At 63.2% G+C, this 111,408-nt stretch carries 117 protein-coding genes and 3 pseudogenes (1 of these 120 only partly in view); 58 read left to right on the top strand and 62 right to left on the bottom strand.

Translation table 11 applies throughout. The features are described from left to right. The 3 genes from X771_RS140895 to X771_RS1000000169430 form a co-directional block, all read right to left on the bottom strand. Positions 1-18 carry the 5' portion of a YcgN family cysteine cluster protein gene (locus X771_RS140895; protein WP_023689764.1) on the bottom strand. The gene continues 432 nt to the left of window position 1, outside the view, so only the first 18 of its 450 coding nucleotides appear in the window; it begins with the start codon at positions 16-18; its stop codon lies beyond the left edge, outside the window. A 106-nt stretch (positions 19-124) separates the two neighbouring features. Then, positions 125-742: a hypothetical protein gene (locus X771_RS1000000169435; protein WP_245262754.1), complete on the bottom strand. Its 618-nt coding sequence runs from the start codon at positions 740-742 to the stop codon at positions 125-127. Positions 743-781: 39 nt separating this feature from the next. Continuing rightward, positions 782-1,408, bottom strand: coding sequence for a hypothetical protein (locus X771_RS1000000169430; protein WP_245262753.1), 627 nt, complete (start codon positions 1,406-1,408; stop codon positions 782-784). 90 nt (positions 1,409-1,498) lie between these two features. On the opposite strand from X771_RS1000000169430, the gene X771_RS1000000169425 reads away from it, so the two are divergent. Together X771_RS1000000169425 and X771_RS140905 are read left to right on the top strand one after the other, a co-directional pair. After that, positions 1,499-2,431: an OmpA family protein gene (locus X771_RS1000000169425; RefSeq protein ID WP_245259835.1), complete on the top strand. Its 933-nt coding sequence runs from the start codon at positions 1,499-1,501 to the stop codon at positions 2,429-2,431. 326 nt (positions 2,432-2,757) lie between these two features. Then, complete coding sequence (locus X771_RS140905; RefSeq protein WP_023672463.1) at positions 2,758-3,273, top strand: TIGR00645 family protein; 516 nt, start codon at positions 2,758-2,760, stop codon at positions 3,271-3,273. Positions 3,274-3,402: 129 nt separating this feature from the next. Here X771_RS140905 and X771_RS140910 read toward each other — a convergent pair whose 3' ends face one another. The 3 genes from X771_RS140910 to X771_RS140915 form a co-directional block, all read right to left on the bottom strand. Beyond that, a complete protein-coding gene (locus tag X771_RS140910) occupies positions 3,403-4,269 on the bottom strand; it encodes an NAD(P)-dependent oxidoreductase (protein WP_023689762.1) in 867 nt (288 codons plus the stop codon). A 119-nt stretch (positions 4,270-4,388) separates the two neighbouring features. Continuing rightward, complete coding sequence (locus tag X771_RS1000000168900) at positions 4,389-5,015, bottom strand: helix-turn-helix transcriptional regulator (protein WP_245260959.1); 627 nt, start codon at positions 5,013-5,015, stop codon at positions 4,389-4,391. A 92-nt stretch (positions 5,016-5,107) separates the two neighbouring features. Further along, positions 5,108-5,980 (bottom strand): S1C family serine protease, encoded by an 873-nt coding sequence (locus X771_RS140915; RefSeq protein WP_023689760.1) that lies wholly within the window; start codon positions 5,978-5,980, stop codon positions 5,108-5,110. Positions 5,981-6,149: 169 nt separating this feature from the next. Between X771_RS140915 and X771_RS140920 the strand changes: the two genes are divergently transcribed. Then, positions 6,150-7,100: a trypsin-like peptidase domain-containing protein gene (locus tag X771_RS140920; protein WP_023689759.1), complete on the top strand. Its 951-nt coding sequence runs from the start codon at positions 6,150-6,152 to the stop codon at positions 7,098-7,100. 4 nt (positions 7,101-7,104) lie between these two features. On the opposite strand, the gene X771_RS140925 is transcribed toward X771_RS140920, so the two are convergent. Together X771_RS140925 and X771_RS140930 are read right to left on the bottom strand one after the other, a co-directional pair. Continuing rightward, positions 7,105-8,016 carry an arginase family protein gene (locus tag X771_RS140925; protein WP_023689758.1) on the bottom strand — a complete coding sequence of 304 codons (912 nt, stop codon included), beginning with the start codon at positions 8,014-8,016 and terminating at the stop codon, positions 7,105-7,107. A gap of 94 nt (positions 8,017-8,110) precedes the next feature. Beyond that, positions 8,111-8,536, bottom strand: a complete 426-nt coding sequence (locus tag X771_RS140930; RefSeq protein ID WP_023689757.1) for a VOC family protein — start codon at positions 8,534-8,536, stop codon at positions 8,111-8,113. Positions 8,537-8,602: 66 nt separating this feature from the next. Here X771_RS140930 and X771_RS140935 point away from each other — a divergent pair, with 66 nt between their 5' ends. After that, positions 8,603-9,229: a TetR/AcrR family transcriptional regulator gene (locus X771_RS140935; protein ID WP_023672456.1), complete on the top strand. Its 627-nt coding sequence runs from the start codon at positions 8,603-8,605 to the stop codon at positions 9,227-9,229. On the opposite strand, the gene X771_RS140940 is transcribed toward X771_RS140935, so the two are convergent. Beyond that, the gene (locus X771_RS140940; RefSeq protein WP_023683802.1) at positions 9,162-10,118 is read right to left on the bottom strand and encodes a LysR family transcriptional regulator; all 957 of its coding nucleotides are present in this window, start codon (positions 10,116-10,118) and stop codon (positions 9,162-9,164) included. The genes X771_RS140935 and X771_RS140940 overlap by 68 nt on opposite strands. A gap of 109 nt (positions 10,119-10,227) precedes the next feature. Between X771_RS140940 and X771_RS140945 the strand changes: the two genes are divergently transcribed. Continuing rightward, entirely contained in the window at positions 10,228-10,863 is a 636-nt protein-coding gene (locus X771_RS140945; protein ID WP_023689756.1) for an FMN-dependent NADH-azoreductase, read from the top strand. A gap of 217 nt (positions 10,864-11,080) precedes the next feature. Next, on the top strand, positions 11,081-11,659 hold the full coding sequence (locus tag X771_RS140950; RefSeq protein ID WP_245260622.1) for a hypothetical protein: 579 nt from the start codon (positions 11,081-11,083) through the stop codon (positions 11,657-11,659). Positions 11,660-11,706: 47 nt separating this feature from the next. On the opposite strand, the gene greA (X771_RS140955) is transcribed toward X771_RS140950, so the two are convergent. The 3 genes from greA (X771_RS140955) to X771_RS140965 form a co-directional block, all read right to left on the bottom strand. Next, complete coding sequence (gene greA / locus X771_RS140955; RefSeq protein ID WP_023683799.1) at positions 11,707-12,189, bottom strand: transcription elongation factor GreA; 483 nt, start codon at positions 12,187-12,189, stop codon at positions 11,707-11,709. 101 nt (positions 12,190-12,290) lie between these two features. Continuing rightward, the gene (locus X771_RS140960; RefSeq protein WP_023672451.1) at positions 12,291-12,584 is read right to left on the bottom strand and encodes an HlyU family transcriptional regulator; all 294 of its coding nucleotides are present in this window, start codon (positions 12,582-12,584) and stop codon (positions 12,291-12,293) included. A gap of 101 nt (positions 12,585-12,685) precedes the next feature. Continuing rightward, positions 12,686-13,363, bottom strand: a complete 678-nt coding sequence (locus X771_RS140965; protein WP_023689755.1) for a PadR family transcriptional regulator — start codon at positions 13,361-13,363, stop codon at positions 12,686-12,688. A 272-nt stretch (positions 13,364-13,635) separates the two neighbouring features. Between X771_RS140965 and X771_RS140970 the strand changes: the two genes are divergently transcribed. Beyond that, complete coding sequence (locus X771_RS140970) at positions 13,636-13,893, top strand: DUF2798 domain-containing protein (RefSeq protein WP_023683797.1); 258 nt, start codon at positions 13,636-13,638, stop codon at positions 13,891-13,893. 45 nt (positions 13,894-13,938) lie between these two features. Here the strand turns inward: X771_RS140970 and X771_RS140975 are convergent, their stop codons facing one another. The 5 genes from X771_RS140975 to X771_RS140995 form a co-directional block, all read right to left on the bottom strand. Then, entirely contained in the window at positions 13,939-14,319 is a 381-nt protein-coding gene (locus X771_RS140975) for a DCC1-like thiol-disulfide oxidoreductase family protein (RefSeq protein ID WP_023683796.1), read from the bottom strand. A gap of 69 nt (positions 14,320-14,388) precedes the next feature. After that, positions 14,389-14,682 (bottom strand): GYD domain-containing protein, encoded by a 294-nt coding sequence (locus X771_RS140980; RefSeq protein WP_023672447.1) that lies wholly within the window; start codon positions 14,680-14,682, stop codon positions 14,389-14,391. 190 nt (positions 14,683-14,872) lie between these two features. Continuing rightward, positions 14,873-16,897, bottom strand: a complete 2,025-nt coding sequence (rpoD, locus tag X771_RS140985; RefSeq protein ID WP_023672446.1) for an RNA polymerase sigma factor RpoD — start codon at positions 16,895-16,897, stop codon at positions 14,873-14,875. 412 nt (positions 16,898-17,309) lie between these two features. Next, on the bottom strand, positions 17,310-19,250 hold the full coding sequence (gene dnaG / locus X771_RS140990; RefSeq protein ID WP_023683795.1) for a DNA primase: 1,941 nt from the start codon (positions 19,248-19,250) through the stop codon (positions 17,310-17,312). A 171-nt stretch (positions 19,251-19,421) separates the two neighbouring features. Beyond that, positions 19,422-19,790: an RcnB family protein gene (locus X771_RS140995; RefSeq protein WP_023689754.1), complete on the bottom strand. Its 369-nt coding sequence runs from the start codon at positions 19,788-19,790 to the stop codon at positions 19,422-19,424. 401 nt (positions 19,791-20,191) lie between these two features. Here X771_RS140995 and X771_RS141000 point away from each other — a divergent pair, with 401 nt between their 5' ends. Together X771_RS141000 and X771_RS141005 are read left to right on the top strand one after the other, a co-directional pair. Then, entirely contained in the window at positions 20,192-21,856 is a 1,665-nt protein-coding gene (locus X771_RS141000; RefSeq protein WP_023689753.1) for a Na/Pi cotransporter family protein, read from the top strand. Positions 21,857-21,951: 95 nt separating this feature from the next. Continuing rightward, complete coding sequence (locus tag X771_RS141005; protein WP_023689752.1) at positions 21,952-23,133, top strand: MFS transporter; 1,182 nt, start codon at positions 21,952-21,954, stop codon at positions 23,131-23,133. 7 nt (positions 23,134-23,140) lie between these two features. Here X771_RS141005 and X771_RS141010 read toward each other — a convergent pair whose 3' ends face one another. Both X771_RS141010 and X771_RS141015 read right to left on the bottom strand, forming a co-directional pair. Further along, entirely contained in the window at positions 23,141-23,698 is a 558-nt protein-coding gene (locus X771_RS141010) for a GNAT family N-acetyltransferase (protein WP_023672441.1), read from the bottom strand. A 116-nt stretch (positions 23,699-23,814) separates the two neighbouring features. Further along, positions 23,815-24,264, bottom strand: a complete 450-nt coding sequence (locus X771_RS141015; RefSeq protein ID WP_031203078.1) for a GatB/YqeY domain-containing protein — start codon at positions 24,262-24,264, stop codon at positions 23,815-23,817. Positions 24,265-24,524: 260 nt separating this feature from the next. Here X771_RS141015 and carA point away from each other — a divergent pair, with 260 nt between their 5' ends. Further along, the gene (gene carA / locus X771_RS141020; RefSeq protein WP_081730888.1) at positions 24,525-25,742 is read left to right on the top strand and encodes a glutamine-hydrolyzing carbamoyl-phosphate synthase small subunit; all 1,218 of its coding nucleotides are present in this window, start codon (positions 24,525-24,527) and stop codon (positions 25,740-25,742) included. Positions 25,743-26,005: 263 nt separating this feature from the next. Here carA and X771_RS1000000169815 read toward each other — a convergent pair whose 3' ends face one another. From X771_RS1000000169815 to X771_RS141030, 5 genes and pseudogenes are all read right to left on the bottom strand, one after another. Beyond that, entirely contained in the window at positions 26,006-26,383 is a 378-nt protein-coding gene (locus tag X771_RS1000000169815) for an aldo/keto reductase (RefSeq protein WP_280942194.1), read from the bottom strand. A gap of 187 nt (positions 26,384-26,570) precedes the next feature. Then, positions 26,571-26,855: pseudogene (locus tag X771_RS1000000169810) on the bottom strand (aldo/keto reductase); the annotation flags it as partial. Between the two features lie 23 nt (positions 26,856-26,878). Next, positions 26,879-27,001 (bottom strand): hypothetical protein, encoded by a 123-nt coding sequence (locus X771_RS1000000169805; protein WP_023689749.1) that lies wholly within the window; start codon positions 26,999-27,001, stop codon positions 26,879-26,881. Beyond that, complete coding sequence (locus X771_RS141025) at positions 26,998-28,263, bottom strand: tetracycline resistance MFS efflux pump (RefSeq protein ID WP_023689748.1); 1,266 nt, start codon at positions 28,261-28,263, stop codon at positions 26,998-27,000. The genes X771_RS1000000169805 and X771_RS141025 overlap by 4 nt, the downstream gene beginning before the upstream one ends. 176 nt (positions 28,264-28,439) lie before the next feature. Next, on the bottom strand, positions 28,440-29,375 hold the full coding sequence (locus tag X771_RS141030; protein WP_023672436.1) for a neutral zinc metallopeptidase: 936 nt from the start codon (positions 29,373-29,375) through the stop codon (positions 28,440-28,442). Positions 29,376-29,561: 186 nt separating this feature from the next. Between X771_RS141030 and X771_RS141035 the strand changes: the two genes are divergently transcribed. Continuing rightward, a complete protein-coding gene (locus X771_RS141035) occupies positions 29,562-31,628 on the top strand; it encodes a hypothetical protein (RefSeq protein WP_031203076.1) in 2,067 nt (688 codons plus the stop codon). A 28-nt stretch (positions 31,629-31,656) separates the two neighbouring features. On the opposite strand, the gene X771_RS141040 is transcribed toward X771_RS141035, so the two are convergent. Together X771_RS141040 and mntR are read right to left on the bottom strand one after the other, a co-directional pair. Further along, complete coding sequence (locus X771_RS141040; protein WP_023672434.1) at positions 31,657-31,845, bottom strand: hypothetical protein; 189 nt, start codon at positions 31,843-31,845, stop codon at positions 31,657-31,659. Positions 31,846-31,936: 91 nt separating this feature from the next. Further along, positions 31,937-32,392, bottom strand: coding sequence for a manganese-binding transcriptional regulator MntR (mntR, locus tag X771_RS141045; RefSeq protein WP_023672433.1), 456 nt, complete (start codon positions 32,390-32,392; stop codon positions 31,937-31,939). A gap of 257 nt (positions 32,393-32,649) precedes the next feature. Here mntR and X771_RS141050 point away from each other — a divergent pair, with 257 nt between their 5' ends. From X771_RS141050 to X771_RS1000000169415, 5 genes are all read left to right on the top strand, one after another. Then, positions 32,650-34,008 (top strand): Nramp family divalent metal transporter, encoded by a 1,359-nt coding sequence (locus X771_RS141050; protein WP_023672432.1) that lies wholly within the window; start codon positions 32,650-32,652, stop codon positions 34,006-34,008. A gap of 53 nt (positions 34,009-34,061) precedes the next feature. Beyond that, positions 34,062-34,919: a protein-L-isoaspartate O-methyltransferase gene (locus X771_RS141055; protein WP_023689747.1), complete on the top strand. Its 858-nt coding sequence runs from the start codon at positions 34,062-34,064 to the stop codon at positions 34,917-34,919. 117 nt (positions 34,920-35,036) lie between these two features. Further along, on the top strand, positions 35,037-35,687 hold the full coding sequence (locus X771_RS141060) for a dihydrofolate reductase family protein (protein ID WP_023689746.1): 651 nt from the start codon (positions 35,037-35,039) through the stop codon (positions 35,685-35,687). A gap of 209 nt (positions 35,688-35,896) precedes the next feature. Next, positions 35,897-36,589, top strand: a complete 693-nt coding sequence (locus X771_RS1000000169420; protein ID WP_245262752.1) for a helix-turn-helix domain-containing protein — start codon at positions 35,897-35,899, stop codon at positions 36,587-36,589. 11 nt (positions 36,590-36,600) lie between these two features. Next, positions 36,601-37,011, top strand: a complete 411-nt coding sequence (locus tag X771_RS1000000169415) for an integrase core domain-containing protein (RefSeq protein WP_245260183.1) — start codon at positions 36,601-36,603, stop codon at positions 37,009-37,011. A 72-nt stretch (positions 37,012-37,083) separates the two neighbouring features. Here X771_RS1000000169415 and X771_RS141065 read toward each other — a convergent pair whose 3' ends face one another. Continuing rightward, positions 37,084-37,953, bottom strand: a complete 870-nt coding sequence (locus tag X771_RS141065; RefSeq protein ID WP_023689745.1) for a LysR family transcriptional regulator — start codon at positions 37,951-37,953, stop codon at positions 37,084-37,086. A 96-nt stretch (positions 37,954-38,049) separates the two neighbouring features. Here X771_RS141065 and X771_RS141070 point away from each other — a divergent pair, with 96 nt between their 5' ends. Beyond that, positions 38,050-38,649, top strand: a complete 600-nt coding sequence (locus tag X771_RS141070) for a LysE family translocator (protein ID WP_023689744.1) — start codon at positions 38,050-38,052, stop codon at positions 38,647-38,649. A 162-nt stretch (positions 38,650-38,811) separates the two neighbouring features. Here the strand turns inward: X771_RS141070 and X771_RS141075 are convergent, their stop codons facing one another. Then, entirely contained in the window at positions 38,812-39,606 is a 795-nt protein-coding gene (locus X771_RS141075) for an SDR family oxidoreductase (protein ID WP_023689743.1), read from the bottom strand. 181 nt (positions 39,607-39,787) lie between these two features. Between X771_RS141075 and X771_RS141080 the strand changes: the two genes are divergently transcribed. Continuing rightward, on the top strand, positions 39,788-40,252 hold the full coding sequence (locus X771_RS141080; RefSeq protein ID WP_023689742.1) for a MarR family winged helix-turn-helix transcriptional regulator: 465 nt from the start codon (positions 39,788-39,790) through the stop codon (positions 40,250-40,252). 29 nt (positions 40,253-40,281) lie between these two features. Here the strand turns inward: X771_RS141080 and X771_RS141085 are convergent, their stop codons facing one another. Next, positions 40,282-41,460 (bottom strand): MFS transporter, encoded by a 1,179-nt coding sequence (locus tag X771_RS141085; protein ID WP_023689741.1) that lies wholly within the window; start codon positions 41,458-41,460, stop codon positions 40,282-40,284. A 199-nt stretch (positions 41,461-41,659) separates the two neighbouring features. Here X771_RS141085 and X771_RS141090 point away from each other — a divergent pair, with 199 nt between their 5' ends. Next, positions 41,660-42,016, top strand: a complete 357-nt coding sequence (locus tag X771_RS141090; RefSeq protein WP_023689740.1) for a helix-turn-helix transcriptional regulator — start codon at positions 41,660-41,662, stop codon at positions 42,014-42,016. 20 nt (positions 42,017-42,036) lie between these two features. On the opposite strand, the gene X771_RS141095 is transcribed toward X771_RS141090, so the two are convergent. Then, positions 42,037-42,507 (bottom strand): nucleoside deaminase, encoded by a 471-nt coding sequence (locus X771_RS141095; RefSeq protein WP_023672423.1) that lies wholly within the window; start codon positions 42,505-42,507, stop codon positions 42,037-42,039. A gap of 177 nt (positions 42,508-42,684) precedes the next feature. On the opposite strand from X771_RS141095, the gene X771_RS141100 reads away from it, so the two are divergent. The 3 genes from X771_RS141100 to carB all read left to right on the top strand — a co-directional run bounded on the left by X771_RS141100 (position 42,685) and on the right by carB (position 48,492). After that, the gene (locus X771_RS141100) at positions 42,685-43,461 is read left to right on the top strand and encodes a metallophosphoesterase family protein (RefSeq protein ID WP_023689739.1); all 777 of its coding nucleotides are present in this window, start codon (positions 42,685-42,687) and stop codon (positions 43,459-43,461) included. Positions 43,462-43,709: 248 nt separating this feature from the next. After that, positions 43,710-44,753 (top strand): SH3 domain-containing protein, encoded by a 1,044-nt coding sequence (locus X771_RS141105; protein WP_348625477.1) that lies wholly within the window; start codon positions 43,710-43,712, stop codon positions 44,751-44,753. A gap of 235 nt (positions 44,754-44,988) precedes the next feature. Then, a complete protein-coding gene (carB, locus tag X771_RS141110; RefSeq protein ID WP_023689737.1) occupies positions 44,989-48,492 on the top strand; it encodes a carbamoyl-phosphate synthase large subunit in 3,504 nt (1,167 codons plus the stop codon). 79 nt (positions 48,493-48,571) lie between these two features. Here carB and X771_RS0134870 read toward each other — a convergent pair whose 3' ends face one another. The 5 genes from X771_RS0134870 to X771_RS141130 form a co-directional block, all read right to left on the bottom strand. Beyond that, positions 48,572-49,507, bottom strand: a complete 936-nt coding sequence (locus tag X771_RS0134870; protein WP_198025857.1) for a hypothetical protein — start codon at positions 49,505-49,507, stop codon at positions 48,572-48,574. A gap of 35 nt (positions 49,508-49,542) precedes the next feature. Then, complete coding sequence (locus X771_RS141115; protein WP_050587481.1) at positions 49,543-50,547, bottom strand: DGQHR domain-containing protein; 1,005 nt, start codon at positions 50,545-50,547, stop codon at positions 49,543-49,545. Positions 50,548-50,715: 168 nt separating this feature from the next. Continuing rightward, the gene (locus X771_RS141120) at positions 50,716-51,108 is read right to left on the bottom strand and encodes a RidA family protein (protein ID WP_023689735.1); all 393 of its coding nucleotides are present in this window, start codon (positions 51,106-51,108) and stop codon (positions 50,716-50,718) included. A 274-nt stretch (positions 51,109-51,382) separates the two neighbouring features. Beyond that, entirely contained in the window at positions 51,383-51,847 is a 465-nt protein-coding gene (locus X771_RS141125) for a cupin domain-containing protein (protein WP_023689734.1), read from the bottom strand. A gap of 298 nt (positions 51,848-52,145) precedes the next feature. After that, a complete protein-coding gene (locus X771_RS141130) occupies positions 52,146-52,697 on the bottom strand; it encodes a DUF4142 domain-containing protein (protein ID WP_023689733.1) in 552 nt (183 codons plus the stop codon). Positions 52,698-53,012: 315 nt separating this feature from the next. Between X771_RS141130 and X771_RS141135 the strand changes: the two genes are divergently transcribed. Continuing rightward, positions 53,013-53,351 carry a hypothetical protein gene (locus X771_RS141135; RefSeq protein WP_023689732.1) on the top strand — a complete coding sequence of 113 codons (339 nt, stop codon included), beginning with the start codon at positions 53,013-53,015 and terminating at the stop codon, positions 53,349-53,351. A 287-nt stretch (positions 53,352-53,638) separates the two neighbouring features. On the opposite strand, the gene X771_RS141140 is transcribed toward X771_RS141135, so the two are convergent. Then, a complete protein-coding gene (locus tag X771_RS141140) occupies positions 53,639-54,127 on the bottom strand; it encodes a GNAT family N-acetyltransferase (RefSeq protein WP_023689731.1) in 489 nt (162 codons plus the stop codon). A 5-nt stretch (positions 54,128-54,132) separates the two neighbouring features. After that, complete coding sequence (locus X771_RS141145; protein WP_023689730.1) at positions 54,133-55,062, bottom strand: lytic transglycosylase domain-containing protein; 930 nt, start codon at positions 55,060-55,062, stop codon at positions 54,133-54,135. Positions 55,063-55,239: 177 nt separating this feature from the next. Between X771_RS141145 and X771_RS141150 the strand changes: the two genes are divergently transcribed. Next, positions 55,240-55,821, top strand: coding sequence for a methylated-DNA--[protein]-cysteine S-methyltransferase (locus tag X771_RS141150; RefSeq protein ID WP_023689729.1), 582 nt, complete (start codon positions 55,240-55,242; stop codon positions 55,819-55,821). 164 nt (positions 55,822-55,985) lie between these two features. Here the strand turns inward: X771_RS141150 and X771_RS141155 are convergent, their stop codons facing one another. Next, on the bottom strand, positions 55,986-56,312 hold the full coding sequence (locus X771_RS141155; RefSeq protein WP_023689728.1) for a hypothetical protein: 327 nt from the start codon (positions 56,310-56,312) through the stop codon (positions 55,986-55,988). A 298-nt stretch (positions 56,313-56,610) separates the two neighbouring features. On the opposite strand from X771_RS141155, the gene X771_RS141160 reads away from it, so the two are divergent. Together X771_RS141160 and X771_RS141165 are read left to right on the top strand one after the other, a co-directional pair. After that, positions 56,611-56,823: a cold-shock protein gene (locus X771_RS141160; protein ID WP_015316174.1), complete on the top strand. Its 213-nt coding sequence runs from the start codon at positions 56,611-56,613 to the stop codon at positions 56,821-56,823. A gap of 230 nt (positions 56,824-57,053) precedes the next feature. Then, positions 57,054-57,254 (top strand): hypothetical protein, encoded by a 201-nt coding sequence (locus X771_RS141165; protein ID WP_023689727.1) that lies wholly within the window; start codon positions 57,054-57,056, stop codon positions 57,252-57,254. A gap of 100 nt (positions 57,255-57,354) precedes the next feature. On the opposite strand, the gene X771_RS141170 is transcribed toward X771_RS141165, so the two are convergent. Together X771_RS141170 and X771_RS141175 are read right to left on the bottom strand one after the other, a co-directional pair. Then, the gene (locus tag X771_RS141170; RefSeq protein WP_023689726.1) at positions 57,355-58,215 is read right to left on the bottom strand and encodes an EAL domain-containing protein; all 861 of its coding nucleotides are present in this window, start codon (positions 58,213-58,215) and stop codon (positions 57,355-57,357) included. Next, on the bottom strand, positions 58,212-59,111 hold the full coding sequence (locus X771_RS141175) for an EAL domain-containing protein (RefSeq protein WP_023689725.1): 900 nt from the start codon (positions 59,109-59,111) through the stop codon (positions 58,212-58,214). The genes X771_RS141170 and X771_RS141175 overlap by 4 nt, the downstream gene beginning before the upstream one ends. Positions 59,112-59,385: 274 nt before the next feature. On the opposite strand from X771_RS141175, the gene X771_RS141180 reads away from it, so the two are divergent. Beyond that, positions 59,386-60,588 (top strand): pyridoxal phosphate-dependent aminotransferase, encoded by a 1,203-nt coding sequence (locus X771_RS141180; RefSeq protein ID WP_023689724.1) that lies wholly within the window; start codon positions 59,386-59,388, stop codon positions 60,586-60,588. Positions 60,589-60,647: 59 nt separating this feature from the next. On the opposite strand, the gene X771_RS141185 is transcribed toward X771_RS141180, so the two are convergent. Together X771_RS141185 and X771_RS141190 are read right to left on the bottom strand one after the other, a co-directional pair. After that, positions 60,648-61,043: a cupin domain-containing protein gene (locus X771_RS141185; RefSeq protein WP_023683764.1), complete on the bottom strand. Its 396-nt coding sequence runs from the start codon at positions 61,041-61,043 to the stop codon at positions 60,648-60,650. Between the two features lie 48 nt (positions 61,044-61,091). After that, positions 61,092-61,643 (bottom strand): isoprenylcysteine carboxylmethyltransferase family protein, encoded by a 552-nt coding sequence (locus X771_RS141190; protein ID WP_023689723.1) that lies wholly within the window; start codon positions 61,641-61,643, stop codon positions 61,092-61,094. Between the two features lie 148 nt (positions 61,644-61,791). Between X771_RS141190 and X771_RS141195 the strand changes: the two genes are divergently transcribed. From X771_RS141195 to X771_RS141205, 3 genes are all read left to right on the top strand, one after another. Next, on the top strand, positions 61,792-62,652 hold the full coding sequence (locus X771_RS141195) for an alpha/beta hydrolase (protein ID WP_023689722.1): 861 nt from the start codon (positions 61,792-61,794) through the stop codon (positions 62,650-62,652). A 247-nt stretch (positions 62,653-62,899) separates the two neighbouring features. Then, entirely contained in the window at positions 62,900-64,951 is a 2,052-nt protein-coding gene (locus X771_RS141200) for an elongation factor G (RefSeq protein WP_023683761.1), read from the top strand. Positions 64,952-65,676: 725 nt separating this feature from the next. Next, positions 65,677-66,174 carry an isoprenylcysteine carboxylmethyltransferase family protein gene (locus tag X771_RS141205; protein WP_023689721.1) on the top strand — a complete coding sequence of 166 codons (498 nt, stop codon included), beginning with the start codon at positions 65,677-65,679 and terminating at the stop codon, positions 66,172-66,174. Positions 66,175-66,195: 21 nt separating this feature from the next. On the opposite strand, the gene X771_RS141210 is transcribed toward X771_RS141205, so the two are convergent. Both X771_RS141210 and trxB read right to left on the bottom strand, forming a co-directional pair. After that, positions 66,196-67,092, bottom strand: coding sequence for a LysR family transcriptional regulator (locus X771_RS141210; protein ID WP_023671970.1), 897 nt, complete (start codon positions 67,090-67,092; stop codon positions 66,196-66,198). A gap of 80 nt (positions 67,093-67,172) precedes the next feature. Then, complete coding sequence (gene trxB, locus X771_RS141215) at positions 67,173-68,147, bottom strand: thioredoxin-disulfide reductase (protein ID WP_023689720.1); 975 nt, start codon at positions 68,145-68,147, stop codon at positions 67,173-67,175. Between the two features lie 256 nt (positions 68,148-68,403). Between trxB and X771_RS141220 the strand changes: the two genes are divergently transcribed. Then, positions 68,404-68,880, top strand: coding sequence for an Lrp/AsnC family transcriptional regulator (locus tag X771_RS141220; RefSeq protein WP_023689719.1), 477 nt, complete (start codon positions 68,404-68,406; stop codon positions 68,878-68,880). 422 nt (positions 68,881-69,302) lie between these two features. On the opposite strand, the gene X771_RS141225 is transcribed toward X771_RS141220, so the two are convergent. The 5 genes from X771_RS141225 to X771_RS141245 form a co-directional block, all read right to left on the bottom strand. Beyond that, positions 69,303-70,283 carry a phosphodiester glycosidase family protein gene (locus tag X771_RS141225; RefSeq protein ID WP_245260033.1) on the bottom strand — a complete coding sequence of 327 codons (981 nt, stop codon included), beginning with the start codon at positions 70,281-70,283 and terminating at the stop codon, positions 69,303-69,305. A gap of 206 nt (positions 70,284-70,489) precedes the next feature. Continuing rightward, positions 70,490-71,143, bottom strand: coding sequence for an HAD family hydrolase (locus X771_RS141230; RefSeq protein ID WP_023689718.1), 654 nt, complete (start codon positions 71,141-71,143; stop codon positions 70,490-70,492). Further along, positions 71,136-71,708 (bottom strand): SIS domain-containing protein, encoded by a 573-nt coding sequence (locus X771_RS141235; protein ID WP_023689717.1) that lies wholly within the window; start codon positions 71,706-71,708, stop codon positions 71,136-71,138. The genes X771_RS141230 and X771_RS141235 overlap by 8 nt, the downstream gene beginning before the upstream one ends. Positions 71,709-71,715: 7 nt before the next feature. Next, on the bottom strand, positions 71,716-73,209 hold the full coding sequence (gene rfaE1, locus X771_RS141240) for a D-glycero-beta-D-manno-heptose-7-phosphate kinase (RefSeq protein WP_023671976.1): 1,494 nt from the start codon (positions 73,207-73,209) through the stop codon (positions 71,716-71,718). 124 nt (positions 73,210-73,333) lie between these two features. Next, a complete protein-coding gene (locus X771_RS141245) occupies positions 73,334-73,966 on the bottom strand; it encodes a LysE family translocator (RefSeq protein ID WP_023689716.1) in 633 nt (210 codons plus the stop codon). Positions 73,967-74,099: 133 nt separating this feature from the next. Between X771_RS141245 and rfaD the strand changes: the two genes are divergently transcribed. The 3 genes from rfaD to waaC are packed head-to-tail and all read left to right on the top strand — an operon-like array spanning position 74,100 to position 77,001. After that, complete coding sequence (gene rfaD / locus X771_RS141250) at positions 74,100-75,050, top strand: ADP-glyceromanno-heptose 6-epimerase (protein WP_023689715.1); 951 nt, start codon at positions 74,100-74,102, stop codon at positions 75,048-75,050. Further along, the gene (waaF, locus tag X771_RS141255; protein WP_023689714.1) at positions 75,023-76,030 is read left to right on the top strand and encodes a lipopolysaccharide heptosyltransferase II; all 1,008 of its coding nucleotides are present in this window, start codon (positions 75,023-75,025) and stop codon (positions 76,028-76,030) included. Before rfaD ends, waaF begins: the two co-directional genes overlap by 28 nt. After that, positions 76,027-77,001: a lipopolysaccharide heptosyltransferase I gene (waaC, locus tag X771_RS141260; RefSeq protein WP_023689713.1), complete on the top strand. Its 975-nt coding sequence runs from the start codon at positions 76,027-76,029 to the stop codon at positions 76,999-77,001. The genes waaF and waaC overlap by 4 nt, the downstream gene beginning before the upstream one ends. Positions 77,002-77,025: 24 nt before the next feature. Here waaC and greA (X771_RS141265) read toward each other — a convergent pair whose 3' ends face one another. Together greA (X771_RS141265) and X771_RS141270 are read right to left on the bottom strand one after the other, a co-directional pair. Next, entirely contained in the window at positions 77,026-77,499 is a 474-nt protein-coding gene (gene greA / locus X771_RS141265) for a transcription elongation factor GreA (protein WP_023671981.1), read from the bottom strand. A gap of 288 nt (positions 77,500-77,787) precedes the next feature. After that, complete coding sequence (locus X771_RS141270; protein ID WP_023689712.1) at positions 77,788-78,324, bottom strand: tetratricopeptide repeat protein; 537 nt, start codon at positions 78,322-78,324, stop codon at positions 77,788-77,790. Between the two features lie 226 nt (positions 78,325-78,550). On the opposite strand from X771_RS141270, the gene X771_RS141275 reads away from it, so the two are divergent. The 3 genes from X771_RS141275 (at position 78,551) to X771_RS141285 (ending at position 81,175) form a co-directional block, all read left to right on the top strand. After that, entirely contained in the window at positions 78,551-78,976 is a 426-nt protein-coding gene (locus X771_RS141275; protein WP_023683751.1) for a DUF3775 domain-containing protein, read from the top strand. Positions 78,977-79,174: 198 nt separating this feature from the next. Further along, positions 79,175-80,251: an extensin family protein gene (locus tag X771_RS141280; RefSeq protein WP_023689711.1), complete on the top strand. Its 1,077-nt coding sequence runs from the start codon at positions 79,175-79,177 to the stop codon at positions 80,249-80,251. A 132-nt stretch (positions 80,252-80,383) separates the two neighbouring features. Then, on the top strand, positions 80,384-81,175 hold the full coding sequence (locus tag X771_RS141285; protein ID WP_023689710.1) for an extensin family protein: 792 nt from the start codon (positions 80,384-80,386) through the stop codon (positions 81,173-81,175). Here X771_RS141285 and X771_RS141290 read toward each other — a convergent pair. Continuing rightward, positions 81,172-81,885 carry a gamma-glutamylcyclotransferase gene (locus tag X771_RS141290; RefSeq protein WP_245262751.1) on the bottom strand — a complete coding sequence of 238 codons (714 nt, stop codon included), beginning with the start codon at positions 81,883-81,885 and terminating at the stop codon, positions 81,172-81,174. The two genes, X771_RS141285 and X771_RS141290, sit on opposite strands and share 4 nt — an antisense overlap. A 142-nt stretch (positions 81,886-82,027) precedes the next feature. Here X771_RS141290 and X771_RS01000000165385 point away from each other — a divergent pair. Continuing rightward, positions 82,028-82,625, top strand: a pseudogene (locus X771_RS01000000165385) (LssY C-terminal domain-containing protein); the annotation flags it as partial. A gap of 129 nt (positions 82,626-82,754) precedes the next feature. Further along, the gene (locus X771_RS141295) at positions 82,755-84,065 is read left to right on the top strand and encodes a hemolysin family protein (RefSeq protein WP_023689708.1); all 1,311 of its coding nucleotides are present in this window, start codon (positions 82,755-82,757) and stop codon (positions 84,063-84,065) included. Between the two features lie 28 nt (positions 84,066-84,093). On the opposite strand, the gene X771_RS141300 is transcribed toward X771_RS141295, so the two are convergent. Beyond that, a complete protein-coding gene (locus X771_RS141300) occupies positions 84,094-84,972 on the bottom strand; it encodes a DMT family transporter (protein ID WP_023701605.1) in 879 nt (292 codons plus the stop codon). Positions 84,973-85,230: 258 nt separating this feature from the next. Between X771_RS141300 and X771_RS141305 the strand changes: the two genes are divergently transcribed. Continuing rightward, positions 85,231-86,526, top strand: coding sequence for a glucoamylase family protein (locus X771_RS141305; RefSeq protein WP_023689706.1), 1,296 nt, complete (start codon positions 85,231-85,233; stop codon positions 86,524-86,526). Positions 86,527-86,691: 165 nt separating this feature from the next. Here X771_RS141305 and X771_RS141310 read toward each other — a convergent pair whose 3' ends face one another. Beyond that, positions 86,692-87,297 carry an NADPH-dependent FMN reductase gene (locus tag X771_RS141310; RefSeq protein WP_023671992.1) on the bottom strand — a complete coding sequence of 202 codons (606 nt, stop codon included), beginning with the start codon at positions 87,295-87,297 and terminating at the stop codon, positions 86,692-86,694. 89 nt (positions 87,298-87,386) lie between these two features. On the opposite strand from X771_RS141310, the gene X771_RS141315 reads away from it, so the two are divergent. After that, positions 87,387-87,755: a helix-turn-helix domain-containing protein gene (locus X771_RS141315; protein ID WP_023689705.1), complete on the top strand. Its 369-nt coding sequence runs from the start codon at positions 87,387-87,389 to the stop codon at positions 87,753-87,755. A 498-nt stretch (positions 87,756-88,253) separates the two neighbouring features. On the opposite strand, the gene X771_RS141325 is transcribed toward X771_RS141315, so the two are convergent. Continuing rightward, entirely contained in the window at positions 88,254-88,649 is a 396-nt protein-coding gene (locus X771_RS141325; protein ID WP_023671995.1) for an acyl-CoA thioesterase, read from the bottom strand. A 224-nt stretch (positions 88,650-88,873) separates the two neighbouring features. Between X771_RS141325 and X771_RS141330 the strand changes: the two genes are divergently transcribed. Genes X771_RS141330 through X771_RS141340 form a run of 3 tightly spaced genes read left to right on the top strand, consistent with a single transcriptional unit; the run spans position 88,874 to position 92,615 of the window. Continuing rightward, positions 88,874-90,490: a GMC family oxidoreductase N-terminal domain-containing protein gene (locus tag X771_RS141330; RefSeq protein WP_023689703.1), complete on the top strand. Its 1,617-nt coding sequence runs from the start codon at positions 88,874-88,876 to the stop codon at positions 90,488-90,490. After that, positions 90,487-91,701, top strand: coding sequence for a mandelate racemase/muconate lactonizing enzyme family protein (locus X771_RS141335; protein WP_023671997.1), 1,215 nt, complete (start codon positions 90,487-90,489; stop codon positions 91,699-91,701). Before X771_RS141330 ends, X771_RS141335 begins: the two co-directional genes overlap by 4 nt. Next, on the top strand, positions 91,698-92,615 hold the full coding sequence (locus X771_RS141340) for an NAD(P)-dependent oxidoreductase (RefSeq protein WP_023683741.1): 918 nt from the start codon (positions 91,698-91,700) through the stop codon (positions 92,613-92,615). The genes X771_RS141335 and X771_RS141340 overlap by 4 nt, the downstream gene beginning before the upstream one ends. Positions 92,616-92,707: 92 nt before the next feature. Here X771_RS141340 and X771_RS141345 read toward each other — a convergent pair whose 3' ends face one another. Next, positions 92,708-93,646, bottom strand: a complete 939-nt coding sequence (locus X771_RS141345; RefSeq protein WP_023689702.1) for a diacylglycerol kinase family protein — start codon at positions 93,644-93,646, stop codon at positions 92,708-92,710. Between the two features lie 774 nt (positions 93,647-94,420). Here X771_RS141345 and X771_RS1000000169410 point away from each other — a divergent pair. Then, entirely contained in the window at positions 94,421-94,621 is a 201-nt protein-coding gene (locus tag X771_RS1000000169410) for a hypothetical protein (RefSeq protein ID WP_023689701.1), read from the top strand. Between the two features lie 37 nt (positions 94,622-94,658). Here X771_RS1000000169410 and X771_RS141355 read toward each other — a convergent pair whose 3' ends face one another. Then, positions 94,659-95,291 (bottom strand): hypothetical protein, encoded by a 633-nt coding sequence (locus X771_RS141355; RefSeq protein ID WP_156936031.1) that lies wholly within the window; start codon positions 95,289-95,291, stop codon positions 94,659-94,661. Between the two features lie 285 nt (positions 95,292-95,576). Between X771_RS141355 and X771_RS141360 the strand changes: the two genes are divergently transcribed. Together X771_RS141360 and X771_RS01000000165380 are read left to right on the top strand one after the other, a co-directional pair. Next, the gene (locus X771_RS141360) at positions 95,577-96,092 is read left to right on the top strand and encodes a hypothetical protein (RefSeq protein WP_023689699.1); all 516 of its coding nucleotides are present in this window, start codon (positions 95,577-95,579) and stop codon (positions 96,090-96,092) included. 223 nt (positions 96,093-96,315) lie between these two features. Further along, entirely contained in the window at positions 96,316-96,687 is a 372-nt protein-coding gene (locus tag X771_RS01000000165380) for a DUF2314 domain-containing protein (protein WP_245262750.1), read from the top strand. A gap of 116 nt (positions 96,688-96,803) precedes the next feature. Here X771_RS01000000165380 and X771_RS141365 read toward each other — a convergent pair whose 3' ends face one another. Together X771_RS141365 and X771_RS141370 are read right to left on the bottom strand one after the other, a co-directional pair. Next, the gene (locus X771_RS141365; protein WP_023689698.1) at positions 96,804-97,772 is read right to left on the bottom strand and encodes a DUF3137 domain-containing protein; all 969 of its coding nucleotides are present in this window, start codon (positions 97,770-97,772) and stop codon (positions 96,804-96,806) included. Positions 97,773-97,818: 46 nt separating this feature from the next. Beyond that, positions 97,819-98,865, bottom strand: coding sequence for a CapA family protein (locus X771_RS141370; protein ID WP_031203066.1), 1,047 nt, complete (start codon positions 98,863-98,865; stop codon positions 97,819-97,821). Positions 98,866-99,012: 147 nt separating this feature from the next. On the opposite strand from X771_RS141370, the gene X771_RS141375 reads away from it, so the two are divergent. The 4 genes from X771_RS141375 (at position 99,013) to X771_RS1000000168895 (ending at position 105,752) form a co-directional block, all read left to right on the top strand. Next, on the top strand, positions 99,013-100,278 hold the full coding sequence (locus tag X771_RS141375) for a hypothetical protein (protein ID WP_023689696.1): 1,266 nt from the start codon (positions 99,013-99,015) through the stop codon (positions 100,276-100,278). 122 nt (positions 100,279-100,400) lie between these two features. After that, complete coding sequence (gene uvrB, locus X771_RS141380; RefSeq protein WP_023689695.1) at positions 100,401-103,565, top strand: excinuclease ABC subunit UvrB; 3,165 nt, start codon at positions 100,401-100,403, stop codon at positions 103,563-103,565. Positions 103,566-103,904: 339 nt separating this feature from the next. Continuing rightward, entirely contained in the window at positions 103,905-105,431 is a 1,527-nt protein-coding gene (locus tag X771_RS141385; protein ID WP_023689694.1) for an ABC-F family ATP-binding cassette domain-containing protein, read from the top strand. 147 nt (positions 105,432-105,578) lie between these two features. After that, on the top strand, positions 105,579-105,752 hold the full coding sequence (locus X771_RS1000000168895; RefSeq protein ID WP_023672009.1) for a hypothetical protein: 174 nt from the start codon (positions 105,579-105,581) through the stop codon (positions 105,750-105,752). A gap of 48 nt (positions 105,753-105,800) precedes the next feature. Here the strand turns inward: X771_RS1000000168895 and X771_RS141390 are convergent, their stop codons facing one another. Then, positions 105,801-106,415 (bottom strand): glutathione S-transferase, encoded by a 615-nt coding sequence (locus X771_RS141390; protein WP_023672010.1) that lies wholly within the window; start codon positions 106,413-106,415, stop codon positions 105,801-105,803. Positions 106,416-106,615: 200 nt separating this feature from the next. Here X771_RS141390 and X771_RS141395 point away from each other — a divergent pair, with 200 nt between their 5' ends. Then, positions 106,616-107,044: a glyoxalase/bleomycin resistance/extradiol dioxygenase family protein gene (locus X771_RS141395; protein WP_023689693.1), complete on the top strand. Its 429-nt coding sequence runs from the start codon at positions 106,616-106,618 to the stop codon at positions 107,042-107,044. A gap of 71 nt (positions 107,045-107,115) precedes the next feature. Next, on the top strand, positions 107,116-107,469 hold the full coding sequence (locus X771_RS141400) for a DUF1428 domain-containing protein (protein ID WP_023683729.1): 354 nt from the start codon (positions 107,116-107,118) through the stop codon (positions 107,467-107,469). A 7-nt stretch (positions 107,470-107,476) separates the two neighbouring features. On the opposite strand, the gene X771_RS141405 is transcribed toward X771_RS141400, so the two are convergent. Both X771_RS141405 and X771_RS141410 read right to left on the bottom strand, forming a co-directional pair. After that, on the bottom strand, positions 107,477-109,111 hold the full coding sequence (locus X771_RS141405; RefSeq protein WP_023689692.1) for a sulfotransferase: 1,635 nt from the start codon (positions 109,109-109,111) through the stop codon (positions 107,477-107,479). Between the two features lie 203 nt (positions 109,112-109,314). Next, entirely contained in the window at positions 109,315-109,497 is a 183-nt protein-coding gene (locus X771_RS141410; protein ID WP_023689691.1) for a hypothetical protein, read from the bottom strand. A 323-nt stretch (positions 109,498-109,820) separates the two neighbouring features. Here X771_RS141410 and X771_RS141415 point away from each other — a divergent pair, with 323 nt between their 5' ends. The 5 genes and pseudogenes from X771_RS141415 to X771_RS0134855 form a co-directional block, all read left to right on the top strand. Then, positions 109,821-110,090, top strand: a complete 270-nt coding sequence (locus X771_RS141415; RefSeq protein ID WP_023672014.1) for a hypothetical protein — start codon at positions 109,821-109,823, stop codon at positions 110,088-110,090. Then, complete coding sequence (locus tag X771_RS141420; protein ID WP_023689690.1) at positions 110,087-110,353, top strand: hypothetical protein; 267 nt, start codon at positions 110,087-110,089, stop codon at positions 110,351-110,353. The genes X771_RS141415 and X771_RS141420 overlap by 4 nt, the downstream gene beginning before the upstream one ends. Before the next feature lie 37 nt (positions 110,354-110,390). Beyond that, positions 110,391-110,528, top strand: coding sequence for a hypothetical protein (locus tag X771_RS1000000168890; protein ID WP_023689689.1), 138 nt, complete (start codon positions 110,391-110,393; stop codon positions 110,526-110,528). Positions 110,529-110,934: 406 nt separating this feature from the next. Next, positions 110,935-111,153 (top strand): annotated as a pseudogene (locus tag X771_RS1000000167300) (transposase); the annotation flags it as partial. Between the two features lie 19 nt (positions 111,154-111,172). After that, positions 111,173-111,408: transposase (locus tag X771_RS0134855; protein ID WP_198025858.1), on the top strand; the 236-nt coding region annotated here is incomplete at its 3' end.

Genomic DNA, 111,408 nt, shown 5'->3' with positions numbered 1-111,408 from the left:
CCAGAACGGCGTTTCCATTATGGGTCGAGATGTGGCCTCCGCATGCGGCAAGGTCAAGCTGTTGTGTGACTTCAAGTTCCGGCCGCACCATAGGAAAAACATGAAGTTGCCTTCAAAACGCCGGTCAATCGTCCTTGGGTGCGGGTAATGCCTGCAAACCGGAACCAATCCGGTCAAGGACAGTTTGGGCAGGGATGGGACCCCACAAGGAGAATTTAAGATGAAACGCCAACCACGGGTACTGGCAGGTACGGCACTTGGCCTGCTTATGGCATCCGCGCCGTTGGGCGCATCCCCGTTGCAGGGCAACGCCGTTTTCGGCCCCTTGCAGCACACGGCCGCGCCACTGATCCTGGTCCAGGACGACCCTGCTGCAGATGGTCAGCAGACCGACCAGGAACTGCCGCGCAAAAAGAAACGCCAGCAGGCCGAACAGGCAGCGCCGGCCGCCGAGCAGCCTGCACCGGCTGCAGAGCAACCCGCCCCTGCCGCCGAGGAACAACAGCCGCGCAGGAAGAAGCGGGATCAGCAGCAGACCGAGCAGGCCCCGGCCGAACAGGCCGCACCTGCCGCCGAGGAACAGCAGCCGCGCAAAAAGAAGCGCAATCAACAGCAGCAGATCGAGGCGGCGCCTGCGGATGAGGGCGGCGCCCAGGCAGCGCCGGCGACCGATGAGCAGCCGCTCAAGCCACGCAAGAAGAAGCGTGACCAGCAGCAGATCGAGGCAGCACCGGCTGAACAACCGGCCGAACAGGTAGCTCCGGCAAATGAAGAACAGCCGCTAAAGCCACGCAAGAAGAAGCGCGACCAACAGCAGATCGAAGCGGCGCCCGCTGAACAGCCGGCCCAGCAGCCTGCCGAGCAGGCAGCGCCCACCGAACAGGTGGCGCCGGCAAACGACAACAAGTCGGGCAAGAAAAAGCGCAAGCAGGATCAGCAGATTGAGGCCGCGCCTGCCGACAAAGCGCCAGACGTCAAAGTTGCGCCTGCCGGAGAGCCCGCGCCGCAGGCCGAGCCGATTCAGCCCCCGGCCGATCAGCAAGCGGCTCCCGCCGAAGGTGAACAGCCGAAGGATCAGGCGAAAAAGCACGGCAAAAAAACTGTCGGCGAACAGCCGGTGACGGGCGAACAGCAGCCTGCGACCGGTGAACCACAGCCTGCGGAGCAACCGGCCAATGCCGAGCAGCCCGCGCAACGTGAGACGCCGGCGCAAGGCGAAGCCACGGCCAACCCCGACGAAGCACCCATCCTGGACAGCCAGAAGGATGCCAGGCGCAAGCACCGCAAGGACCAGGGCGGCAACAGCCAGAATGGCGACGGCCAAAATGGGAACGGCCAAAATGGGAACGGCCAGAATGCTGGCGGCCAGACGGGCGAGCAGCCCGCGCAGGGCGGCACCGAGGCGCAAGCCCCGAAGCCGGCTCCGGTCGACCAGGGACCGCCGCCCACCGACGACAAGTCAGCTCAGCAGGCAATTCAGCCAGAAAAGATCGCCCCGGTGACGGAGGAAAAAGGCAAACGCGTCGAGCGTGCACCCGATGAGAACGTCCGCGACCGCCGGCGTCCGAAAGGCGTCGACGTCGTCAAGGAACTCGGCGACCGCGTCATCCTGCAGTTCAACAACCAGACGATCGTGGAAAGCAATGACGCTCCGCGCATGCACCGCGGCGCCAGGAATGTTTACTATGAGGAACTGTCGGGCGATCGCTCTCGGGAAATCGTCGAGCGCGACAATGGCATCCAGATCGTCACCATCCGCAACCGCAATGGCGACGTCATCAGGCGATCGCGCATCACGCCGGATGGGCACGAATATGTGCTGAGCTATGTCGACGAGCGCAGCTATGACGACGACAATGACTGGCGCGATCCCGGTGACGACCTGCCGCCGATGCGGCTCACCATCCCGCGCCGCGAGTACATCCTCGATTCGGAAGATGTCGAAAGCCCGGACGATTATTACGAGTTCCTCGAACAACCGCCGGTGGAGAAGGTCCAGCGCCTCTATTCCATCGACGAAGTGAAGCGTTCGGCGCGCGTGCGCGACATTGCCCGTCGCGTCGACCTCGATACATTGAACTTCGAGTTCGGCTCGGCCTCGATATCCGACACCGAAGTGCAGAAACTGGAAGGCGTCGCCACGGCCATGGAGAAACTGTTGAAGAAGAACCCGGCCGAAACCTTCCTGATCGAAGGCCACACCGATGCGGTTGGCACGCCGGAAGCAAACCTTGCTCTGTCCGACCGGCGCGCTGAGTCTGTCGCCGAAGCGCTGACCAATGCCTTCGGGATCCCGCCGGAAAACCTGACCACTCAGGGTTATGGCGAGGAATACCTGAAGGTCAACACCACGGCGCCCAACCGCGAGAACCGCCGTGTCGGCATCCGTCGCATCACCTCGCTGGTGGCACCGGTGGCGAGTAACAATTGATCTGCTTTCCAATGGCTTGAGCAGCTTTCTGGAATCAGATCGACAACAAGGACCCATCCCGGCAGACCGGGATGGGTCGAGCTGCGGACAGCAATCCCGGTCAGCAAGAATTGTACTGGTATTAGAACCGGCTCATTGAATAGAGCGGCCGCCCTCCCCAGATTCAAGGCTGGGCGTTCCCTGCCCCGTCCCGACTCCAGCGGGATGCATTGAACCCCCGCCGGCCCTCCCGGCGGGGTTTTTTTGCGCCGCAATTTGCCTTGCAAACCGCGGCAAGCTGACCGAAATACCCCAGTCGACCTCAGAAAGCTCACCGGAACCGCTGCATGAAACGTCTCGAACTCGCCATCGAATCGATCATCCTCGCCTCACGCTGGCTGCTGGTGGTTTTCTACATCGGGCTGGCCCTGGCGCTCGCCGTCTATGCGCTGTCCTTCGGCAAGAAACTCTACGAGTTCGTCATGGTCGCCTTCACACTCGACGACACCGACACCATCCTGAAGATGCTCGGCCTTATCGACGCCGCACTTGTCGCCTCGCTGGTGGTGATGGTGATCATCTCCGGCTACGAGAATTTCGTCAGCCGTTTCGACGACCAGGATGGCGGTGTGCACTGGCTGGGTACCATCGATGTCGGCTCGCTGAAGGTCAAGGTCGCCTCGACCATCGTCGCCATTTCCTCGATCCACCTGCTGCAGGTGTTCCTGAATTCGTCTTCCTATACGATCGACCAGCTGATGTGGCTGACCATCATCCATCTCGCCTTCGTCGTCTCGGCGCTGATGCTGGCCTATATCGACCGGCTGATGGGACTGAGCAAAGGCAAGAAGGGCGAGGAGTGATGAGCCCCTTTCTCCCCGTTCATGGGGAGGTGAGGCTGGTCCGCACAGCGGTCGAAAAGCCAATTGCTTGGTTTTTCGAAAAACGCCGGCAGGCGGATGGGGGGCAGCGCCGGCGGCCCGTGATTTCCGTCAGTAGATGCTTTTGACGTTCGTCGGCGAATTGGCAAATACCGCGTCCGGCACGAAAAAGTCGCCGGCCAGCGGCCCGGTCGCGCCCGGCGCATAGACCGCGAAATCGGTCACGCCCTCGGCCCGCAGCACCTCTTCATCAATGTAGAAATTGCCTGATGTCTCGCGCGATGGCCGCAGGAAGATGGCGTGTGCGGCATCGGCCATGATGTCGGGCAAGCGGCTCATCGCCGCGACCGTCGCGCCGCCGAGCAGATTGCGCACCGCCGCCGTGTCGATGGTCGAGATCGGCCACAGCGAATTGACCGCGATGCCGTCCTTGGCAAACTCGGCGCTCATCCCCAGCGTGCACATCGACATGCCGAACTTGGCCATGGTGTAGGCGACGTGGTTCTTGAACCATTTGGCCTTCATATCGAGCGGCGGTGCCAGATTCAGAATGTGAGGATTCTCAGCCAACTTCAGGTGCGGAATGCACATTTTCGACACCAGGAAAGTGCCGCGCGTGTTGATCTGGTGCATCAGATCGTAGCGCTTCATGTCGGTCTCCAGCGTGCTGGCGAGCTGGATGGCGCTGGCATTGTTGACGCAAATATCGATGCCGCCGAACTTTTCGACGGTCTTGGCAACCGCCTCGGCCACCTGCGCCTCCTCGCGGATGTCGCACAAAACAGGCAGCGCCTTGCCGCCGGCCTGCTCGATCTCCTCAGCTGCCGAGTAGATCGTGCCCGGCAGCTTCGGGTGCGGCTCGGCGGTCTTGGCCGCGATCGTCACATTGGCGCCGTCGCGCGCAGCGCGCAGCGCGATCGAAAGACCGATGCCGCGCGACCCGCCGGAGATGAACAGCGTCTTTCCCTTGAGCGACATGTCTTGGCACCTCCCTTGCTACATCACTGACGCGAACCATTGCGCGGCGGCAATGCACTGCGCAAGGCCTCGGCAGCCTGCAACGGGTTACGCAACGTAGGCTCAAACGGAAAAGGGGGTTAGACCAGCACCAGGCCCTGCCGCATCGCGATCGCGATGGCATCCGTGCGGTTCGCAGCACCCAGCTTGATCAGGATCGCGGCGACGTGGAACTTTGCCGTATGCACGGAGATGTTCAGCCGCCGCGCGATCACCTTGTTGGGCGCGCCTTCGGCGAGCAGCGCCAGCACTTCCGTCTCGCGCGGTGACAGCGCTGGTCGGAGGGCGGCGCCGTCGTCAAAAGATTCCTCGCCAAACAGCCCGCTATCGGTTTCAGTTCCGCTCGCTATGTGATCGAAACCGCCATGACGATCCGGCGTCGAACGCCCATCCCTTGACACCCGGTAGCCGGCCGCCGCCAGTCTGACGGCAGCCGCGATCAGATTCGCATCCGACGCCAAAGGCAGCACGGCAAGCACCCGGTTTTCCGGCCGGCCAGCGCTCGCGGATAGCAGCACCCGTGGGATTGCGCTGTTGCCACCATCGGCCCGATCGAGCCAGGCCGCACTGTTCGCAACAGCGTCATCGACGACAGCGACGTCGACAATCCCGCTGCCGGCCACGACCGGAAGCAGATCGTCCGCCATCGCAAGCGAAGCCGACAGGCGCTCGGCACGCGCGGCATCGTGCAGCGCGATCAGCACCACGAGCTGGCGTCCGCCGCCCGCCACCTCCGGCCCACCCGCCTCCGATCCACTCGCCTCCGGCCTTGTCAGCGTCTCGCTTTCCATCGGCCCTCTCAGCTCAGCGGCTTTTCACCGACGGTCAGCGCGACATCGCGCTGCTCGCCGCCGCGCACCACGCCGAGCGTCACCGCGGCACCCGCGCTATCCGGCCCGAGCTTTCGGATCAGTTCGCGCGGGCCGTGCACGGCCTCGCCATTCCACGCCACGATGATGTCGCCCAGCGCAAGGCCGGCGGCCTTGGCCGGACCATTGTCGTCGAGGCTCATGACGATGGCGCCGCGCGCCGCGCCGTCACGGATCGGGTGCAGGCCGGCGCCGAGATAGCCGCGCGCGACATGGCCCTTTTCACGCAGCGTCGCCACGGCCCGCTCGATCGTCTCATAAGGCATGACCAGCGCACGACCACGTGGCCCAAACAGCAGCATGCCGATCAGCGCGCCCTTGGCGTCAAGCACCGGCCCGCCCTCGAAACGGCCGCCGGCATTGACGGCGAGATTGATGCGCCGATCGATGCTGCCGCCGCGCATCGAGCGCCAGGCGGGGCCGACCTCGCCGACCGAACCCGATACGGCCAGCGCCGAACCCTGACTACTGCCGATGGCGATGGCAAGATTGCCGGGCCGTACCGCGTCAGCCTTGGCCAGCGCAGGCGCTGCGGCAGCGCCGGCCGGCTTCAGAAGCGCTACGCCGGTCGACGGATCGCGACCGACCAGTTCGGCCTTCACCGCTTCGCCCGAAGCCAATGTCAATTCGATCTCCTCACCGGCCTCGACAGCTTCCTCGGCGGTGACGAAATAGCCGTCACGCCAGTGGAAGGCGCTGGCGGTGCGATGGTGATGGGTGGTGAAACTTGCCGTTGCCGGCGCAGCCTTGGCGGCGAGATCGGCGATGGCGTCGGAAAATGCATTAAGGTTGAAGTCACTCATGATGATCTCCTGGGTTTTCTCATGCCCCAGATATCGCTCGGCAGTGCGCCCGGAGGTACTCGTCTGACGGCTAGTTACTGGTGTGACTGGCCATCTGGTCAGGTCGCGGCAGTTCGAGCCGCTCCGCACATATAGTCATCATCGCGCCTGAAAACACGGAGCCCCGCCAATGGCCCTCGCCGCCCACAAATTCGAAACCGACGACACACTGCTCGACGCCTATTCGACGACAGTCGCCGACGCCGTCGACCGCATCGGCCCAGCCGTCTGCCGCATCGAGCGCGTCGGTGGCCAAGGTGGCCATGGCTCCGGCTTCGTCATCGCGCCGGACGGGCTGGTCGTTACCAATTTCCATGTCGTTGGCGATGCCAAAACGGTGCGCGTCTCTATGCCCGACGGCGCCTCCAGCGAAGGCCGCGTGCTAGGCCGCGACCCTGACACCGACATCGCGCTGGTGCGCGCCGATGGCAGCTTCACCGAAGTCGCGCCGCTCGGCGATTCCAAGCGGCTGCGGCGCGGCCAGATCGCCATTGCCATCGGCAATCCGCTCGGCTTCGAATGGACCGTAACGTCAGGCGTGGTCTCCGCACTTGGCCGTTCGATGCGCGCCTCGACCGGGCGGCTGATCGACGATGTCGTCCAGACCGATGCCGCGCTCAATCCCGGCAATTCCGGCGGACCGCTGGTGTCGTCGGCAGGCGAAGTCATCGGCGTCAACACCGCCATGATCCACGGCGCGCAAGGCATCGCCTTCGCGGTCGCTTCCAACACCGCCAACTTCGTCATTTCGGAGATCATCCGCTTCGGCCGCGTGCGGCGCGCCTTCATCGGCATCTCGGCCGACACCACCAGTTTGCCGCGCCGCGCAGCGCTCCTGTCGCAGGTGACCACCAGTACTGCGGTGCGGCTGCGCAGCGTCGAGAAAGACGGACCCGCGGCGAAGGCCGGCCTCAGGGAAGGCGACATCATCGCGGCGATAGACGGTCGCCCGGTCACCGGCGTCGACGACCTCGTGCGCATGCTCGACGCCGAACGCATCGGCCGCGAGACGCTATGCACAGTGGTGCGCCGCACCGGCGTCAGCCAGGTGACGGTGACGCCGGTAGCAAGGGCGAGCTGAGCCTTTATCGAGGCTTGAGCACCCGCCCGAGCAGCGACACCAGCAGTCGCGCAAGGTCACCGGTCGGGTCGAGGTCGGGATCGTAGATCGTCATGTCCAAGCCGGTGCAGCGCTGGTCCGCTGCCAGCGCCGACAGAATGGCAACGAGTTCATCGGGGTCGATGCCGGGGCTGCCGGGCGAATCCACCGCCGGCATCACCGTCTGGTCGAGCACATCGACATCGAGATGCAGCCAGTAGGGACAGCCGGCGCGCGCCAGCGTCGCTCTTGTCTTTTGCAACACTCCAGCCGCGCCGAGTTCCTGCGCGGCAAAGACGTCGATGCGCGTCACGGCGGTCGCATTGATGTCGGGCCAGGCAAAATCGGCATCGCGGCTCTCGCGTTCGCCGATCTGAACCACCGCCTCGTCGGCGACGAGCGGACCGACAACACCTGGCCATTGCGCCAGCAAAGCCTCGCCGCGTCCGGTGGCAAGTGCCAGATCCATGCCGGCAACCGAGCCGAGTGAGGCATTGACATCGTAGTTGCCGGGATGGCGGAAATCGCTGTGGCCATCGAAATGGATCAGGGCGACTGCGCCCGAGCGCCGCGCGGCGACCAGTGCGCCAAGCAGGATCGAGCAGTCGCCGCCGATGATCAGCGGGAACTCGCCTTGCCCAAGCGCACCGGTGACGATCTCGGCAAGATCGAGGTTGAAGCGGCGGATCGCCGGACCATTACGCAGCCTAGTGCCCGGTTGCGGTTCGGTACTGTAGGCGGGTCTGTCGAGATCGACCACCCGCCCCGGCGCCAGCGACTCGATCAAACCAGCTTCGCTCAGCGCCTGCGGCGCACGCCAGGTGCCGGGCACATGGCCCGGCTCCAAGGGCCGAAGGCCGAGATTGGATGGCGCACGAACAAGGCAGATGTCACGCATGCGGCAGGCCCAGCTTCAACATCACCAACATAGACCGCATGGTGCGGGTCCGGCCACAGCGGCCGGAGCCGCTGCCGACATTTGCTGCCATTGTTCAGGCGCCCGCCGCGCCCGCCGCGAATTGCGCCTGAAATTCCGGGCTGAGCGGGATCGGCTTGATGACGTCGATCAGCACGCCATTGGGATCCCTGGTGATGAAATGGCGCTGGCCGAAGGGTTCGTCGCGCAGCGGGCACAGGATCGGCAGGCCGGCCGCAACGATCCGTTCATAGACAGCATCAGGATCCCTCACCTCGAAATTGAGCAGCAGCCCCGATGTGCGGCCGCGCCCCCCCTCGGGGATCGTCTCGTGCTCGCCCTGGACGATACCGAGATTGACCCGGCGATCCTCGGCAGACTGCAGATGCACATACCAGTTGCTCGCAAACAGCGGCTTGAAGCGGAAGTGATTGATATAGAAGGCTTTTGTGCCGGCTACGTCGCCCGTCATCAGCACCGGATAATAGCTCGTCGTCTTCATCTTTCTTTCTCCCGTTAGCCAACATACAGTTTGCATGTAATTCGAAATAACATACAGGCTGCATGTATGCAACGAGAAACCCCGCGCCGCTCCAACCGCGACCGCACCGAAGCGACGCGGGCCGACCTGATCGCTGCGGCGCGCAAACTGTTCATCGAAAAGTCCTATGCCGAGACCGGCACGCCGGAGATCGTTGCGGCCGCCGGCGTCACCCGCGGCGCGCTCTATCACCACTTTGCCGACAAGCAGGCGCTGTTTGCCGCCGTGGTCGAGCAGGAGGCGGCGGCGGTGGCGCAAGAGATCGAGCGCGCCTCGCCGCCTTCTTTGTTTGCCCGCAATGCGCTGATTGCCGGCTCGGACGCCTATCTCGCCGCCATGCGCGCGCCCGGCCGCACGCGGCTTTTGCTGCTCGACGGGCCGGCCGTGCTTGGCCGCGCCGCCATGGATGCGATCGACAATCGCCACGGCAACCGGTCGCTGCGCGAAGGCCTGGTTGCGGCAATGCGCGAACAGTCGATGACCAGACTGCCGGCCGATGCGCTGACCGCTTTGCTCGCCGCTGCCTTCGACCGCGCAGCACTTGCCGTCGAGGCCGGCGCCTCGGCCGAAGACTATCGCGCCGTGCTCATGGCTCTGATCGATGGGCTGTCTCCGGCTCATCCTCAGGCAGGTCGTCCGGGTCGAACTCGTTGAAGCAGCCGAGCTGGCGTTTGAACTGGTCGATCAGCCAGGCCGCCGCCGGTTTCGGGCTGCGGTCGGCGCGGTGCATGGCATAGAGCGATGAGCGCACCTCGCTAAAGGGTTCAAGGTCGAGTTCGACCAGCCTGCCGCTGGCCAAATCGTCCGCGATCAGCCAGCGCGGCAACCCGCCCCAGCCCAGCCCCTCGCGCATCAACGTATGCTTGATACGCACATCTGTCAGCCGCCATGTACGATAGGCAAAGACGCCGAAGTCGCGTCCCTTGGTGCGTTCCGACTGGTCGCTGACAACCAGCTGGGTGTGCTCTCGCGCATCCTCGAGCGCCACCGGTTTCGGCAGCAGTGCCAGAGGGTGGGTGGGGGCGGCAGCCAGCACGATCGACATGAAGCCGATGCGCACGAGATGCACGTCGACCTCGCCCAGCAAGCCACCGATGCCAAGATCCGACTGTCCGCTGACGACATGGTCGGGGATCAGACCGAGCGTGCCGATATGCAGTCGCATCATCACGGTCGGGAACTGCGCCTCGAACGCCTTCAGCACCCGCACCAGCACCGGCGAGGGCAGCGCCGCGTCAACCGATAGCGCAACTTCAGCCTCCAGCCCCTGATGGTGACCGTCGGCACGCGAACGGATGCGCTGCAGCACGCCGACCATGCGCCGGGCGTCCTCCAGCATCGCCCGGCCGATTTCGGTCAGCTGCGGCTCGCGCGTGCCCTCGCGCTCGAACAGTTTCAGGCCAAGCTGCGCTTCAAGATTGGCGATGCCGTAGCTGATGACGGACTGCGCGCGGTTAAGCTTGCGGCCGGCGGCTGAGAAGCTGCCGGTGTCGGCGACCGCAACCAGGATCTGCAATTGGTCGAGCGTCGGATTGGGTTGCACGGCATACCTACTTTATGGATGGATCGTATAGAAAATATACCAGTTTTTTGAATGGCTCGGTAGGCCCATATCAGGCGGGAGAAATCAATTCCCACTGGAGAGAACCGCTATGTCTATCCTGCTTGTAACCTCGAGCCCGCGCGGCGCTGCCTCGCACTCGACCCGTATCGCTACCGAATTCGCTGAAAAGCTCGTCGCCGCCGACCCGTCGAATACGCTCGTCGTACGCGACCTCGTGGCCAACCCGCTGCCGCACATCGACACCGATTATGCGACCGGCATCTACACCCCCGTTGAAGCCCGCACGCCGCGCCAGGCCGAAGTCGTCGGCGTCTCCGACATCGTGCTTGACGAACTGTTCGCAGCCGACACCGTGATCCTGGCCACCGGCTTCATCAACTTCAACATCTCCTCAACCCTGAAGTCCTGGGTCGATCACATCTCCCGCTCCGGCAAGAGCTTCTCTTATGGCGAGGGTGGTCCCAAGGGCCTCGTCACCGGCAAGAAGGTCTATATCGTACTCGCCTCGGGCGGCATCTATTCCGAAGGTGCGGCCGTGCAGTTCGATCACGCCATCCCCTATCTGCGCGGCGTGCTCGGCTTTCTCGGCATGACCGATGTCGACGTCATCCGCATCGAAGGCGTCGGCATGGGCCCTGATGCCGTCACCGCCGCACTTGCCAAGGCGACCGCCAAGGTCGATGCCGTGGTGGCCAAGACCGCGAGCGCGCAAATCGCCGCGTAAGCACACCCCGTCATTCGCATTGAAAAGGCGGGCGCTTCGGCGCCTGCCTTCTTGCTGTCCGGGGCCGAGAGCAGGGTCCACCGGCAGATGGCGTGGTGTTCGTGCGGGGTTTTCGATGGCTGCCAACTATTCTTGCCCGTTCATCAGCTGGCCCTCATAGGCTTGGAGCCCCCGGCATCGCCATCGGATTTGCCGTTGGTCCACGGCCAATCTGTTTTTGCACCGACGGATCGGGCTAAACTCGTGCAACCCTGTCAAAACAGAGAGGCAACTTATGGCCGAATGTCCGAGTGGAGGAGAGAACAACGGAATTGTCGCAAGCGCTGTTGCCGACGATGATCCGCGTCTCGCGTTCATCTATCAGGAGGCGGTGAGAGGTCTCACTCAACAGCAGACGCTTGTGGAGAACATGAGCACCCGCGCCGGCAGCCTTGTCTTTGCCATCGCATTTGCCAACTCGCTACTCGGCGGTGCGGCGCTTTCCAACGGGCTTGGGCTTTGGGATTGGACCGCAGTGGCCCTGTTGTTCGGCATCGGCGGGCTGATCGTCTTCATGCTTTGGCCCTATCACCAATATACATTCCGCTTCGATCCGGAAGATCTGCTTGATCAATATGTCGACGGCGACAGGCCGACGACAATGTCGGCCATGCGCCGCGCGCTTGCCCTTCGGATCAAGGCGGACATGGCCGGCAACTGGCGAATTATCCAGCGGCTCCGGCTGGCGTTGCAGATTGCGCTGGTTTTTCTGCTGCTCGACATCCTGGCTTGGCTTTTGGCAATTGCGGGCATCTGATCACGTCTCAAGGTGCACCGGCCTCGGTCGCGCATCATACCTGCGTCCTAGGAAATGGACAGGATCTCAAGTTCGCGCGGCCCTAGCTGGACAAAGTCGCCAACGGTTTTTCCGGTCAGCGCGATGGCAACCGGCGAACCATGCGATATGGAAGCTTCAGACGGGTTGGCCTCATCCTCTCCGACGATGCGGAAGGTCTGAGTGCGGCCATCATCACGTTTGAAGGTAACGGTGTGCCCGAAGGCGATCACCTCATTAGAGGTGGGCACCGGCATAAGCTGTGCCGTACGGACGCGCTCGGCATAGTAACGCATATCTCGAACCGGAACCGCTGACTGGCGTCGCCGCTCATTGACATCTTCCAGCACGCTAGCGGCCTCGAGAGCTTGCTGGGCGCGAGTCAATTCAACCTGCAGCGTCTTGAGGCCCGCTTCCGTGACAAGGTTGACCCGATCGGAGACAGGGCGAGCCGGCAGGATGGTTTCCGATGCTGCCTCGGCGCTTTCCTCCTTGGCAAACGCTACGCTCAATTGTCGATACTTTCTGCTTGCCGCCCACTGCCGTTATTCGAGATTCTGGCGACGGATGACCGGCGCAAAACCTATGTTCGGCGCCTCGACCAGTTCGGCCCTTACCCGAACATCCTCTCGCCTTGCTCGTCGACCAACTGCATGCCCTTCTTGATCGAGATGTCGACGGCGTCGTCCAGTCCGGCAAAGCGATCGGCGCGGATGAATTTGTGTTCCTTCATCACGCCGTCGACTTCCTTCGAAACCACGCCGCAGGTCTGGTATTGGCCCCCCTCCGCCTTGTAGGGCGTGGCGCTGATCAAAAATCCCTTGTGCTCAACCTGCTTTGCCGGTGCTGCGCTCTTGGGCTCGCCCCCCTCACCGCCACCACCGAAAAGACGCTTCAGAAAAGACATGGGGCTTCCTCCAACGGCAATCATCCTGCACCACGTCTCGCGGTGCAGGATGATTTTCAGTACCGTTCCTCAGTCGAACGGGCAAGCGTTCTCGCCAGGGGTCAACCGCGCGATAGCGCTTCCAGGGCTTCAGCGGCGGCTTCCAGGACTGCAATCGCCTCGGCCTGCTTTTCAGCCGGCGCGTCGACGAGATCGCCGAGCGCGGCACGCAGCCGGTGGCGCACGGCGCGGAACTCCTCGCGGGCATCCGAGCGACCCCGTCCACCACGCCGTCCGCCTTCCTCGCCGTCGTCGTTCCAGCCGAACCAGTCCCGCGCTTTCGCCATCTTGCGGCCGAAGCGCTCGAGATGCTCCAGCACGCCGTCGATCATCTCGCGGTTCTCGGCGAGATGCGCCTGGCCCGCCTCGGTGATCGAAAACACCTTCTTGTTGCCGTCGGCGGCTGAAGCCGCATAGCCGGCCTCTTCCAGGAAGGTCAGCGTCGGATAGACGACGCCCGGGCTCGGGCTGTAGATGCCGCTGGTGCGCTCTTCCAGCGCCTTGATGATGTCGTAGCCGTGGCGAGGCGCCTCGGCCAGCAGCGACAGCGTGATCAGCTTGAGATCGCCGTCGGCCAGCATGCGCCCGGCGCGAAACATGTCGCCCGGGCCGCCGCGTCCACCGCCACGTCCGCCGTGGCCGAACGGACCAAAGCCGCTGCCCCCTCTTCCACCAAATTTGCCTGCCATGTGCAGGAATGCGCGCTCGGCGCGCTCGCCAAAGGGATGATGTCTGTGCATGAATTGCTCCTTGAGTTATATCTTACGATACATCTTAATTAGGCTTGCCCCGCCGACGAGTCAAGATATATCTTACGATGTATCTAAAGGCGGCGCCAGAAGGTTGATTTCGCCGCCGCCGGCAGCTAGAAAGCGCGTGAGGGCCAAAACCTCTCCGTAAGCGTCTGACGTCAAGCAACGCATCCACCCCGGTCTTTCCGGGCAGTTCCGCCGGAAACCCGGCGCAATGGATGCCAAATGCGACGGACCGGATGTTTCAGGAAAATCCAAAAATGACCACGAACCGTAAGCGCGGCAAGCTGCCGGCGCGCTATGCCGCGATCGTCAGCCCGCTGGTGCTGTCGCTGCTGATGACCTTCATCGTCTCGTTCATATCGACGCTGAAAAGCCTTGGACTGCAACCTGATTTGCCGGCTGTCTGGCTCACTGCCTGGGGCCTGTCCTGGCTGGTAGCGTTCCCAACGTTGCTCATGGTGCTGCCGGCGGTGCGCCGCATTGTCGGCTGGCTTTGCGAGCCGGCGTCCCGGTAACGCCCATGACGGTAAGGCCCGCAGATATCTTCGGGCCTTGCCTCGCTACCAGCGGCCCTTGCGCCGGTTCCAGGCATAGAGAAGATCGGCGAAGCGATTGTACGCGAACCGCGTCAGCGGCAGCGCGACCGGATTGCCGAAGAGCGTCGCCAGCCAGCCCTCGCCCGGCGTCGCCCGCCAGACGGCAACCGCGACATCGGCGCCGACCAGCAGCCTGCCTTCGGCATCGGTGGCATGCAGCCGGCGGCGTATGTCCTCCAGCGAGGCGCTGTAGCCAGAGAGCGCCGCCGGTTCGAGGTTGATGTCGCGGAATTCGATCCGCCCGGCCTTGATCGCCTCGATCAGCCGCCGTTTCTGCCGGGTGATGCCGCCATCGCAAACCGGGCAGCGTGTGTTGTACCAGACGGTCAGCGCAGGCTTGGACATGGCGCGACTATCGCCTTGACGGCACGGCCCCGCAATATGACGCCGAGCCGCACGGACCCACGCCCAGCGCTATCCAAGCGAAGTGACGATCTCGCGATAGGCAAATTCCGGGAAAGCCTTGAGCGTTCGCGTCTTGACGCTGCCACCCGTTGCCAGCATCAGGGCGAAACGAGCAAGCACAGCATCGTCGGGCGCCTCGATAATCGCCACCATGTCATATTCGCCCATAGTCAGGTAAAACGCCTTGAACGAGCCGCCCATGTCGGCCAGTTGCTTCTTGGCGGCATCGAGCCGCTTCGGCGACTCTCGGATATTTCTGGCGCCCTGTTCCGTCCAGTTCATCAGCAGGATGTAGGTTGTCATCACACACCTCCCTCCGGCGCCACGGAGCACGGCTGAGGACATCAGCCGGGGCGGACATCCGGTTTTTCGCCCAGAACATGCATCCGACCAGGCAAGTATCCTCCCGACGGAGATGGGCGACAAGAGCCTTCACCCGGCAACAAAAAGGGCGCCATCGGCGCCCTTTTCGAATGCTGGTCTGTTGCCGGTATCAGCTGTCGAGGAAGCTCCTCAGCTTGCGGCTCCGGCTCGGGTGCTTGAGCTTGCGCAGCGCCTTGGCTTCGATCTGGCGGATACGCTCGCGCGTCACCGAGAACTGCTGGCCGACTTCTTCCAGCGTGTGGTCGGTGTTCATGCCGATGCCGAAGCGCATGCGCAGCACCCGCTCCTCGCGCGGCGTCAGCGAGGCGAGCACCCGCGTGGTGGTCTCGCGCAGATTGGCTTGGATCGCCGCATCGATCGGCAGGATCGCCATCTTGTCCTCGATGAAATCGCCCAGATGCGAATCCTCTTCGTCACCCACAGGGGTTTCGAGCGAGATCGGCTCCTTGGCGATCTTCAACACCTTGCGCACTTTTTCGAGCGGCATTGCGAGCTTTTCTGCCAGTTCCTCCGGCGTCGGCTCGCGGCCGATTTCATGCAGCATCTGGCGCGACGTGCGCACGATCTTGTTGATCGTTTCGATCATGTGCACCGGGATGCGGATGGTGCGCGCCTGGTCGGCAATCGAACGCGTGATCGCCTGCCGGATCCACCATGTCGCATAGGTCGAGAACTTGTAGCCGCGGCGGTATTCGAATTTGTCGACCGCCTTCATCAAGCCGATATTGCCTTCCTGGATCAGGTCGAGGAACTGCAGGCCGCGATTGGTATATTTCTTGGCGATGGAGATGACGAGGCGCAGATTGGCCTCGACCATTTCCTTCTTGGCGATAGCGGCTTCGCGCTCGCCCTTCTGCACCTGGTTGACGATCTTGCGGAATTCCAGGATCGAGATCGCCGTCTCGGTGGCGAGGTTCTGGATTTCCGAACGCAGATCCTTGATCGCGTCCTTCTCGTTCTTGGTGAATTCCTTCCAGCCGCGCGAGGTCAGGTTGCCGATCGAGCGCGTCCAGTTCGGGTCGAGCTCGGAACCCTGATATTCCTTGAGGAACTCCTCGCGGCGCACGCCATAGCTTTCGGCCAGGCGCAGCAGCTTGCCTTCGTTCTGCACCAGCCTCTTGTTGATGTCGTAAAGCTGCTCGACCAGCGCCTCGATGCGCGCCGTGTTGAGCGACAGCGACTTCACCGCCTTGATCAGCTGGTCCTTCAGCTCCTTCAGGCGGCGGTCCTGGCTTGGCGACAGCGTGCCGGTCGCGGCCAGACGGTTCTCGACCTGCTGGTCCTGCAGCTTGCGCAGCTTCTTGTAGGTGTCGGCGATGACGTCGAGCGTCTCCATCACCTGCGGGCGCAGTTCCGCTTCCATCGCCGCCAGCGACAGGCTCGCCTCGTCCTCGTCTTCCTCGTCGTCATCGACTAGGCCGCGCGTGTCGGCGCCGACATTGGTGATGTCGTCTTCCTCGTCGCGTCCACGCCTCGGCTTGTCCTCGGCCTTGGGCGCCTCCTCGATGCGCTCGACCACCGGCGCCTGCTTGGCTTCGGGGCCGGCATAGGTGGCTTCGAGGTCGATGATCTCGCGCAGCAGGATCTTGGATTCGTTGAGCTCGTCACGCCAGATGATGATGGCCTGGAAGGTCAGCGGGCTTTCGCAGAGGCCCGCAATCATCGTCTCGCGGCCGGCCTCGATGCGCTTGGCGATCGCGATTTCGCCCTCGCGCGACAGGAGCTCGACCGAGCCCATCTCGCGCAGATACATGCGCACCGGGTCATCGGTGCGGTCGGTCGGCTCTTTCTTGGTGGTCGTGGCGGCGACGGCGGTGCCGGTCTGCTCGGCCAGCTCGTTGGCGTCTTCCTCGGCGTCGGCATTGCTGTCGGCGGCCTCGGGCTCCTCGCTCTGATCGTCGTCCTCGACCACGTTGATGCCCATGTCGGACAGCATCGCATTGATGTCTTCGATGCGATCCGGATCGGTCTCTTCCGACGGCAGCACCGCGTTCAGTTCGTCGAGAGTCACATAGCCGCGCTTCTTGGCGGCCTTGATCATCTTCTTGACAGCATCATCGGAAAGGTCGAGCAGAGGCCCATCGGTGGCGCCTTCACGTTCGGTCTCGACCTCTTCCTTTTCCTTTGTCGCCATAGTCTTTATCTTCTCCTAGCGGCCGAGCATCGAAGCCGCGTAGCTGCCGCACCGGTCAAACTACATGCGCTGGTGGCGCATAACCGGGCCGGTAACCGAATCAACTCTTTTGTTTGTTCATATCGTGCCCCCAAAACCGGTTTTCACTTTTGGGCGATATGCATTAAGTCCAGATTAACCCTGATATCTGTGGCAGGCTGTCAGCCTGTCCAGTGATCAGCACCTCGCGTCAGTGCATTTCCATCGACGCCGGCGCGGGTTAAGGTTTCGAATCGTCCTGATTCCGTCATTCTGCCAGAAGGTCAAGCGCCTCTCGCATGATTCGCATCAAAAAAGCGAATCAATTACCCGACTTAGAGGCGTCGATTCGACGCGCAGCACGTACAACATTCATTCTTGCGCAGGTTTCGACCTAGACGCGCCCACCCCTGCCCGAGGATACACCGAACCCTTCGATCAGCGCTTCCGTTGCTTGTACATCACGGAATTGCGCCTGAATCTCGATGAGGTGCCGGTAGTTTTCGTCAGTGGGATCGCTGGCGAGCGCTGCTTCCGCCTGTTTCAGTTCCTTATGTAAGGTGCGCGCGCTGCGCTGCAAGTGCAGCGCCTGGTTGAAGGCGTCGCGGGCATCGTCAAGCGCTGCGGTTTCCAGCGCGGGCCATTGCCTGGCCCGTTGGATGAGCGCCACGGCGCGCCCCCAGATATCGCTGCAGCCGGCACGTTCGATGGTGGCGATCACCGCGCTACGGTCATTGGCCATGTCGTGCGCCATCGCATCGAGGATGGCGGCGTGCAGCCGCTGCAGATCGGTGTTGGCGAGATCGAGGAACTCGACATGGGCGAAGTTCTCGTCGATCAGCGCCGGATGGTTGACGAGGGCTACGATGATCGTCGCCTCGCGCACCGACATCATCTCGCCACCGCGTTTGACCATGGCGGAGCGGCCGAGGCTTTCGGTGATCGCGGCGCGCGCGCCTGCCCCGCTGCCTTTGGCGAACTGTCCGCCGGGTGCGGGCGTTTTGCCCTGCCCCGGTTTCCAGTCCTGGCGACCTTGCCGCACTTCGCGCTGGGCGCTGAAGAAGGTCAGCTCCCGCTCGCGCATCCACTGCTGGTAGTGGTAGCGCTGGCTCTCATCGCGGATGCGGCTGGTCAGTTCGCGCAGCGTCTTTGTCAGCCCCGCCCGCCGCTCCGGCGTGTCGAAGACGCCACCGGATGTCTCACGCATCCACAACAAATCAGCGAGAGGCCGCGCTTCCGCCAGCACGGCACGAAACGCGTCCGGCCCTTCTGCCTTGACCAGATCGTCGGGATCCTTGCCCTCCGGCAACAGCGCAAAGCGCACCGACCGCCCGGCCTGCACCGACGGCAGCGCGAGATCCGCGGCGCGCCACGCCGCCTTCAGCCCGGCCTGGTCGCCGTCGAAGCACAGCATCGGCTCAGGCGCCATGCGCCACAGAAGTTCGAGCTGGTTTTCGGTGAGCGCGGTGCCGAGCGGCGCCACGGCGTTCTCGAAGCCGGCCTGCGCCAGCGCGATCACGTCCATATAGCCTTCGACGGCAATCACCGTGCCGCCTTTTGCCAGCGCTTTGCGGGCGCGGGCGAAATTGTAGAGCACATTGCCCTTGTGAAAGAGCTCGGTGTCGGGGGAATTCATGTATTTGGCCAGCGCATCGGGCGCCAGTGCCCGGCCGCCGAAGGCGATGATCTTGCCGCGCGAATCCGGGATCGGGAACATGATGCGATCGCGGAACCAGTCATAGGAGACCGGGATGTCGTCGCCATGACGCACCAGCCCGCAGGCCTCGATGTCGGCCTTGGGCACACCCTTGGCGGCAAGATGTTCCTTCAGCGCATTGCGGCTGTCGGGCGCAAAGCCCAGCCGGAACGATTGCTGCGTCGCCGGCGTCAGCCCGCGATCCCTGAGATAGGCGCGGGCTTTTGCACCCTCCGGTCCTTGCAGCCGCTCCTGGAAGAAGGCAGTCGCCATCTCCATGACGTCGGTCAGACTGGCGCGTTCCTTCTCACGCTGTTCTTCCCGCTCGTCGCGCACCGGCATCGGCACGCCGGCCATGTCGGCGATCTTCTCGACCGCTTCGGGAAAGCTTAATCCGTCGAGCTCGGTCAGGAACTTGAAATGATCGCCCGACACCGAACAGCCGAAACAGTGATAGCGGCCCTTCTTGTCCTCGCAGTGGAAGGAGGGGCTCTTTTCGCCATGGAACGGACAACAGGCCCAATAGTCGCCGCGCGAGGCGTTGGTCTTCTTCCTGTCCCATGCGACGCGCTGGCCGATGACCGATGAAATCGGCACACGGTCGCGTATCTCATCGAGAAAGGCGGGCGGAAAGCGCATTGGGGAACTCGTTTGTCCCTCATATAATCATGCGCGCGGAATCCGACGACCCTTATTGCGGACCATACCCGGTTTCCACAGCCAAAAAGCCCGGTTTCTACAGCCAAAAGAAAGGCGGCCGTTTCGGGCCGCCTCCTTTCAAGTCTCTGCATTGCGCCGGCGAGGCCGGGCTTAATGCGCGGCAATGGCGCCGAAGATGATGCCGGACAGGACGCTGACCAGCACATAGTCGTTGCCGACGCGGATCCATTCCTGGCCGCGGCCGGGGCGATGCAGGCCATAGCGGCCATAATCGCGGATCGGCTGGTGCCGCTTCCAGCTGGAATATTTCCGGCCATTGCGCCAATGGCTGCGCTTGACGACCACCGTCTTCTTCACGACGCGCTTCCTGACATCGACATGCTTGCCGGGCCTCTGCCAGTCGACCTGCGTGTAATTCGACTGCGGTGCGACCGGTGCGTTCACCGGTGCGGCCTGGCTGGTAAGCGAAGTGGCGGCCAGCATCGAGAAAGCGAGGGCGGAAAGAACAATACGTTTCATAGCGGGGCTCCTTGGTTGTCGATGCCTAGGGAATAGCCCCCGAAGGATGAACCGAAACTGAACACTAGCATTACATTTACGTAATGAAATCCGGCGCTTATCCTGGATATTTGAACATCATCGCAAAGGCGATTGCCGGGAGTCCGGCAAACCGGGACGATCCGCTGCCATCACCAGGGATCCGCCATGCAACCATTTGCGCATCCGTCCATTTTCCGACACGCCCTGTCGCGCCGCGACGGCTCTTGAAATCGACAAGATTTTATTACCCGGCTAAAATATTCCGGATATTGTTTCCGGATATTGTTCAAGACTGTCATGACCATGATTCGCAGCCCCGTTTTCCTCCCTGCACTGCGCGCCCTCCGCGTCGCGGTAGCTGTCTGCGTGCGGGTTTCGAAATGAGCGGCTCCGTCGTCCTGCTGCATCTGGCGGGCTCGGTGGCGCTGATGCTGTTTGCCACCCGCATGGTCAAGACAGGCGTCGAGCGCGCCTATGGCGACGTGCTGCGTCACCGGCTGCGCTCCACCATGCGCAATCCGATCATGGCGGTGCTGGCTGGCTGCGGCCTGTCGATCGCACTGCAGAGCTCGACCGCCGTCACGCTTCTCGTCGGCTCCTTCGCCGGCGCCGGCATCGTCTCGGGCATGTCGGGCCAATTGGCGGTGCGCGGCGCCGAGATCGGCTCGGCGCTGGTGGTCAAGCTCTTGACCTTCGATCTGACGCTGCTGGTGCCGATCTGCCTCGTCGCCGGCACGGTCATGTTCATGGCCACCGAGCGGCGCGACTGGCGCCAGTTCGGCCGCATCCTGGTCGGCATCGGCCTTCTGGTACTGTCGCTGGAGATGATCGGCCAAGCCTCGGAGCCGCTGCGCCAGAGCACGCTGATGCCGCTCATCATCGAATATTTCTCCAGCGACTACGTCACCGCCTATCTGCTCGCCGCGCTCGTCACCTGGCTGTTCCACTCCTCGATCGCCGCCGTGCTTTTGATGGTCACGCTGGCCGGCCGCGGCTTCATCCCGCCCGAACTCGGCATCGTGCTGGTGCTCGGCGTCAATCTCGGCTCGTCGATCATCGCGCCGCTGCTCACCCGAAGTGCCGAACCTGGCGTGCGCGTCGTGCCGATCGGCAATCTGTTGATGCGCGGCATGGGCTCGCTGGTGATGCTGATCCTGTTCATGACGCTGAAGCCGCCGGTCGCCTTCCTCGGCGCCACCGTGCCCGACCAGATCGTCAACGCCCACATCCTGTTCAATGTGCTGATCCTGCTGGCCGGCCTGCCGCTTGCCAGCTTGATCTATCGTGCCTCTGAGAAGATCGTCGCAATGGGCACCAAGCCAGCGCCGGCTACAGAGCTCGATGTGGTCGAACTCTCCGCCCTCAACGACGGCGCGCTCGACGTTCCGAGCCAGGCGCTGGCCAACGCCACCCGCGAGGTGGTGCGCGTCTGCGAGACGGTCGAGATCATGCTCAAGCGCATCATCGAGCTGTATGAAAGCGCCGACGGCGACAAGATCAAGGCGCTGGCCGCCATTGACGACCGCGTCGACAGGAAGCACGCGGCGATCAAGCTCTATCTGGCCAAATTGACCAGGAACTCGCTCACAGAGGGCGAGGCGCTGCGCTGCCAGGAGCTGATAGGCGCCTGCGTCAAGCTCGAGCAGGTCGGCGACATCATCGTGCGCAACATGCTGGTGCATGTGAAGAAGAAGTTCGAGCGCGGGCTGGAGTTCACGCCCGAGGGCTGGAGCGAGCTGCTCGCCTTTCACATCTCGGTGCTGGCCAATGCCAGGCTTGCCTTCAACGTGCTGGTGTCGCGCGATCCTGAGACCGCCCGCCAGCTGGTGTTGGAAAAGGACCGGCTGCGCGACCGCGAAAAGGAAACCAGCGCCAGCCATTTCGTGCGCCTGCGCGACGGCACCGCCAAGAGCGTCGAGACAAGTTCCATCCACCTCGACACCATCCGCGACCTGAAGCAGATCAACTCGCTGCTGGCGTCAATGGCCTACCCGGTGCTGGAAGAGCGCGGCCTGCTCGGCGGCTCCAGGTTGAAGGCGAGCTGATCAAGAAAACCTAAACCCGCCGCAAAAATTTCTGCATTGCCGGCAAGCGCCATCCATGATTTGAGGCCAACTCATTCAAGGATCGCTCCCGCGCCATGCTTCCGCTCATTGCCCTGTTCATCGCCGCCTTCGCTTTCGGCACCACCGAATTCGTCATTGCCGGCGTGCTGCCGCAAGTGGCCGACGGCCTTGGCGTTTCGATCCCGACCTCCGGCTATCTCGTCTCAGGCTATGCCGGCGGCATCGCGATTGGCGGGCCATTGCTGGCGCTCGCCACCAAGGGCATTTCCCGCAAGACGCTGCTGCTTTGCCTGACCGTCGCCTTCACCATCGGCCAGGCCGCTTGCGCGCTGGCGCCCGATTTTACCTCGATGCTGCTCTTGCGCATTGCGGTCGCCGTCGCACACGGCGCCTATTTCGGCGTCGCCATGGTGGTGGCGGTCGGCCTCGTGCCCGAGGACAAGCGCGGCATGGCCGTGGCTGTGATCCTCTCCGGCCTCACAGTATCCAATGTCATCGGCGTGCCGGCCGGCACCGCAATCGGCAATCTCTGGGGCTGGCGCGCCACCTTCTGGGTGATGTGCGCGCTGGGCGTGGTGGCGTTTGCCGCCATGGCCGCCCTCCTGCCGCGCAAAACGGGCGCATCGAGTCCATCCACCAGCCTTGGCAGCGAGGTTCGCGTGCTGGCGCGCCAGCAAGTCTGGACCTCGCTGATCCTGATGCTGATGTTGATGATCGGCCAGTTCGGCCTGTTCACCTACATCACCCCGACACTGCTTGAGGTGACCCATCTCGACGAGGGCCTGATCCCCTGGGTGCTGCTGCTCAACGGCGTCGGCGCCACCGTCGGCGTCTTTCTCGGCGGCAAGCTTTCCGACTGGAAGCTGATGCCGTCGCTGATCACAATGCTTGCGCTGCAGGCGGTGATGTTGGGCGTGATCTATGCCGTCAGCCCCTACCCCGTGCCGATGGTCATCGCCATCGTTATCTGGGGTGGCCTCAACTTCGCCATAGGCACGCCGATCCAGACCCGCATCCTGGCCTGGACGGCGGACGCCTCCAACCTCGCCTCCTCGCTCATCCCCTCCGGCTTCAATGTCGGCATCGCGCTCGCCGCGTCGCTGGGCGCTGCCATGCTCAATGCCGGCTACGGCTATCGCAGCCTGCCGGTTGTGGGCGCTGCCGCCATGCTGGTGGCGGTGGTGGTGGCACTTGCCTCCTACATGTGGGAGGGGCGCAGCCGGGCAGCGCCGCCGCTGCAGGCAGCGGCCGAATAGCGTCGACCTACAAATCGATCCGGAACAACAAACTCTCGGCGCCGCCATACGCGGCGTCCTTGATGAACGGACCGACCACACGGCCGCCATTGGCCAGCACCACCTTCTGCGAGGCCGGATTGTCGAGGTCGGTGGTGAGCTCGACATATGGCAAACCAACAGCCCTCGCCTCGTCCAGCATCAGCCGCAGCGCCTCGGTCGCATAGCCTCGTCCGCGCTTCCACGGCACCACGGCATAGCCGATATGGCCGAGCACATGCGACGGCAGTGCGGCCGTACCGGGCTGCCAGCGAAAGCCGATCGAGCCGGCGGCCTCGCCGTCCCAGATCCAGCGCCGGAAGCCCGGCAGCCGCGGCACGGTCGTGCCGTCCGGCAAGGTAATCGGGCCTCCTTTGGCCTCGGGATCGTCGAGGCTGGCAAGGAACGCCGCGGGATCCTCGTCGATCGCCGCAAGTTGCTCGCGCGTCGCTTCCATCAGCCGGACATTGTCCGGCGACCAGCCACGCTCGAGCGCCGCCTTGTAGGAGGGCAGATGTTCGAGCGTGGGTTTGACGATTTCGATTATGGTGGGGCTCTCCGGCAGGTCAAGGCTTGGCTCGCTTAAGCCGGTGCGGACCGTTTCTTGCCCAGAGGTGATGTCCCGCCCCCTGCTCTCCTTCGCCATTGAAGTGGTGTCGGCTCCTACTGCAGCAGGCCTTTGACGATGCCGCTGGCCTTGCCGAAATCCATCTGGCCGGCATATTTCTGCTTCAGCACAGCGATCACCTTGCCCATGTCCTTCTGGCTGGTCGCACCGGTAGCAGTGATCGCTTCGCGCGATGCTGCAGTCACCGCCGCCTCGTCCAACTGCGTCGGCAGGAAGCCGCGGATGATCTCCATCTCGCCACGCTCCTGCGCCGCCAGTTCCGGGCGCTTGCCGTCCTCGAACGCCTTGGCCGATTCCTCGCGCTGCTTCACCATTTTGGCCAGGATCTGCAAGATCTCCTCGTCGCTGGCGGGGTCCTTGGCCGAGCCGCGATTGGCGATGTCGCGGTCGTGAATGGCGGCCTGGATGAGCCGCAGCGTCGGCAGCCGGTGCTTGTCCTGCGCCTTCATCGCGCTCTTCAGGGATTCGGCGATTTTTGCGCGCATGATGCTTTCTCCTTCGAACGGCGCGGACAATAACCGCGGCCCATCCGCAAAGCAAACGCGCCAAAGCCCTGATATCGTTCGACGAAACAAATGCTCGCCGTTTTTGGCACGGGCATCATTGACCGCTCTGGCGCCTTCCCCTATGTACTCGGCCTTGCACAAGACAAAGAATTGATGCGCGCAGGCTCGAGAGATCGGCCGCGCCGTTTGCTGCGCAGATGGCCCGCCATCGAAGCGCGCAGCGTGACAGGAGCGTCGCCATGGCCGAGATGACCCCCGAACTGACCCCGCCTTGGGCAACCGAAAAGCCGACCGCCGTCCTGGTGCTGGCCGACGGCACCGTCATCGAGGGTCGCGGCCTCGGCGCCACCGGTTCCGCCGTTGCCGAAGTCTGCTTCAACACCGCGCTCACCGGCTACCAGGAAATTCTCACCGACCCGTCCTATGCCGGCCAGATCGTCACCTTCACTTTCCCGCATATCGGCAACATCGGCACCAATGACGAGGACATCGAGGACCTCAACCCGGTCGCCCGCGCCGGCGCCGTCGGTGCGGTGTTCAAGGCCGATGTCACCAACCCGTCCAACTACCGCGCCGGAGCCGGCCTCGACCAGTGGCTGAAGAAGCGCGGCATCGTCGCGCTGTCGGGCATCGACACCCGCGCGCTCACCGCGCTGATCCGCGAAAAGGGCATGCCCAACGCCGTCATTGCGCACGCGCCCGACGGCATCTTCGACATCGACGATTTGAAGCGGCGCGCCGCCGCCTGGTCGGGCCTGATCGGGCTTGACCTCGCCAAGGAAGTCACCTCGGGCCAGTCCTCGGTCTGGCGTGAAACGCCCTGGGTGTGGAACGAAGGCTTTGGCGAACAGGCCGAGCCGTCGATGCACGTCGTCGCCATCGACTACGGCGTCAAGCGTAACATCCTTCGCCTGCTTTCCGGCCTCGGCGCCAAGGTCACCGTGGTTCCGGCCGGCACCGGCTCGGAAGAGATCCTTGCCATGCAGCCCGACGGCATCTTCCTCTCCAACGGGCCCGGCGACCCGGAAGCCACCGGCGACTACGCCGTGCCGGTCATCCAGGATCTGCTCAAGACCGATATTCCGGTGTTCGGCATCTGCCTCGGCCACCAGATGCTGGCCCTGGCGCTGGGCGGCAAGACCGCCAAGATGCACCAGGGCCATCACGGCGCCAACCACCCGGTCAAGGATCATACCACCGGCAAGGTCGAGATCGTCTCGATGAACCACGGCTTTGCCGTCGATGCCGACTCCTTGCCCGAGGGCGTCGAGGAAACCCATGTCTCGCTGTTCGATGGCTCGAACTGCGGCATCGCGCTGACCGGACGTCCGGTGTTCTCGGTCCAGCACCACCCCGAGGCCTCGCCCGGCCCGCAGGACTCGCACTATCTGTTCCGCCGTTTCGTCAATCTGATCCGCGAAAAGCGCGGCGAGGAACTGCTGGCCGAACGGGTTTGATTTTACAGGTCTTCGCCTAGCCGTTGCCCAGATCGTGATGCTCCGAATAGCCGGAGTTACAAACGCGGCGCGATTGCCCTTGTCTTGGGTCAATGGAATAAACCGGTCAACCGGTCTGTTTGTGACGGCGCGAAGCGACGAAGGCTTCGAGAGCGCCGACGGCATCCCCTGAGCCCAAGCCCCCCTCATCGCTTCGCTTGCGCGCCGCATTAACGGACGAAGCACACACCTATGGCGGGTTCGAAGTTCGCGCCTGGGTGACCTTATGCCACCGGCCGGCCTTCGCTGGCCTCCAGTATGGCGAACCATTGCTGGCGGTCGAGGTCGATCTCCAGCGCCTTGACCATGGCGGCCAGCCGCTCGGGCTTCATCGTGCCGAGCACCGGCGCCAGCCGCGCCGGATGACGCAGCAGCCAGGCGATGGCGACGGCGGCGAGATCGCCGGCGCCGATCTCGGCAGCCACCGCCGCGATTGCCGCCCTGACCCGCGCCTCGCGCCCTTCCTTGCCGGTGAACAGCAAGCCGCCGCCGAGCGGCGACCAGATCATCGGCGCATAGCCGAGGCGTTGCGCGTGATCGAGGCTGCCATCCATCAGCGCATTGGTCTTCAGCACCGACATCTCGATCTGGTTGGTGGCCAAGGCAAACGGCAGCCGCGAGGCCAGAAGGTCGAACTGCGACGGCGTGAAATTNCATCTCGATCTGGTTGGTGGCCAAGGCAAACGGCAGCCGCGAGGCCAGAAGGTCGAACTGCGACGGCGTGAAATTGGAGACCCCGACCGCTCTCACCTTGCCCGACTTGACCAGCCCGGCAAGGGCCGCCGCCGTCTCGTCGGCATCCATCAGCGGATCCGGCCGGTGCAGCAGCAACAGGTCGAGATAGTCGGTGCCGAGATTGGCGAGCGAACGGTCGACCGAGGCGGCAATGTGGGCCGCACTGGTGTCGTAATGCTTCAGCCGGTTCTGAGGCCGGTTGGCCGATGCCAGAATGATGTCGCATTTCGAGATCAGCTCGATGCTGTCGCGCTTGCCCTTCCAGCGCGACAAGCCGGCGCCAAAGGCAGCTTCCACCTGGTAATGCCCGTAAATATCGGCATGGTCGAAGCTGGTCAGGCCGAGATCGACCGCAGTGCCGATCAGCCGCGCGATCTGATCGGCGTCCGGGCGCGCGCGCTGTCGAGCAGGCGCCAGGCGCCGAACACCAGCCGCGACAGCGACACTCCGTCCTTGGTCAGCTCTATGCGGCTGTCATGGCTCATATCTGGGCTCCATCTTCCGCAGCGCCGGTGGCAACGCTTTTCACCGCCGTCGGCCTCGCAACTTTCGTCACAAAGACAATGACCGCAAGCGTCAGGAAGCACGCGCCAACCAGATAGGGGGCGCCGCCGAACACTACGGGCGCATTCGGTCCGGTGAACCAGGAAAAGATCGCGGTGTAGAGCAGCGGCGTGATGATCGAGGTGATCGAGAAGATCGACGTCATCGCACCCTGCAATTCGCCTTGCGCCGATGGCGGCACCTTGGCGGCGGCAAGGCTTCTCAGCGGCGGATCGGCCAGTGCTTCGAGGCAGCCGACGACGATCACCGCATAGATCATCCAGCCTTGCGAGGCGAAGGCGTAGCCGAAGGCGCTGGCCGCAGTAAATGTCAGGCCGATCACCGCCGTCCTCCATTCGCCAAGTTTGGGGATCACGCGCGGCAGCACCGTCGCCATGACGATCGCCCCACACAGGCCGAAGGCGCCGAGCGAGAAGCCGATCTGCTGCTCGCTCCAACCATAACGATAATTGGACACGAACGACCACACCGCAGGATACATCATGTGGCCGAGCGTCATCAGGAAGAAGGCGAGCCCGATCCAGCCGATGCCCTGATATTGGCGCATCTGCAGCAGCGTGCCGACCGGGTTGGCGCGTTTCCACTCGAAGCGGCGGCGGTGCTTTTCATCGAGCGTTTCAGGCAGGAAGAACATGGCGATGAGGAAGTTCACGAAGGCAAGCCCGGCGGCAAAGTAAAACGGCACTCGCGGCCCGAACGTGCCGAGCAGCCCGCCCAGCACCGGCCCAATGACGAAGCCGACGCCGAAGGCGATGCCGAGCAGACCGAAATTCTTCGCCCGGTTGTCGTCGTTCGAGATGTCGGCAATGAAGGCCGACGTCGTCGAATAGCTGGCGCCCGAAACGCCGGCCAGCACGCGGCCGATGAACAGCATCGGATAGGACCAGGCGATGGCGCAGATCAGATTGTCGATCGAGAATGTAAGCACCGAGGCAAGCAGGATCGGCCGCCGCCCGAAGCGGTCGCTCAATCCACCCATGATTGGCGCGAAGAAGAACTGCATCGCCGCATAGACGAAGAACAGCCAGCCGCCTTCGATCGCCGCTTCGCTGATGCCGACGCCGGAAAGCTCCCTGAGAAAGGCCGGCAACACCGGCATGATCATGCCGAAGCCGATAATGTCGAGCAGCAGCGTGGTGAAGACGAGCGCAAGGCCCCGCCTGGCGGTTTTGGGGTCGATCATGATGGCGTCTGCTCCCTGGGACCGCCCTTGGGCGGGCGCCCGTTATAGGCGAGGCGCCACTTTGGAACAATAGGAGAACGCCTCAGGCGTTCTCCTCCTGACATCTGTTGCCGGTGGTGAATCGGCCCGCCGACGGATGCGCTTTGAACCGCGGTCGGCTGGAACTTGCGAGCGCCTCAAACCGGACCGGTCAGCGTGTTGCAATCCGACAGCTTGCCGCTCTTGTAGCCGCGCGCCAGCCAGGTCTGCCTTTGCTGCGACGTCCCGTGGTTGAAGCTTTCCGGAACGACATAGCCCTGCATCTTCTTCTGCAGCGTATCGTCGCCGATCTGCTTGGCGGCGTTGAGCGCCTCTTCGATGTCGCCCTGTTCCAGAATGCCCTTCTGCGCGGTGAAATGCGCCCAAACGCCGGCGAAGCAGTCGGCCTGCAGCTCGATGCGCACCGACATCTGGTTGGCTTCCGCCTCACCCATCGACTGCCGCATCTGGTTGAACTTGGGCAGGATGCCGGTGAGGTTCTGCACATGGTGACCGACTTCATGGGCGATCACATATGCCTGGGCGAAATCCCCCGAGGCGCCGAACTGCTGGTCGAGCTGCTGGAAGAAGGTGGTGTCGAGGTAGACCTTGTGGTCGCCGGGACAATAGAACGGTCCGGCTGCCGTCGAGGCGGAGCCGCAGGCCGAGCGGATCTGGCCGCTGAACAGCACAAGCTTCGGGTCCTCGTATTTCAGGCCCTGCGACTGGAAGATGCCGGTCCAGGTCTCTTCGGTCTCGGCCAGCACGGTCGCCACGAACTGCTTCATCTCGTCGGAAGCAGGCGTGCCGGCGCCGTCGTCCTGGCCGCCGCTGTTGTCGGTAATCTGGCCACCGCCACCCGGCAGCACGCCGCCGCCGTCGCCGCTGCCCAGGATCTGCGACGGGTCGAAGCCGAAATACCATCCGGCCAGCACCACGAGGACGACCAGCAATATGCTGCCGCCGCCGCCGGTGCGGCCGCCGATCGGGATGCGGAACTGGCCAGGGCTGCCGCCGCCGAAACCACCACCGCCGCCGCTGTCGCTGCGCTCGTCCTCGACATTGTCACTCTGACGGCGGCCCTTCCAGAGCATGGCAACTCCCCGTATGCAAATTTCGGCTGGCGTGGCCGATGTCGTGGCCCAGTCCGACCCAACAGACAATTATCGCAATGGTTGCGCCAAGTCACAGTATTTTTCGTGGCAGCGGCATCGTGTTCGCACTCTGGTCGAGGCGGCATGCGCGCTGTAGCATCCGGTTCGAACGGGGGTGTCGGGGACTTGCGGACGATCGGTCGATTTCTGCTGCTGGCGGTGGTGCTATGCCTCGGCCCGTCGCCGGCGCGCGCCGTGACGCTCGATTCCAGCGTCGCCGTAACCGATCCCGAGACATTGCAGGCGCTTGAGCGTGGCGGCCTCTCGATCAGCCGCCTGCTCGGCCCGGCGCTGGGTCTCACGCGCGAGGTCGACAATCGGGGCCTGTTTTCGGTGCGCGCGCTGACCCCTGTGCGCAACGCCGTCAAGCAGGAGATCGCCGACGAGCCTGCCAATAGCCCCGATCCTTACGTCGCGGCCATGGTCAAGTCGAAGGACACCAGCCAGAAATTCAACCCGAAATACATCGACGATGACGGCTCGACGCTCGACCTGACCGGCGTCGTCAACCGCATGGACCGCGGCTATCTCGGCCACACCGAATGCGGCGAGATCAGGCTGATCTACCGCTTCCACTATTCGGTGGCGGAGAAGCCCACGAAGGGAAAGACAGCGCAACGCATCTCGTCGCGGCTGCCGCTGACCATGGGTCTGGTCTTCAACGCCAGGCCCGGCGAGGCTCGCCCCCGCGCTTCGAGAGACCGTCCAAGCGCCACCGCCGTTTCCTGTGCCGAAATCGCCAAGCGCTGGCTCGCCGCCGGCCAGAAGAACCTTGCGCCCGAGCAACTGGCAGCCTGGCTGCGCTCCGACGAAGGGCCGCTCTCCAACGCCATGCTGAATTCGTCGCAGATCATGCGGCTTGAGCTGAACATGCAGGTTCTCCGGCTGTCGGCCTCGAGCCGCCGCGACTTCGGTGGCCACGCCGAATATCTCCTCAAGATTTTCAAATGGGACCCAACGACGTCCACCTTCCAGGAATCGAAGATGGAGAACCAGATCGACCGGAAAGTGGTTCTGGCCGACCGGCCGGCCTTCGCCAAATGGCTGCTCACCGACCGCAACCTCTACGACCTCGATCGCGGCCGGCTGGTCATCGACGACAAGTTCCTGGCGACCAGCGCCGTCTCGGTCGCACCCGGCGGCATGGCCAGGTCGCAAAACAATATCGCCTATGGGCTGCTCGACGATGCCGACATCGACAAGGCACTGCAGGACTATGTCGCCAAGGGCAACGAGCTGCGCAGCGTGAAATCGGTGGCCGGCTTCAATCTGCGTCTCAACGAAATGACCTGCACCGGCTGCCACCAGACGCACGGCATTGCCGGCTTCCATTACACCGGCGCCGATCCGGCCAGCGAGCCGCGCCGCAACGCCGTCTTCGTCCCCGGCTCGGCGGTGTTCTTCGCCGACCTGCCTCGCCGCCGCGCCATCGTCGAGGACTTCGCCGCCGGCGGCCATCCGGATTTCTCACGCGGCTTCGCCGCCCGTCCGGACGCCAAACTCGCCGAAGCGCTGAAAGGCACCGATCTCTACAATGGCTGGGGCTCGATCTGCTACAGCGGCAAGGATGCCAGCTTCAAGGACTGGAGCTGCGGCGAAAGCCTGCGCTGCGCCGGCGTCCATGAAAGCGACATCCATCCGGGCTTCGGCACCTGCGTCAGCGAGGCGGCCACCGCAGTCGGCGACCCCGTCGAGTTCGGCGAGATTAAGATGTCGAGCTGGGGCAGCGACAAATATTGCCGCCTGTCGCCGGCCACCGCAAAAGCCTGCGCCATCGATCCGGCGCGCGACAAGAAACCGGTAATCAAGCTCGCCGGCTATGGCGCGGCGCGCCAACGCTACGACAACCCCGAGCAGAAGACCGGTGGCTTTCCCGGGGGCATGCTGCGCAAGGCAAGCTGCGACAAGCTTCCCGACGAGGCGACTTGCGGCCGCCTCGCCAAGACCGGTTTCAACGACTGCATCGCGTCGGGCAAGGACCACAAATTCTGCACCAAGGAATTCACCAAGACCGCCGGCCTGCGCGCCTGCGACAAGGCGCATCCCTGCCGCGAGGACTATATCTGCACCGCCGGCTACGACGATCTGGCCGCAGCCAAGCCTGGCAAGGGCTCCTGCATTCCGCCCTATTTCATATTCCAGTTCCGCGTCGACGGCCATCCGCGCAGTTGGGTGCAGGACACCGAGGAATGAGCGGCAGGTTGCCGCTTGCGAACAGAACTCAGATCTTCTGCTTGGTGCCGGCGCTTTTGCCGTCCGAGCTTTTGGAGCGTTCCTCGAAACGCGCGGCGCCCTTTTTCAGCGCATGGCCGGTTTCGACCTCGGTCTTGCGTTCGTCCTTTGCCGCTGCCTGCCTCAAACCCTCGGCCGCCTGCTTGCCCTTCGCGGTCGGTGCCTGTTCGACGCCCATGTTTTCCTCCTTGGCGCGCGACAATCACGCGCAACGTCAGGAGCAACGAGCCTGACGTGCGGAGGTTCCAGTGGTGCGGCCCCGGCACCCCTCAGCGCGGCGCGATCATCGCCTTGCGAAAGGCTTCCAGCGTCTCGGCGCTGACATGATGCTCGATGCCCTCGGCATCGATGCGCGCCGTCTCGGCGCTGACACCGAGCGAACGCAAAAACGCTTCTACCGTCTGGTGGCGGATGCGGCTCTCTTCCGCCACCTTGCGCCCGGCGTCGGTCAGGAACACACCGCGATAGGGTTTTCTGGAAACGAGCCCGTCGGCGCACAGCCTGGTCAGCATCTTGGCCACCGTCGGCTGGGCGACACCGAGCCGCGCAGCAATATCGACCTGACGCGCCTCATTGCCGTCCTCGATCAGGTCGGCGATCAGCTCGACATAATCCTCGACCAGCGCGCCGCGGCGCGCTTCGCGCTGCTGCCGGAACCCTTTCGAATGAATCTCGGCGTCAGGCAGCGGCTCCTCGCGTCCAACCGGTCTGTGCTTCAGCGCCAACACGCGCTCCTTCCTATCTTTTGGCAAGAATCGGCTTTGGGCAAAGCAATCGCCCTTTGCCATTCATAGCACGGGCTTAACTGTTCCAGCCGTTTATTTCCATTCCATGGTAGGCGCAACCGGCGTTTGCGATCCCCGGCCGGCCTGCCGGTCGGCGCAACAGGAAGCACATACAATGAAATATAGCCTATTGCATAATGTTGAGCCCTGGCATAGATAGGATGACGTCAACCGATCCACCCAGTGGAAAGCCCTCCATGTCCGAAGCTGACGCTACCTTGGGATCATCCTGGCGATTTGACAGGCCGGAGGACAATCCTCCCAGCCTGCGCGAGGTGAACTCCACGATCGCGGTGCCGCAGTCCGGCGTCTGGTTCCGTCGCCTGTTCGCCTTCATGGGACCGGGCTACATGGTCTCGGTCGGCTATATGGATCCGGGCAACTGGGCCACCGACCTCGCCGGCGGCGCCCAGTTCGGCTACACGCTATTGTTCATCATCATGCTGTCCAACCTGATGGCGATCCTGCTGCAGGCGCTTGCCGCCCGGCTTGGCATCGCCACCGGCCGCGACCTCGCCCAGGCCTGCCGCGCCTATTATCCGCGTCCCGTCAGTTTCGTGCTGTGGATCGCCTGCGAACTCGCCATCATCGCCTGCGACCTCGCCGAGGTGATCGGCACGGCGATCGCGCTGCAGCTTCTGTTCGGCATTCCGCTGATCGGCGGCGCGTTGCTGACGGCGCTCGACGCCTTCATCGTGCTGCTCTTGATGAACAAGGGTTTCCGCTATCTCGAAGCCTTCGTCATCGCGCTTTTGATCATCATCTTCGGCTGTTTCGCCATCCAGATCTTTGCCGCTGCCCCTCCGGTCGGCTCGATCCTGCATTCGATGTTCGTGCCGTCGACGGAGATCGTCACCAATCCGGCGATGCTCTACATCGCCATCGGCATCATCGGCGCCACGGTGATGCCGCACAATCTCTACCTGCACTCCTCGATCGTACAGACACGCGCCTATGAACGGACCGAAAAAGGCAAGCGCGACGCCATTAAATGGGCGACGACGGACTCGACCATCGCGCTCGTCCTGGCGCTGTTCGTCAACGCCTCGATCCTGATCGTCTCGGCGGTGGCCTTCCATGGCACCGGCCATCAGGATGTCGCCGAGATCGGCCAAGCCTTCGAGCTCTTGTCGCCACTGCTCGGCCTCGGCATCGCCTCCATCCTGTTTGCGGTGGCGCTGCTGGCCTCCGGCCTCAACTCGACGGTTACGGCAACGCTTGCCGGCCAGATCGTCATGGAAGGCTTTTTGCGCCTGCGCATTCCGCAATGGGCGCGCCGGCTGCTGACGCGCGGCATCGCCATCGTCCCGGTGGTGGTCGTCACCGCGCTCTATGGCGAAAAGGGCACCGGCCAGTTGCTGGTCTTCAGCCAGGTGGTACTGTCGATGCAGCTGCCCTTCGCAGTCATCCCGCTGGTGCAGTTCGTCTCCGACAAGAAGAAGATGGGCAACCTTGCCATTCCCCGCGGCGTGGCGGTCCTCGCCTGGGTCGTCGCGGCGGTCATCCTGGTGCTCAACTTCAAGCTGCTCTACGACACCGTCTTCGGCGTCGGCTGAGTTTCATTCCCGACCGCGACAAACCGGCCGCTTGCGCTATCTTGATCGCCATCATGACAAGTGTCGAAGACGCCAGGAAATTTTACGCGCAACTGATGGCGGCCAATGCCGGCTCGGCCGACCCGCGCCTCGAAGAGGCGTTTGCCACCGTGCCGCGCGAGGCCTTTCTCGGTCCCGGACCCTGGGCGGTCGTCGCCGGCAGGGCGCTCACCACCGGCAACGGCAAGATCATGACGCCGAGCGCCGATCCTGTTCACATCTATCAGGACGTGCTGGTGGCGCTCGATGCCGACAAGGGCATCAACAATGGCGAACCCTCCCTGCACGCCATGTGGATAGGCAGGATCGCTCCCAGACCGGACGAGGCCGTCACCCATATCGGCGCCGGCACCGGCTACTACACCGCCTTGCTGGCCCGGCTGGTTGCGCCCGGCCCGGTGACCGCCTTCGAAATGGAGGCCGATCTTGCTGCCAGAGCGACAAAGAATCTCGAGACCTACGGCAATGTAGGCGTCGTCCACGGCGATGCCGTCACCGGCGATCTGGCGCCGTCCGACATCATCTATGTCAATGCCGGTGTCGTCGCACCGCCGGCTCCTTGGCTTCGGGCGCTGAAAGCGGGCGGCCGCATGATCTTTCCCTGGCGTCCGTCCCAGGGCGTCGGCCTGGCCGTGATGGTAACCCGCAACGACAAGGGCTTTGCCTGCGACCCCTTCATGCGCTCGTGGTTCATCCCCTGCGTCGGCGCCTCGGCGGCCGGTTCGGCGGCCAAAATCCCCGACCTCCAGAAGGCGGCGCGCAGCCGTTCGATCTGGCTGACGTCAGACAGGGCGCCGGACCGGACCGCCACCGCCATCATCGGCGACGTCTGGTTTTCGTCGCAGGCGCTTGGCGGCGGGCGACGGCGGTAGGTACCCTTGTCGGCCGGCAGCGTTTTTTTGCCAACGCCTGTCGGGCGGCCGCCGGCCTGTCCGTCCTTAGATCGAAATCCGGCCCTGACGGCGCGGATCCTGGAAAAGGAAAATCCAATGCGAAAGATCATCGCTTCCACCTTCGTCAGCCTCGACGGCGTCATGCAGGCGCCAGGCGGCCCGGAAGAAGACCCGGTTGGCGGCTTCGAATTCGGCGGCTGGACGTTCCACTACTTCGACGAGGTGGCGGGGGTGGCCATGGAGGAATTGTTCTCCAAACCCTTCGCCCTGCTGCTCGGCCGCAGAACCTACGACATCTTCGCCGCTTACTGGCCGTATCAGAAAGATGCCATCGGAGATGCCTTCAACCCTGCGACCAAATATGTGGCGACGCATCGGCCGGATTCGCTCACCTGGGAAAATACGCAATGGCTTGGAGAAGATATCGTCGCGGCGTTGCGCCGCCTCAAGAAGGAAGATGGGCCTGACCTGCTCATCCAGGGTTCGAGCGAGCTGATCCAGACTTTGCTGGCCAACGGGCTGATCGACGAGATCCGGTTGATGATCTTCCCGCTGCTGCTGGGCAAGGGCAAGCGGCTGTTCGATGGTGGTGCGATGCCCGCCGCTTTCAAGCTGGTCAAGTCGCAGGCCACTACCACAGGCGTCATCATGGCGACCTACGAACGCGGGGGTGAGGTCAAGGTCGGGTCGTTCGCTACGCAGAAGCCGTCAAAGGCCGAGCTCGAGCGGCGTAAGAACTGGAAGTAACAGGGACAGGCTTGGCACCTTTCCTCTCCCCCGATCGACGGGGGGAGAGGAAATGCTGTCCGAACCGGATAGATAGGTAACAGAATGGACCGATAGCATGGGTGACAGTTTTCTTGTCCGCCGGAGGACCGGCGATGGTTTGGCGAGAGACTGGCATCATGGACGAGCGGCTACGGTTTGTTGTGGAGTGTCTTTCTGGGGATGAGACGATGGTTGCGCTTTGTGCGGCCTACGGGATCTCACGCAAGAACGGCTACAAATGGCTAGGACGCTATCGGACGTTTGGGCCTGAGGGTTTGCACGACCTGCCGCGAGCCCCGCTCAATCATGGCCGGGCGACAGCTCAGGATCTGGTTGAGCGGATTGTGGCGGCCAAGGAGCTGCATCCGCTTTGGGGTCCAAAGAAGATCGTGGCACGGCTCAGGCGCACGGCTCCCGAGTTCATGTGGCCTTCAGCCTCGACGGTCGGCGCGATCCTTGCGCGGCATGGGCTTGTCCGCGCCCGCAAGCGACCCCGCCTGCGGGCCTGCGGCAATGGACCCTGGCCACAGCCGCAAGAACCGAACGCGGTGTGGACTGGCGATCACAAGGGCTGGTTCCGGACCCGCGACGGCTGGCGTTGCGAACCCTTGACGGTGATGGATGCGTCGAGCCGCTATCTTCTGGCGCTCGAAGCGACGGGGTCGACGGCCGATAGCGAAGCCTGGCCGGTGTTTGAGCGGCTGTTTGAAGAGCATGGCCTGCCGGATCGCTTCAGAAGCGACAATGGCCCGCCCTTCGCATCGGCCGGCGTCACCGGGCTGACGCCGCTTGTCGTGCGCTTCATCAAGCTCGGCATCACCTTGGAGCGGATCGCACCCGGCAGGCCACAGCAGAACGGACGTCACGAGCGCTTCACCTGACCATGCTGCCGATGGCCGAGGCACCGGAAGCCGACCGAACGGCACAGGGCCAGGCCTTCGAGACCTTCCGCCACAGCTACAATGAGGAACGTCCCCATGAGGCGCTGGGCATGGATACGCCCGCCCAGCACTACCGGTCCTCACAGCGCGCCATGCCCAGGACACCACCCGAGCCCGTCTATCCGGCCGAGGCCTCGGTCCGCCGCGTGCGCCACAATGGCGAGATCCGATGGAATGGCGGCTTCATATATGTCTCGCAAGCGCTGGCGGGCGAACCGGTCGCTGCGTTGGAGACCGAAGACGGACAATGGACACTCTCATTCCATGCCCACCCGCTCGGCATCATCGACACACGGCACATGAAGCTTGTCCGCCGCAGCGCCGCGCCAACCAATCCGCTTGGCGCTGCGGCGGACGCATAGGGGGAGAGAAGTGTCACCTATGTATCCGGTTCAAAGTGTTACCCATCTATCGGCTGGACAATGCAAGTTCTGTCAAGCCGCCACAGCCCGCCGTGCCAACCCACCCCGGATATACCGCGCGAACTCCTGCGCTGCCGGCGCCGTGCCGTACTTCGGCAAATGCAGATTGATGGAAAAATTCGGCAGCGGCGGCAGCCCGGCATCGAAAGGCAGGATGTCGAGGTCGGCGGGAACGGTGGAGGCCAGCCAGGCGGTGACGGCAAGGTCGGAGCGCACCGTCGCGGTCGTGGCGTCGATGTTGCCGTTCTCGAACACGGTGCGCCATTCCAGCCCGTGCTCGTTCAGCGCCGACAGCACCACCGGGCGGAAGGCGCAGGTGTCGGCGACGATCGACACCGGCAGCGGCCGCTTGGCGCGGGCGACGCCGCCCTTGGCCCCCACCCAGACCAGCCGGTCAATGGCCAGGCACTCACCGGCGGACGGGCCGACCGGTTCCTCGATGACGGCAAGGTCGATGGTGCCGGCCGCAAGAGCCGCGGCAAGGTCCGGCGAAGCCGCACAGAGCAGCGAAATCTCAACCTGCGGATAGGTCTCGGCATAGGCCTTCAGCACCGGCGCCAGCAAGGTGCCGACAAGGTCATAGGGAACACCGAGCCGCACCTGGCCGGCGGCCTCGGTGCCCGCCATCTCGGCCCAGATCTCGTCATTGAGGCCAAGCAACCGTTTGCCCTTGCCGAACAGCCGCTCGCCGGGCCGCGTCAGCCGCAAGCCACGCCGGTCGCGCTCGAACAGGCTGCAGCCGAGCGCTTCTTCCAGCCGCTTGATCTGCTGGCTTACGGCGCCTTGCGTCAGATGCAGCGCGTTCGCCGCCGCCGTCATGCTGGCCTTGTCGGCGACAGTGACGAAGGTGCGGATCAGCGCTGTGTCGAGGTTGCGGATCATGGATGGCATTATATCTGCTAATGCCAACCATCGCAAACATTGCATTTACTGAAGTATGCGGAAGTCTACCATTGGGCTTTTGATGAAGGACGCCTCATGTTGCAGCCCATCTTTCCGCTCATCCTGTTTGCCTTCGTGGCCACCGTCACGCCCGGCATCGCCACCACCCTGTCGACTGCCTCAGGTGCACAGTTCGGTTTTCGCCGTTCCGTTCCCCTATTGGTCGGCAGCGCCGCCGGTCTCGCCACCGTGACCGCTGCTGCCGCCGCCGGGCTCGCCGGTCTGCTGCTGGCCATGCCTTCGCTGCAACTGGCGATGAAAATCATCGGCTCGCTCTATCTCATCTGGCTGGCAATCAAGATCGGCCGCGCCGGGCCGCCCAATCTCGATGTGGCGATGGCAAAACCCAACAGCTTCTTCGGCGGCGCCGGCATTCAATGGATGAACCCGAAGGGCTGGGCGATGGGACTGGGGGCGGCGGCCTCGTTCGCGGCCCTTGCCGACGGGCCGGGACAACTCGCGCTGCTGCTCGGCTCGACCTTCGGCCTCACTGCAGCCGTCTCGCTGTCGATCTGGTGCGTGGCGGGCATGGTGCTGGCACGGCTGCTCGAGACCGAATGGCAATGGCGCGCGCTCAACATCGTGCTGGCGCTGGTGCTGGCTGCATCGATCATACCGATGTGGCGGGGAGCGTAAACGCAGAGGTCGGCGCCAGTACCCCCACCCGGACCTGCGGTCCGACCTCCCCACAAAGGGGAGGTAGGGGAGCGCGCACTTTACCCTCCCCCTTGTGGGGAGGGCCGCGAACGAAGTGAGCGGGGTGGGGGTCCTGGTTCGCGAAGCGAACCAGCTCTCTCCTCAGACCGCGTAGCGGGCAGCAGGCTTGTCGGCGTGCAGGCTGCCGTAGAAGACTTGCCTTGCGCCGAGGAAGGCGTCGAGCTTGGTCGCATCGGCAAGTGCCGGCACGGTGACGGCTTCGCCCCTGGATAGGCCCACAAGCGCGGCATCGACCATATCGTCGGCGGACATGATGATCTCCTTCGGCAGATTGTCGATATCGCCACCGGCGAGCTCCCAGAAATCGGTGCGGGTCGCGCCCGGCAGCACCGCCTGGACCTTCACATTGGTGCCGGCGACTTCGCGGTGCAGGGCCTCGGTGAAGTTGACGACATAGGCCTTGGTGCCGCTGTAGATGCCGCCGAACGAGGTATCATAGGCGAGCACAGAGGCGATGTTGACGATGGCGCCGCGGTTGCGCGCAAGAAGCCCCGGCAGAACGGCGCGGGTCAGGCGGGTCAAGGCGATGACGTTGACCTTGATCATGCGCTCGGCCTCGTCGGCGTCGGCCGTTGCCACCACGGCCTGGCCACCAATGCCGGCATTGTTGACCAGCAGCGTGACGCTGTCGTCGGCTGCGATCGCCTGCTCGACGCGGCGCACATCATTGTCGTCGGCAAGATCGGCTGATATCACGCTGACCTTGCGCTTGTAAGCATATCGCAGCTTTTCAGCCAGTTCCTCCAGCCGGTCGGCGCGCCGCGCTACCAGCACCAGATCGTAGCCTTGCCCGGCCAGCCGGTCGGCATAGACCGCGCCGATGCCGGCCGATGCGCCGGTGACGACTGCGGTACCCTTGTTGTCCTGTCCACTCATTGTCCTGTTCCTTTTTTCTGCCCGGCGAGACAGGTCGATGAACCCTTGTCCCGCCCTGATCTCCAATTAGTGGCATATACCACTTTCCGGGAAGTAGGCATATACCACCATCTTGTCAACGGAGGCGGCAGAAACTATTTCTGCGACAGGCCGGCAGCGGTTTTGCCGGCAAGGAGTCGTGATGAGCAAGACCGCGCTGCCGGGATTCAGCCTTTGCAACAACGCCACGCTGCGGCGCGCCGCGCGCAAGCTCGGCCGCTTTTATGACGATGTAATCTCGCCTTCGGGTCTGAAGGGCACACAGTACGGCCTGCTCTACCAGATCCATGTCAGCAACGAGCCGGCGATGGGCACGATAGCCGAAGCGATGGTCATGGACCTGTCGGCGCTCGGCCATACGCTGAAGCCGCTGATCCGCGACGGCTATGTCGACACCTTCGCCGACAAGGACGACCGCCGCGTCAAGCGGGTGCGGCTGACGCCGCAAGGCCAGGCCAAGCTCGAGGAGACGACGAAATTGTGGACCATTGCCCAGCAGCGCTTCGAGGCGCTGGTCGGCCAGCAGCGAGCGGCAGATCTGCGCGCTATGCTGGATGAAGTCGCGGCGCTGGAGTACGACGTGCCGGCGGCCGCCCCTTCAAGCTGAAAGAGCGGCCGCCGGTCCTTTGCAAAGATCTATTCGGCCGGCATGGCGACCGGCCGGGCCGCCCAGCGGCCGGCCAGCACCACGCCAAGCCCGATCAGCGGGAAGATGGCGGCGACCAGGCCGAGATCGGCCGGCACGCCGTAGCGCAGCACGGCGCCGCCGACCACAGCACCCAGCGCCACGCCGAGATAGAGGGCCGAAGCGTTGAGCGACAGCACGATCGGGGCGGCGTCGGGCGCCAGCTTGATGATGCGGCTGGCCTGCGCCGGCGGAAATGCCCAGCCGACCATGCCCCACGGCACCATCATGGCCATCAATGCCGGCCCGGCGAGATGCTGCGGCAGGAAGGTCGGGATGACCGAGAGCATCACCAGCATGACGGCGCTCAGCGCCAGAGACCAGCCGACGGTGCGCGTCGCACCAAAACGGTCGGCCGCCTGGCCGCCGGCTATGTTGCCGATGACGGCGCCGACACCGAAGGCGAGCAGCATGCCGGGCAGCGCAATCGGGCTGAGGCCGCCGCTCTGGATGGCCAGCGGCGCGATATAGGAAAACACCGAGAAGGCGCCGATCAGGGCAAGAGCGGTGGTCAGCAGGATCGGCATGACGCCGGGGCGCAGCGCCGCAGCCAGCCGCCGCCTGAGCGGCAGCTTGGTACCGACAATGCCGCGCGGCAGCCGGTACCACAGGATGGCGCCGACCAGCGCGCCGAGCCCGGCAATGGCAAAGAAGGTCCCGCGCCAGCCGGCTATCGTGGCAACCAGCGCGCCGAGCGGTGCACCGAGCGCAACCGCCACCGTGGTTCCGCCGACGACGACGGCAATGGCCCGCGCCCGGTGGTGGTCATCGACCAGCGCCACCGCCGTGCCTTGAGCGGTAGCGGCAAACAGGCCTGACGACAGCGCCATGATGATGCGGGCAATGAGCAGCAGCTCGAAGGACGAGCTCAGCGCCGCCACCACATTGCCGATGACGAAGAACGCCAGCGTCCACAAGATGACGCGGCGCCGGTCCCGTTCGCCGGTCAGCGTTGCCAGGATCGGCGTGCCGATGGCGTAAGCCAGCGCGAAGGCGGTGATCAGCGTGCCGGCGAGCGGAATGGAAATGCGGGCGTCGGTGGCGATGTCAGGCAGCAGGCTGGAGATGACGAAGCCTTCGGTCGAGATCGTGAACGATCCGAGCGCAAGCCAAAAGAGGCGCTTGTCCATAGGGCGTGTCCTTAGTTCAAAAGTTATTGAACAATTGGACATAACAGGGCGTGATGTCAATGAAGCCAGACGAAAATAGCTGAAGCCTGCTGACAGCCCTGTGTCAGGACAGCCATTGGGCCAATCGCGAAGCGGACTGTGCATGCCCGCGAAACATGGACGCGTTGAAATCGCCACCGACTGTGCTTAGTTTCGGGCCATGACTTTGCCGCACCCCAATACAGACCAGATCAGCCTGCCGGTTGTGCTCGGCGTGCTTGGCGACCCGACCCGGCTCGCCATCGTGCGCTATCTCGCCAGCAAGGAAGGCGTGCCGCTGAACTGCAGCCGGTTCCTCGACCTCGGCTCCAAGACCAATCTCAGCTATCACCTGGCCAAACTGCGCGAGGCCGGCGTCACCCGCGCCGAAGTGGCCGGCACCAACCGGATGATCACGCTGCGCCGCGCCGACCTCGACGCCCGCTTCCCCGGCCTGCTCGACAGCGTGATTGCGGCGGCCGGAGATGATCCGGCACTGCCCATCGTCGGTGGCCACGACATCGAAATGCCGGGCTAACCGGTTCAGAGGTCAAGGTCCTAGCGCTGCCAAAAACCGATATGCGGGGCGAGGAGCTCCTCGTCCATCTCGGGGAAGGGTCCGTGGACCTCGACCGGCTTCTGCCCGGAGCCGAGGACTGTGCGCGACGAGAGGTTCATCGTCGGATTCTCGGCGTGGTTGCCGGTCAGCGCGAGAAGCTTGGTCTCCTCGAAGCCGTAGACCAGCCGGCCGATATTGGCCCAGTACAGCGTTCCCGTGCACATCGCACAGGGCTCGCCGGTTGTGACCAGCGTGCAGGACCAGAGGAAATCCGGCGGATAGGTGTCGGCGGCACGCCGGGAGAGCTCGGTTTCGGCGTGGCGCACGGTGTTGATGTTGCCTTGCCGCATCAGGATGCGATCGTCGGGGCCGACGAGCACGCAGCCGAAAGGATGGTGCCCGTGCGCGGCAGTCTCGCGCGCGACATCATTGGCGGCGCGGAGGTGGGCAACCATCTGGTCGCGAGTCATCGCCTGTCTTCCCCCGGATGAACTTCGGAACGGCGTGGACGCTAGCAGATGGAGTGCTTCCGCGATAGCCAGCTCCCGGCTGTCTCGAACGATCTCAAAGGCTTGATAATGAAGGCAGCGGCTTGATAGGAAGACGGCCGCAAGCCTCCAACGGGGCTGCACCAAGGGAGCCCTCGCATGCGCATTGCCGTTCTCGCCGACATCCATGGCAATGTGCTGGCGCTGGATGCCGTGCTCGCCGATCTAGCGCGGCGCGGCGGCGCCGATCTCACCGTCAACCTTGGCGACTGTGTCTCCGGCCCGCTCTGGCCGCGCGAGACGTTCGAGCGGCTCGAAGCGCTCGACCTGCCGACGGTGCGCGGCAACCATGACCGCCGGGTCGCGGTCGATCCGGCCGACGATACGATGTGGGCTTCAGACCGCTATGCGCAGGAACGGCTGACATCAGCGCAGCGCGAAGCCCTGCTCGCCCTGCCCTTCACGCTGGAGATTGTTCCCGGCGTGGTCGCTTTCCATGCGCGGCCCGACCATGACGAGAAATACCTGCTCGACGCGATCGTCGATGGCCAACTGGTGCGCGCGCCGCTTGCCGCTATTCAGCGGCGGTTGCAGGCGCTGGACCCGGCCTGCCGCATCGTGCTGTGCGGCCACAGCCACCGCGCGGAACTGGTCCGTATCCCCGGCGGCCCCTTGCTCTTCAATCCCGGCAGCGTCGGCGCCCCCGCCTATGAAGATGACACGCCCCCGGCGCATGTTTCGGAGCAAGGCAGCCCGCATGCGCGCTACGGCATCCTCACCTTGGATGGCGATGGTCCAGACCGTTTCGAGACCATCGCCGTCGACTACGACCACGAAGCGGCGGCGAGACAGGCCGCACAGGCGGGCCGACCGGAATGGGCGCATGCGCTGAGGACCGGCTTCATGCCCAAACCCTCTTGGCAAGGCTCCGCTTGACCGCATGGCTGCGCCCTGCTTCCGCCTCGCGGCACCAAACATCGGACGCATTTTCAGACTTACATGGCCGCGTATCGTCCCTTATAAAACCGCCTTGGCATACGGCAGGACTGCTGCCGCAAGGGTAATCGGCGCACGGCCAAATGATGAGGCGCACAATCCGAACCATTTTGCATCGACTGACTGGCGCTCCGCTCCTGCGGGCAGCCCGGTTGTTGGCGGGTCCGTTGGTGGTGGGCCCGTTGTTGGTGAGCTTGCCGGCCAATGCCGAGGACGCGCCTGCCGACATCGTTTCCATAGTGACCGAGCTCGGCCCAGGCGATCTCCTCAACATCCGCGCCACGCCGTCGCCTGTGGGCAGAACCCAGGCGCGTCTGCCGATCGGCTCGAGCGTCAGGAATTTCGGCTGCAACGAAGTGGACGGCCACCGCTGGTGCAAGGTCGAGGAGATTGACAATCCACTGGTCAAAGGCTGGGCGCCCGCGCGCTATCTTATCCCCGACAATCCGACCGTGGTCGAAGTTGACGCCGTGCCGCCCCAGGTGACCGCCAGCGCTGAAGCCGGCGGCCCGGCGCTCGCGCCCGACATGCCGACGCAGCCGGCCGATGTGGCCGCAGCGCCCCGGACGACTGCACCCGCCGCCTCTGCCGCTCCGGCTGCACCCACTCAGGCTCCACCCACCCCGGCTGCACCCGCGCCGGCTCCACTCGACCTGACGGAGCGCCTTGGCGGTACGGATCCAGGCGCGCCGAAGTCCGCCGCCGAGATCGGCAGGACCGCCATGCAGGATGCTTACGGCCTTGCCTTCGCAGCGAATGAAAGTCCGCCGACGGACGAAATCCCAGCCACAGAGGCTCCGGCAACGGAGGCCACAGGGACGCCGGAACTCGCCGCCGCCGCGTCTGCGGGAGCAGCGCCGGATACAGCGTCCGCGCCGGGGGTACTATCCCCGACGCCACGGCCAGACCAGGCCAAAGCTGCGACCGCTACGCAAACCGTTGCACGGCTGGAACCCCCGCCCGCCACCGCCGACATCCCCTGCGCGCGCTATGTCGGCCAGCCGATGACCCGCTGCGCCGTCAACATCGTCCACAAGGGCACTGACAAGGCAGACATCACCGTGACCTGGCCCGACGGCGGCACCCGCGTCATCTCCTTCTCTGCCGGGATGCCGGCCAACTCGGATTCGCCCAGCGAGTTCCGCTTCACAAGGGAAGGCGCCCTCAACATGATCCGCGTCGGGGTATCAGAGCGGTTTGAGATTACGGATCAGCTCGCGCTGGGGGATTAGGTGTCAGGCAGTAGGGAATGGGCAATAGGCGCCTTAACCTCGCTCCTGCCTAATCCCCACTGCCTGATCCCTACTGCCTGATCCCTACTGCCTAGCCTCATTTTCGGGGTTACATCTCCCAAAACTCTTCCCTATAAGGCCCTCCTAGCCTGATACCAGAATCGCAAGCACAACCGGCCGGGTCTTCCCGTCCCGGTTTTTCGTGCAAGCCGCTCGCCGAACGGAACTCACAACGATGCCAAGACGCACCGACATCAAGTCGATCCTGATCATCGGGGCCGGCCCCATCGTCATCGGCCAGGCCTGCGAGTTCGATTATTCCGGCACACAGGCCTGCAAGGCGCTGAAGGAGGAGGGCTTTCGCGTCATCCTGGTCAATTCCAACCCGGCCACCATCATGACCGACCCGGAACTGGCCGACGCCACCTATATCGAGCCGATCACGCCTGAAGTCGTCGCCAAGATCATCGCCAAGGAGCGGCCCGACGCGCTGCTGCCGACCATGGGCGGCCAGACCGCGCTCAATACTGCTCTGTCGCTGCGCCGCATGGGCGTGCTCGAACGCTACAATGTCGAGATGATCGGCGCCGACGCCACGGCGATCGACAAGGCTGAGGACCGGGCGCTGTTTCGCGAGGCGATGAAGAAGATCGGCCTGGAAACGCCGAAGTCGATGCTTGCCAATGCCACCGATGTCAAGAACGCCGACCGCAAGACGCACGAGGCCGAGCGCGCCGCCGTAAAGGCCGAGGCGCCTGCCGACCTCGATGCCGCGCTCGACGCGCTGGAAACCCGCTGGAATCTCGGCGAAGGCGACCGCAAGCAGCGCTACATCAGCCATGGCATGGCGATCGCCGCCCAGGCGCTCGACCATGTCGGCCTGCCCGCCATCATCCGCCCGTCCTTCACCATGGGTGGCACAGGCGGCGGCATCGCCTACAACCGCGCCGAATTCTACGACATCGTCCAGTCCGGGCTCGACGCTTCGCCGACCACCGAAGTGCTGATCGAGGAAAGCGTGCTCGGCTGGAAGGAGTATGAGATGGAGGTCGTCCGCGACAAGGCGGACAATTGCATCATCGTCTGCTCGATCGAGAACATCGACCCGATGGGCGTACACACCGGTGACTCGATCACCGTCGCCCCCGCGCTGACCTTGACCGACAAGGAATACCAGATGATGCGCAACGCCTCGATCGCGGTGCTGCGCGAGATCGGCGTCGAGACCGGCGGCTCCAACGTGCAGTTCGCCGTCAACCCGGCCGACGGTCGGCTGGTCGTCATCGAGATGAACCCGCGCGTCTCGCGCAGTTCCGCCTTGGCTTCGAAGGCGACCGGCTTCCCCATCGCCAAGATCGCGGCCAAGCTCGCCGTCGGCTACACGCTGGACGAGCTGGAGAACGACATCACCGGCGGCGCCACGCCCGCCTCCTTCGAGCCAAGCATCGATTACGTCGTCACCAAGATCCCGCGTTTTGCCTTCGAGAAATTCCCCGGCGCCGAGCCGGTGCTGACCACCGCCATGAAGTCGGTCGGCGAAGTCATGGCCATCGGCCGCACCTTCCAGGAATCGCTGCAGAAGGCTTTGCGTGGACTGGAAACCGGCCTTACCGGCCTCGACGAGATCGAAATCCCCGGCCTCGGCCACGGTGCCGTGGCTGCCAACCACGCCGACGACCGCAACGCCATCCGCGCCGCGCTCGGCACGCCGACGCCCGACCGGCTGCGCATGGTGGCGCAGGCGATCCGCATGGGCACCTCGCTGGAAGACGTGCACGCAATGTGCAAGATCGACCCGTGGTTCCTCGAACAGATCGCCGGCATCGTTTCCATGGAAGCCCGCATCCGCGAGCATGGCATACCGCAAGACGCCGTCAATCTGCGCATGCTGAAGGCGATGGGCTTCTCCGATGCCCGCCTCGCCTCGCTGACGAAGTCCGACGCCGAAGTGATTCAAAGGATTCGTGAAAAGCTCGACGTTCATCCGGTTTATAAGCGCATCGACACGTGCGCGGCCGAGTTCGCCTCGCCCACCGCCTACATGTACTCGACCTATGAAGTGCCCTTCGCCGGCGCGCTGGCCAATGAAGCGCAAGTGTCATCGCGAAAAAAAGTCGTCATCCTCGGCGGCGGTCCCAATCGCATCGGCCAGGGCATCGAGTTCGACTATTGCTGCTGCCATGCCGCCTTCGCACTGCGCGACGCCGGCTATGAAGCGATCATGATCAACTGCAATCCCGAGACAGTGTCGACCGACTACGACACGTCGGACCGGCTCTACTTCGAGCCGTTGACGGCCGAGGACGTGCTGGAGATCCTGCGCGCCGAACAGGCCTCGGGCGAACTGGTCGGCGTCATCGTCCAGTTCGGCGGCCAGACGCCGCTGAAGCTGGCCGATGCGCTGGAGAAGGCCGGCATCCCGATCCTCGGCACGTCACCCGACATGATCGATCTCGCCGAAGACCGCGACCGCTTCCAGAAGCTGCTTCACAAGCTCAACCTCAGCCAGCCGAAGAACGGCATCGCCTATTCTGTCGAGCAGGCCCGCCTTGTGGCCGGCGAACTCGGCTTCCCGCTGGTGGTGCGCCCGTCCTATGTGCTCGGCGGCCGCGCCATGCAGATCATCCATGACGAGGGCATGCTGCAGAGCTACCTGCTCGACACCGTGCCCGGCCTGGTGCCGGAGGACATCAAGCAGAAATACCCCAACGACAAGACCGGCCAGATCAACACGCTGCTGGGCAAGAACCCGCTTCTGTTCGACACCTATCTCTCGGGCGCCATCGAAGTCGATGTCGACTGCCTCTGCGACGGCACGTCGACCTTCGTCTCAGGCATTCTGGAGCACATCGAGGAGGCCGGCATCCACTCCGGCGACAGCGCTTGTTCGCTGCCGGTGCATTCGCTGCCTTCCGATCTGGTCGACGAGCTGGAGCGCCAGACGGCGGCGCTTGCCCGCGCGCTCAACGTCGGCGGCCTGATGAACGTGCAGTATGCGATCAAGGACGGCACGGTCTATGTGCTGGAGGTCAACCCGCGGGCGTCACGCACCGTGCCCTTCGTTGCCAAGACCATCGGCCGTCCCATCGCCAAGATCGCCGCCCGCATCATGGCCGGCGAAAAACTGGAAGACGCCTTCGCCCATTACGGCGCCATGCCCGACCCGCGCAACCCCGGCCACATCGCGGTCAAGGAAGCCGTCTTCCCCTTCGCCCGCTTCCCCGGCGTCGACATATTGCTCGGCCCGGAAATGCGCTCGACCGGCGAGGTCATGGGCCTCGACCGCGACTTTGCGCTCGCCTTCGCCAAGAGCCAGTTAGGGGCCGGCGTCGACCTGCCACGTTCCGGCACGCTGTTCGTCTCGGTGCGCGACGAGGACAAGGCCGGCATCCTGCCGGCGGTCAAGCGCCTCGCCGGCCAGGGTTTCAAGGTGCTCGCAACATCCGGCACCGCCCGCTTCCTCGCCGAAAACGGCGTCGACGCACAGAAGATCAACAAGGTGCTCGAGGGCCGCCCCCACATCGAAGACGCCATCCGCAACCGCCAGGTCCAGATCGTCTTCAACACGACCGACGGCCAGAAGGCGGTCTCGGACTCGAAGTCACTGCGCCGGGCAACGCTGATGCAGAAGGTGCCGTATTACACGACGCTGTCGGGCGCGGCCGCGGTGGCGGAGGCGATTGCGGCGCTGAAGGCGGGGAGCCTCGAGGTGAGGCCGCTGCAGGAGTATTTTGCTTAGGCGATTAGCTCTCTTCTCCCCGCTTAACGGGGAGAAGGTGCCGGCAGGCGGATGAGGGGCAGCGCCGCAACGGTCGCCTCTAACCTGGTCTAGCTGGTTCGCCGTCGCGCAACTCACGGCGCAGTCGTTTCCATTTGCTACCGAACCGAGTGGCCGCGTCCGACTGCGCTGCGATCTGCTCTGCAATTTCGAAGCTCAGCGAAGCCAGCACTTGGCTAGCGGCGGCAAATGCCCTTAGCGGTTCCTTACCCGGATTTATATCTAGTCGAATTCCATCAAGGTTTCTGAAGACGATGCCCCTGAGATCGTCCAACGATGCATGAGACCCTTTAATTGGAAACCAGACTCCGAAGTCGTGACTGTAATTGATACGATTCCGAATTGTCGAAAGCCAGTTTCCTGCAGCTCCGCCGTAGGCCTTGGTGATCTTTGTGATATCTTCAATCTTGGACACAATTAATGCCGCATCAACATATCTACCTCGAATAGATTCAGCCTCTATCTCTTGCAAAAATCCAGAAAATACTCTCCAGAAGCCGTCGTGGGCGCCGCCAGTGTCTGAAAGTTTCTGCAGAAAAACATTAATTGTCAAATCTGTATTCTGAATTGTTCTGACATGATAAGTCCCTGTCCCAACGAGGAATCCGGGCGCCATAAATATTGAAACAAGCTCAGACAGGCGCTTTGCTTGCCCATGCTCTATACGAATGACCCCCTCCCCTACCACTCGCATAGCTGCATGGGCACCAAAGAACGCAGAGTAATATAATTTTAGAAAAGGCCACGCGAGCAGATTGTGAGAGTTAGACTCCTCTTTATATACAGAAAAACTCTCCCAACACGACAACGCGAATCTTTCGTAGTCAAACATAAAATAAGGTAAAATCTCAGTAATCGTTATGTTCTTTAGAAGTATCCTGGAGTCAGTGCTCTGATCATCTATGTAGAAACTTCCACCTTCAATCCACGATCGAATACCATCAGCTCGAGAGACATACTCCCCGATGCGCGGCAATGATCTCCTAACTATGGCTGACGAGAGCCCCATGTCTATAGTGTAAGCTTGCTGCGTAGTCTTTTTTCAAAATAATCTCTCAAAGCCACCCAGCTGGTTCCGGGTACATCCAGCTTATTCTTTGGCATGCCAGCAAAAATACCGCTCACGATCTCGAAAAAATTCGCCTCCGAGTAGTCGCCACTGAACCTGTCTAGTACCCTTTGCGCTATTGAAGGAAATAGCCCCATTAATGCTCTGAACACAACGGGTTTGGCCACCACTTGCGAATCCCACTTCGGGCCGACGCATCTTCTGACGGCACTCAGATAATTATTCAAAATGCCGTAAATATCGGAAATATCCCTTCCGGAAAAAATCTCCAGAAGCGGCTTCACCGCCGAATTAAACGTAACCCTGGTAATTTTACTCTTGGCACTTTCATACGGCGCCATCATGCCGGCAAGAGAACTTCTCATATCGGAATTGAACGAATCGAACACCTCGCGAAGAATCCCCTCGCTTTCATCTTCAATGTCTGCGAGCTGCTTTATGTCGAGCAAAAGCTGAGCTGGAACTGGGCGCTGCTTAGTGTTTATGTCAATAAACAAACGAGATTCGTCCCGACGCGACAACCCATTGTAGACGACTACAGGTACTCGCAATTGGGTTGAGGCCTTGGAAAACCCATAGACGCGGTGCTGACCGTCTAGGATTAGAAATGCGCCGGGCGTATCCGAAAACTCAAGGGTTTTACCTCTGCCGATAACCTTTAGGTTTGCGGCAGGCTGCGCAGATAAGACGATTGAGTTTGGTATCGTTCCCATACCAGTGTCGATATAATTGGCAATCTCCAGGGCTCGCTTCTCATCCAGTACACGCTGAAAACCATGCTTCGGGTCTTCTTTTCTGGAGCTAACGACGCAAGTACGCGCCAGAACATTTGACGGCATCGTCAACGTATAGAAAGAGTGTCTCCCTTGGCGCACTAGGCTCACGCTGAAGCGTAGACGCTCATTTTCGGACGCCGAAGAAGCGTCAACGTTCTCGCTTTCTGCCATAGTGGAATCCCCCTAATTTCGATTAATTGCACAATCGTGTTGGTTTGCGAAGACAGGGCTGCTTGAATTGCTACCTTCGTCGTTGTCGGTCTCGATATTGGCGCCGACCCATTTGCTGGGTGGAACAGCAGCAGCCTTGCCGACACTTCTGCTACTAGTGTCGTTCACTCACGCCACCGCCACACACTCGATCTCGATATCAAACTCCATCGGCCATGACGCCACCGGCACGAAACTCCGCGCCGGCGGATTGACGCTGAAGTACTTCGCATAGACCCGGTTGATGGCGTTGTAGAAGCCGGAATTGACGGCGTAGATGCGCACCATCACCACGTTGTCCAGCGAGGTGCCGGCCGCTTCCAGGCAGTGCTTCAGCGCCTTCAGCGACGCCTCGGTCTGGGTTTCGATGTCGCCGCGCACCATCTCGCCGGTCACCATGTCCACCGGCGGCGTCGCCGAAATGAACACGAAGCCATTGGCCCTTACCGCCGTCGAGCAGGGCAGCCCGAGCGCCCGGACCTTGGCCGACATGACGGGCACTTCGATGATTTCTTTTTTCATGGTGATGCTCCCTTTGTTTGCCAAGCTGGCGCCAAGGCCCCCTCACCCAGCCTCCGCTTCGCTCGGCTGACCGTTCCGGGGCGAGCCACGTGTCTCGCCCGTCCTTCAGACCCCCGAGGGGAGAGGAGACTGCGAGCGCCAGCACGTCCCTCTTCTCTCCAGCGGGGAGAGGGTGGCCGCGAAGCGGTCGGATGAGGGGGCCTGCGCCACCTTTGATCGTGAGGAGCTTATCCCCCCGCCCAGCGAACGCCAGCACCGGACCATAGTCCAGCCGTCACCCCTGCCCCGGATAGGGCATGCCGTCCTTGTGCAGGAACCTGCCATCCGAACTCGGGCTCATCATGTCGATGTCCGAGCAAGTGATGAGATCATCCGGATTGCGCGAGCCGACTTCGAGATAGCGCGCCGTTGTGGACGAGCGGTTGATCATGTGGTGGCCGTTGCCGCTGTTCTTGGCAAAGGTCGCGCAATCGCCGGCCTTGAGCAGCGTCTCGCCGCCATCCTCGACCAGCACCAGTTCGCCTTCCAGCACATAGACGAGCTCGTCCTCATGGCTGTGCCAGTGACGCTGGCTCGACCAGCCGCCTGATGGCAATGTCATCAGGTTGACGCCGAAATCGGTGAGGCCGCCGGCATCGCCGAGGCGGTGGCGTGTGCGCTCGGCGCAAGGGGCGTCGAAGGGTGCGGGGTAGCCGGAGCCCTTGCGGACAGGCACGCTGGACAGGTCGATCTTGGGCATGGGAGCTCCATTGAATTGGTGGCGGCAATGTATGTCACTGCCGGCGCAGCCACAGAGCCACTTGCCGCAATGCCTTGCCAACGGCAGGCATCGCCGTCGCACTCTACGGCGCCCCTCTGTCCTGCCGGACATCTCCCCCACAAGGAGGGAGATTGGCTGTCGCCTCAGCCTTCGCCAATTTTCACCGTCGCAAGAAAAGCACGGCGCCGACGCTGCTGATCTCCCCACTCGTGGGGGAGATGTCCGGCAGGACAGAGGGGGGCGCCGTAGAATGCTATTGCTGGCCAGTCACCAGTCCTCAACCCTGATGCGCCGCCGCGAGTTCCTTCACGTGCTTCTCGTGCATCTGCAGCGTCGGCAGCGTCTTCTTGGCGAATTCCTTCATCGCCGGGTCGTCGCCCGAGTTGGCATAGCTGCTGAAAAGGGCTACGGCCTCCTTGTGCGCGTCCGTCTGCATCTGGATGTACTTGGCGTCAAAATCCTTGCCGCTTGCGCTCTTCAACTCGTCGAGCATTGCCTGCTCCTTCGGCTGCAGGGCCGGCCCCGCGGCTTCGGTCGAACCGGTGGTCTGGCCCTGGCTCACCGCCGCCTTGAACTCCTTTCCGGCTTTGGTGTGGTCCTTGACCATCTGCTTGGCGAATTTCCTGACGTCAGCCGCCTTGGATTTCTCCTCGGCGAGCTTGCTCGACTGGATTTCGAATTCGTTGGAGCTGGGCACGGTCTTGACGAAGGTTGGGGTATCGACCTTGCTGGCGGCCATGGCAGGCGCGACCGCAGTCGAGTTGGCCGCAAAGGCGGCAGGGGCACCGGCGAGCAAGGCGACGGCGGCAATGGTGAGAAGCGTTTTCATCTGAGGTCTCCGATTTGAAAATTTCCCTCGGCTAATCAAACGCGGCATTGGCGGCAGGGTTGCGTCCGGAGAACTATTCGTCAGCGATCATCTGCCGAAGGGCCGTCCCGCGCCTCTGGCGGACAGCACGCCTCGCCATATGCAGCTGTTCGTTCCAGTTCGGCCGACCCTCAGACGGAAATCCATTGGTTGCACATGATCTCGCAGTGCCGATGGCGCGCTGATCCTGGTCCCAATGGACGGCGCTGCATTTGGAACCGGTTGCTTTTCCCGCATTGCGTCTGCAGGCTAGTGCTTCCGGAGCTGGGGAGACACATGCAAGAGGATGAAGAGATCGATCTGCGATGCCCGCAAGTGGTGGCCGACAACGCCGCCAAGGGGTTGAGGCTGCGCAAGCAGTTCGGCCGGGGCGGCACCGAGATCGGCGTGGCGCGGGCGACGGAACTCAAGAACCGCCAAAAGCTGGCGCCCTCGACCATCCGCCGCATGGTCAGCTATTTCGCCCGCCACGAGGTCGACAAGCGCGGCAAGAATTACGGCAATGAAGACAATCCATCGGCCGGCCATATCGCCTGGCTGCTGTGGGGCGGCGACGAGGGCCGCGCCTGGGCGATTGAGCTCAAAAAGAAGATCGGCAATGCGCCCGATATCTGAGGGCGACCGCAAAACGACTGGCGGGCCCCAAACCCCCGCCTGGGACCCGCCAAGGAGCGGCTGAACACATGCCGGTGCAGCCCCTCCACATCTGCCAGTCGTCGATCCGCCATCGGTCGAAAGGCATGGATGGTGAGGTAGCATCCGGTTGCGGCGGCCAATGTGAAGCAGTTCACAATCCGGAGGTTTTCAACAGCGCTCGAGCAATTCCAGGAAAAGTCGGAACTGGTTTTCCCGGGAAATGCGCGTAGCGTTTTCCCCAGGGAATTGCGGCAAGAAAAAAGCCCTTACCCTTCCCAGGCGACAGGCACCATTCCCAGCCGCTCGTAGAGCCTGAGCGCGGCGGCGTTCTCGACCGTGTTGGTCTTGAGGTCGACATGGGCCGCGCCTCGATCCCGAAAGGCGTTGAAAGCCTGCCACATCAGCGCTTCGCCAATGCCTTTGCCGCGCGCTTCGGGATGGACCGCGAGGTCCTTGACGAAGGCCCTCGTCCAGCACAGCGCTGCCGCCGCCAGCCGTCCCTTGGCGTCGATGACGATGAAACACAGCGCCGGGTCGAATTCGGCATCGCTGGATATGCGCGGCCACCATTCGTCGAACGGGCCGTCAGTGCCGTCGTCGAACACCTCGGTCAAAAGCGCGTGCAGGGGCTGCGCGTCACCATGTTCGAAGCAGCGCATGGCAAAGCCGTCCGGCCAGTGCGGCGCAACGAGCGTCTCGTCGAGGATCTTGCGCAGCCGGATGTCGTTTGGAGCCGGCGGGCGCGGTTCAGGCATCGCGCTCAGGCGTCGGGCTGCAGCCGGCGGCGCTTGCGGTCGACACCGAGGCCGGTGGCCTCGAGCAGGCCTTTGCGCTTGGCGTCGAAATAATAGCCGGTCTGGTAGAGCCAATCGGCCTTCTTGGCGTTGCCACCCGCCACCAGCCAGGCGCCACGCAGATATTTGACCGCGTATTTCAGATTGGTTTCGGCGTCGAACAAGCCCTTGGCCGGCCCGTCATAGCCCATTCCGCGCGCCGTCGCGTGCTTGATCTGCATCAGCCCCCAATGGCCGTTATTGTAAGCCTTGGGATTGTAGGTGCTTTCGCGGTTGACGACGTGGCGCACCAGATCGACCGGCACCTCGTAGAGAGCAGCGTATTTCTGGATCAGCCGGTCGACGTCGCCGCGCATGCCGGTCGCATGCTCTTCGTCCGGGAGACCGAGCGGCGCGGCGGGAAACTGGCCCAGGGAAGCCGGATTCTGCGGCACGACATAGGCTACCTGCTGCACGCCGGGCATGGCGTTCTGGCCGCCCTTGGCGGTCGCCGGCATGACAAGGCCGGCGGTCTTATATTGCGCCGCGACCGGCTGTCCAGCGTTGGCGGGCGCAGGCGCCTGCCAAGTATTGGCGGCCAAGACCGCGGGCACGGCCGGGGCCGTGGGCGTCGCGCCGGCAAAGGCCGCCGTCGCGGCAACCGGCTGCGCAGCGGCATCGAGCGCTGGCGTGGCCGGCGTCGCTTCGGCCGACTGAACGGGTGTTAGGCCCGAGGATTGCGGTAGCACCGAAACCGTATCGGGCAGCGGCAAGGTGAAGCCGGCATCGCTGCCGGCGGCGGTCGCGGTTTCGGTCAGCGCAGGCGTGGCCTTCATTTGCGAGGTCGATTGGCAGCCGCTGAGGGCAGCTGCGCCGACGATCACAGAGATCGCGATAAGGTTGAACTTTGCTGGCAAGCCGCGCGGGTCCGATTTGTCGGTTGTTAAGAAGTCCTTACACCAGCGATTCCTGGTGGGCAATCGGGACCATCTGGTGGTTTTCGGGTGGCGAGAGCCGGGATCAGATGCCATATTGTTCTGCATATGTACCGGTTGGTATCCCGGTTTTCGCCGCTTTGCGGAAAGGAGCGCATCATGGAAACGGCATCTTCGATCACAGCCGGCCACGCAGTGTTAGAAACAGTGATCGGCTTCATGGGCATCGCCTGGAGCGAAAAGGGCCTGATCCGGCTCTGCCTGCCCGAAAGGAGCCGCGAAGCAGTGGAGCGCCGGCTGATGCGGCATGCCGGTGTTGCCGCCAATACCACTGCGAACACTGGGCAGCCGCAATGGGTGGTCGAGCTGATCGCCTCGATCAAGGCGTATGCCACAGGCGAGGACGTCGATTTCTCCGGCGTGCCGGTCGATCTCGACGGCGTCGACGACTTCCGTCTCGCCATCTACGACGCGGCGCGGAAACTGCATTGCGGCGAAACCACCACCTATGGCGAACTGGCCAAGCGCGCCGGCCAAGCCGGCCTGCCGCGCGAAACCGGGGCAGCGCTGGGCGCCAACCCGGTGCCGCTGGTCATCCCCTGCCATCGGATTCTAGCCGCGGGCGGCAAGATCGGCGGCTTCTCGGCGCCCGGCGGCTCGGCCACCAAGGAAAAGATGCTGGCCATGGAAGGCGTGCGCGTCGGCCCGCCGCCGGCGGCGCAGGTCTCGTTCGGGTTCTAAGAGCTTGAATGGGTATGCCGGCTGGGTATGTTGAGATTCAGGCCAGGCCGCACCGAGAACTATGGTCTTCGAGAACCGGAGCGGAGCGTACTTAATCTACGTGGGCGCCGGAAGCGCAGAAGACCATCGTTCGCAGGCCGGCCTCACCTGAATATCAATATGCCCTAATGACGGCGCAGGAAGCGGCGATGAAAATGGTCGTTCTCGATCCGCTTGCAGAGATAGACCGGGCAGGATTCGGTGTCGGCGCTCGGCACATAGGCGCGCTTCCTGACCTCGCCGACATTGCAGAATTGCTGGCTCTGCACATAGCGGTCGAAGAGCGGCAGCCCCGGCACGCGCCTGGACTGATAGCGCAGGATGACCGCGCCCTGGCGGGCGATCGTGCCTTGCACCCTGTCGCAGCTCATACGAGTGGGGTCGTAGCGCGAGATCGCCTGCGCCTCGGCGGCCGCCAGCGTCAGGCAGGCGGCAAGCAGAATGGTTTTCACAACCGTTTTCATGACAGTCTCCCAAAACCGGACTAACGCCGTCGGGCGTCCCGGTCTTCCCGATTGCTCGACGCTTTCATGCGATTGGGGCGCCCTTTGGGCGGCGCCACCGCAACGCCATTTTTCGAGCCATCTTGTTTTTGGTGCGAAACCCGCCTATATCAGCTCCATTGATATTTCGGCCGATCGATCCGGGCCTCGCGATCTTCGCGTTTGCTGACGTCTATCTCCAAAATCTCGATACAAACCGGCTGAACCTCGGTTCGGTCAAACCAAAGCAAATGCGAGGACTATTCATATGGCAACTGGTACGGTCAAGTGGTTCAATGCCACCAAGGGCTTCGGCTTCATTCAGCCTGATTCGGGCGGTGCGGACGTTTTCGTTCACATCTCCGCTGTCGAGCGCGCTGGACTGTCGACCCTGGTCGAAGGCCAGAAAATCAACTTCGAGATCGAGCAGGACCGCCGCACAGGCAAGTCGTCCGCTGGTTCTCTGAGCAAGGCAGCCTGATTTTGCGATAGCGCGCGCCGGACGAGAGTTCGGGGCGCGCGGCAAGTCACGGATGTACTGACGGTCGCGCGAGAAGCGCGCTGGAGCGGAAAGACCCGACAAGCTGGATCAGCAGATAGCTGCCGGCCCGGACTTAAAGCTCCGATCAGGCTACCGAAAATGGGAAGGCGGGATTTATCCCGCCTTTTTGTTTGTCTGGAATTGGACGATGGCCATGCTAGTTTCGCCCCATGACCAAGCTCGAACAGATTGAAAGATCCATCGCAGCCCTGAACACCAAAGAACTAAAGGCCTTTACCAAATGGTTCGCAGCGTATCGGGCAGAGGTGTGGGAGATGCAGATCGAGGCGGACGCCAAGGCTGGCCGGCTGGATAAGTTTGCCGAGCAGGCTTTGGCTGAACTTCACGCGGGCCGAGTTCGCCCTCTTTGAATGCGCGCTACGGCCGAAGGCCGCAAGCCCAACCGGGCATCGCGCCCGTTGGCGTCCCGTCCGGAACGAGCCGCGAAGCGGCGGCAAGCGCGAGTACAAATCAGCGCCGCAGATGCAGCGGCACCACCTTGTTGTCGGCGCCAAGCAGCGCCTCGATCGACAGCGGCTCCCGGTTGAAGATCGTGCCGGCCAGCGCCGGGCGGCCGAGATGGAACCCCTGTAGCAGGTCGACGCCGCCATCCAGCGCGACGCGCAGATGCACGGATTGCTCGATGCCTTCGACCAGCACCTTGGCGCCGCGATCGTGCAGCGACGAGACGAGCGGCCGGAAGAAGCGCTCGGCGGCAGCGTGGCGGCAGAATTCGGCGAACCAGCCGCCGTCGATCTTCACAATATCCGGTTGAAGCAGGCTCATCCGCTCCGCGGTCGAGTGGCCGGTGCCGAAATCGTCGATGGCGATGCGGATGCCGTGGCGCCGCATCTCGCGCACCAGCGGGGCCAGCACATTATCGTCGGCCGCCTGTTCGGTGATCTCGCAGACCAGCATGGCGGCATGCAGGTCGAGATCGCCGAGATGCCGCGTCATCAGCCGGATCTCGGCCAGCGCCCGCCCGAGATGATCGTTGATCATCGGGTTGTAATTGAAGAACAGGTCGAGCCCGTCGACGCCGATGTTGCGGAAGTTTTTCAGATGCAGCATCCGGCACATCGTCTCGACAAACAGGCGGTCGCCCGGCGCAACACTGTCGAAGAACATGGCCGGTGCAACCGGCATGGAAGCGCGCTGCGGTTCGATCAGCGCCTCGACGGCAACCGCGGCCAACGCGCCACCGCGTGGCGCAAAGATCGGCTGGTAGGCGCTCTTCAGCCGGAACGCGCCATAGACGCCATATTCGATGCCGACCTCGTCGGCAAAGATCGCTTCGCCGATATCGCGACGCCTCTCGCGCTGCCCGGTCATGGCCCGGTCCTGCGCCCGAACACCCTGCCCGGCCGCGCCGGAGGCGCTGCAGTCGGGCCGGCAGGCGTCTTGCCAGGCTCGGCCGCCGCGACAGACGGCTGCGTATCCTTGCCGAAAGCGCGAAAGCTGGTCGGCGCCAGTTCCGGCTTCGCCAGCACGAAGCCCTGCACCATCGATGCGCCGGATTTCTCGGCCAATTCAAGCTGCCAGCCTTCCTCGATGCCTTCGAACACGGTGCGGATGCCCTGTAGTTCGAAGTTCGTCACCATGGCAGTCAGCAGGGCAAAGCCGGCCCCCGATTCCATGAGTTGCGTGATCCAGTGCGCATCGAATTTGACGATGTCGGGCTTGAGCTCCTTGATGCGGTTGATGTCGGATTCATCGGCGCCGTAATCGTCGACAGCGATGCGAAAGCCATTGGCCCGCAGCGCCTCGACAAAGCTGTAGAGCGTTTCCTGCGACGCCGACTTCTGCTCGGTCACCTCGCACACGATGCGGCGCGGATCGATCCCGGCTTCGTGCAGCACCAGCCGCATGTCGCGCAGCGCGTTATCGGCGATGGAGCGCTCGGTAAACACCGACGGATCGAAATTGACGAAGATCGAAGCTTCTTGCGGCAGGCAGGCGCCGGCGTTGAGCAAATGCAGCGTGCGCGTCAGCGCCTCGATGTGCAGGCGGTCGCCGGCCGGACAGGTGCGGAAGAAGTTCATTGGCGATTGCGGCTCGCCGTCACGAAACGGCCGGATCAGCCCCTCGAACGCTGCGATCGAGAGCTTGCTCTCCTTGAAGGCGAAGATCGGCTGAAAGGCGCTCTGCAGCGTGTAGGGACCCCAGACACCTGAAACGGTGCCGTCATCGTGACGGATGATGTGGGCAAGCCCGGTGCTGCGCGACAAGGGTCCCTCGCTCCGCGAGACAGGCGAAATGGCTGGCGATCCTGCCGTCAAAGGTTTTAGCGGCCGTTGATGAATTTAGTCTTGCTGGGGATAGGCGTCGATTGCAGAGCCCGCAACGCAGAGTGAAACCGTCATGCACGCGCTCCAAAAAGGCATCTTCACAGGTCCTTGAGCCCTGGCTCATCCGACAATGCTTGCACTTGCCGGGTCGATGCGACATGAGAAGCGCCGCAGCTGTTTGCGGTTGCGCCGACCCCTCTGGAGATATCTGGTCATGGCCTTTCTTGCCGACGCCCTTGCCCGCGTAAAGCCTTCCGCCACCATCGCGGTGACGCAGAAAGCCCGCGAGCTGAAAAATGCCGGCCGCGACATTATCGGCCTCGGCGCTGGCGAACCGGATTTCGACACGCCCGACAACATCAAGAATGCGGCGATCGAGGCGATCCGCCGCGGCGAGACCAAGTACCCGCCGGTTTCGGGCATCGCGCCGCTGCGCGAGGCGATCGCGAAAAAATTCAAGCGCGAGAACAATCTCGACTACAAGCCCGAGCAGACCATTGTCGGCACCGGCGGCAAGCAGATCCTGTTCAACGCCTTCATGGCGACGCTGAACCCAGGCGACGAGGTCATCATCCCCCGCCCCTATTGGGTCAGCTATCCCGAAATGGTGGCGATCTGCGGCGGCACCTCGGTGTTCGCCGATACTTCGATCGACAATGGTTTCAAGCTCACTCCCGCCGTGCTGGAAAAGGCGATCACGCCGAAGACCAAATGGCTGTTGATGAACTCGCCGTCGAACCCGTCCGGCGCCGCATACACGGAAGCCGAGCTGCGCGCGCTGGCCGACGTGCTCTTGAAGCATCCGCATGTCTGGACACTGACCGACGACATGTACGAACACCTGACCTATGGCGACTTCGTCTTCAGGACGATCGCCGAGGTCGAGCCGAAACTCTACGAGCGCACGCTGACCATGAACGGCGTCTCGAAAGCCTACGCCATGACCGGCTGGCGCATCGGCTATGCCGCGGGTCCCGTCCAGCTGATCAAGGCGATGGACATGATCCAGGGCCAGCAGACCTCGGGCGCCTGCACCATCGCGCAATGGGCCTCGGTCGAGGCGCTCAACGGCCCGCAGGATTTCGTCGCCAGGAACAAGGCGATCTTTCAGGGCCGTCGCGACCTCGTCGTGTCGATGCTCAACCAGGCGCGCGGCATAACCTGCCCGTCGCCGGAAGGCGCTTTCTACGTCTATCCGTCCTGTGCCCAGCTGATCGGCAAGAGGACCAAGGCCGGCAAGGTCATCGACACAGACGAGACCTTCTGCTCGGAACTGCTCGAGGCCGAGGGTGTCGCGGTGGTGTTCGGCTCGGCCTTCGGCCTCGGCCCCAACTTCCGGATCTCCTACGCCACGTCGGAGAGCCTGCTGGAGGAAGCCTGCACCCGCATCCAGCGGTTCACGGCATCGCTGACCTGAACTGGCGGCACCGAGACATGAAACCCGGCTTCGAGCCGGGTTTTTGTCAGGAGCAGACCTCAGCCGCCATACTGCTCGCTGGTGACCGCTTCCATCCAATCTGCGTGGACGCCGTCCAGCGCTTCCTGCATGGCGACGTGGGTCATTGTCGTCTTTGGACCCGCGCCGTGCCAGTGCTTCTCGCCCGGCTCGAACGAGATCACGTCGCCCGCCTTGATCTCCTGGATCGGCCCGCCCCATGTCTGCGCAAGGCCGGCGCCCGACGTGACATAGAGCGTTTGGCCGAGCGGATGCGTGTGCCAGTGGGTACGCGCGCCAGGCTCGAAGCTGACCAGCGTGGCCCGCAGCCGTGCCGGCGCTTCCTTCTCGATGATGGGCGTCTGCAGCACGCGGCCAGTGAAATACTTCTCCGGTGCGATGATGGTCGGCACGCTGCCGCAGGCAATGATCTTCATCTCTGGTGACCCCTGAGTTCAGTAGAACCTACCCTGCCCCGGTGCTCGCTACCACCCCAGCCGGGGCCAGAACAGGCCGGCACGTACGCGATAGTCCGCGTAGGCTCCGGCCAGCGGCGTGCGCGAAAATTTCTTCTCTTCGTCCAGCGCCGCAAACACATAGAGGATAGCGATTCCGGCGACCGGCACCGCCGCCCAGATCGACCAGGTCGCGATCCCCCACCCGATCCAGAAGACGATGTAGGACGTATAGAAGGGGTGGCGGACATGGCCGTAGGGGCCGTCGGTCAGCAGGCTGTGCGGATCGTCGGGTGCGAAGGCGAAGCGCAATCGCGCCTTGCGCGACGTGACAATCGCCCACCAGAACAGGGCAGAGCTCGCCAGTTCGACGGCAAGTCCGGTGAGCTTTGCCGAACCCGGCTGCGATTGGATCCAAAGGATGGCGAGAAAGAACAGCGCCGTGGCGATGACCGCCGCCGAAATCACCATGGCGCCTGGAGACATCGCCTGCGATTGGAAATGCGCCCGCATCGACCAGACATACTGGCAAAGCGTCGCGATGCTGCAGATCGAGACAAGAAGATCGAGGACTGGTTCCATTGTCGGGATTCCGCGGGTGGTTGCCATGGAGCCGAAGGTTCGTGCCGGCTATCTCTTTAGAAATCGTTTCTTAACCACATGTTTAAAGAACATATAGAGCCAGCGATGCGATGTTGGCGGTCAGGCAAATCTCAAGGTCTAATCCAGCATGAGCATCACTCACCGCACCATCCGCACGCCGCAGGCCGACTTGCGCCTCAGCCAGTCGTCTGGGTCCGGCATGCCCATCGTCATGATCCATGGCTCGGGCAGTTCGCGCGCCGTGTTTGCCCGTCAGTTCGACAGCCCGCTTGCCGATGACCATCGGCTGATCGCCTTCGACCTTCCCGGCCATGGCGAGTCCTCCGATGCCCGCGACCCGGCGACCGCCTATACGATTACAGGCCTTGCCCAGACCTCAGCCCGGCTTCTCGACGCTTTGGGCATCGGCCACGCGATCATCTTCGGCTGGTCGCTCGGCGGCCATGTGGCGGTCGAACTTGCCAGCTTCCACCATGCGGTGAACGGCCTGGTGCTGACCGGAGCGCCGCCGGTGTCGAGGGGGCCGTTCGGTATGCTGCGCGGCTTTCACGCAAACTGGGACATGCTGCTGGCCTCCAAGAAGGTCTACTCCGAACGCGACATCGAGCGCTTCGAGGCGCTTTGCTTCGGCGATACCGCCAGTCCGTCTTTCCGCGAAGCCATAAGGCGCACCGACGGCAGGCTTCGCGCCGGCGTGGCGCGCAGCATGTTTGCCGGCAAGGGCGCCGACCAGAAACAGGTGGTCGAGCACGCCCCGTTCCCGGTTGCGGTGATCAATGGCGAGCATGATCCGCTGGTGCGGCTGAGTTACTTCGAGACGGTGGCCTATGGCTCGCTGTGGGAACAATGCCATGTCATATCAGGCGCCGGCCATGCACCGTTCTGGGAACGCCCAGACCTGTTCAACCCGTTGCTGTCGCGCTACGCCGAGATGGTGGTGAAGCAGAGTGCAGCCGCCACGCCCACGCGCCGCACCCAGGCAAGCTGAAATCGCCGGACGGTTCTGATCCCGGGGTCTTGCCTCGGCCGCCTGACGGCGCACCGGATTCCTATTTTCCTTGCCCTGCCGGCTAACCCGTGGGACGATGGGCTTGGGCAGGTGGCTAAGAGAAACAACCCCGCCCCGCGACGGTCGAACAGGCCGGCCGCCGCTCACGACAGGGTGCGATCGGCGCAAAACCGTTTCCACTTTTGCTGATCGCACTCCAAGGGCAACGCCTGAGTGGAGGTCAGCCATGGGTACTCGCGCCGGAGGACGACGCACGGGACCGAAATGCATTGCCATAGTCGGTCCCTTTGCAAGCGGTAAGACGACACTTCTCGAAGCCATCCTCGCCCGTACGGGCGCCATCCCCCGCCAAAATCCCGTTTCATCGGGAAGCACCGTTTCCGATCATTCGCCCGAGGCGCGGGCGCACGCCATGAGCGTCGAGGCGACCTTTGCCACCACCGAATTCATGGGCGAGCAGATCACCTTCGTCGACTGTCCCGGATCGATCGAATTCTCCTTCGAGGCCGAGCCGGTGCTGGCAGCCTGCGATCTCGCGGTGGTCGTCGCCGAGGCCGACGAGAAGAAGATCCCAGCCTTGCAGCTCATCATGCGCAAGCTCGACGATCTCGGCGTGCCGCGCATCCTGTTCCTCAACAAGGTCGACAAGGCAATCGCCGGCGTACGCGATACGCTGAAGATGCTGCAGCCGACGAGCGCGGCGCCGCTGTTGCTGCGCCAGATTCCGCTGCGCAAGGACAATGTGGTGATCGGTTCGATCGACCTGGCGCTGGAGCGCGCCTACATCTACCGCGAATATGCCGAAAGCCAGGTTGCCGAAATTCCAACTGACGACAAGGCGCGCGAACTGGAGGCTCGCTTCTCCATGCTGGAGACGCTTGCCGACCATGACGACCAGTTGATGGAGCAGTTACTGGAGGAGATCGAGCCGCCGAAAGACGCGGTCTTCGACGATCTGTCCGCCGACCTGCGCGCCGGCGCCATAACGCCGGTGCTGATCGGCACCGCCGAAAAAGGCAACGGCGTGCTGCGCCTTTTGAAGGCGATCCGCCATGATGCACCGGATGTCGAGGCGACGCGCAAACGGCTCGGCGTCCCCGACGGCAATCACACCGTGGTCCAGGTGATGAAGACCATCCACACCGCGCATGGCGGCAAGCTGTCCGTGTCGCGCGTACTCTCCGGCCAGATCGCCGATGCAGCCGAACTCTATTTGTCGAATGGCGAGACGGCGAAGGTCTCCGGCATCTACAAGATGCTCGGAAAGGACCAGTCCAAGCTCACCGCTGCCAAGGCCGGCGACACGGTGGCGTTGGGCAAGCTGGACGAGGTCAAGACCGGCCAGACGTTGAGCTCCACGAAGGGCGGTATCAAGCCGCTGGTCACGCTGACGCCGCCGCAGCCGGTCTTTGCCTTTGCCCTGCGGCCGAAGGAGCGCAAGGACGAGGTCAAGATGTCGGCGGCCATCCAGCGCCTGGCCGAGGAAGATCCCTCGCTCACCTTGCGCCACAACCAGGACTCGGCCGAGACCGTGCTGTCCGGCCATGGCGAGATGCATCTGCGGGTCGTGCGCGAGCGGCTGGAAGGCAAGAATCAGATTCCGGTCGAAGGCCATGCGCCTGCCGTCCCCTATCGCGAGACGATCCGAAAGACGGTGCAGCAGCGCGGCCGCCACAAGAAGCAGTCCGGCGGTCATGGCCAGTTCGGCGATGTGGTGATCGAGATCAAGCCGCTGCCGCGCGGCTCCGGCTTTCAGTTCTCGGACACCATCACCGGTGGCGTCGTGCCCAAGACCTACATCCAGTCGGTCGAAACCGGCGTGCGCGATTATCTGAAATCCGGCCCGCTCGGCTTCCCTGTGGTCGATGTCGCCGTCAACCTCTCCGACGGCTCCTACCACGCCGTCGATTCCTCCGACATGGCTTTCCAGATGGCGGCCAAGCTGGCCATGAAGGAAGGCATGGCGGCCTGCTCGCCGGTGCTGCTCGAGCCGGTCATGAAGGTCGAGATCGTCACGCCGTCCGAAGCCACTTCGAAGATCATCGCGCTGATCCCGCAACGGCGCGGCCAGATCCTTGGCTACGACGCGCGGCCTGACTGGCCGGGATGGGATGTCGTGGAGGCGACCATGCCGCAGGCCGAGATCGGCGACCTGATCATCGAACTGCGCTCGGCGACCTCCGGCGTCGCCAGCTATCGTTGCGCCTTCGATCACATGGCCGAGCTGACCGGACGGTTGGCCGACGAGGCGATGAACGCCAACGGCAAGGCTGCCTGACAGGCCAAAGGATGATCCGCACAAAAAACGGCGCCCGGATGACCCGGACGCCGCTCTTATTGCGGACCGTCTTCTTGGGAGGAAAACGGCAGGTCCGCCGCACGTATCCGCCGCGCCATACGGCACTGGCAGACGAATAGGTTCGGACGCGGTAGCCGCCTGAGCCCGGATCTTCCGAGTGATGCCCCCATCTCCCGGTCGAACCACACCGCGTCCTATGATCTGCTTAAACGATGAATCGCGCCTGCGGCATGTTACCTGAGGTTACATGTCACTGTTACGCGGCGATTTTGCTCGATTTTTCGCTGGCTACGGCAGGCCCGGAAACAAAAAAGCCGGATCAATGAAGATCCGGCTGAGTTTGATTGGAAGTGCCTGTTAAGGCTAACCTCCAGAGGGGAACACTCGAGGGCGCTAATGGGAGGAGAACGCGCCCGGGAGATGATCTATATATGTGCTGTTCATGCCCAAGAAACAAGCATCTATTTTGCAACACACGCATGCAAAAAGGTACAGGCTGTGGTCTAACCCATGTCTAGGGGCCATAGGACCACGAAAAGTTGCCAAATGAATGGCGCGACCGTGCTGTTGCCTTCGCAGAACCGCAAGTCGGGCTGATTCTCGCGCTCGCGGGCAAAAAGCCGAATGACGTTGAATCGGGCAACAGGCGTTTATTTTTGCGGCAGCGGGATGGGAAGGGTCGGCCGGAAGAAGGGAGACCTGACATGCGGACACCCCAGGCGATCGCCGGCAGCGCGGTCTTCTTCATCGCCGCACCTTGTGTCGTCGCCGGGCTGGTGCCCTGGCTGCTCACGGACCGCTACCGTCTGCCGCTGTCGACGGTGCCCGGCTTCGTGCCGGCCGGCTCCATCCTGATTGTCGCGGCCATCGCCCTGCTCGTCCATTCCTTTGCCCGCTTCGCGCTCGAAGGCCTGGGCACGCCGGCGCCTGTAGCACCCACCGAGAGACTGGTGATCGGCGGCGTGTACCGCCATGTCCGCAACCCGATGTATGTCGCAGTACTGTCGATCATCCTGGGCCAGGCGTTGCTGTTTTCAAGCTGGAGCGTCGCTGCCTATGCCGCCATCGGCGCGATCGTCATGGGCTCTTTCGTCAGGTTCTATGAGGAGCCGACTCTCGCCCGCCGCTACGGCGGCGAATACGAGACCTACCGCCGCAATGTTCCCGGCTGGCTGCCACGGCTGACGCCTTGGCGGGGGTGACCAGCACCTCCCAAGGGCTGTTTAAAATGACCAGCTGCGCGCTTTGGCGATGATGAAGTCGCGGAAGACGTGCAGCTTGGCCTGGTTCTTCATTGCATCGGGATAGGCGAAATAGGTGTCGAAGGACGGCACCTCGGTCTCCGGCAAAAGCTGCACCAGATCCGATTCCTTGGAGATCACGTAGTCGGGCAGCATGGCGATGCCGGCGCCGCCCTGCACGGCGCGCTTGATCGACAAGATGTCGTTGATCTGCAGCGTCGGCACCCTTTGCCCACCGTCGAAATCGCCGATCGTTTCCAGCCAGTTCAGCTCCGACAGATGCGACGGCACCGGCACACCGAAAGTGACGATGCGATGGTTCTTCAGATCGGCGACCGAGGTCGGCTTGCCGTGCTTGCCGACATAGGACGGCGAGGCATAGAGGTGGAAATGCACAGTGAACAGGCGGCGCTGGATCAGGTCCGGCTGCTGCGGCTGGCGCAGACGGATCGCGCAATCCGCCTGGCGCATGGTGAGGTCGAGTTCCTCATTGGCGAGGATCAACTGCAGGCTGATTTCGGGATAGAGCTCGATGAACTCCTGCACCCGTTCGGTCAGCCAACCGGCGCCAAGCCCGACTGTCGTCGTCACCCTGAGCACGCCTGAGGGACGGTCCTTTGCCTCGGTCAGCTTCGACTTGATGGTCTCCAGCTTCATCAGCACGTCATGCGCCGTGCGGAACAGCATTTCGCCCTGCTCGGTCAGCACCAGGCCGCGGGCATGGCGATTGAACAGCGGCACCCCGACGTCATGCTCGAGCGCGCTGACCTGGCGTGAAATCGCCGATTGCGACAGGTGCAAAGTCTCGGCGGCATGGGTAAACGACCCAGCCTCCGCCGCTGCGTGAAACACGCGAAGCTTGTCCCAGTCCAACGCCATTGAATTCCCCTCGTTCTGTTCTTGGCGTCTGAATGAAAAATCAGGCTTTTGAACGGCTTGCGACGCCGTCTTGATAGATTTTATTCCGCCGCTTCGCGGTGCACCTCGATGCCGGCCAGGTATTTTTCCGCCTCGAGCGCGGCCATGCAGCCGAGCCCGGCGGCGGTCACCGCCTGACGGTAGATGTCGTCGGTTACGTCACCGGCGGCGAACACGCCGGGCACATCGGTGCGGGTCGAATTCGGCGCCGTCCACAGATAGCCGTTCGGCTTCTGCTTCAGCTTGCCGACAAACAATTCCACCGCCGGCGCATGGCCGATCGCCACGAACACGCCGTCCACCTGGAGATGGGTGACCTCGCCGGTCACCGCATTTCTGAGCTTCAGCCCTTCGACCGAAGGCGGCAGCGGCGTCTTGCCGGGCCGGCCGGTGATCTCGTCGACGATCGTGTCCCAGATGACTCGGACATTGTCCTTTTTCAACAGCCGCTCACGCAGGATGCGCTCGGCGCGGAAATCGTTGCGCCGGTGGATGACGGTCACGCTCTTCGCCAGATTGGAGAGATAGAGCGCCTCCTCCACCGCCGAATTGCCGCCGCCGATGACAGCGACATCCTTGCCGCGATAGAAAAAACCATCGCAGGTGGCGCAGGCCGACACGCCGAAGCCCATGAAGGTCTGTTCGGTGGGGATGCCCAGCCATTTCGCCTGCGCGCCGGTGGCAATGATCAGCGCGTCGGCCGTGTAGGTGGTGCCGGAATCGCCCGTGGCGCGGAACGGCCGCACATTGAGGTCAACCTCGGTGATGATGTCGTTGACGATGTCAGTGCCGACATGCTCGGCCTGCTTCAGCATCTGCTCCATCAGCCACGGGCCCTGGATCGGATCGGCGAAGCCCGGATAGTTTTCGACATCGGTGGTGATCATCAGCTGCCCGCCCTGCTGCAAGCCTGCTACGAGCATCGGCTTGAGCATGGCGCGCGCGGCGTAGACTGCGGCGGTATAGCCGGCCGGGCCGGAACCGATGATAAGGACAGGCGCGTGCTTGGTGGTCATCTAAAGCCTCTGCGGGGCAGACAATCGAGTGTGCCTTGGAAAACGACGTGAAATGTTGCTGGTAATGTAAGGGTTGCCAACCACACCAGCAAGACGATCAGGCCGTCGTCCCCGGAAAGCTTCGGCCTACAGGCTTATTCGCGCAATGGCCGCTTTCGTTACGGTTGCGAAATCGCCCGACCAAAGGGCTGGCATCGACACAAAAGTCGTTTAAGGACGAGAGCGCGAAAGATTCTTGCGCTAAGCCGAGACCGCCATGCCCCTGAAAGCCGACCTCGATGCCATCGACTGGAAGATTCTGCGCGAGCTTCAGGCCGACGGGCGCATGACCAATGTCGAACTGTCGAGCCGTGTCGGCATTTCCGCCCCGCCCTGCCTGCGCCGTGTCCGGCGGCTGGAGGAAACCGGCATCATCAGAGGCTATCGCGCCTTGCTCAACGCGCCGGCGCTCGGCATGGATGTCGTCGCCTTCTGCCTGATCGGCCTGCATCACCAAGCCGACGCGGAGCTCAAAGCTTTCGCCGAGCGCACTCGCGGCTGGCCGATCGTGCGCGACGCCTGGATGGTCTCGGGCGAATCCGACTTCCTGCTGCATTGCGTGGCGAGTGATCTCGGCACCTTCCAGACCTTCGTCATCGAAGAACTGGCTTCGGCGCCGAATGTCGACACGGTGCGCACCGCGCTGACCATCCGCCGCGTCAAGGACGAAGGGCTGGTGGCGTTCAGCGCCTGATAAGCGAGATTAACTTCGAAAAAGCATGTGCGACGCCGACCAAGACATACCCCAACAGACACACTGCTACCTCTCCGACAACTGGCAAAAGAATGAAGCCGTCCCCAGGGCCAGGGCTCTCACCAGGGGACATCTCCGGCAAAGCTAAAAAGGCTAGCAAAATAGGTGAGCAAGCAAGCCAGACGAATGTGATGACATGCGGCAACCATTTGAGACGGAAAATGTTTTTTGACGCGAGAACGCCGCGCCGATCACAATCATGTTGACGACGAATATGAGCCAGAAAGCGAATTCTGGCGCCGAAATCGTAGGGTATTCCGGGTCAGATTGCGTGAACATGAGCGGCCAAGGTTGAATATGCCATCCGGTTTCAGCTACGGAATCGGGAGTACTTTGACCCACCCTGCCAAGGGCAGGATCTGCTACCTGCGCTCCACCGTGAGAACAACAGGCAATCCCCAGGGCACATCTAGCGGTGCTTGAAGCAGTGAGACGTCGCCATCCGCGACCTGGGCTTCCCACTTGGCATAGTGTTTCAACCGGTAGTTCCCGGAGCGGACGCTGAGGCAGGCAACAGGCCCGCCATCGAGGTTTAGCGCCGTCTTGAGATCGAGGTCGGTCTGCAACAGGAAGTTTGCTAGCCGGTCCAGCGAGAAGAAAGCGTCCTTGGTCGAACCGACGATGATCCAGCCCTGACGATCTTCCGCGATAAAGGTGCGGTTGGCCAACCAGTTGCTCTTGGCGCGTACATTGTTGCGGCCGTCCTCACCGACAAGCAATGGATAGGAAACCATAGCGTTTTCGGCATTCTCCGTGACTGCGCGCCAGTCACGTGAATTGAGATCGACCACATGCGTGCCGGAGGCATTCACGAACCAGGCGCCGGCCTTCGCATCGTATTCATCCGGCCCGAGCCTCGCACCCATGCTGACAAAGGGCGTGTCGGCTTCGCCCTTCAGTCCGAAATAACTGCCATTGACGATCAGAACGGTGCCGCCTGTGCCTTGTGGATTGAGTGCCGCTTCCCACTGGTCGATGTCCTTGGCACCACTGGGCTCGTTACGGGCAACGAAACGGAATTTGGCTGGATCGAAACGGTTGAGATAGAGCCGGTCAATTTCACGGTCGCCCGCCATGACGGGGATTTCTCTGACCTGGAATCCAGGCTCGGTTTCATTCCATGAGCTGGCTCCAGCGGTCACATCAGGAATTTCCGATTTCAACGCAAGCTGCATGGCAGGCGAGAGACGCGCATCGTCGGGTGCAACGGCGATCCAGTAGCTTCCGCCGCGGCGAAGAAGTGCATTGAGCCCATACACGCCGTGTTTTTGCCAGACATACCCCACGGCTGAAAGCACAGCCAATATCAACAAGACAACGGCAACAGAGATTGCTTTCTTCAATGAATTCCCCTCGTTCTTCGATGGAATGACATCTGCAAATTTCTTGCTTGAATGATGTCTGATCTCTGCAGTTTTTCCGCAAAAGAGCGTGGTGCTTTCCTGGGGAATAGCGTCAAAGCAAAGAAATGGATCGGCTCGCCGTTTCTGCGAAACGGTGAAACGCTCAAGCTAACCCATTGAGATTGCGGCGCAACAGATCCGGAAAGCTAAATCAGTCTCGATCCGAGCGACTCGACAGCCCTCAAAAGCCGTTCCAGATCATCGGGGTTGCGCAGCGGCAGAACCTCGAAGCCCGGCTCATTACTTCCCTCGCCATCCACCAGCCAGCCGCGCGGCAGGCCGGCACGTTGTCCGGCCTGCATATCCGCGGGATTGTCGCCGACGATCAGCGAGCGTTTGAGATTGAGGCCGAGGCGCTGCTGGGCCTCGAGCAGCATGCCCGGATTGGGCTTGCGCATCGGGTGGTCGGCGACCGCCAGTGAACCGCTGCCCGCCTCGTGGTAGGCGCAGGCCAGAACCATGTCGACCAAGGCATCGCCGGCGGCAAGCAGCTCGAGAACCCGGCTGTTGACCGCGGCAAATTCCTTCCAGCCGAAATATCCGCGCGCAATGCCGGATTGATTGGTGACGATCACCACTGGGATGTTGCCCCGGTTGGCGGCGGCGATGACCGGCACGATGCCGTCGCGCAGCACGATTTTGGCGGGATCGTCGGGATAACCCGTATCGACATTGATGGTGCCGTCGCGGTCGAAGAACAGCGCCGGCGTCCCAGCGAGAAAGGACTGCAAACCCACCCGCTCGACCCACAGGCCGGGTTCAGCCAGCGGGTATGGACCGTAGGCCCCGGTGTCAGCCATTTGACAGACGGTTTTCCACCACCTCGCAGAGATAGTGGTAGAGGCAGAGATGTCCCTGCTGGATGATCGGCGTCGAGGTCGAGGGCACGTTGAGCAGGATGTCGGTGAGCGGCTTGAGTTTGCCGCCGCCGTCGCCGGTGAGGCTGACCACCGTCATGCCCATCATGCGCGCCTGTTCGGCGGCAGCCAGAATGCTCGGCGAATTGCCGCTGGTCGAGATCGCCAGAAGCACGCCGCCGGGCGCGCCATGCGCCTCGACCTGGCGCGAAAACACGGTGTCGAAGCCATAATCATTGCCCCAGGCGGTCAGCATGCCCGCGTTGGCCGGCAGCGCGATCACATTGTAGGCCTTGCGCTCCTTAAGGAAGCGGCCGACCAGTTCGGTGGCGATATGAATAGCGTCGCTGGCCGAGCCGCCATTGCCGCAGACCAGCAGCGCCTTGCCCGACGAAAGCGCGGCGACGACGGCGCTCACTGCGCGTTCCATCTCGGCGGTCAGGTCGCGCTCGACTGTCGCGGTGATGGCGGCCGCCGAGCGGACCAGATAGTCATTCAGTCCGGACATAAATCCCTCAGTTGGTACCGCCGCCGGCGCGCAATTTGCCGATCGTGCCGGTGGTGCTCTTGCCGGCGACAAGGTCGACCAGGACGACGCGCCCGCCCGCCTTCTGCACCACATCGGCGCCGACAACGGTTTCGACGGTATAGTCGGCGCCCTTGACCAGAATGTCGGGCAGCAGCGCCTCGATCAGCGCCAGCGGCGTATCCTCTTCGAACACCACGACCGCATCGACCGAGGCCAGGGCGGCGAGCACGCAGGCACGATCATGCTGATCGTTGACCGGGCGCCCGGCGCCTTTCAGCCGACGCACCGAGGCATCGCTGTTGAGGCCGAGCACCAGCCGGTCGCACTGGCTGCGCGCCGCGTGGAGAAGACTGACATGGCCGGCATGCAATATGTCGAAGCAGCCATTGGTGAAGCCGACGCTCAGGCCCTCGTCCTTCCACGCCGCCACCATGCGCGCGGCCGATGCGGCATCTAGGATGGCGTCCTTGTGGGCGGTGGGGCCGTGCGAGCGGAACAGCGCGCCGGTTAGTTCCTCCACGGTCAGCCGCGCGGTGCCGCGTTTGCCCACCACCACACCGCCGGCGGCATTGGCGATGGAGGCGGCCATGACGCGATCGGCGCCCGCGGCCAGAGCCAGCGCGAAGCTCGCGATGACCGTATCGCCGGCGCCCGAAACGTCGAACACTTCGCGCGCCTGGGTGGCGATGTGGCGCGCCTCATCCGCGCCGACGACGCTCATGCCCTTTTCGCTGCGGGTGGCGACGACGAAGTCGAAGCCATGTGCCGAAATCAGCTGGCGTGCCGCCGCGACGATCTCGTCGTCGGCGAAAACCGGGCGACCGACAGCTTCGCCAAGCTCCTTGCGGTTGGGCGTGATGGCGGTCGCGCCGGCATAGCGCGCATAGTCGCGGCCCTTGGGATCGACCAGCACCGGTTTTCCCGCCTCGCGGCAGATGGCGATCAGGTCGGCGGCGACGCCGTCGAGCAAGATGCCCTTGCCATAGTCGGACAGAATGACGATGTCGGCGCGCGTGAGTGCGGCGCGAAAATGCCGGACCAGGTCCGCCCGTTCCTTGTCGTCGAGCGGCTTGATCTCTTCCTCATCGAAGCGCAGCACCTGCTGATTGAGCGCGCTGAAGCGGCTCTTCGACGACGTCATGCGACCGCGCTCCTGCGCCATATCAGCCGTATCGGCGCCGAGTTCGCGCAGCATGCGCACCAGATTGTCGCCGGCCACATCGGTGCCGATCACCGATATGGGAATAGCGCTGGCACCCAGCGAGACGATGTTGGCGACAACGTTGCCTGCGCCGCCCATCGTCGAGGTCTCGCCGCGCCCGTGCAGCACCGGGATCGGCGCTTCCGGCGAGATGCGCTCGATGACGCCGTTGACGAAACGGTCGAGGATGAAGTCGCCGACCACCAGCACGGCAACGTCGCCAAAGCGGGCAATGGCGCGGTGCAAAGGTTCGGGCGAAGGCGGATTGTGCTTGATCATGTCACTGGCAATGCGAGGGAAAGGCCGACCTCAATCACGCTGAAAATTGTCAATTTACGGGCCGGATCGTTCATGGCGAAGCCGATATGCCGCAAATCCGCGCAGCGCAACGTCAGGGCGGCCGTCAGCTCTTCTGCAGCGCGACGTGGACGCCCAGTCCGACCAGCACCGCCCCGCCCGCCCGCTGCATGATCCGCTGCGCACGGCTGGAGCGCTTCAGCCGGGCGATCACCATGCCTGCCAGCAACACGCAGACAATATCTGCCGAAGAGAACATTAAATTGACGATGGTGCCCAGCACGACGAATTGCAGCCACACCGGGAACCCCGCCGAGGCATCGATGAACTGTGGCAGGAACGCCATGAAGAAGATCGCCGTCTTCGGATTGAGCACTTCGACGGTGATGCTCTCGAAAAATGCGCGGCGCGCCGATTTGCGCTCGATCGCCGGCAGCGCCCTGTCACCGTCCCCGCGCTTGCGGAACAAGGACACGCCAAGCCAGATCAGATAGAGCGCGCCGATGAGCTTGACCGCCATGTAGAGCGGCGGCACCGCATGGAAGAGCACCGACAGCCCGGCGGCAGCCGCAAAGACATGGAAATAACCGCCAAGATGGATGCCAAGTGCCGCCGTCAGCCCCGACCAGCGCCCGCGCGCCATGGTCTGCGCGGCGGCATAGAGCATGGCCGGTCCTGGAATATAGGCAAAGATCGCCGTGGTGGCGAAAAACGCAATGAGCAGTTCGGTCGACGGCATTTTTTGTCCCCTAGTTGCGGGCCTCGAATAAAGCGGGCCGCTTCGCGGTCTCACTATGGCGTCGTGGTGCTTCATCGACAGTACGCTTGGCCTCCCTTATAAGGACCGGAATCGCAAGCAACCAGAGGCATTCATGATCATCGTCACGGGCGGGGCCGGCATGATCGGCTCCAACATCGTCGCCGCACTCAATGCCGAAGGCCATGATGACATCCTCGTCGTCGACGACCTCACCGACGGCCACAAGATCGCCAACCTGGCCGATCTGCAGATAGCCGACTATCTCGACAAGGACGAATTCTTGGCCACCTTGGAAGCCGGCGACCTAGGCCGCGTCGAGGCCGTCTTCCACCAGGGCGCCTGCTCGACCACCACGGAATGGAACGGCAAGTTCATGATGGACGTGAACTACGCCTTCTCAAAGCGGTTGCTGCATGGCTGTCTTTCGCTGCGCATACCGTTCCTCTATGCCTCCTCGGCTTCCGTCTACGGCGGCGGTTCGGAGTTTCGCGAGGACCCCGCACTTGAGCGGCCGCTCAACGTCTACGCCTATTCGAAGAAACTATTCGACGACTATGTCAGGCGCACCGTGTTCGACACCGATCATTCGCAGGTCGCCGGCCTGCGCTACTTCAACGTCTATGGCCCGCGCGAGGCGCACAAGGGCGCCATGGCCTCGGTCGCCTTCCATCTGTTCAATCAGGTCGGGCGCGGCGAAAACCCAAAGCTGTTCGGCGCCTATGACGGCTTCGGCCCCGGCGAACAAAGCCGCGACTTCATTCATGTCGGCGATGTCGCCGACGTCAATCTGTGGCTGTGGAAGCGCGGCTCGAGCGGCATCTTCAACTGCGGCACCGGCCGCGCCCAGCCGTTCCGCGCCATTGCCGAGACCGTGATCGATACGCTGGGCAAGGGCGAGATCGAGTTCATTGAATTCCCCGATCACCTCAAGGGCAGCTACCAGAGTTTTACCCAGGCTGATATGTCCCGTTTGCGTGCAGCCGGCTATAACGGGCAATTCCGCACAGTGGAAACCGGCGTCAGAGACTATGTCGAATGGCTGAAAGCCCAACGATCCTCGTGATCGGCCCACGCTGGGTGGGCGATATGGTCATGGCGCAGTGCCTGTTTTCAGCGCTGAAGGACGTCCATCCCAACGCCGCCATCGACGTGCTGGCCCCGGCCTGGGCGGCCCCGCTGGTCAAGCGCATGCCCGAGATTCGCCAGCAGATCGATTTCCCGCTGCAACCCGGCGCGCTCGAATTCATCATTCGCCGCCGCTTCGGCCGCCTGCTGCGCGGCCGCTACGACATGGCCTACGTCCTGCCGGGCAGTTGGAAATCGGCGCTGATCCCGTTCTTTGCCCGCATTCCGCGCCGTTTCGGCAATCTCCGGGAAATGCGCTACGGCCTGCTGACCGACATCGTGCCGCTGCCCGATGCCGTCAAACGGCGCACCGCGCAGGCCTATTTCGGTCTTGCCCAGGGTGGCCATTTCCGGGCGCCGCACCTGACCGTCGATGGCGGCAATCAGAAAGAGTTGCTCGCCCGCTTCGACCTGCAGCCGGGAAAATTCGTCGCCATGATGCCCGGCGCCGAATTCGGTCCGGCCAAACGCTGGCCTAGCGAAAGCTATGCCGGCCTCGCCGGAGAGATGATGGCGAAAGGATTCGAGGTCGCGTTGTTCGGCTCGAAGAACGATCGCGACGTCACCGCCGAGATCGCAGCACTCGCGCCCGGTGTCGTCGATCTGGCAGGAAAGACGCGGCTGGAGGACGCCATCGACCTGATCGCCGCGGCCAGGCTGGCGGTGTCCAACGACAGCGGGCTGATGCATGTCGCGGCCGCCGTCGGCACACCGGTCGTTGCCGTCTACGGTTCGACCTCGCCGGAAAACACGCCGCCGTTGGCTGAACAGCGCGAACTGATCTGGTTGCATCTGTCCTGTTCGCCCTGCCACCGGAAGATCTGCCCGCTCGGCCACCTCAACTGCCTGAAGACGCTGGACGTTGCCCAAGTGGCAGCGGCGGCGGACAGGTTGCTGGAACTCCCGGCCGCCGCATGAAGGTTTTGATCGTCAAGACCTCCTCGATGGGCGACGTCACCCACACCTTCCCCGCCGTCGAAGATGCACGCCGCAAGCGCCCCGATATCGCCTTCGACTGGTGCGTCGAAGAAGCCTTTGCCGCCATCGTCGCGCTGCATCCGGCGATAGCAAAGATCCATACCGTCGCCATCCGGCGCTGGCGCAAGCATCTGTTCAACGCCCGCACATGGCGGGAGGCGACAAGCTTGCGCCGCGCTCTGCAAGCAGGCGAGTACGACCTCGTCATCGATGCGCAGGGGCTGCTGAAATCGGCCCTGGTGGCGAAACAGGCAGCGGCACCAATCGCAGGTTTCGACCGCGCGAGCGCGCGGGAGCCCTCGGCAACGTTGTTTTACCAGCGCAAATACGCCGTGCCGCGCAACCTGCACGCCATCGAACGCACGCGCCGGCTGTTCGGGCTGGCGCTCGGCTACGAGCCCGACCTTTCGACCCTGGCATCCGGGATTGTGCCGCCTCCGGGCCACCTGGCCGGCATCGACGGCAAGACGGCCTTCCTGCTGCACGGCACCAGCCGCGAAGACAAGAAATGGCCCGCCGAAGACTGGATCGAAACCGCTCGCCTGCTGGTTGGTACCGGAATGACGCCGGTCACCACCTGGTCGAACGAGCGTGAGAAGGCGGTCGCCGAGGCAATCGCGAAAGCCGTGCCGTCAACGATCGTGGTGCCGAGATCGCCGCTGGCAGACATTGCCGCGATCCTTGGCCGCTCGACGCTGGTTATCGGCGCCGACACCGGTCTGACCCACCTCGCCAGCGCCTTCGGCCTGCCGACGGTCGCGGTGTTCCTGGCGACCGAGCCGGGTTTGACCGGCCCGCGCGGGCAATATGCCTCAACGCTGCTGGCCGCATCGGGGGAGCACCTAACGCCGGCGAAGGTGGTGGCGGAAGCTGAGAAGCAGCTGGCGCTCAAATCACGAGCACCAGCCTAGAGCCTTTCAGAAGGATCTGAGGTGCTAGATGAACTGCACCTGGACGATCTCGTAACCCCTGGCGCCGCCAGGGGCGTTGACCTCGATGGCGTCGCCGACTTCCTTGCCGATCAGCGCGCGCGCGATCGGCGAGGAGATCGAAATACGGCCCGATTTCACATCCGCTTCCTGGTCGCCGACAATCTGGTAGGTCTTCTTTTCCTCGGTGTCCTCGTCGACCAGCACCACCGTGGCGCCGAACTTGACCTTGTCGCCGCTAAGCTTGGTGACGTCGATCACCTCGGCCCGAGCAATATAGTCTTCCAGTTCGTTGACACGGCCCTCATTGAGGCTCTGCGCCTCTTTGGCGGCATGATATTCGGCATTTTCGGACAGGTCGCCATGCGAGCGCGCTTCGGAGATCGCCTCGATGATGCGCGGCCGCTCCTCCTGCTGGCGCCAACGCAGCTCTTCCTTCAATGACGCGAACCCCTCGCCTGTCATCGGGACCTTGTTCATGATGCCTGACCTTTCCTGCCGCCACCCCCGCATTTCGGGGAAAGCCTTGTCGATGGGTATAAAAAGAAAACGGGTCCGGCAGCCTCGGGCTAACGGAACCGTTTCACCGCAATTTTCCCCAATATAGCGATCCTCGCGCGTTTTTCACGCTCAAAAAGCAGGCTTTTTGAAAAATCATGAGCCGACTTGCGCAATTGCCGTCACGGCATGTGCAGCGTGTTGCAGTTGCGACAACAAAAACCGGCTGCGATTGCTCGCAGCCGGCCCAGAGAAGCCGTTGGGGTGGGGTCAGCTTCTCATGAAATGGTAGATCTGTTCGGCCAGCATGCCGTATTCGCGCGAATCCTTGCCCGTCCGCTTCTCGATCTCGGCCAGTTGCGCCTGAGCGCCGGCCAGATCGCCGATCTGCAGATGGGCCTCGCCGAGATATTCGCGCACCAGCGTGTAGTCCGGGTTGATGCGGAGCGCTTCCTCGTAATAGCCGAGGCCGACGGTGACACGGCCGGAATGGCGATGCGAATAGCCGAGATAGTTGAGGATGCGCGGATCCTGCTTGTTGGCGGCAAGGCTGAGCACGGCGATTGCCTCATCATAACGCCCGGCCATGGCCAGGTCGTGACCAGCATCATAGATGTTGTCGTCGTCCAGCATGCCGTACTTCGGCGCGACGCATTTCTGCTTTTTCTTGTCCCAGACCTGCCCCTTCTTGCACTGGGTGGTGGTCTCGGTACCACCGCCACCGCCGCCGGCCGCAAACACCGGAACCGCAAAGAACTGCAGCGCGACAACCGCCGCAGCCGCCTGGATCAACACTCTTTTATGCATCGAAGCCTCCTTGAGGGGATAATGACAAGCTTGAGGGAAAATGACGATAATGAAAAGCTAACGCCGGGATGCAGACTTTTCATCCCGGAAACCCGCAGCCGCCGAAACTATTTGTGCGCCATGCCTAACTTGAATTCGGTCAAAGGCGGGAGCCAAGGATCAGAACATGACGTGACGCGCGCTGCAAATCCGCTATCATTCGGGAAATGATCAGCGGGGGTGCCGAGTGCAACAGCGCCGTGAGCGGGAATGGGAGCTATCGATCGGCCCGGACACCGTGCGCCTGTTCATTCTCAAGGCAAAGGGACTGAGTGCTGCCGTCAACGAAGACTATGCCGACGGTGCCGAGCATGAGGTCGAGCTCGATGGTGAATCACATGCCAATCACCACCATGACGGTCTGGCGGAGGAAAGCGCGGAAGACCTCACCGAGGAAGAGCTGCGCGAGCTGATCAACGACCTCAACGTTGACGAAGCGGCCGAGTTGATCGCGCTGGCCTGGGTCGGCCGCGGCGACTATGACGCTGCGGAATGGTCCGATGCGGTTGCCGCCGCGCGCGACCGCGCCAACAAGCGCACGGCGAAATACCTGCTCGGCATGCCGCTTTTGGCCGACTGGCTGGAAGAAGGGCTGGAAGCGATTGGCGCGTAACGGCGTGGTTGCCGTTCGTGATGGGCCGCAGGCAACCTCCGGGCGCTCGCGCCGTTGAGGACGATGGGGTCTGTTGTACTTTCCCGAACATGCAGGGTTGCACTGGTCATGGTCGTCACGGCTCTGCTGCTGACGCCCCTGCTGACGCAAGCCGACGCCAAACAGCGCAAGAAGCATTACACGCCGCTGTCACAGCGGTTGGAGCAGCTGTTTTCACCGCGGGTCGACTCGCATCCTAAGCCGCGCAGCAAGCACCGCCAGAAGCCCAGTCCAAAGCGGCACATCACGCCAAAGCAGGTGGAACAAAAGACCCCGGATAAAAAGCCCTCGCCCGCCGATGTTCCGGTGCAGCCCTCGCGCGTTGTCCCGCTGCCCGAGGCGCGTCCTTCAGAGGCGCCGAAGACCGGCGCAGCACCGATCGAAAAGCAAAAGGCCGAAGGTCCGAACCCTCTTGGCGCGCCCAACCGGTCCAATGACGATCGATTCAACGAAGAAAAGTCCGGTTTTAAAAAGCAGGCGCGGCCCGGACCGTCAGCTCCGAAGCCGTCGACCGATAGGCAAAGCGAGCCCGAGCCGCCGGCCGCGGCGCCGATTCCGACACAAAAGCCAGACACTTCGGAACCTGAAGCTCAGCCGCCGGCCGTTGCTCCGCAACCACCTGAAAAACCCGATGCCGGCGACAAGAAGATGCTGCCCGATGCGCGCTCGGCCGATTTGCCCGATGCAAAAATGCCGGCGGCGGAAGTCGCCTGTCGCGAGCGGCTGACGGCCCTTGGTGTCGAATTCGAGGAGCATAAGGCGGAAAGCAATCCCGACATCGGCTGCTCGATCCCCTATCCCCTGGTGCTGAAGTCGCTCGGAAAATCCATCGCCATCGGCCCCGCGACCGAACTCAACTGCCCGATGGCCGAGGCTGCAGCCCGCTTTGCCGCCGAAATCATACAGCCGGCGGCGAAAGCCGAGTTCGGAGCCGACCTGAAATCGATCAACCAGGCATCGGCCTTTGTCTGCCGGCCGCGCAACGGCACGCGCCATCTGTCGGAACATGCCTTCGGCAACGCGCTCGATATTGCCAGCTTCACGTTGTCAGATGGCAGAAAGGTCGAAGTCGGTCCAACGCCGCCCGAGAAGGACGGCAAATTCCTCAATGCGGTGCGCAAGGCCGCCTGCGGACCGTTCAAGACCGTGCTTGGACCGGGCGCGGACCCGGACCATTCCCTGCATTTCCATCTCGATCTCGAACCGCGCCGGAATGGTGGCACTTTCTGCCAGTGATGGCCCTTCAGTGATCGTCATGCCGGTGATGGTCTGGCTGCCGCATTTCGGCCGCAGGCATGAACGGGGACGCTGAGTTTTCCTTTACCCTTGATCGTTAAAATCCCACCGATCAAGGACAGGATTCCGCCCATGGCCCCAATATTTCGCGCCGCGAAGGCAAAAAGCGCAGCGATACTGGCCGCCGGTCTTGCGCTGGCCGCCGTTTCGGCTTGCAACACTGGCAGCGTGCTGTCGCTGCAGCCGGCCGTCGATGTCGGCTCGCAGACCGCGGCCGTGCCGCAATATGAAGGCATGCAGAAGCTCGTCCCGTCCAATCCGTATATGACTGCCGCCTATCCGCGCATGGACGAGCCGATGTCGGAGTCGGAGCCGCAGCAGATGCCGGCCAGCGAAACCGATTGCCGTGGCGAGCTGAAGCGCCTTCGCGTCGTCTACACCGATGTCCAGCCGATCCATGAGGGACAGTGCGGCATAGACTGGCCGGTCAAGGTATCCGCCATCGGCGGCATCCAGATGAAGCCCGCCGCAACATTGACCTGCGACATGGCCGCAAGTTTCGCCGCCTGGACCAGCAACGAACTGGTTCCCTCCGCCCGCTGGCGCTATTTCTCGGGCGTCAAGACCATCCACCAGGGCTCGAGCTATTCCTGCCGCAACATCGCCGGCGAAGGTGTCCTGTCCGAGCACGGCAAGGGCAACGCCCTCGACGTCATGAGCATCGAGCTCAACAACGGCGACGACATCGACGTGCGCAAGCCCGGCCTGTTTGCCTTCCGCACCCGCGGCTTCCTCAACAATGTGCGCGCCGACGGCTGCCAGTATTTCACCACCGTGCTCGGTCCCGGCTACAATTACGATCACCGCAACCATTTCCATTTCGACATCAAGAACCGCAAAAGCGGCTACCGCGCCTGCCGCTAAGGCGTTTCACCGTTCAGAAATGAGTCGGGATTGGCGTTCCTGGTGGAAGCGATGATTTGCTGGGCCACCAGATCCTGGATGCGCCAAAGGTTCCTGTCGCGGATACCGCTTTCTTCCAACTTGCTGACGGTTCGGAACAGGTATTGAGCCGACGAGCCCCAATGCCCGGCAGCCCGCGCCAGCGTGTCGGCAACCTGCTCCAATGGCAGCCGGCCGGCATAGGCCCTGCCGTCTGGCGCGGCGACGAAAGCCAAGGCCCGCAACGGCCCATCCTTGGTCTTGACCTTGATCCAGCATGGCACGTTAGTCGGCGGATTGGCATCGATCTCGCGGCGCATCAACTGGCCAAGTTGCCCGACATGGTCTTCCGAGGGCAGCCGATAGACGATGCCGTTGCAGCTGCCGCCTCGATCGAGCGCCAGCATCAGCGCCGGCAAATCACGGGTTCCGCGCCAACGGGTCAGCGTCAGGCAGAACGAGCGGTGCCATCCTGGCGCCGTGGCCGGGCGCTGCTCGACATGGGCAAATTCGGGGTTCCAGATCAGCGACCCGTAGGCAAAGACCCATAGCGCTTCAGGCCGATGCTCCGACAGAAGTTGCTCGACAAGACTATCGAACTCCGCGTCTGTATGCTCGGTTGTTCCGGGCTCGGGACCCGGATCCGGTTCGACACGCTCGACCCTTGCGACAAGGTCCGCGGTCAATGCCATCGAGCTGCGACCCACCGGCTTCTTATCCATTGCTGCTCACCCCCCGCAAAAACGATGGCCGACGATAGAACGGCTGCTCGCCGCTGGCCATTGATTTCCAGGGTCCGTCAGGCACAGATACCGCACGGATCGAGCCGCTTTCATGAGCCGACGAAGCCTGCAACGACGCGCATTGACCTGGCTCGCCGCTCTTCTGGCGGTCTGGCTGGCCCTCGCCTATGTCGCTGCGCCGGAATTCTGGACGGTTCGCGACCGCGGCTTTCGCACGCAGACTTTCGAGATGGTGACACACACGCCGCAAGGCATTCCGGGCGACCCGATCAATATCGGCCTTGTCGGTACCGAAAAAGAGATGGTCCATGCCTTCGCCATGGCCGGATGGGATACGGCCGATGGCGTGACGCTAAAGACCGCGATCGAAATCGGTGAGAGCGTGCTGTTCGACCATCCCTATCCTGACGCCCCGGTCAGCCGGCTGCTGTTCGAAGGCCGCGCCCAGGATCTCGCCTTCGAAAAGCCGGTCGGCGGCAGCGCCGACCGGCGCCATCATGTCCGCTTCTAGCGCAGCGATGCGACCGGCGACGACGGCCGAACGCTCTGGATGGGCTCGGCCAGCTTCGACCGCGGGCGTTGGTCTCAGCCACGATACCGGCGCCATCACCCACCATATCGCCCCTGACATCGACGCCGAGCGCGATCTCGTGATCCACGACCTGTCGGCGGCCGGCATGGTGATCTCGNCGTGTGCTCTTCCGATCTCGGCAAGGCTGTTGTCGGGGTGCTCAGGCAATTCCCCTGAACCACTGTCATTTTCCAAAAATCATCGCGGACTATTTTCCTGCGGCCCGCCGCAATGCTATTGAGCCCTGATGCTATACGTCGAAATCGCCACCGTGGTCGTCCTCATCTGTGTGAACGGCCTTCTGTCGATGTCCGAGCTCGCCATCGTGTCGTCGCGCCCGGCGCGGCTCAAGGCGATGATCGACCGCGGCGTCAATGGCGCCGGGCGTGCGCTGACGCTCGGCTCCAATCCCGGCAAATTCCTGTCGTCAGTGCAGATCGGCATCACTCTGGTCGGCGTGCTGTCGGGCGCCTTCTCCGGCGCCACGCTGGGCGACAGGCTGTCGGTGTACCTGGCCACGACCGGCATGCGCGAAAACATCGCCGACCCGCTCGGCGTCGGGATCGTCGTCGCCATCATCACCTATTTCTCGCTGATCGTCGGCGAGCTGGTGCCCAAGCAGATCGCGCTGCGCGATCCCGAGCGTGTTGCCGCCCGCGCGGCGCCTGCGATGACCATCCTAGCCACCGTCTCCGCGCCGCTGGTGTTCCTGCTCGACATTTCCGGCCGCGCCATATTGTGGCTGCTTGGCCAGCGCGGCGAGAGCGAGGAGAAGGTCACCGACGAAGAGATCAAGATGCTGGTCGCCGAGGCCGAGCACCACGGCACCATCGAATCCGACGAGCGGCGCATGATCGCCGGCGTCATGCGGCTCGGCGATCGCGCCGTGCGCGCCGTGATGACGCCGCGCACCGAGGTCGACTGGATCAATTTGCAGTCCGATGAGGGTGCCATCCGCAAGCTCTTGATGGAGACCCAGCATTCGCGCCTGCCGGCCGGCGATGGCGGCGTCGACGTCATGGTTGGCGTTGTTCAGACGCGCGACGTGCTGGCCGCCCTGCTCGCCGGCCGCGCACTCGATCCGCGCAAGCATGTGCGCGCCGCCCCCATCGTCTACGATCAGGCCGACGCGCTGGATGTGCTGCAGAAGCTGAAGGAATCCGACGTGCCGATGGCGCTGGTGCATGACGAATACGGCCATTTCGAAGGGATCGTCACGCCTGCCGACATTCTCGAGGCCATCACCGGCGTCTTCCGCGCCGACCTTGATGCCGGCGACGAGGAAAACGCCGTCAAGCGCGAGGACGGCTCATGGCTGCTCGCGGGATACATGCAAGCCGACGAGATGGCTGACGTTCTCGGTATCGACCTGCCGGAAAACCGCGACTACGAGACCGTCGCCGGTTATGTGCTGTCGCACATGCACCATCTGCCGGCGACCGGCGAATGCGTCGACGCGCAAGGCTGGCGTTTCGAGGTCGTCGACCTCGATGGCCGCCGTATCGACAAGCTGATCGCCACCCGGCTGCCCAGCGGCCATCGCGAAGTGGTGCGTTGACACTCTGCCGTCAAAGCGAATAGCGCCCTCAGACCGCGGCTTCGATCGGTTCGGCAAGCTTCGGATTGGAGCGCGAGGCGATCAGGCAACTGGCCACGATCAGGGCCGCTCCAGCCAGCGTGGTCCAGGTCGCCGCCTCGTCGAAGAACAGCCAGCCAAACACGATCGCCCAGATGAAGGCAGAATACTCCGTCGGGATCAGATATTGCGCTTCGGCCCGCGCGTAGGACCAGCTCATCAGGAACTGCCCGGAGAGCGACAGCGCCGTCACCCCGGCCAGCGGAAGCCAGAGATTGCCCGGCAGGGCAACCGCGAGCCAGGGAGCGGCGGGGAGAAGGACGGCGGCAACGCACAGGTTCTGGAACAGCATGATCTCGACTGGTTTGGCTACCAGCGCCTGCCGCCGCGAGAGGATCAGATTGTAGGCGTAGAACACCGTCGATGCGAGCACCGCCACCGTGCCAAGCAGGGCATCCCCGGTATAGTTCCCTTGCCCGAACTGTCCGGCCATGATGATGACGACGCCGGCGATGCCCGCCAGCGACGCCCAGATCGCCTGGCGCTGTATGCGTTCGCCCAAAAGCAGCGCCGCCAGCAGGAGAGCGAACAGCGGCGCGACGAAACTAAGCCCGATCCCATCCGCTAGCGGCAATCTGGCAAGGCCCCAGAAGAACGACAGCAGAACGATGCCCACGATCACGGCGCGCAGCGCGTGTAGCCGCAGCACGGAAGGCGTGGGAAGGGAACGCGGCCCCGCCGCCCAGGCCGTGCCCGCGACCACGCTCGCAAGCATGCTTCGCCACAGCACCGTGTTGTAGACACCGACGGCGATCACCAGGATTTTCATCGCCGCATCCATGGCGGACAGAAGGAAGATCGCAAGTGCACAGACCAGCACCGGGGTCATGGGGGAAACGACGCCTGACAGGCTGGGTGACTTCACGGGGCATGCTCATGTGATGGATCGCAGCCGGATATATCAGGGGAGGACGGCCAGGCCAGATGGCAGGGCCGTGCATATGGCGGTCCAACCGATCTTCGCAGCCCCTCGATTTGAATTCGGTGCGTCGGCAGCGCCTTTCGCTATCGGCCCCAGCCTGCCCTCACCCATGATTGATCCGCTGGAAGAATGGCAAAAGCAGCCAAAGCCTCTATATCGATTGTCATGGATGCATCGAACGAACACGCGCTAAACGACGAGCTTCTCCAAGATATCCAGCGCCTGTCCTTCGAGTATTTTCTAAACGAGGCCAACCCTGCCAACGGCCTGGTCGCCGACCGCAACACGCAGGCGTCGCCTGCCAGCATAGCCGCCGTCGGGCTCGCTTTGTCGTCCTATCCCGTCGGTGTCGAGCGTGGTTTCATGACGCGCGATGCCGCAATCGAGCGGACGCTCGCCACGCTTCGCTTCTTCTGGAACGCCCCGCACGGGCCGGAGCCCGATGCCACCGGCTACAGGGGTTTCTACTATCATTTCCTCGACATGAAGACCGGCCGCCGCGTCTGGAATTGCGAACTGTCCACGATCGATACCGCCCTTTTGCTTGCCGGTGTTCTGGCCGCCGGCGCTTATTTCGACGAGGACGATGAGCTCGAACTGGAAATCCGCCAGCTTGCCGATGCGCTCTACCGCCGTGCCGACTGGCGCTGGGCGCAGAACGGCGGCGCCACCGTCACCCATGGCTGGCGGCCTGGAAAAGGCTTTCTCCGCTACCGCTGGGAAGGATTTGACGAGGCGCTGATCCTGTACGTCCTGGGTCTCGGTTCGCCGACCCACTCGCTAACTCCCGAGAGCTACGCGGCCTGGCTGTCCACTTACAAATGGAAGACCATCTACGGCCGCGAGATGGTCTATGCCGGCCCGCTTTTCATCCACCAGTTCTCGCATATCTGGATCGATTTTCGCGACATCCGCGATGCCTTCATGCGCGATCACGACCTGGACTATTTCGAAAACAGCCGCCAGGCGACGTATCTGCAGCGCGATTACGCAATCCGCAATCCGAGGGGGTTCGCGGGCTATGGCGAGAATTGCTGGGGCGTCACCGCCAGCGACGGCCCAGGTCCGATCGCGCGGCGAGCCGATGGACGCCGCTTCTTCGGTTATCTCGCCCGCGGCGCACCGTTTGGCCCCGATGACGGCACGCTGTCGCCATTGGCGGCAATCGCCTCCTTGCCTTTTGCGCCGGAAATCGTGCTGCCGGCGCTGCGCCATTTCCACGAGATGGACCTGCGCGACGGCAACTCTTACGGCTTCACCGCGAGCTTCAACCCGACGATCGCTGCCGACGACGGCCGCGCCTGCGGTTGGGTATCGCCGGACCATGTCGGCATCAACCAGGGGCCGATCGCCCTGATGATCGAGAACTACCGGTCCGACTTCCTGTGGCGATTGATGCGCCGCGTGCCGGCCATCACCACAGGACTGCGCCGGGCCGGGTTTTCCGGCGGTTGGCTGTGACAGGCGGCGATCCTTCGCGCGGGATCGTCAAGGCATCAGCGCGACCTTGCCGGTCCGACTCCACCATCCGGCCAAGGGAGCCGAGAGCGCCTCTTCACGTGAATGAAAAAGGGCGGCGCAAACGCCGCCCTTTGGAAAAATCATCGATCCTTGGGAGGATAAGGCTCAGGCCGCCTGGGCTTCGCCGGCAATCGCGTCGGCCTGACGCGCTGCCTTGAGCACGCGGGCCCACCAGGCAACATCGTTGACCAGCGCCGTGGCAGCCTGGTTCAGATGCTCGATCTCCTCGAGCTTCTTCTCGCCCTGGCGCACCGCCAGGAAATCGCTCCAGGCAATGTGAACGGCGGATTTGACCGGCGCCATCTGCAATTCGACCGCGGCAAGACGCAAATGTTCGACAGCGCGCGAGCCGCCGACGCTGCCATAGCCGACGAAACCGGCCGGCTTCTTGTTCCATTCATTGGCGGCGTAATCGATGGCGTTCTTCAGCACGGCCGTCGGGCCATGATTGTATTCGGCGGCGGTGAAGATGAAGCCGTCGAATTCGGCGACCTTCTTTTGCCAGCGCTGGGCAACTTCGTTCTGCGACGGCGCCCAGGCGGACGAGGCGACCTCGTCGAAAAAGGGCAGCGGCCAGTCGCGCAGGTCGACGGTCTCGACGTCGATGTCGGCATGAGATTTCGCGATCTTGGCGATCCACTGGGCGGGCACATCGGCGAAACGCGCGGCGCGTGTCGAACCGACGACGATGGCGATTTTGGGCTTGGACATGGGGCTCTCCATATATGCAAAAGCTGGTATCGTTTGGATACCGGCGCTATATGAGATACTGACAAATGGCAGCGCAAGGAGGCACCGTTATGTTACTGAGGCACCCGCACAACACCGAAGACTGCCGCGCCGTCTCGGAAATCCTGCAGCGCGTCGGCGACAAATGGACCGTTCTGGTCGTCGGCAAGCTGGGCGGCGGACCGCTGCGTTTCAATGAGTTGCGCGCCGCTGTCGGCGGCATTTCGCAGAAGATGCTGACCACCACCTTGCGCGGTCTTGAGCGCGACGGCTTCGTCACCCGAACCGTGTTCCCGACCATCCCGCCACGCGTCGACTATGAGCTGACGGAGCTCGGCCATGAGCTGCTGGTGCCGGTCGGCGCGCTCGGCGAATGGGCGCGGAAAAACACCTCGCGGGTCCAGGCGGCGCGTGAAAAATTCGATGGCGTGCACGCCTGAAAACCGTTGCCCAGCAATAGTTTACGGATTTTGCCGTCGACGACCCGTACCCGGGTTTAACTGGATCCGCCCTTGCATCGTTGGTCACGCCATCGACATAGCTGCAGCGTTTCGTTCGCCGGCGCATCATCATTTTGAGGCTGACGAGGTCTTCCGCTGACGGGCCCTCAGGCCTTTGACGCAGGGTTGCTGCAACACACTGCGCCGCACGTCTCTACCCTTGCAGACCGCTGGGCAGTCCGCTCGTTGCCAACGGTCCGGTCTTGCGTGCAGGCAACGCTTGGAAGCTCTTTCCTGATCTCGGTATAAGCGGTCGTGCCAAGCAGGCAGATCACCGCGACGAGGGCCGCCACGAGCCAGCCGTTCAGCATGTGTTGACGCATTGTCTTCCCTCCGCCGCCCGCAGAATCGGATGTGAAGGCAACCATTGGATGTCGCGCAGCGCATCGCCCGCGCGGGGGATGTTACATAAGCGCAAGCTTGGCAGAATCGACGATGTCAACTTTCGGTTGGAATCGGCTTCGGCTTGCCGTCGCTATCCAGCGCCACCATGACGAAATCGGCGTGGGTGACCTTCTCCATCAGGTCGGAGAGGTAGCGTTGCGCCCAGGCCTCGACCTTGAGCGTCATGGAGGTGCGGCCGACGCGCTCGACATGGGTGTAGATGCACAGCGTGTCGCCGATCTTCATCGCCTTGGCGAAGGACATTTCCTTGACAGCCGCCGTCACCACGCGACCCTTGGCCCGCTCGGCCGCACGGATGCCGCAGGCAAGATCCATCTGCGCCATCACCCAACCGCCAAAGATGTCGCCGGCCGCATTTGCATCGGCCGGCATGGCGAGCGTACGCAAGGTCAGATCGCCGATCGGCCGTCCGTCCGCGTAATGCACCATCTGCCGGATCCCCTGAAACGATTGCCCTCGATCCCCTAGCGTCATGGACCCAAGAGGTCAACGCGACGGGCGAGGCTCCCGGCGCAATGTCGGTTCCATGGCAGCTTTTCCGGCCAGGCGTCTCACGGTCGCATTTTTCACAACGCATGCCGGAAGGCACCGCGACTTCGGAAGCCTGCCGCGGATAGGCTGCAGCCAGTTTTGCGGAGCCGCCAACACCAATCATGCAGACCTATGACTTCATCATCGTCGGCTCCGGCTCAGCCGGCTCGGTTCTCGCCGACAGGCTGTCGGCTTCCGGCCGTTACTCCGTGCTGGTGCTGGAAGCCGGCGGCAGCGACCGCCGCTTCTATGTCCAGATGCCGCTTGGCTACGGCAAGTCTTTCTTCGACCCCGCGGTCAACTGGAACTACAAGCCCGAGCCGGACCCCGGCCTTGCCGGCAATGTCGACCATTGGCCGCGCGGCAAGCTGCTTGGCGGCTCCAGCTCGATCAACGCCATGGTCTGGATCCGTGGCGCGCGCGAGGATTTTGATGACTGGCGCGATGCCGGAAATCCCGGTTGGGGCTATGACGATCTGTTGCCGGGCTTCAAGGCGCTTGAGGACAATGAGGCCGGCGCCGACAGATGGCGCGGCACCGGCGGGCCGCTGCATATCACCGACACCACGAACGCCGTCCATCCGCTGACCAGGCGCTACCTCGCCGCCGGCCAGCAGGCAGGGCTGCCACTCAACCCCGACTTCAACGGCGCCGCCCAGGAAGGCGTCGGCGTCTACCAGATCTCGACCAGGAATGGTCGCCGCATGTCGGCCGCGCGCGCATTCCTGCGCCCGGCGATGAAGCGCGCGAATGTGCGCGTCGAAGCCAATGCGCTGGCGACCAGAATCCTGTTCGAGGGCAAGCGAGCCGTCGGCATCGAATATCTGCAGAACGGCGAGACCAAGACGGCGCGGGCCGGCCGCGAAGTCATCCTGTCCGCCGGCTCGATCAACTCGCCGCAGCTCTTGCAACTGTCCGGCGTCGGCCCCTCGTCACTGCTCCAGGGGCTTGGCATCCCGGTCGTCCACGCCAACGAAAATGTCGGCGCGCATCTGCAGGACCATGTCGGCATCAACTATACCTTCAAGGGAAACGTGCCGACGCTCAACCAAATCCTGCGGCCCTGGTGGGGCAAGCTGCTGGTCGGCATGCAGTACATCCTCACCCGCTCCGGCCCGCTGTCGCTGTCGATGAACCATGGCGGCGGCTTCTTCCGAACCGACCCGGCGTTTTCGCGCCCCAACATGCAGCTCTATTTCCAGGCTTTCTCGACCGTCATTCCGAAGAGCGGCGAGCGGCCGATCCTGACGCCAGATCCGTGGCCGGGCTTTTCCATCGGCCTCTCCAACTGCCGCCCGTCCAGCCGCGGCGAGATCATGATCCGCTCCAGCAATCCGCTGGACTATCCCAGGATCGTCGCCAACGCCTATTCCACCAACGCCGATGTCGACGAGATGCTGGCGGCGGTGAAATTCGTGCGCAAGATAGCCTCGATGCCCGCCATGGCCGAGATCATCACTGAGGAGGTTTTGCCGGGCCCATCGATCCAGTCGGATGCCGACCTGATCCAGGATTTCAGGAAGCGCTCGGGCACCGTCTATCACCCGGTCTCGACCTGCCGCATGGGGCCGGACGCCGGGGCCGCCGTCGTCGACCCGCGCCTGAAAGTGCACGGGCTCGAAGGTCTGCGCGTAATCGACGCCTCGATCTTTCCCGCCAACATCACCGGCAACACCAACGCCGCCTCGGTCATGACCGGATGGAAGGGCGCCGAACTGGTTCTGGAGGACCAAAAATGAAGATCACCGACGTCAAGACCTGGGTAGTCGGCAACCCGCCGCCCGGCATCGGCGGCAAGTATTTCATCTTCGTCAAGCTGACCACCGATGGCGGCGTCGTCGGTTACGGCGAGGCCTACAACGCCACCTTCTCGGCTCACATAACGGCGAAGCTGGTCGAGGACATGGCCGAGCGTTACCTGATCGGCCACGATCCGCATGACATCGAGACCTTCTTCCGCCGCGCCTATTCCTCAGGATTTACCCAGCGCCCCGACGTTACCGGCATGGGCTGTTTCTCGGCGCTGGAAATGGCCTGCTGGGACATTGTCGGCAAGGAAGCCGACAAGCCGGTCTACAAACTGCTCGGCGGCCAGGTGCACGAGACGCTGCGCTCCTACACCTATCTCTATCCGCACACCGGCAGCGTCCATTCGGAGGACGCGCCGGACGGCCGGAACGTCTACAATGACCCCGAATTGGCGGCCGCCTGCGCGCTCGAATATGTCGAGCAGGGGTTCAACGCCGTCAAGCTCGACCCGGCAGGCCCCTACACCGCCTTCGACGGCCACCAGCCGCGCCTGATCGACATCGATGTCTCCACCCGCATGGTCAAGGCGATCCGCGAAGCCGTCGGCACCCGCGCCGATATTCTGTTCGGCACGCATGGCCAGTTCACAGCGTCGGGTGCGCTGCGCATGGCACGCGCCATCGAGCCCTACGATCCCTTGTGGTTCGAAGAGCCGGTGCCGCCCGACATGCCCGAAGTGATGGCTCAGGTGGCGCGAGGCACGTCGATCCCGATCGCCACCGGCGAGCGGTTGACGACCAAGTTCGAATTCGCCCGAATCATCGAGAACCGCGCCGCCACCATCCTGCAACCGGACCTTGGCCGTTCCGGCGGCATTCTCGAAACCAAGAAGATCGCCGCCATGGCCGAGGCATACCACATCCAGATCGCGCCGCACTGCTATTGTGGGCCGATCGTTGGCGCCGCCAACATCCAGCTGGCGGTGACGCTGCCCAATTTCCTCATCCTGGAATCGCTGAAGCAGTGGGACGGCTTCCACGCGACACTGCTCAAGAAGAAGATCGAATGGCAGGACGGCAATGTCATTCCATCGAAGGAGCCGGGCCTCGGCGTCGAGCTGGACGAAGCGGTCTGCGACGCGCATCCCTACACCGGCAAGGACCTGCATTTGCAGATGATGCAAACGCCGCTGATGCCGTGAGCGAACGCTACGCCTTCATCGGCCTTGGCCATCTCGGCGGCAACCTTGCCGCCAGCCTGTTGCGCAACGGTTTTGTCGTCATCGTCTTCGACCGCGACCCCGCCGCCGTCGAGCGCCTCGTGGCGCTCGGCGCCACGGCTGCGACCAGCCCGGCCGAAGCGGCGGCACAGGCCGGCAATGCCATTACTTGCCTGCCCTCGCCCAAGGTCAGCGAAGCGGTGCTGGCGAATGCTGGCGGCCTGCTCGAGGGTCTGCCCAGGGGCGGCTCCTGGATCGAGATGTCGACCAACGGCCGCGACGAGATCCTGCGCCTCGCCGCCCTCGCCGCGGCCAAAGGCATCGAGACGCTGGAGTGCCCGGTCACCGGCGGCGTGCATCTGGCCGCGGTCGGAAAGATCACCGCGCTTGTCGGCGGCGATGCTGCGCTCTACGAGCGCCATCGTCCGGCCATCGAAGCGATGTGCGCAAAGTCGTTCCTGATGGGTCCGGTCGGCTCGGCGGCGGTGATCAAGGTGATCACCAACATGCTGGCCTTCATCCATCTCGTCGCCGCCGGCGAAGCGCTGATGCTGGCCAAACAGGGTGGCCTCGACCTCGCGCAATCCTATCACGCCATCGTGGCTTCTTCCGGCAACAGCTTCGTCCACGAGACCGAAAGCCAGCTCATTCTCAACGGCTCCTACGACATCGGCTTCACCATGGACCTGGCGCTGAAGGACCTCGGCTTCGCGCTTGCGATGGGCAGGGAGTTCAGACTGCCACTCCAACTGGCGCCGCTTGTGAGTGAGATTTTCCTGATGGGCAAACAGGAATATGGCGGCGGCGCCTGGTCGACCCAGATCGTCAAACTGCTCGAGGATGCCGTCGACATGGATCTGCGCGCGCCCGGTTTCCCAGCCAAGCTGGAAAGCTAAGCCGGGTAGATATGTCCTGCGATTTCAGGCCCTTGGCCGGTTCGCCGGAATCGCCGCTCAAACCACCTGAATCAATCCCTCAACGCCTTGATTCAATATCTCAGCGTCAGCGCTCCGGGCAGGATCTCAAACGTCGCGGGTATACGCCCCGGCGACTCGCCATCTATGTCGACCAGCGCGCCGTTCTTCTCGACATCGCCGATAGGTTCGACCACCACTTTCCGGCCACGCAATATGGTGATGGCGGGATGGTTGCGGTGCCGGCCGCCATAGAGCAGCCGAATATCCCAGATCAGCTTCAGCTTGCCGGCCGCGCGCAGGATGACGATGTCGAACTGGCCGTCGGCGAGTTCGGCGTCCGGGGCGATCATCATGCCGCCGCCGAAGAACTTTCCGTTGGCGACCGCCACCAGCGCCATGCGCGCCTCGACCGGGGTGCCATCGTCGACGGTGATCCTGACGTCCTGGAAGCGGTAGCGGATGAACTCGACCACGGTGCGCCAGAAAAACAGCGCCTTGGCCGACATCCTGCCCTTGCGCTTGTCGGCATTGACCGCACGGTCCGTGGCGCCGGATAGGCCGAGGCTGGCGATATTGATGAAGTGCCGGCTGGCCAGCGCGCCATGGTCGTCGATGTAGCAGATGCGCCCGGCATCGACCTTGCGCGCCTTGGCTTCGGCGATCCGCTTCAGCACCGCATCCACCTCTTTCGGCAGCCCGAGCCCGCGCGCGAAATCGATGCCGGTGCCGCAAGGCAGCAAGCCAAGTTCGGTTGTCCGGCCGCTCTCATCGAATGCCTGCAGCAATCCGTCGGCCACCTCGCTGGCGGTGCCGTCGCCGCCGGCCGCGATCACCAGCTCGAAGCCGCTTGCCGCCAGGTCGAGCGCCAACCTTTCGGCGTCGCCCTCGGCCTGCGTCTCGCGCAGCTCGAATTCGCCGAAATGCTTTTTCAGCGAAGCAGCCACCTCCGGCCAATGCCGTTTCAGCCGGCCGCCGCCGGCAATCGGATTGAGCACCACCCCGACTTTCAATGCGCACCCTCCCCGCACCGAGCCGATAGGCTCGATGCTTTGCCGGCATTGAAGCCCGCGCCAGCCGGCGGAGCAAGGGGCACAGCCGATCAGGCGCCAAAAAGCGGGCGGGCTGTCTAATGCAGCTGGAGTCGAAATTCCGAGCTTTGTGGCAAACGATCCCCGATAATCCCGTTATCCACAGGCTCACGCCCATTCCCCAAAACCCTTACCCGGCGTAAGTTTAGCCCATCTCAGGCGGCTACCGATCGCCACGCCGAAAGGCAAAGCGAAAAGGCGGATTTCCTGAGGCCCGTACGGCCCGAAGCGAGAGCAGGCTTGCCTGTTCGAGGGACGGATGCCGAGACCTACGGGGCCGCGGAAAGCGTGCGAACGCCAACGGCGGACCGATGCTGCCATGAAGGACGGCGAAAACCTTCGATGGCGCGCCGAACGAAGCTCGCAAGGGTGGAGAACGGCGTGGTCTGGAACGGGCACTGCCCTCGGGCGGTGACTGGCAGGACCGTCAAAATCAAGGCCGGCATGGCGCGACGACTTTGCGGAAGTTGCTGCCGCGACCGTGTCCTGATCTGACAGGGAGGCGCCGGGAGAAATCCCGGCGCCGACTGTCTTTTGGGCCAAGGGTCCGGTCGGCGAAGCGACGCGTAAGAAGCCGATACTTTGCTGGAACGCGATTTCGGCGCTGACGGCACCAATTCATCACCAGGCGCGGTCAGCAATTCACCGACATGATCCCGCGCCTGATCGACAGAGGCGTGTCCTTCGTCGAGATCGGTGGCAACGACGCGATCATGCTCACCGTGTTTCGGCGGCGGACTTCGCTCCGCCCAAAGGCTCCCGCACGCCGTTCAGCCAACCGGTTCCGATCGATCCGGCCACCCGTCGCACCGGCTGATCGTCGCCGTGCGCAAGCTGCACATCGTGCTGCCGGCGCTGTTCGAAGCAGGCACCAGGCTGGAATACGTCTACGACTGAAGACGCGCCCTGCACGCGGCCTGCCCGGCGGGCCGAGCTACTTCTTCGGGCCGATGCCCGGGATCAAATTGAGGCCAGCGTTTATATATTCCGGCCGTATGGCGCCGCTGATGAGCGTGAAGGTGGCGAGCATGATGCTGGCCAGCGCACCGTCATGCCACGGCCTGAGGGCCAGCGCGTTGACGGCATAGGCCCAGAATGGGAAGGCGAGCATCGACATGACGATGTTGGCTCCCGGAGCCTCCGCATTGTTGGCTGAATCGCTGACCGATTTCAGATACACCGGCGTCATCGCCAGCGCGACGATCAACATGATCCATGAAATGGTCCAGACGCTGATACCGGCCATTTCAATCTTATAGATGGCTGCCTGCACCTTACCCGGAATGTCCCCCGGATTGCCTTTGGTCTCTTCCGCCACCGCATCGGTCAACGCCTTGGCAACCGGCTGCTCAGTGGCATTGACCAGGATGGAGTTGACGAAGATGAAAAATGCCACGACTTCGGCAGGCACGTACTTCGCAACCCGGTCGAGATAGCCGTCGCCGCCTTTCGATCCTTGATCTTCTTGCTTGTCATCGTCGACGCCGAGCGGAGCATCGCCTGGAATGCCCTCGAGCGTCGAATCCCTTTTCGGCACAGGCTCAGCGGACCGGACAATTCTTCCCATGACAAACCCCTCCTATATTGTTGTATCGCCCCGTGAGTATCGTAGTAGAAAACCGGGCCAAGAAACAGTTGTCGCCGCCATAGCCGACAAGATTTATTCAGGCTTCTTCCTGCAAATGCATCACGCTCCCGCCCTATCTGCTACCGGGTGTCTCGAAATCCACCTATAGTGAGCCGTACCCGAAAACGCATCCCCCGGCTCATCGCGTGATCGCGGCCAAAATCCCGCCTTGTTCGCGCGCGATGGAAGGACTGGCTGCCGGGGGGCAATCCGAAGGACAAGACCGTGATCAAGACCGCCCTTGTCGCCATGACCATTGTCGGCTGCGACTGCGACGCCAAGCTTTGCGAATATATCGGCGAGACGCCGGCGAAGTGGGCGACTATCGCCGACTGCGAAGCGGCGATGAAAAGCCAGATGCTGCACCAGAAGAACTTCGACTATCCGCTGGTCTCCGGCATATGCCGCAGCAAGGGGTCGGCGTCTTCTTCGCAACTGGCGGCGGCCGCATCCCGCCCGGAACTGAAGCCGGCCAGCCGGAATGTCCAAACCCCGTTGCCGCCGGAACTGAGCCATCGGCCGAGCGTTTCCGTCGGCTCCCCGACGACGGCCATGGAGGCAGCAGCGGCACGGCCCGTCGCCTACGAGCAAGTGGTCGATGGCGGAACAGGCATGCTCTACCGCACCAGGAACGGCTACGCCGTGGTGAAGACAGATCTCGGCCGCGTCGCGTCGGCAACGGTCGGCATGGCCAAGCGGTCCGCGAACTGGCTGGCAGGGCTGGTGCCGAGCGGGTTGTGAGCGGCCTGCCGCCGGACCATACCACGCTGTCGCACTGCCGTTGAAAACTCCAGATAGATGCATGATGGTGTCAGCATCGACACGCAGGAGCGCCATTTCATGAAGCATGCAGTTCGAACCATGCTGTCCCTGATGCTGGCCTTGGCGCCGATTCCGGCCGGGTGCGCAGGATTCCGGCCAGGGCGGCGACAAGGTTGTAGGGGTCGCCAGGGACGATCCGGACATGGCGGCGGCCATTGCGCAGGCGCGCGCCAGCCTCGATGAATTCCTGTCCTTGTCGGATGCGCCGCCAGCCGGGACAACCAGCTACAAATTGAAAGTCGAGGTCAGGGACGGAGACGCCTCGGAGCATTTCTGGATCATCCCCTTCCACAAGACCTCGACCGGATTTGCAGGAACATTGGCCAATGAGCCGCAAGCGGTGCACAATGTCGTGGCCGGCCAGGAACTCGAATTCAACCGGGACGATATTTCCGACTGGGGCTACACCAGAAACGGTCGCCAGGTCGGCAGCTTCACCGTCTGCGTGATGTTCAAGACGATGGCGCAAGAAGACGTCGAATATTATCGCCAGAACTACGGCTTCGCCTGCTGACGCGCGGCAGCCTGGCTAATGCATGCGCCCAAACAGGACCGCCGTTTTGGGGCAACGATATGCATGAAAACAAGACCTGAAGCGCGTCGCATGAATTCGTTTCGACGCGCGGCGCTTTAGGCCTCGCCATCCGTCGCGCCGGTCTTGCGCACCAGCGCCGCGGTCGCCAAGATCGCGCCCATATCGGCGATCATCGGGGCGATGTGCTTGGTGTAATCGAGTGGCACGGAAATGGCGGGCAGTTCGAAGAAATTCTTCGGCTGCGGCAAGAGCAGGAAACCATCGCTGCCATTAAGTGCCACCCGCGCCGGATCATCGCGCCATGTCTCGTGCAGCCATTTCAGCGCCTGCGCCAACCGGCCGCTCACCAGCGGCTGCGCGGCGGCGACATTGTCGGTGCGAAATTCGTAGTCGCCGTCGAGCAGCGGATCGCCGCTGGACAGTTCCTGCATCTTGCCGGCGAAGATGCCGCGGAAGAAACCGACCACCGCGTTGCTGCGGCGCGTCGCGACCAATATGCCGGGGAACGGCGCAATGGTCTCGAAGGCGACGACGACGCCCTTGAAGACCGTCGACGAGCCTTTGCCCGAACCTTGGCGCAACTCCGCCTCGTAGAGCTCGAACGGAAAATCCTCGTAGCGGCCTGACACGATGTCGTCGAAGCTCTGCCGGTTGAAGGCGCCGACCACGGCGCGCGGCAGCCGGTCGAAGGAATTCGGCGTCACGCTGTGCTGATAGCGCACATCCCTGATGAAGCCGAAGATGATCGGCAGCAGCGTGTCACGGAACGATTGCTGCAGCCGCGTCGCCGGCCTGATCGCCAGGAAGTACAGCAGCAGCGCCGCGAAGAAACCGCCGACATAGAGGAACACATGCGGCGTCGAGAACCATTGCTCGTTCAAGTCGGCGACCTTGTTGAACAGCCAGGCCACCAGCACGACAAAAACCAGCAGCAGCCCCAGAAACACCGGCACCCGCCAGCGCACCTGGCGGTAGGCCGAAGCCCGTCCAGCCTCATAGATCTCGATATTCTTCCTGATGCCGGCGACCACCGCTTCATCAGGCATGAACTCAGCTGCTTCCATCGCCCCCTCGCAAAGTCCTATTATACCTATGATAACGGGAAAGTTGTCAGTCGCCAAAGATCGCCTTCAGCCTGGCCTGGACCTTGCCCTTCACCCGGCCAGTCAGCGCCTCGACCGGAACCAGCCGCTCATGCCCGCCTGCGCGCAGCCGCATGAAGGGATGCATCCGGTACCCGGCGATCGCACCGCGCATGCCGAGATCGGCGCTGACATCGACGACGAAAATGCCGGCGATGCGGCCGGGCCAGGGCTGCCGCGCCAGCGCCGTGCCGAGGAAGTCGCCAAGCCCGTAAGCCACGAGCGTCTTGCCGACCCATTGCACCGGCTGCACGACATGGGCGTGGTGCCCGGCAATCAGCCCCACGCCGTGACCGGCCAGCAACCTCGCCAGCGTTTGCGTTTGCGGCTGCGGAAAATGCCGGAACTCCCAGTCCCAGTGCGGCACCGCACAGGTGAGATCGATGTTCTTGTCGGCCGCGCCTCTCGGCCATGCCGCCGGATCGCCTTGCATCGAGACAAGCTCGGTGAATGGCCCGGCGTCACCATTGCGCCACAGTGTGAAGGCGGCAAAGCCGATCGTCAGCGGCCCGGCCTTGACCTGCTCGACCGGTCCTTTTTTCGCGGTGCCGATGGTGCGGATTCCAAGCCGCTTCAACGCCGCAACGGTCTCGTCGAAACCGGCGACGCCCTGGTCGAGCACATGGTTGTTGGCCAGCGACAGCACGAGCTTTTCACGCGCGATGCCTACGGCGGCAAGCGCCGCGGCAAGAAACCGCTCGCTCATCGCATGGTGCGTGCCAAGCCGCGTGCCAAACGCCACGCTCGGCCGCTCGACGACCGGACTTTCGCAATTGCCGATCACCAGGTCGGCCGATCCCAGCAGCTTTGCGATATCCGGATCGCACTCCGGCGCACTATGGTTGGCCACGGCCGAAATATCGCCGACAAAGGCCAGCCGCACCTTCCGCCCTGGCGGTGGATCAATGAGTGTCGTTGCCGCGATCGGCGCAAAATCCCTGACATCGCCGCCAAGCGACGGTTTCAGGAAGCGCGGCAGCCATGACAGTGTGTAGGAAAGCGGATAGTTCGACACGCGACGCCCAATCGTTTGCCCAATCGGTTAGCTTGTGTAGACGGTCTGCCCGGGGAGTGTCGACCGTCAGTCCTTGAAACACTGCCGCCGGCAGACACGGCGCCAAATGCGTGTAATGTCTGCGCAATGGCATAGTGGAGGAATGAGATGACACGTTTTGCAGGCCTGCTGGCGTCCGCCTTCCTCCTGTTGCTGCCTTTATCGTCGGCCCGCGCCGCCGCGCCCGAAAAGGCGACCGCGCTGTTCGAGGCCAAAACGGTGGCTGAGCGCAACCGTGCGCTCACAACGCTTGAGTCTGCAGCGAAAGGCGATCCGGCGTCAGCCTACGCCGCCGGCGCCGGCGAATTCTTCACCGCCCTGGAAATCCTGGCCGGCGGCCTGCACCGCCACGGGTTCGAAAGCCCGCAATCCTTCATGCTGCCGCTGATGCGGCTGCCGATTCCGGACAATCCCGATCCCGAACCGCTGACCTATGAGCAGTTCCGCGCCATTCTGGTCGCCTTCCGCGACCGGCTGGAGACATCCGCGGCCACTCTGGGCTCGGTACCCGCCGATGCCGATATCGGCATGGTCGTCGACCTCACCCATGCCGGCATCGATCTCAACGAAGACGGCGCCATCGCGCCGGATGAAAGCATGGCCGCCATCATGGCCTCGCTGTCGCGCGGCGGTATCTCGTCGGACGGCGCCGCTTCCTCGCTCACATTCCGCTTCGACCGCGCCGACGGTTTCTGGCTGCAGGGCTATGCCGAATTCCTGATGGCGCAGGCCGATTTCTGGCTGGCGCATGATTTCAGGACCATGTTCGACGGCTCGTTCCACATGCTGTTTCCGCGCGCCAAACTGCCGCTGCAGGACATTCTCGTGCCTCCCGCCGGCGACATGGGCAGCAGCATCTTCTCATCGGAATGGCGCATCGCGGATTTCATCTCCATGGTTCACCTCGTCAACTGGTCGGTGGTCGAGCCCGAGCGCCGTCAAGCGGCGCGCCGCCATCTGCTCGAAATCATCCGGCTGTCGCGCGAGGACTGGAAGGCGATCCGCGCCGAGACCGACAATGACCGCGAATGGCTGCCGGGACCGCAGCAGAAGGGCGAGAACCCGCTCACCGGGCTCGAAGTCGGCGAGGAGCAGGTCGAGGCCTGGCTCGCCACTCTGACCATGGCCGAAGACCTTTTGGAAGGCCGCAAGCTGCTGCCGCATTTCCGCATCACGGCCAGCACCGGCCAGGGCATCAACATGAAGCGTTTCTTCGAAGAACCGAAGCCTTTCGACCTCGTGCTGTCGATTACCGGCCCGGCCATCGCGCCCTACCTCGAGAGCGGTGAGATCGTGACCAGCGGCGAGTTCGACCAGATCCAGCGCCAGTTCGGTGGCGGTGGGTTTTTGACCTTCGCGCTGTGGTTCAATTGAGCAGGCGGCCTGGCTTCGCGTAACACAGCTCCTGACACCCTTGTGTCAGGAGCTTCGACCCGCTTAGCGCCCTTCGCCACTGCACTCTTTCCATTTTGGCGGACTCTGCCCATATTTGGGGCATGGCCAAACTCCCTGACAAAAAGACACCGTCTCCGGCGGGTGACAACGGCGCTTCGCCGCCGAAGCGGCGCAGCCCGCTGACCGATTTCCTCGATGCCTCGGAGCCTCTGCACAGAGGCGGCTTCGCCGAGGCGCCGCAGGCCGACTTCACCGGCGCGCCGCTGAGCGGCTCGATTGCCGACTGGGCCGAGCAGATCGAGCAGGAGGCCGAGAAGGAAGGCCGTCTCACCGGTAAGAGCGATGGTAGATCGCCAAAGTCCGCGAAAAAGATCCCGGAGCGGTCCGCTGCGCCCGGCCGCAGTTCGCGCGGCACCTCGATGGGCGGCGCGGCCACGGCCCGCGAGCGCACCGCCGCCGGCCTCAACCCGGTCGCCGGTCTCGACATCTCGCTGGAAGACGCCGAGACGATGGCCTCGGGCAGCGTCACCGCGACGGTCGCGGCGCTGTCGGCGCTGATCGAATCCGGCAACCCGCTGCACAAGGACGGCGTGCTGTGGACGCCGCACCGCCCTGCCCGCCCGGAAAAATCCGAAGGCGGCATCGCCATCAAGATGGTGTCGGATTTCGAGCCGGCCGGCGACCAGCCGACCGCCATCAAGGATCTTGTCGAGGGCGTCGACAACAATGATCGCACTCAGGTGCTGCTCGGCGTCACCGGCTCCGGCAAAACCTTCACCATGGCCAAGGTGATCGAGCAGACGCAGCGCCCTGCTTTGATCCTGGCGCCCAACAAAACGCTGGCCGCGCAGCTCTATTCCGAGTTCAAGAAATTCTTCCCCGACAATGCGGTCGAGTATTTCGTCTCCTACTACGACTACTACCAGCCGGAAGCCTACGTTCCGCGCACCGACACCTTCATCGAGAAGGAATCCTCGATCAACGAGCAGATCGACCGGATGCGCCATTCGGCCACGCGTTCGCTGCTCGAGCGCGACGACGTCATCATCGTCGCCTCGGTGTCCTGCATCTACGGTATCGGCTCGGTCGAGACCTACACGGCGATGACCTTCCAGATGCAGATCGGCGACCGGCTCGACCAGCGGGCTCTGCTCGCGGATCTCGTCGCCCAGCAATACAAACGCCAGGACATCAATTTCGTCCGCGGCTCGTTCCGCGTGCGCGGCGACACGATCGAAATCTTCCCGGCTCACCTTGAAGACCGGGCGTGGCGCATCTCGATGTTCGGCGACGAGATCGAGGCGATCACCGAATTCGATCCGCTCACAGGCCAGAAGACCGGCGAGCTGAAGAGCGTCAAGATCTACGCCAACTCGCACTATGTGACGCCGCGTCCAACGCTCAACCAGGCGATCAAGTCGATCAAGGAGGAGCTCAAGCACCGGCTGGTCGAGCTCGAGCGCGCCGGCCGCCTGCTGGAGGCACAGCGGCTCGAACAGCGCTGCCGCTTCGATCTTGAGATGCTGGAAGCCACCGGCTCCTGCGCCGGCATCGAGAACTATTCGCGCTATCTCACGGGACGCCAGCCGGGCGATCCGCCGCCGACTTTGTTCGAATATATCCCCGACAATGCGCTGGTCTTCATCGACGAAAGCCACGTCACCGTGCCGCAGATCGGCGGCATGTATCGTGGCGACTTTCGGCGCAAGGCGACACTGGCGGAGTATGGTTTTCGCCTGCCCTCCTGCATGGATAATCGCCCGTTGCGCTTCGAGGAATGGGACGCCATGCGTCCGCTCTCCGTCGCGGTTTCTGCGACACCCGGCGCCTGGGAGATGGAACAGGCCGGCGGCGTGTTCGCCGAGCAGGTCATCCGCCCGACCGGCCTGATCGATCCGCCGGTCGAAGTCCGCCCGGCGAAAAGCCAGGTCGACGATGTCGTCGGCGAAATCCGCGACACCACGGCCGCCGGCTACCGCACGCTGGTCACCGTTTTGACCAAGCGCATGGCCGAAGACCTGACCGAATATTTGCATGAGCAAGGCGTGCGCGTTCGCTACATGCACTCCGACATCGACACGCTGGAGCGCATCGAGATTCTGCGCGATCTCCGCCTCGGCGCTTTCGACGTGCTGGTCGGCATCAACCTGCTGCGCGAAGGCCTCGACATTCCTGAATGCGGTTTCGTCGCCATCCTCGACGCCGACAAGGAGGGTTTCCTGCGCTCCGAGACGTCGCTGATCCAGACCATCGGTCGCGCCGCCCGCAACGTCGACGGCAAGGTCATCCTCTATGCCGACCAGGTCACCGGCTCGATGGAGCGGGCGATGGCCGAGACCAACCGCCGCCGCGAAAAGCAGATGGAATGGAACGCGGCCAACGGCATCACCCCGGAATCGGTGAAGTCGCGCATCTCCGACATTCTGGACTCGGTCTACGAGAAGGACCATGTCCGCGCCGATATCTCGCAGTTCACCGACGGCGCCGGTGCGATGATGGGCAACAATCTCAAGGCTCATCTCGACGCCATGGAAAAGCAGATGCGCGACGCCGCCGCCAATCTCGACTTCGAGAAGGCCGCCCGCATCCGTGACGAGATCAAGCGGCTGCGCGAGATGGAACTGTCCATCTCGGAAGACCCGCTGGCCAAATACGCCGACATGGAAAGCCCGGTCTCCGGCCGCGAGAAGGGCAAGCACAACAAGGGCGTGGCCAAGCACCGTACGGCTGAGGAACAGGAGCGTTTCCGCAAGTTCGACGACGCACGCGCGGCTGAAGAGGCGGCCAGGGCTGCCCGGTCCAACCTCTTCCGCAAGCCGGCGCTCGACGAAATGGGTGCCGAGGGCGCCGTGCCGGTGAAGAAGCCGCTATTTGCCAAGCCGTCGATCGACGATATGGGGCCTGGTACCGACATGCCGACGCCGTCAGGCGCGGTGTCGCGCTCGCTGTTCAAGAAACAGTCGGCGCAGGAAGCGCACGGCTCCGACTTCGGCATTCCGGGCGACGCGACTAGGCCCCTGTTCAAGAAGAACTCACTGGACGAGATGACGGTTCGGCGGACCGAAAAGCCGGTCGAAGGAAAAATGCCGGCCAAGCCCCAGCCAATCTCCCCCCAGCTGGGGGAGATGTCCGGCGGGACAGGCGCGAAGGATCGCGACGCCAAGCCAATGATTCGCCAGCGCGCCGGCATCGGCTCCTACGAAGACCCAGGCGACGCCCGCCGCGAAAAGCGCCGGCCGGGCAAGACGGGACGGCCGGGGAAATAGACCTCTTCCCTTCTCCCCTTGTGGGAGAAGGGAAGAGCGCTCCACCACCGCCGCATCCGTCGCCCACTTGCCTCCACCCCCGCCTTTGGTGTAATCGCTCCACACACTCAAAGTTTTGTCTTGAAAGGAGGGCTGCGTGTCTATCGATCACCATCGTCAGCGTGGCCCGATTTCTGCCCTGCGAGTTCGCTTGCAGGGCTGACCAGGGACATCACGGGTTTTTTCCCGCTTCGATTTTTTTGGTCTGCCCTTCGTGGTGCGCAAAGCTGAGCCTGATGGCCGGCACGCGCACCGTCAAAGTGCATTGAGCCGGACACCGGCAAGACCAGAGAAATCACAATGGCCCTGATCAGCCTCAAATCCCTCGGCGTCACCATGAGTGCGCCGCTGTTTTCCAACCTCGACCTCACCATCGGCACCGGCGACCGGCTCGGCATCGTTGCCGCCAATGGCCGTGGCAAGTCGACCTTGCTGAAGTGCCTGACCGGCGCAATGGAGCCGACCTCCGGCGACATTTCCCGCACGCGCGGCCTGCGCGTCGGCCATGTCGAACAATCCGTTCCTCCTGCCCTTCTCGGCCGCAGCTTCCACCAGGTGGTGGCCGACGCCTTGCCGGCGGGGCAGGCCGACAGCGAGATGTGGCGGGTCGACGTGGCGCTGGATTCGCTCGACGTGCCCGAGCCGATGCGCGAACGGCCGATGCAGGCGCTGAGCGGCGGATGGCAGCGGCTGGCGCTGATTGCCCGCGTCTGGGTCACCGACCCCGATGTGCTTTTGCTCGACGAGCCCAACAACCATCTCGACCTCGCCAAGATCAGCCAGCTGGAAAGCTGGCTGAACGCCCTGCCTCGCGAGGTGCCGGTGGTCATCGCCAGTCACGACCGCGCCTTTCTCGACGCCGTCACCAACCGCACGCTGTTCTTGCGCCCGGAGGACTCGCCGGTGTTTGCACTGCCCTATTCCAGGGCGAGGCAAGCGCTCGACGACCTGGACGCTTCGACGGCGCGCCGGTTCGAGCGCGACATGAAGGTGGCGCAGCAACTGCGCAAGCAGGCCGCCAAGCTCAACAACATCGGCATCAATTCCGGCAGCGACCTTTTGACGGTGAAGACCAAGCAACTCAGGGAACGGGCGGAGAAGCTGGAAGACGCCGCGGTATCGGCGCATCGCGAGAAATCAGCCGGCGCGATCCGGCTGGCCAACCGCGGCACCCATGCCAAGGTGCTGATTACGCTGGACGACGCCACGGTGGAAACGCCGGACGGCATGCTGCTGTTCAAGACCGGCAAGCGCCACATCTGCCAGGGCGATCGCATCGTGCTGCTCGGCCGCAACGGCGTCGGCAAGTCGCGTTTCGTCAACCTGATCCGCAATGCCATCTCCGAGCCTGACACGGTGCCGAACGTCAAAGTGACGCCGTCGACGGCGCTCGGTTACAGCGACCAGGCGCTGGCCGGCATCAGTGGCGACGACACGCCGCTGGCCATGGTCTCGCGCCGCTACGATGTCGGCGAGCAGCGCGCCCGTTCGCTGCTTGCCGGCGCCGGCGTTGTCATTGAGATGCAGGAGAAGAAGATCGGCGTGCTGTCCGGCGGCCAGAAGGCGCGGCTGATGATGCTGGCGCTGAGACTCGCCAACCCCAACTTCTACCTGCTCGACGAGCCGACCAACCATCTCGACATCGACGGCCAGGAAGCGCTGGAGGAGGAACTGCTCAAGCACCAGGCGAGCTGTGTGCTCGCCTCGCACGACCGTTCCTTCATCCGCGCCATCGGCAACCGCTTCTGGCTGATCGACAAGCGGAAGCTGACCGAAGTCGAAGACCCCGAGGATTTCTTCCGCTCAGTGGCTGAAACGGCGGGCTGAGGAACTACCACCATGGGCCGCACTGTGTTGCGGCCCATGGTTTCACATCTCCCAGAATATTTTCAGCGCTCTGTCGGATCGCCTGAACCTGCTGCGTCCTTGGGATGCCGACACGATGATGCCGGCTTCATCTGAGGAGAACGCATCATGTCCATCCTGTCATCCATAGGCCGCGTCGCCGCCCGTTACGCACAGAACCGCGCCCGCTATCGCAGCGAGCGCGAGCTTCTGGCCCTGCCGATCGAACTGCGCAAGGATATCGGCTGGCCGGAAATCCTCATCGACGCGCAAAACGGCCCGCGGATCTGCAGGGCGCCCTGACCATGGGTCGGGAAAGATCGATGCAGGCCGCCGCGGGGCGACCGTTGCTCAGTCATGCGTATCGCCCGACAGCGGCGTCGCCTGCATCGATCGACGCTTTTCGAACGCCTCGAACCAGCGCGTCAGCCGCGCCCGCGCGCGAAAGGACGGCAGCTGGCGGAACGCCATCCAGGACAGCGTGGTGGCAAGCGCTATATGGCCGACATGGAGCGGTGTCTCGTCGTCCAGCGCGCTTTCGATCCAGTCATAGCTGGCCTCGATTTTTTCCCGGTAGCCTTCGGCAAGCGCTGCATAGCGCAACTGTTCGGGCCGCCTTTCCGTCTCCCAGCGCAGGCCTATGCCCGTCTGCGCCAGGCCTTGGGCGACCGCCTGCAACCGCAACGCCTGCCAGCGCGCTTCGCCGTCCTGCGGCAGCAATTTGCGGCCGTCATGCAGCGTATCGAGATAGGCGCAGATGACATCGGAATCGAAGAGCGGCGGCGCATCCGGCCGCAGCAGCACCGGCACCTTGCCGAGCGGGTTTTCGGCGTAGACACTGGCATTGCGCAAGGTCGGGCTGGTCTCGTGATGAATGACCTCGAGCCGGTCGGCAAGCCCGACCTCATGGGCGAAGACGAGCGCTTTGCGCGCAAAGGGCGAATGGGTCTGGTAATAGAGGATCATTGTCGTCTTAGCGGGGTTAAAGGAGCAGTCCCCTTTCTAGCCTGCTGACAGCGAGCATTGCGCTCTGATTGGGCGCCGCCGACGCAAGTTCGTTTCGCCAGAAAATCGCATCAGACATGTAGGATCGCGGCCGGCTCGTTCGTCCTGGGGTTCGCAAGGCCAAACCAAATGCCCAGACCAAACCCAAAGAGGAACAAGACATGACCGACCAGACCCCCATTCAGCCGGCCGCGAAAGTTCTCGGTGGATTGACCCCCTATCTGCAGCTGGACGGCGCCTTCAAGGCCGCCGAATTCTACAAGAAGGCTTTCGGCGCCGAACAGGTGTTCTTCTATCCGCCCGATGAGCAGGGCCGCACCATGCACATCCATCTCCACATCAACGGCTCGACGCTGATGATTTCCGATTTCTACCCCGAAAACGGCATGCCCGCCGTCAAGCCGCAGGGCTATACCATGCAGCTCCATCTCGGCGCCGACGAGATCGATGACTGGTGGAAGCGCGCGGTCGGTGCCGGCTGCGAAGTCGCAGTGCCGCTGCAGCTGATGTTCTGGGGCGACCAGTGGGGCAACATGCGCGACCCCTTCGGTGTCGAATGGGCGATGAACGCGCCGGCGAAGAAAGACTGACCACCGCTGACAAAGCTCCTCACCGGCTGACGCCGGTAAGGAGCTTTGTGAGATACTCCAAGGAAAACCCAATGTCCTATGTCGATGGTTTCGTGCTCGCCGTGCCGAAGGCAAACATTGATGACTACAAGAAGCTGGCCAACCTCGCAGGCCCGATATGGAAGGAACACGGAGCGCTCGCCTATGTCGAATGTATCGCCGACGACGTGCCCTATGGTGAGTTGACCTCGTTTCCGCGTGCCGTTCAGGCAAAAGACGACGAGATCGTCGTCTTTGCCTGGGCCGTCTATTCGTCCAGGCAAAGCCGCGACGCGGTAATGGCCAAGGTGATGGCCGATCCGCGTTTGACGCCCGATTTGGGGCCTATGCCCTTCGATATGAAGCGCATGATCTTCGGCGGTTTCCAGCCCTTCATCGAGCTTTAGCCGCTGCTCAGGCCAGCTTGTCCAGCAGCGGCTTCAACCTGTCGCCATAGCGCTTCCAGAGATCGACCGAGCCCTGATACATCGGCTGGCGCACCTGCGCGGCCGAGGCCGTGCGCACCGGGCGGTCGGTCTCGTGGAACGACAGCGCCTTGTCGTCCCAGGACAGGCCGAGATGCCCGATCAGCGCCCGCGTCTGTCCCTCCTGGTCGGCCACGAAATCCTCGTAACGCACGTCATGCACGACGCCCGGCAGAACATCGCGCCAATGCGCCATGATGTCGGTGTAGATATTGTGGAAATCGGCGAGCTCGCCCAGATCATAGCCGTAGCGGTGGTTGTCGCCGCGGAAATGCACCTTGTAGATCGAAAGGCAGGTCGCCGCCGCATCGCGCGCGCAATGGATGATCTTGGCTTTCGGCAGCATCATATGGATGAAGCCGATGAGCAGGAAGTTGCCGGGCATCTTGTCGGTGACATGCCTGAAGTTGGGATAGCGCTCATGCAGCATGTCGAGATAGGCTTGGCCCGCTACGGCAAACTCCGCGTCGGATACATCGACCAGTCCCCAGGGGAAACCTCCGGGCATGGTCAGCGGAAATTGCTTGCCGACCGCGGTTTTCAACATGCTGAGCTCGCCCGCGCCATAGACTTGTGGATGGCTGGCGATGATCTGTTCGACCAGCGTGGTGCCGGAGCGCGGCATGCCGACGACGAAAATCGGCGTGTCGTCGGAGATTGCACTTGGCTTGTGCTTTTCGAAAAAGCCGGCGTTGAACACCGTCTTCATCGCCTCGAATTCGGCCCGCGTCCTGACCGGATCATAATCGATGCCCTTGCGGCGGATCGCATTGCCTTCAGCGAAATAGTCGAAGGCCCTGTTATAGTCCTTCAAATCGTCATTGGCCTTGCCGAGACCGAAGGACAGCTGCATGCGTGCCAGGCTGTCGGCCGGCGCCTTGGCATGCTGGGCCTCCATGCCGGCGAGTTCGGCGTCGCGCTCCTTCTGGCGCTTGACCTGCGTCAGCATCAGCCAGGCCTTTGCCATGCCTGGCGTGATCGCCAACGCCTGCCGAAACAGGTCTGCCGCTTCATCGAGCTTGCCTTTTTCCATCAGCCCGACGCCGAGCCCATGCAACAGGTCGGCATCCTTGGGCCGGATCGTCAGCGCCTCGCGAAAGGTCGCCAGCGCCTCATCCAGACGACCGGCTTCCTGCAACGTTTCGGCAAGCCCGATGCGGGCGCGGACATGGAAGGGATTGCGCCCGATTGTGCCGCGATAGATGTCCTCCGCAGCCTCGAACTGGCCGAGCTGTTTCAACGCCGAACCCAGATTGTCGCGTGCCGCGAGCTGGTCGGGCTTGAGATCGACCGCGCCGCGGAAGAAATCGGCGGACGCGGCAACGCGGCCGAGATCGCGCATCACCGTGCCGAGATTGTTGAGGAAATCGGGATTCTTCGGCTGCAGACGCACAGACTGCTCGATTAGCTCCAGCCCTTCGGGGCTGCGCCCGGTCTGGTGCAGCAACAGGCCCAGGAAATGCGCCGCTGCCGGGTGATTGGCCTTGCGCGCCAGCACCTGCCGGTACAGCGTCTCGGCCTCCTGCCGGCGCCCGGCCTGATGCAGCTGCAGCGCCTGCTGCACATATTGGTCGAGGCCCAGCGGCGGCTGTCCGCCAGCTCCAGCACCCGCCGCTCTTCTCTGATCTCTGTTGATGGGAAACCTGCCGTGTTTGTCCGCTTGCCGGACCTAAGGCATGGAAGAGACAGATTCAAGGGTGCCGCCGGATATCCTCTTCGGTCCGGACAAGGTGTTGCTGCGGTTGAACCCAAAGCAGCGCAGCCCGGTCAAATCAGCCGGTTGCTCTCGGCGAGCCGGCGCTCCCGCCGTAGCGTGCCGTCGGTGTCGGCAATCTTGCGCCGTGCCGCTTCGTCGCTTCTTATCGTCAGGCGCACTGATATTGCCTTGGGGAAGAGGACGATTGGCTCGATTGTTGCGGTCGGACGATCCGGCGTTTTCATGAATCTCATATATTTTTGCCTTTCGTAAAAAATAATCTTAGGGGCACCGGAATAATTATTCCGATGCTCTCTAAATAAGAAATTGGCTGATATTGTTCCACGATAGCAGATTTATTTGGGGTTTATACGAGAAATTTTTTATACCGGTCGAGCCGTGGCGGAAATCAGCTTGAATAACCAACAATTTCGGATTATTGGTCTGAGATCGTTTTTTGGGTCAAGCTTGGCATATGGCGGCGTCGGAGATACTCGACCCGCCAAACTCATTCCAATCGCCGATGGTTGAGTTCCCGGTTGATGCCGGAAAGCATCGACGAACCAGAGCCAAGCCAATGCCGGATCGCACCACCCGTTCCATCGCCCATTTCGCGGCACCCTTCGTGCTTGGCGGGCTGGAAGGGCAACTGCCGGCCGGCGACTATGACATCGATCACGACGAAGAGCTGATCGAGGGCATGTCGCGGCTTGCCTGGCGTCGCGTCGCCACCTTCATCCATTTGCCGGCAAGGGCGGTGAAGAACCCGGCCACCAGCCAGCTTGTCGCCATCGACTACCTCGAACTCGAAACAGCGCTGAGGCGCGACCAGGAGAACGCAGCATGATCCGCTTCCAGCAGAATGCGCGTCCGCGCACCGACACGCCCTCGCACCTCTTCGCCATCGGCCAGACCGTGCGCATGAAGAGCCGCAGCGGGCTCGCCCAGAAGACCGCCGAGCTGTTTCAGATCAAGAGCAGATTGCCGGTCAAGGATGGCTCGCCGCAATATCGCATCCGCAGCGAGGAGGAGACCTATGAGCGGGTCACCACGGAAGACAACCTCGAAGTAGCGGACGCCCCGGCTGTCCCCGACAGCCAGGTCGTCTGACACCGCACCCACCCAGCACGTACGAAGGAGCAGACAGATGGCCAAGGGTCAGCAGCGCAGCAATCGCGAAACGCGCAAGCCCAGGAAAGACAAGGTGGTGGCCAAGGCCGCCTCCCCGTTCGGTTCCTCGGTCAAGCAGGCCGAGAGCGGCCTGAAGCCGAAGTCGAAGGGCTGACCAGCCAGGGGCGCGCCTGGCGCACCTGCCTGCAATGGACTGACGATCTCGCGCAAAACTCTGCAACGGAGGCTTGCTTGACGTTCTTCGTCGAGCCGCTCGCGCGACGCCGACGAAGCCACGCTCGACAAGGTATCGCTGGACGCGCCGAACCTGCGCGCCGCCCTGCAGGGCGCCACCGCGCTGTTCCACAGCCTCGCCATGCCGCAGATCCCCGACCGTCTGCGCATTTGGTAGTGTGCTGAGAGTTCTGCAAATTCGCTGAGAGGGGGCGGTCATGGCAGGCTGGTGATTGTTCACGTCACCTGATTCCCGCGAAGGAACGCCACCATGACCAAGACTGAAGNGCGGTCATGGCAGGCTGGTGATTGTTCACGTCACCTGATTCCCGCGAAGGAACGCCACCATGACCAAGACTGAAGTTAAGACCGCCAGCGCTGCCGTCAAAGACATTTTGCTTTCGAACCCGGATGGATTGCACGAAGTGCTCCGTGCGGTGATGCAGGAGGTGCTTGAGGCCGAGATGGACGAGGCGCTGGGTGCCTCGAAGAGCGAGCGCACGCCCGAACGGCTTGGCTATCGCTCGGGCTATTACGGCCGTACCCTTGTGACGCGGGTCGGCAAGNGAAGTGATCCGTGCGGTAATGCAGGAGGTTCTCGAGGCCGAGATGGAGGAGGCGCTGGGTGCTTCGAAGGGCGAGCGCACGCCCGAACGGCTTGGCTATCGCTCGGGCTATTACGGCCGTACCCTTGTGACGCGGGTCGGCAAGCTCGAGCTGCGGGTTCCGCAGGACCGGGCCGGGCGCTTCTCCACCGAGCTGTTCGAGCGCTACCAGCGTTCCGAGCGGGCCTTGGTGGCGACACTGGCGGAGATGTATGT

This window comes from Mesorhizobium sp. LSJC269B00 (genome assembly GCF_000502815.1).
Lineage (GTDB): Bacteria > Pseudomonadota > Alphaproteobacteria > Rhizobiales > Rhizobiaceae > Mesorhizobium.
Note: the sequence above shows the minus strand (reverse complement) of the source record. Positions and strands in the feature narration are given on the sequence as shown.

Bases quoted from the DNA above. Each gene is read 5' to 3' on its own strand.
- greA (WP_023671981.1), bottom strand. From the start codon at position 77,499: ATGAACAAGGTCCCGATGACAGGCGAGGGGTTCGCGTCATTGAAGGAA.
- X771_RS141235 (WP_023689717.1), bottom strand. From the start codon at position 71,708: ATGTCCGGACTGAATGACTATCTGGTCCGCTCGGCGGCCGCCATCACC.
- X771_RS141075 (WP_023689743.1), bottom strand. From the start codon at position 39,606: ATGAGTGGACAGGACAACAAGGGTACCGCAGTCGTCACCGGCGCATCG.
- X771_RS141190 (WP_023689723.1), bottom strand. From the start codon at position 61,643: ATGGAACCAGTCCTCGATCTTCTTGTCTCGATCTGCAGCATCGCGACG.
- X771_RS140970 (WP_023683797.1), top strand. From the start codon at position 13,636: ATGACCACGAACCGTAAGCGCGGCAAGCTGCCGGCGCGCTATGCCGCG.
- X771_RS141150 (WP_023689729.1), top strand. From the start codon at position 55,240: ATGGAAACGGCATCTTCGATCACAGCCGGCCACGCAGTGTTAGAAACA.
- X771_RS1000000168895 (WP_023672009.1), top strand. From the start codon at position 105,579: ATGTCCATCCTGTCATCCATAGGCCGCGTCGCCGCCCGTTACGCACAG.
- X771_RS141310 (WP_023671992.1), bottom strand. From the start codon at position 87,297: ATGTCCAAGCCCAAAATCGCCATCGTCGTCGGTTCGACACGCGCCGCG.
- X771_RS141400 (WP_023683729.1), top strand. From the start codon at position 107,116: ATGTCCTATGTCGATGGTTTCGTGCTCGCCGTGCCGAAGGCAAACATT.
- X771_RS141100 (WP_023689739.1), top strand. From the start codon at position 42,685: ATGCGCATTGCCGTTCTCGCCGACATCCATGGCAATGTGCTGGCGCTG.
- X771_RS141300 (WP_023701605.1), bottom strand. From the start codon at position 84,972: ATGACCCCGGTGCTGGTCTGTGCACTTGCGATCTTCCTTCTGTCCGCC.
- X771_RS141325 (WP_023671995.1), bottom strand. From the start codon at position 88,649: ATGGTGCATTACGCGGACGGACGGCCGATCGGCGATCTGACCTTGCGT.
- X771_RS141335 (WP_023671997.1), top strand. From the start codon at position 90,487: ATGAAGATCACCGACGTCAAGACCTGGGTAGTCGGCAACCCGCCGCCC.
- X771_RS1000000169415 (WP_245260183.1), top strand. From the start codon at position 36,601: ATGGCCGAGGCACCGGAAGCCGACCGAACGGCACAGGGCCAGGCCTTC.
- X771_RS141080 (WP_023689742.1), top strand. From the start codon at position 39,788: ATGAGCAAGACCGCGCTGCCGGGATTCAGCCTTTGCAACAACGCCACG.
- X771_RS141245 (WP_023689716.1), bottom strand. From the start codon at position 73,966: ATGCCGTCGACCGAACTGCTCATTGCGTTTTTCGCCACCACGGCGATC.
- X771_RS141025 (WP_023689748.1), bottom strand. From the start codon at position 28,263: ATGATCGACCCCAAAACCGCCAGGCGGGGCCTTGCGCTCGTCTTCACC.
- X771_RS141365 (WP_023689698.1), bottom strand. From the start codon at position 97,772: ATGGAAGCAGCTGAGTTCATGCCTGATGAAGCGGTGGTCGCCGGCATC.
- X771_RS140930 (WP_023689757.1), bottom strand. From the start codon at position 8,536: ATGAAGACGACGAGCTATTATCCGGTGCTGATGACGGGCGACGTAGCC.
- X771_RS140920 (WP_023689759.1), top strand. From the start codon at position 6,150: ATGGCCCTCGCCGCCCACAAATTCGAAACCGACGACACACTGCTCGAC.
- carB (WP_023689737.1), top strand. From the start codon at position 44,989: ATGCCAAGACGCACCGACATCAAGTCGATCCTGATCATCGGGGCCGGC.
- X771_RS141185 (WP_023683764.1), bottom strand. From the start codon at position 61,043: ATGAAGATCATTGCCTGCGGCAGCGTGCCGACCATCATCGCACCGGAG.
- X771_RS141005 (WP_023689752.1), top strand. From the start codon at position 21,952: ATGCTTCCGCTCATTGCCCTGTTCATCGCCGCCTTCGCTTTCGGCACC.
- X771_RS141160 (WP_015316174.1), top strand. From the start codon at position 56,611: ATGGCAACTGGTACGGTCAAGTGGTTCAATGCCACCAAGGGCTTCGGC.
- X771_RS141230 (WP_023689718.1), bottom strand. From the start codon at position 71,143: ATGGCTGACACCGGGGCCTACGGTCCATACCCGCTGGCTGAACCCGGC.
- X771_RS141305 (WP_023689706.1), top strand. From the start codon at position 85,231: ATGGATGCATCGAACGAACACGCGCTAAACGACGAGCTTCTCCAAGAT.
- X771_RS141290 (WP_245262751.1), bottom strand. From the start codon at position 81,885: ATGGCATTGACCGCGGACCTTGTCGCAAGGGTCGAGCGTGTCGAACCG.
- X771_RS141000 (WP_023689753.1), top strand. From the start codon at position 20,192: ATGAGCGGCTCCGTCGTCCTGCTGCATCTGGCGGGCTCGGTGGCGCTG.
- X771_RS141135 (WP_023689732.1), top strand. From the start codon at position 53,013: ATGCAAGAGGATGAAGAGATCGATCTGCGATGCCCGCAAGTGGTGGCC.
- X771_RS141140 (WP_023689731.1), bottom strand. From the start codon at position 54,127: ATGCCTGAACCGCGCCCGCCGGCTCCAAACGACATCCGGCTGCGCAAG.
- X771_RS140980 (WP_023672447.1), bottom strand. From the start codon at position 14,682: ATGACAACCTACATCCTGCTGATGAACTGGACGGAACAGGGCGCCAGA.
- X771_RS141390 (WP_023672010.1), bottom strand. From the start codon at position 106,415: ATGATCCTCTATTACCAGACCCATTCGCCCTTTGCGCGCAAAGCGCTC.
- X771_RS1000000168890 (WP_023689689.1), top strand. From the start codon at position 110,391: ATGGCCAAGGGTCAGCAGCGCAGCAATCGCGAAACGCGCAAGCCCAGG.
- X771_RS141270 (WP_023689712.1), bottom strand. From the start codon at position 78,324: ATGCATAAAAGAGTGTTGATCCAGGCGGCTGCGGCGGTTGTCGCGCTG.
- X771_RS141395 (WP_023689693.1), top strand. From the start codon at position 106,616: ATGACCGACCAGACCCCCATTCAGCCGGCCGCGAAAGTTCTCGGTGGA.
- X771_RS141095 (WP_023672423.1), bottom strand. From the start codon at position 42,507: ATGACTCGCGACCAGATGGTTGCCCACCTCCGCGCCGCCAATGATGTC.
- X771_RS141220 (WP_023689719.1), top strand. From the start codon at position 68,404: ATGCCCCTGAAAGCCGACCTCGATGCCATCGACTGGAAGATTCTGCGC.
- X771_RS141375 (WP_023689696.1), top strand. From the start codon at position 99,013: ATGACACGTTTTGCAGGCCTGCTGGCGTCCGCCTTCCTCCTGTTGCTG.
- X771_RS141085 (WP_023689741.1), bottom strand. From the start codon at position 41,460: ATGGACAAGCGCCTCTTTTGGCTTGCGCTCGGATCGTTCACGATCTCG.
- X771_RS141040 (WP_023672434.1), bottom strand. From the start codon at position 31,845: ATGGGCGTCGAACAGGCACCGACCGCGAAGGGCAAGCAGGCGGCCGAG.
- X771_RS141355 (WP_156936031.1), bottom strand. From the start codon at position 95,291: ATGGGAAGAATTGTCCGGTCCGCTGAGCCTGTGCCGAAAAGGGATTCG.
- X771_RS141415 (WP_023672014.1), top strand. From the start codon at position 109,821: ATGCCGGATCGCACCACCCGTTCCATCGCCCATTTCGCGGCACCCTTC.
- X771_RS141180 (WP_023689724.1), top strand. From the start codon at position 59,386: ATGGCCTTTCTTGCCGACGCCCTTGCCCGCGTAAAGCCTTCCGCCACC.
- X771_RS141330 (WP_023689703.1), top strand. From the start codon at position 88,874: ATGCAGACCTATGACTTCATCATCGTCGGCTCCGGCTCAGCCGGCTCG.
- X771_RS141065 (WP_023689745.1), bottom strand. From the start codon at position 37,953: ATGATCCGCAACCTCGACACAGCGCTGATCCGCACCTTCGTCACTGTC.
- X771_RS141210 (WP_023671970.1), bottom strand. From the start codon at position 67,092: ATGGCGTTGGACTGGGACAAGCTTCGCGTGTTTCACGCAGCGGCGGAG.
- X771_RS1000000169420 (WP_245262752.1), top strand. From the start codon at position 35,897: ATGGTTGCGCTTTGTGCGGCCTACGGGATCTCACGCAAGAACGGCTAC.
- X771_RS141285 (WP_023689710.1), top strand. From the start codon at position 80,384: ATGGCCCCAATATTTCGCGCCGCGAAGGCAAAAAGCGCAGCGATACTG.
- X771_RS141050 (WP_023672432.1), top strand. From the start codon at position 32,650: ATGTCCGAAGCTGACGCTACCTTGGGATCATCCTGGCGATTTGACAGG.
- X771_RS141295 (WP_023689708.1), top strand. From the start codon at position 82,755: ATGCTATACGTCGAAATCGCCACCGTGGTCGTCCTCATCTGTGTGAAC.
- X771_RS141090 (WP_023689740.1), top strand. From the start codon at position 41,660: ATGACTTTGCCGCACCCCAATACAGACCAGATCAGCCTGCCGGTTGTG.
- X771_RS140915 (WP_023689760.1), bottom strand. From the start codon at position 5,980: ATGAGTGACTTCAACCTTAATGCATTTTCCGACGCCATCGCCGATCTC.
- X771_RS141125 (WP_023689734.1), bottom strand. From the start codon at position 51,847: ATGCCCAAGATCGACCTGTCCAGCGTGCCTGTCCGCAAGGGCTCCGGC.
- uvrB (WP_023689695.1), top strand. From the start codon at position 100,401: ATGGCCAAACTCCCTGACAAAAAGACACCGTCTCCGGCGGGTGACAAC.
- X771_RS01000000165380 (WP_245262750.1), top strand. From the start codon at position 96,316: ATGGCGGCGGCCATTGCGCAGGCGCGCGCCAGCCTCGATGAATTCCTG.
- X771_RS141165 (WP_023689727.1), top strand. From the start codon at position 57,054: ATGACCAAGCTCGAACAGATTGAAAGATCCATCGCAGCCCTGAACACC.
- X771_RS141420 (WP_023689690.1), top strand. From the start codon at position 110,087: ATGATCCGCTTCCAGCAGAATGCGCGTCCGCGCACCGACACGCCCTCG.
- X771_RS141195 (WP_023689722.1), top strand. From the start codon at position 61,792: ATGAGCATCACTCACCGCACCATCCGCACGCCGCAGGCCGACTTGCGC.
- rfaD (WP_023689715.1), top strand. From the start codon at position 74,100: ATGATCATCGTCACGGGCGGGGCCGGCATGATCGGCTCCAACATCGTC.
- X771_RS141130 (WP_023689733.1), bottom strand. From the start codon at position 52,697: ATGAAAACGCTTCTCACCATTGCCGCCGTCGCCTTGCTCGCCGGTGCC.
- X771_RS141120 (WP_023689735.1), bottom strand. From the start codon at position 51,108: ATGAAAAAAGAAATCATCGAAGTGCCCGTCATGTCGGCCAAGGTCCGG.
- X771_RS141015 (WP_031203078.1), bottom strand. From the start codon at position 24,264: ATGCGCGCAAAAATCGCCGAATCCCTGAAGAGCGCGATGAAGGCGCAG.
- X771_RS141385 (WP_023689694.1), top strand. From the start codon at position 103,905: ATGGCCCTGATCAGCCTCAAATCCCTCGGCGTCACCATGAGTGCGCCG.
- X771_RS141410 (WP_023689691.1), bottom strand. From the start codon at position 109,497: ATGAGATTCATGAAAACGCCGGATCGTCCGACCGCAACAATCGAGCCA.
- X771_RS141170 (WP_023689726.1), bottom strand. From the start codon at position 58,215: ATGACCGGGCAGCGCGAGAGGCGTCGCGATATCGGCGAAGCGATCTTT.
- rfaE1 (WP_023671976.1), bottom strand. From the start codon at position 73,209: ATGATCAAGCACAATCCGCCTTCGCCCGAACCTTTGCACCGCGCCATT.
- waaC (WP_023689713.1), top strand. From the start codon at position 76,027: ATGAAGGTTTTGATCGTCAAGACCTCCTCGATGGGCGACGTCACCCAC.
- X771_RS141030 (WP_023672436.1), bottom strand. From the start codon at position 29,375: ATGCTCTGGAAGGGCCGCCGTCAGAGTGACAATGTCGAGGACGAGCGC.
- X771_RS141055 (WP_023689747.1), top strand. From the start codon at position 34,062: ATGACAAGTGTCGAAGACGCCAGGAAATTTTACGCGCAACTGATGGCG.
- X771_RS1000000169805 (WP_023689749.1), bottom strand. From the start codon at position 27,001: ATGAGCCATGACAGCCGCATAGAGCTGACCAAGGACGGAGTGTCGCTG.
- carA (WP_081730888.1), top strand. From the start codon at position 24,525: ATGGCCGAGATGACCCCCGAACTGACCCCGCCTTGGGCAACCGAAAAG.
- X771_RS141060 (WP_023689746.1), top strand. From the start codon at position 35,037: ATGCGAAAGATCATCGCTTCCACCTTCGTCAGCCTCGACGGCGTCATG.
- X771_RS140935 (WP_023672456.1), top strand. From the start codon at position 8,603: ATGCAACGAGAAACCCCGCGCCGCTCCAACCGCGACCGCACCGAAGCG.
- X771_RS140965 (WP_023689755.1), bottom strand. From the start codon at position 13,363: ATGCACAGACATCATCCCTTTGGCGAGCGCGCCGAGCGCGCATTCCTG.
- X771_RS141115 (WP_050587481.1), bottom strand. From the start codon at position 50,547: ATGGCAGAAAGCGAGAACGTTGACGCTTCTTCGGCGTCCGAAAATGAG.
- X771_RS141070 (WP_023689744.1), top strand. From the start codon at position 38,050: ATGTTGCAGCCCATCTTTCCGCTCATCCTGTTTGCCTTCGTGGCCACC.
- X771_RS140960 (WP_023672451.1), bottom strand. From the start codon at position 12,584: ATGTCTTTTCTGAAGCGTCTTTTCGGTGGTGGCGGTGAGGGGGGCGAG.
- X771_RS141315 (WP_023689705.1), top strand. From the start codon at position 87,387: ATGTTACTGAGGCACCCGCACAACACCGAAGACTGCCGCGCCGTCTCG.
- X771_RS140925 (WP_023689758.1), bottom strand. From the start codon at position 8,016: ATGCGTGACATCTGCCTTGTTCGTGCGCCATCCAATCTCGGCCTTCGG.
- waaF (WP_023689714.1), top strand. From the start codon at position 75,023: ATGGCTGAAAGCCCAACGATCCTCGTGATCGGCCCACGCTGGGTGGGC.
- X771_RS140995 (WP_023689754.1), bottom strand. From the start codon at position 19,790: ATGAAACGTATTGTTCTTTCCGCCCTCGCTTTCTCGATGCTGGCCGCC.
- X771_RS140975 (WP_023683796.1), bottom strand. From the start codon at position 14,319: ATGTCCAAGCCTGCGCTGACCGTCTGGTACAACACACGCTGCCCGGTT.
- X771_RS141200 (WP_023683761.1), top strand. From the start codon at position 62,900: ATGGGTACTCGCGCCGGAGGACGACGCACGGGACCGAAATGCATTGCC.
- dnaG (WP_023683795.1), bottom strand. From the start codon at position 19,250: ATGCGCTTTCCGCCCGCCTTTCTCGATGAGATACGCGACCGTGTGCCG.
- rpoD (WP_023672446.1), bottom strand. From the start codon at position 16,897: ATGGCGACAAAGGAAAAGGAAGAGGTCGAGACCGAACGTGAAGGCGCC.
- X771_RS140905 (WP_023672463.1), top strand. From the start codon at position 2,758: ATGAAACGTCTCGAACTCGCCATCGAATCGATCATCCTCGCCTCACGC.
- X771_RS140910 (WP_023689762.1), bottom strand. From the start codon at position 4,269: ATGTCGCTCAAGGGAAAGACGCTGTTCATCTCCGGCGGGTCGCGCGGC.
- X771_RS140945 (WP_023689756.1), top strand. From the start codon at position 10,228: ATGTCTATCCTGCTTGTAACCTCGAGCCCGCGCGGCGCTGCCTCGCAC.
- X771_RS141205 (WP_023689721.1), top strand. From the start codon at position 65,677: ATGCGGACACCCCAGGCGATCGCCGGCAGCGCGGTCTTCTTCATCGCC.
- trxB (WP_023689720.1), bottom strand. From the start codon at position 68,147: ATGACCACCAAGCACGCGCCTGTCCTTATCATCGGTTCCGGCCCGGCC.